Below are 115,343 nucleotides of genomic sequence, written 5' to 3'. Positions count from 1 at the left end.
AAGTTCGATGCTCTACACCAGTAATTACACCTCCAAATGAGATTTCTCGGTTCAAGTTATTTTCTAAATCCGCAAAATTTAATAGCGTTCCATTGCAGAAATATTTCATTTCGTATTTAAAATCATCTAATGGATGACCAGATAAATAGATTCCTACTACTTCTTTTTCTCTGGCAAGTTTTTCCATGGTTCCCCATTCTTCGCAAGGGGGAACTACAGGTTCAGGTATTTGTACATCACTAGCTTCTCCGAATAAGCTTACTTGAGAAGAGTTTTCATTTTCTTGATACTTAGATCCATATTTCATAGCTTTCTCAAGAAACGTAACGCTATCTCCATCTTGATGAAAATATTGACCTCTATGTGTTTCTAAGAATGAGTCGAAACCTCCTGCAAGCGCTAGACTTTCAAATGCTTTTTTATTGGCAGCACGCAAGTCAATTCGTTTTGCCATGTCAAAAATAGATTTGTATGGACCATCCTCTTTTCTGTTTTCTACAATAGTAGCTACAGCTCCTGTTCCTACACCTTTTATTGCTCCCATACCAAATCGAACAGCACCATCTTTGTTTACGGAGAACTTTCTGTAAGATTCGTTAACATCTGGTCCCAATACATCTAATTTCATGCGTTTACATTCTTCCATGAAAAAAGTAACTTGCTTAATATCGTTCATGTTATTAGAAAGTACAGCAGCCATGTACTCCGCAGGATAATGTGCTTTTAGGTAGGCTGTTTGGTAGGCAATCCAAGCGTAGCAGGTAGAGTGGGATTTATTAAATGCATAGGCAGCAAAAGCTTCCCAATCTTTCCATATTTTTTCTAATTTGTCTTCGGCGTGACCCTTTGCAGCGGCTTGTTCAATGAATTTTGGTTTCATTTTATCCAAAACAGCCTTTTGCTTTTTACCCATCGCTTTACGAAGTACATCGGCTTCACCTTTAGTGAAATCCGCAAGTTTTTGGGATAGAAGCATTACTTGCTCTTGGTATACTGTGATTCCGTATGTTTCTTTTAGGTATTCTTCGCAGGCTTCTAGGTCATATATAATTTCTTCGGTACCGTGTTTTCTATTAATAAAACTAGGGATATATTCTAAAGGACCTGGACGATACAACGCATTCATTGCGATAAGATCAGCAAAAACAGTAGGTTTAAGTTCCTTCATGTATTTTTGCATTCCCGGAGATTCATATTGGAATACTCCAACTGTTTCTCCTCGTTGGAACAAAGCATAAGTTTCTTCATCATCTAGTGGGAAATTCTCTGGGTCGAGATCTACATCATGTTTTGCTTTTACAATTTTAACCGTATCTTTTATTAGAGTTAGTGTCTTTAACCCTAGGAAATCCATTTTTAGTAATCCAGCATCCTCTACAACAGAATTGTCAAACTGTGTACAGTACATGTCGGAATCCTTTGCTAAAGCAACCGGAACAAACTTTGTAATATCATCGGGTGTAATAATGACTCCACAAGCATGGATTCCTGTATTTCGTACTGAACCCTCGAGTATTCTTGCTTGATTTAAGGTTTCAGCTTCTAAGTCATTCCCTTCAGCAATTTTAAGAAGTTCGTGTACTTTTTCTAGCTCATCACTTCTAAACTTCTTTTTTAATGTAGCTTCATCTACTCCAAATATTTTACCTAGTTTGGACATGTTAGGAATCAATTTGGCAATACGATCTGAGTCTCCAAGAGGTAGATCAAGTACACGAGCAGTATCCCTTATAGAAGATTTTGCTGCCATAGTACCATATGTAATAATTTGCGCTACTTGATTGGCGCCATATTTTTCAATCACATAGTCCATTACTCGTCCACGTCCTTCATCATCGAAATCAATATCAATATCGGGCATACTTACACGATCCGGATTTAAGAATCTCTCAAAAAGTAAATCATACTTAATTGGGTCTAGATTAGTAATCCATAAACAATAGGCAACGGCAGATCCTGCTGCAGACCCTCTTCCTGGCCCAACAGAGACTCCCATATCTCTTGCGGCGCGTATAAAATCTTCTACAATTAGGAAATACCCTGGGTATCCTGTTTTTTCAATTACCTTTAATTCAAAATCTAGTCTTTCGTCTATAGAAGGAGTGATTTCTCCATATCGTATTTTTGCACCTTCATAAGTGATATGTCGTAGATAGGCGTTTTCTCCTCTTTTACCTCCGTCTGCCAGATCTTCTTCGAATTGAAATTTTTCAGGAATATTAAATGCTGGTAAAAGTACATCTCTTGCTAGTACAAAAGGCTCTATTTTGTCAATAACCTCTTGTATGTTAATAATAGCTTCAGGAAGATCTTTGAATAAATTTTTCATCTCCTCAGAAGATTTAAAATAATATTCTTGGTTTGGTAGACCGTAGCGATATCCTCTTCCTCTACCAATTGGCGTAGCCTGTTTTTCTCCATCCTTTACACATAAAAGAATATCGTGGGCATTGGCATCTTCTTTTTCACAATAATAAGTATTGTTAGAGGCAATGGTTTTGATATTGTGTTTTTTGGAGAAATCTATCAGAACTTGGTTTACACGATTTTCATCCTCTTGATTATGGCGCATAACCTCTATATACAAGTCATCTCCAAACTCTTCTTTCCACCACAATAAAGCTTCCTCTGCTTGTTTTTCGCCAATGTTTAATACTTTACTCGGAACTTCTCCATAGAGGTTTCCTGTGAGTACAATGATATCCTCTTTATATTGTTTAATGACTTCTTTATCAATTCTTGGTAAATAGTAGAATCCATCTACAAAACCTATAGAAGACATTTTTGCTAAATTGTGATATCCATTTTTGTTTTTGGCAAGTAAAACTATTTGATAACCGTTATCTTTTCTCGTTTTATCTTTATGATTTTCACAAACAAAGAATTCAACACCCACGATTGGTTTTATTTCTACACCTGTAGGTTCTTCGCCGTTTTCTATAGCTTCTGCATTTGCTGATTTTACACTTTTATTGTGATTTGTAACAGCAGAAACGAAATGAAAAGCTCCCATCATATTAGCATGATCTGTCATCGCTACTGCTGTCATTTTATGTTTGGCAGTTTCTTTTACTAAATCAGGAATACTAGTGGTTGATTGTAAAACGGAAAATTGAGTATGATTATGTAGGTGTGCGAAGTTTACAGAATCCAGGGCGGCAATATTATCCTTAATTTCTTGTTGAGAAATATCAGAACCACCTTGTTGATTCAGTGCTTCCTGTATTTTTTGAGAAGCTTTCTTTAGATTTATGTGTTTAAGGCCTATTAATTGAATAGGCTCTTTATTAATTTCTTTAAAGTTTTGGAAATAATCAGGTTGTACATCAAGTTCTTCCTGAGTAAAAACTTGTTTACGTATTAGTTCCAGAAAACACCTAGTAGTGGCTTCTACATCGGCTGTTGCGTTATGGGCTTCTCCAAATGCAGTTCCAAATAAATACTGATGTAATTCTGTTAACGTTGGAAGTTTAAATTTTCCTCCACGTCCTCCGGGAATCTGACATAAGCTAGCAGTAGTTTCTGTACAGGTATCCAGAACGGGTAATTCTTGTAGTACATTATCAACACCAAGTCTGTAAAACTCAGCTCCCATAATATTAACATCAAAGCCAACATTCTGACCTACAACGAATTTAGTTTTTGATAAGGCGATATTAAATTTCTCTAAAACTTCTTCTAGAGTAATACCATCTTGTTCTGCTAGAGCAGTGGAAATCCCATGTATTTTTTCTGCGTCATAAGGAATGTTAAATCCTTCAGGTTTTACTAAATAATCTTGATGCTCGATACAGTTCCCCATTTCATCATGTAATTGCCAAGCAATCTGTATACACCTTGGCCAATTATCAGTGTCACTTATAGGAGCATCCCAGCGTTTAGGTAAACCTGTGGTTTCGGTATCAAAAATTAAATACATAAAAAGATCAGTTTCGAGAAAGTTCAAGCTTCCAAAGGAAGTGATTCACAAAAATAACCAAAATGATAGGTTACATTGGTTAAAAGTTATTCAGATTTATTAACTATTAATGTCTGAAGTATTCCTTGTGATATTATTAAAGATGAAGAAAACATAAAAGGTGCTGAATAAATACCAATACTTGTAGTAAGTAAAAAGCGTTCACTAACCCAGTTAGTGAACGCTTTTCGAATTATAGTTGAGTTGTGATTAATATCCGTACTCAAAACGTCCCTCGGTAACAACTACTCCACTTGTAGTGGTGAATTCAAAACTACCACTGATACATTTTGTTTCAGTATCATGAGAAGTTATTGTCAATGTTCCGGAGACAGCTGATGCTTTATCATTGTATAAACTGTAAGTAGCACTGTAAGCGCCTGATCCGGTTAAAGAATGCTCTCCAACAGTTACGTCAATAGGGAAAACAATCGTTATTTCTTCATTTTCATTACTTGCTTTGATCAATATAGAAGGATTGTTTACTCCAAATGGTATAGCATCGTGATCATCAGTAATCATTTCATTACCATTAATCATAGCGACTAAAGAAGCATTGAGTAGACAAGGATTTATTTCTGGATCTTCTTCCTCTTCCTCTTCTTCTACATTTATGATAATTTCTTCCTCTTCTTCTTCTTGTACTTCGGGAACAAAATTTTCAATTGGTAATCTGTAAAACCATCCATTTCTAAAACTTACGGATTTACCATTTGTTCCTTTTAAGTCTTCAAAATAGAAATTACCAGAAACTTGATTGTTGTAGATTTCTGTTATTACAATTTGTCCGTTGCTTATTCCATTCTCCGAAATAAACTTTATGTCATTTTCTTCAAAACTTACAGTATTAATAGCTTGTTGTTCTAGTCTATAGGTTCCTACGTCTGTTGATGAAGTGGTAAAACTTATAGATTCAGTACCTGTATTACCTACAATCACTAATGTGCCATCATCATGGATTATAGCTTTCTTGATCTCTGGTCTAAATAATTTTCCGTCAATAGTAGCTTGTAAACCGGGTGTGTTAACCTCGATATCAGTAGTACAAGAATTAAGAAAAAGGCATATAATTGCCAGTATTGGAGTAATTTTTTTAATCATACGCTTGGGGCTTTAAAAAATCTAGATACAGATAACTGTAACTAAAATTACTTATGCAAACATATCATGAAAATCTGTATAAAACAATTTTTTAGCAAACAAAATCACTTTTTTAAACGATTAATGTCAAAATAATATCGATGAAATACACAAAAAATAATATTTAACGTTCAAAAAGTAAGTTTTTACGGTTTTTGATTTATGTTACTTATTTGCTTTCAAGAGTTCGTTTTTTAATAAGACTGGTATTAGGTAAATTTCTATTAGAATTAAAGATTAATTATTTTGAAGCTAATTTGCTAAAAATGATTACATTTGCGCACTTAATTATAATCGGGGTCGAGTACCCAAAAATTAATTCATATGTCTGTTAAAATTAGATTACAGAGACACGGTAAAAAAGGAAAACCTTTTTACTGGATCGTAGCAGCTGATGCTAGAGCAAAAAGAGATGGTAGATTTTTAGAAAAAATCGGTACTTACAATCCAAACACTAACCCAGCAACAATTGACTTAAATGTAGATGGTGCTGTAAAATGGTTACAAAATGGAGCGCAACCTACTGATACGGCTAGAGCTATTTTGTCTTATAAAGGAGCAATGCTAAAAAACCACCTTGCAGGAGGTGTTAGAAAAGGAGCTTTAACTGAAGAACAAGCTGAGGAAAAATTCAATGCTTGGGTTCAGGAAAAAGAAGGTTCTGTAACTGCTAAGAAAGATTCTCTAGCAAAAGCAGAAGCTGATGCAAAAGCAAAAGCTATTGCTGCAGAAAAAGAAGTAAACGCTAAGCGTGAAGCTGAAGCCGCTGAGGCTGAGGCTGCTGCAAAAGCGGAAGAAGTTGCTGCACAGGCAGCAGAAGAAGTAACTGAAGAAGCTAGCAGCGAGGAAGAATAGTTGCATTACTAACGATGAAGAAAGAAGATTGCTTCTATCTAGGCAAAATCGTAAGCAAATTTAGTTTTAAAGGTGAGGTATTGATAAAACTTGATACTGATGAACCTGAAAATTATGTAAAAATGGAATCGGTTTTTATTAATTATAATAAAAACTTGGTTCCATTTTTTATAGAAAAAAGCTCACTTCATAAAAGTGATTTGCTTCGAGTGAAATTTGAAGATGTAGACTCAGAAGAGGATGCAGATGATCTAATGAAATCAGAAATATACTTACCCTTAAATCTTTTGCCAAAACTGGAAGGAGATAAATTTTATTTCCATGAAGTGATAGGTTTTAAGATTGTAGATGCTGCTTTTGGGGAGGTAGGTGTTATTAAGCATATAAATGATAGTACTGCTCAAGCTCTTTTTGAGATTGATCGTGAAGGTATTGAAATATTGATACCAATGAATGATGAATTTATAGATAAGGTAGATAGAAAAACAAATACAGTTTTTGTACGTACTCCAGAAGGATTGATAGATCTATATCTTTAATATATGTCTAAACCATTTCGTTTTAAACAGTTTACTGTACATCAAGATAGGTGTGCCATGAAAATAGGAACTGATGCTGTTTTATTAGGGTCTTGGGTTCCTTTATCAGATAATGTGTCTTCCGTCCTTGATGTGGGAACAGGAACCGGTGTGATTGCTTTGATGATGGCTCAGCGTTCTTATGCCGAGATTATTGATGCTGTGGAGATTGATGCTGCTGCATATGAACAATCAGTGGAAAACTTCGAAGCTTCTGATTGGGGTGATCGTTTATTTTGTTATCATGCTTCTTTTCAGGAATTCTTTCAAGAGATCGATGATAAATATGATTTATTAATTAGTAATCCCCCATTTTATACTGATACTTATAAAACTGAAGATGCTACTCGTGCCATAGCTAGGTTCGAGGATGCGCTTCCATTTGAACATCTTTTTATAGGAGCTTCCCACTTACTTTCTGAAAAAGGTAAGTTTGCAGTTGTGCTGCCTTTTAAAGAAGAGAAAAACGCCATAAACATTGCTAAAAGTGCAGGATTGTTTCCTGAAAAGATAACAAGAGTTCAGGGAAACCCTTCTTCTGATATTAAGAGAACTCTGTTGTTGTTTGGTTTTGATCAAGTTGATTTCGAAGAAGATACCTTGGTTGTTGAAACTGATAGGCATCAGTATACTTCTAAGTATATAGAGTTAACTAAAGATTTTTATTTAAAAATGTAAATAAAAAAGAGGAGCTATAAATAACTCCTCTTTTTCCAAATTCAATCACTCTACGAAGTTTAGTCTATATTTCTATAAACAAACACTCTTAAAGATTTTTAATACGGTTAACTTTTGCCAATCCAGTTTCCTTCAGCATCACATAATACTTCAACTGTTTCACCATCTTCTTTTGTAAGTTCTAATTTAAACTCAGATGCATCTTCTTTTGCAGCAGCTTTGCTTATCGTTGCACCTGCAAAATCTTTTGCCACAGCGTCAAGTACTGGTTGAGGTAAATTTTCAACAGCTAATTCGATATATTTTTCTTGAGTAATAACTTCTACAGTTTCATCAGAAGATGTTTCCTGTGCATTTATATTCTGAGTTCCTAATAAAAGTCCAAAAGCTAATACTGGTAATACAAATAAATTTTTCATTTTGTTTTTAGGTTTTAATTATTCTTTATTTCGATGATTAATTAATTGGAATAACTATGCCAGAGGATGTTTTTAGACAGTTTTGAATTTAAAATACTGATAGATAGTGTTTTAAATAAAATATTAATAATGTTAAGGGTATCTAAAATGTGTAGAAATAAAGTGAGTAATGCGGAAATTTGCAACAAATTACTTGGGTTCTATACTTATAGATTACTTTGTATACATTGTGTCAACAATTAAATTTTACCTATAAATTATCCTCAGTGTTTTATAATATATTTTAAGAAGTCAAAAAAAATTGGTTGCTCTTTTTTCATTAATTACATTTGTTAGCGGTTTAATAACCATAATTTTGAAAATAGTATAAAATATAAATAGAAAATATAATGAAGCCCGATCTTTTTGAAGCACCAGACTATTATAATTTAGATGAACTTTTGACCGACGAACATAAATTGGTTCGTGATGCTGCTCGTAGTTGGGTAAAACGAGATGTGTCTCCTATTATAGAAGAATATGCGCAACGTGCAGAATTTCCTAATCAAATTATTAAGGGATTAGCAGAAATAGGAGCTTTTGGGCCTTATATTCCAGAAAAATATGGTGGAGCAGGACTGGATCAGATTAGTTACGGTTTAATTATGCAGGAAATAGAACGAGGAGATTCTGGAGTACGTTCTACGGCATCAGTGCAATCTTCATTAGTGATGTATCCAATTTGGAAATATGGAACTGAAGACCAACGAAATAAATACCTTCCTAAGTTAGCGTCTGGAGAATTTATGGGATGTTTTGGGCTTACGGAACCTGATCATGGATCTAATCCAGGCGGGATGACAACTAATTTTAAAGATAAGGGAGATCATTATTTACTCAATGGGGCAAAGTTATGGATATCAAATGCTCCTTTTGCAGATATTGCTGTAGTTTGGGCAAAGAATGAAGAAGGAAGAGTTCACGGACTTGTTGTAGAAAGAGGTATGGAAGGTTTTTCTACACCAGAAACACATAATAAATGGTCATTACGTGCATCTGCAACTGGAGAGCTTATTTTCGATAATGTAAAAGTGCCAAAAGAGAACTTATTACCAGGAAAAAGTGGATTAGGAGCTCCGCTAGGTTGTTTAGATTCAGCTCGTTTTGGGATCGCTTGGGGAGCAATAGGGGCAGCTATGGATTGTTATGATACCGCATTACGATATTCTAAGGAAAGAATTCAGTTTGATAAACCAATTGGAGGTACTCAGTTACAGCAAAAGAAATTGGCAGAAATGATTACTGAAATTACTAAAGCACAGTTACTAGCTTGGCGATTGGGAGTGTTAAGAGAAGAAGGAAAAGCTACCTCTGCACAAATCTCTATGGCAAAGAGAAATAATGTCGATATGGCGATAAAAATAGCACGTGAAGCTAGACAAATTCTCGGAGGAATGGGGATTACAGGAGAATATAGTATTATGAGACATATGATGAATTTAGAGAGTGTAATTACCTATGAAGGAACTCATGATATTCATCTTTTGATAACTGGTATGGATATAACAGGAATTGCAGCGTTTAAATAATTGATAATTTAAGGAAAACACAAACATCTTGAAATAGTAAGATGTTTTGTGCTAATATTTTTGTGGTTTAGAAAATAGTTTTAATTATGAAGATAATTGGACATCGTGGAGCAGCTGGATTAGTTGCAGAAAACACAGTAGAGTCTATAGCTGAGGCTTTTAAATATAATGTTGACGGAATTGAAATAGATATTCATAAATGTAAATCAGGAGAGCTTGTTGTAATCCATGACGAAACCTTAGAGAGAACAACAAATGGTAAAGGGAAAGTTTCTGAATTTACGTTTCAGGAGTTAAAAAAATATAGAACAAAAGAAGGGTATAGAATTCCAACACTTAATGAGGTGTTAGATTTTGTAAACGCCAAATGTATAGTTAATATAGAGCTAAAAGGAATAGGGACTGCTGGTCCTGTCCTGGAGCTTTTAGAACGACAAATCAAAGATTCAGATTGGGATTATGATGATTTTATCTTGTCTAGTTTTGATCATTCTCAATTATTTCAGATAAAATCGAAAACTTCTAAGTTTAAATTAGGTGTTTTGACGGAAAAAAGTATTCCATCAATACTTAAGGTTGCAGTAGTGCTAGAAGCATTTTCTCTGCATCCTCCAATACTTTCTTTACAAAAAGAAGAAGTCACTTCAGCGAAGAACAATGGGTTTAAAGTGTATACATGGACCGTAAATGATTCGTCTAAGATAAAGTCATCAAAAACTTGGAAGGTTGATGGTATCATTACAGATTTCCCTAATTTTGCTTAATGCAATATGATTTCTTAATAATTGGTGGAGGTGCAGCAGGGTTTTTTACAGCTATAAATGTAGCAGAAAAGAATCCTAAGCTTAAGATAGGGATTCTAGAAAGAGGGAAAGAGGTTTTATCCAAAGTAAGAATTTCGGGTGGTGGAAGATGTAATGTTACTCATGCAGAATTTGTTCCGGATGAATTAAGCAAGAATTACCCTAGGGGAGAGAAAGAACTTATAGGTCCTTTTCATACTTTTATGACTGGTGATACTATAGAATGGTTTAGTAGTCGTGGAGTAGAATTAAAAATAGAAGATGATGGAAGAATTTTTCCTGTTTCTGATTCTTCACAGACTATTATTGATTGCTTCCTTTCAGAATCAAAAAAACTTGGTATTGAAGTTCTAAAAAATCATGTTGTCAAAAATTTTTATAAGGAAGAAGAAATTTGGAAGGTAATTACGAATCAAGGTGATTTTGAAGCTGAAAAATTAATGTTGGCTACCGGAAGTAACCCTAAGATATGGACAAAACTTAATGAGTTAGATCTTAAAACTATTGATGCTGTCCCATCATTATTTACATTTAATATAAAAGATAGTAGAATTAAAGAATTGCCAGGAATCGCTACAGAAGCTTCGGTTGCAGTAAAGAATTCCAAATTGACTAGTGATGGTCCTTTGCTTATTACGCATTGGGGTATGAGTGGTCCCGCTATACTTAAATTATCTGCTTGGGGCGCGGTAGAGTTGAATTCCTATCAGTATAATTTTGAGATTATTGTTAATTGGCTACAGGATTATACTAAAGAAGAGGTGGTAGATGTGCTAAAATCACTAAAAAATAAAAACCCTAAGCAACAGGTTTTTAAATATGCTCAATTTGAATTACCAAAAAGGTTATGGCAAAGCTTAGTTCTAGCGTCTGGGATACATAATACTACTCGATGGGCAGATATTAATAAATCTCAATTATTTAAATTATCAGAAGAATTGACTCAAGGAATTTTTAAGGTCAAAGGGAAGAGTACCTTTAAAGAAGAGTTTGTTACCGCTGGTGGAATTGATCTTAAGGAGATTAATTTTAAAACTTTTGAAAGTAAGAAATATAAGAATCTATACTTCGCCGGAGAAATATTAAATATTGACGCAATTACAGGAGGGTTTAATTTTCAGAATGCCTGGACAGGTGCGTATATTGCTGCTCAAGCTATTATATCTTAAATATGAATACATACATAGTCTTATTGAGAGGAATTAATGTTGGGGGTCATAAAAAGATTAAAATGGCTGATCTTAAACAGCTTTTTTTAAACTTAGAATTTACTTCGGTGGTTACATATATCCAAAGTGGTAATGTTATTGTTCAACATAGTTCAGAAGATATTCGATCGTTAGAAATGAGAATTAGAGTTGGTATTGAGGAGCGGTTTGGTTTTGATGTTCCTGTTTTGATGATTACTTATGAAAAATTAGATAAGATACTTAAGAATAATCCATTTATTAATAAAATCAAAGAGGATGAGCTTGAAAGTAAAAAAATGTATTTTATGTTGCTATATGAGCATCCAGATATAAAAGTTTCGGAAGAACTGTCTTTAGTTTCGTTTGTTCCAGAAGAGTTTAGTATAACCAAAGATGTAGTCTATTTATTCGCTGCAAATGGTTATGGTAAAACAAAGCTTCACAGTAATTTCTTTGAAAAGAAACTAAAGTGTCAAGCCACAGCTAGAAACCTTAAAACAATGAATAAATTATTGGAATTAAGTTCTTTATCTAAATAAGTTGTATAAATACTTCTCGGAAATCTGTGTAAAATTTCGTATATTAAAAAGGTTTAACCATTACCTTATACACTATGAAAAAAATTACACTAATACTTATTATCGTTTTTATCTATAATAACGCATATGTTGCTCATGCGAATGACAAAGAACCTATAAAAAAATTATTGATGGATTATATCAATAAGATTAATGATTTAGAAAGAGGAGCAAAAAAAAATAGTGTTTTATATCTATTTGATGAGAAATATAGTGGAAATACAGTTTATGTTAATCTATCAGGAGCTTTGGTAAGAAAAGATTACGATAAAAAGAATATTTCTTCGCAATTGGATGATATCATTAATGATGATAATTATAGTTTTAAACTTACATTAGACAAAGTTGTTTTTCAAAACCAAAAAGAGAATGCAGGAATCATTTCTGCAGTGGTTAATTTTGAGTCATTTATAGATAAGAAATTAGCGGAGAGGGGAACCATGTTAATGGATTTGGTGGGTGTAAAGGTTAATGAAAGATGGAGGATTGTTCAAAATAATATGGTGAGGGTTTCAGAAGCAAAAGATATAGGAGAGTGTGTTTGTTATATGTATGGAAATGGAGACACTAAATTTGTTACAGAAGTTTATTTTCCTGCAGGATTAGAATACGATCAAAAATTGGAGTCTTTTCAGATTACTAAAAAGGATGGAGTAAGAGTTATTAAATCTCATAGTGATGAATTTTCTTGGAAAGGAAACGGAGGTGTCTATTATAAAGGTAAATCTATAGGAAAGACAAAAGAGCCCAAAAAAGCCATACAAGCAGCGGTCAAAAAATTATATAAAGATTCCTGCGTAGATGTAATATTTAATTAGGCTAGCTCAAATATAATACAACAATAATAAAAGTATCCTATCGATATATGTCTGTAGGATACTTTTATTATTGTTTTTTTTAAAATTAATCTCTAAGAAACCCTTTCCAGGATATTTCTATTGCTTGATTAATATGTTTATCTAATAATTTCACTTTTTCATTTTCGTGAATTTTTACTAGGGATACAACATTTCCAAAAAACAATTCTTCCATAACCATGGAGTTATATGATTTGAATACTTTTTGCCGAATACCTGATTTAAAATAATTCTCGATCTCCCCGTAATATTGTCTCGCTTTATCTTTTAAGGATTGAGGGATTTCTGGAGATCTTGCAATCTGTTCAGAAAACACAAAAGCTAATGGGTTGTTTACGAAATAGTGAAATAGATTAAGCCACATAATTGAAAACTGCTTTTTAATATCGTCCTCAGGGACATTACGCATAACAACAGTTCCAAAATCTTGAGTAAGCATTAAATAGAGTTCTGTAATAATTTCCTCTTTATTCTTAAAATGGTGATATACAGTTCCATTGGCAACACCAGATTCTTTAATAATTTGCGAAAGAGAAGTTGCCCGTATTCCTTGTTTTGTGATTAATTCTAAAGTTGTCTGTAAGACAATTGACTTTTTGTTCATAAAAATTTTTATTCCTTCATTCTTGGTTTAGTTAAGTTGCCAAATAGCAAAATTCAATGCAGTTGCATAAGCAACCCATATCAAGTAAGGGATAAGTAGGTAAGCGGCTGTTGAGTTAACAACTTTAAACCACCTGATTGTAAACAATAAAAGGATAAACAGGGCAAGTATATCCACAAGTGCAATCAATGGATTACGTAATCCAAAGAAAAAAATGGACCACGCAGCATTGAGTAAAAGTTGAAACCCAAAATGGTATAACGCAGTTTTTACCCATTTATGATAAAAACCTTTACTCCAAACAATTCCGGCAGCAATTCCCATCATAATATATAGGGCTGTCCATACTGGGGCAAAGAGCCAATTTGGGGGCGTAAAGGAAGGTTTTTGCAGTCCTGGATACCAACTGGTAATCGATGTTTGCGTAGCAATACTACTCAAAAAACCAATTAACAAGCATAGCAAAACAGCAATACCAATACGCAGTATTTTTTTTTTCATTCGAATTAGTTAGTTAAATACTAAAATAGCAATTTATTTTTACTAGCTTACTTTTAAAAGCATATAACAACTTATCTTTGCCAAAATTATTTTTTACGTTATGGGTGATTATAGTCAATTTGTCACTAAAATATCTTCTGTAGTTCTTAATAAAGGATCTATTTCTTGTACATCACCGAGTAATATTGCCTTAGTGAAATATTGGGGAAAACGACCAGTGCAATTTCCAGAAAATCCTTCTATAAGTTTTACGTTAGATACTTGTAAAACTGAGACCATATTAAGATATGAAAAATTAGAAAGTATTTCTGAAAATTTTCAATTCGAGTTGTTTTTTGAAGGAAAACCCAAACCAGATTTTAAACCAAAAATTCAAAGTTTTTTTCAAAGAATAATTACCTACGTTCCTTTTCTTAAGCAATATAAGTTTATAATAGAAACAAGTAATACATTTCCTCATAGTAGTGGAATAGCTTCTTCTGCAAGTGGGATGAGTGCTTTGGCATATTGTTTAATGCAGTTAGAAAAACAGCTAAACCCTGAGATGACCGGCGACGAGTTTGTTCAGAAAACTTCCTTTTTATCTAGATTAGGATCAGGAAGTGCTAGTAGAAGTATAGAAGGGCCGATTACAGTTTGGGGAGCGCATAAAAATGTAGAAGGAAGTAATGATGCATATGCAGTAAAATTTCCTTATACCATTCACGAAAATTTTAAGAATTATCAAGATACTATTCTTCTTGTCGATAAAGGAGAAAAACAAGTGAGTAGCTCTGTTGGTCATGATTTAATGCATGGCCATCCTTTTTCTTCTGAAAGATTTAAACAAGCAAACGAAAATATAGATAAACTTAAAAGTATTTTAATTTCCGGAGACTTGGATAAGTTTATTGAAGTGGTGGAAAGTGAAGCATTGACCTTGCATGCAATGATGATGACTTCTTTACCTTATTTTATTCTTATGAAACCAAACACATTATCTGTTATTAATAAGATTTGGGAGTATAGAAAAGAGACAGGATCTAAAATTTGTTTCACCTTAGATGCTGGAGCAAATGTTCATATATTATATCCAGATTCGGAGAAGGAACAGGTAATCGACTTCATTAAGAGAGAGTTAGTTGTATATTGTGAGAAAGGACAGTATATTTGCGACAAAATAGGATTAGGTGCTAAATTGTTGTAACTTTATCCTAATTAGTTAGACAAATTGGATATAAGGAATACGAACAGATGAAAGGACCACTTTTTTACTCTAAGATATTATTGTTTGGAGAATATGGTATAATTAAAGACTCAAAAGGGCTTTCTATACCCTATAATTTCTTCAAAGGAGCTCTAAAAGTATCTGATAATCCAGATGAAGAAGCGACTAAATCCAATAAAAGTTTAATTGATTTCACTAGTTATTTAGAAAGTGTTCAAGATAAAAATATCGTAGAATTCGATTTAGAAAGGTTGAAAAACGATGTGGCATCTGGGATGTATTTTGATAGTAGTATTCCTCAAGGATATGGAGTAGGAAGCAGTGGAGCACTTGTAGCAGCAATTTATGATAAATACGCTACGGATAAGATTACGGTTCTAGAAAATCTTACCCGAGATAAATTGTTGAAGTTAAAAGAGATTTTCGGATTCATGGAATCATTTTTTCATGGCAGTAGTTCTGGTTTAGATCCTTTAAACAGTTATTTAAGCCTTCCTATTCTAATTAATTCTAAAGATAATATAGAACCTGCAGGAATTCCGTCGCAAAGTGTAGATCATAAAAAGGGAGCTGTATTTTTATTGGATAGTGGTATTGTAGGAGAAACTGCTCCGATGGTAAGCATTTTCATGGAAAGCATGAAGCAAGAGGGATTTCGATCAATGCTTAAGAATCAGTTTGTTAAGCATACCGATGCTTGTGTTGATGACTTTTTGAAAGGCGATATAAAATCATTGTTTTCTAATATTAAACAGTTGTCTAATGTTGTTTTAGATAATTTTAAGCCAATGATTCCTAAGCAGTTTCATGCATTATGGAAAAACGGAATAGAAACCAATGATTATTATCTTAAATTATGTGGTTCTGGAGGCGGTGGTTATATATTAGGTTTTACCCAGGATTTTAATAAAGCCCAAACTGCATTAAAAGATTATAAATTAGAAGTGGTATACAACTTTTAATAGATCTACTGTAGGATGTTTTCTAGAAAAAATAAACTCATCCTACTCAAATTATTGAGCCTATTTTCTATTGTTAGAGGATATAATGTGCTCATTATTGTTTTAGCACAATATCTTACTTCCATCTTTATTCTAGCTCCTCACATTCCTTTAAGAGAAGTGCTTTTTGATGCGAACTTATTTGTTATTGTTTTAGCATCTGCAAGCGTAATTGCAGCAGGATATATTATCAATAATTTTTATGACAGGGAAAAGGATCTTATAAATAGACCTCAGAAAACAATGTTAGATCGTTTAGTAAGCCAACGAACTAAATTAACTGGATATTTCGTGCTTAACTTTCTTTCAGTAATATTAGCTAGTTATGTTTCTTTTAAAGCGGTATTGTTTTTTTCTTTATACGTCTTTGGAATATGGTTATATTCTCATAAGCTAAAAAGAATGCCGTTTCTCGGTAATTTCGTAGCATCTACGTTGTCCATTACTCCTTTCTTTGCTGTGTTCATTTATTATAAAAACTTTGATGAGGTGGTTTTTGTTCATGCTACCTTTTTGTTTTTAATGTTAGTGATGAGAGAAATGGTCAAAGATCTTGGGAATCTTAGAGGCGATGTAGCTCAAAATTATAAAACGATTCCAATTATTTATGGAGAATCAGCTTCGAAAAAAATGATTAGTTTATTAGTGTTAGCTTCGTGTCTGCCTATTTATTTACTACTTACAAAGTACGAAGTAGGCTACATGTATCTTTACTTTTATGTTTGTCTAACATTATTGTTGCTATTTCTAATAGCGTTATGGAAATCAGATGGGAGGATACATTATGTTTGGTTGCACAATATTTTAAAATTAATCATTGTATCTGGAGTATTTAGTATTATACTGATTGATGTTAATATGATACTGGATAGACTTCTTTGGTAATAAAAAAAGCAGCTATATCATTCGGATATAACTGCTCTTCTAAACAAGGTTTGTTTTAGTAAGTTTTAAGCTTCAGGGTTTAATACTTTTAGCTTAATCTTAAATACTTTGTTACCAGTTTTGATGGCGTCAGTGTCAACTTTTTTGTAATTTAATCTAGATTTTACGTACTGTTCTATTGCTTGTTTTTCTGAATCTACTGTAAGGATTACAATTTCTCCTTTAGCATTTAAGATAAATTCAATGTTAGCTTTAATTTCGTTACTCTCTAACCTAATTTCTGGTCTGTCTAATAAAAGAGCAATTTCGTTTCTTAGTTTTTGCTCTGAAGTTTCTTTAGTGTTTTTGTCATTTGCAAAAATTTGAGTTGTTGCTAAAATGGCTACTACTAATACAATTAATTTTTTCATTGTTACGTGTTTTTATTTGAGTTATAAAATTTTATTTGTTTTAATTTTACAAGACAAATGTAGAACCGATACGTAATTATTTTTGAGTTTATATTTTATTAGAATGTATTGCTAAGTTTACCTTTGCGTAAAAAAGAGAACGTTTTAACATAAATTGAACTTTGAATAATATATACTTTTTATAAGTTTACTTTGGGAGTATTTAGGAGGATTGATTTTTTTGATGTTAAATTCTCAAGTCTTAATCTTATTGCGATACGAATAATTGAATTTTTGGACCTTTTTTAATGTTACCATAATGTTAAGTAATGGTTTAACCGTAAAGCGATTTTTAAGATTTAAGTATTTGAAAATCAATTTTTTGAATGTTAATTATTCGTTAACTAAACTCTTAATAATTTGTAAACATTAACTATAAATCTGGATAAATTTAAAAATCAATTTTAGACATTCTTTATGAAGGATCAATTACTTACTGTGGCTTTAGCTCAGATATCGCCAGTTTGGTTGGATAAAAGGGCTACAATAGAAAAAATAAAAAAATCAATTATTGAAGGGGCACAAAAAAAGGCAGAGCTTATTGTTTTTGGAGAAACGTTACTGCCTGGATATCCTTTTTGGGTTTCACTAACCGATGGAGCTCAGTTCGACAATAAGATCCAGAAAGAAATTCATGCTCATTATGCTCAGAATGCAGTAGTTATAGAGCGAGGAGATTTAGACGGAATTTGTGATTTAGCAAAAGAGAATAGTATAGCAATCTATTTAGGTGTTATCGAACGACCCTTGGATAGAGGAGGTCATAGTTTATATGCATCTTTAGTATATATAAATGGGGATGGAGAAATTAAATCTGTACATCGTAAGTTACAACCAACTTATGAAGAAAGATTAACTTGGGCTCCAGGAGATGGTAACGGGCTTCGGGTACATCCGCTTAAAGCATTTACAGTAGGAGGTTTAAATTGTTGGGAAAACTGGATGCCATTACCTAGGGTAGCATTATATGGACAAGGAGAAAACCTACATGTCGCAGTTTGGCCAGGAAGTGATTATAATACTAAAGACATTACTCGTTTTATAGCAAGAGAATCAAGATCTTATGTTATTTCTGTATCTAGTTTAATGCGAAAAGAGGATTTTCCTTCTACGACACCACACCTAGAAGAAATTTTGAAAAAAGCTCCTGATGTTTTAGGTAATGGAGGTTCCTGTATTGCTGGTCCGGATGGAGAGTGGATTTTGGAGCCTGTGCTTCATAAAGAAGGCTTGCTAATAGAAACTTTAGACTTTAATCGTGTATTGCAAGAACGCCAGAATTTTGATCCTGTAGGACATTACTCCCGACCAGATGTAACGCAGCTTAATGTAAATAGAGAGCGTCAAAGTACTGTTTGGTTTGGTGAAGAATAGTTGTCATTTCTAAAAACGAAACAACTATCTTTGCAAAAAATGTAAGATATGAGTCGTGGTGACAATTCCAATAGAGGAAAAGGAAGTGGAAGACAAGGTGGAAAACCTAATAGAAAATCATATAGTAAAGGTAAGGCTCCCATAAAGGGCAATAATAATTCACCTAAGAAGATTTCTGATCCCGATCAAATTCGATTAAATAAGTTTGTCGCTAATTCTGGAGTTTGCTCTAGAAGAGATGCCGATTTGTATATACAAACAGGAAGTGTTTGGGTAAACGGGAAACCAGTTACCGAAATGGGATATAAGGTTAAATTAACAGATGAGGTTAAGTTTGATGGTCGATTAATCACACCAGAAAGAAAAGAATATGTGTTGCTTAATAAGCCTAAAGGTTTTGTGACTTCTACAAGTCCGGAGAAAACAAGAACAGTAATGGATTTAGTTGCTAATGCATCCAAGGCAAGATTAAAACCAGTAGGTAGATTAGAACGAAATACCACAGGTTTGTTACTTTTTACTAATGATGTAGATTTAGAAAAGAAGTTAACTCATCATAAAACTGGAGTTCGCAAAATTTTTCATGTAGAGTTGGATCGTAATCTAAAGTTCGAGGATTTTCAGAAGATAGAAAAAGGTGTGCGATTAGAAGAAGGTTTTATTTCGGTAGATGAGATATCTTATATAGAAGGAGCTGCTAAAAATGAAATTGGGATACAATTAATGTCTTCAAAAAACGGTATCGTAACTAAACTTTTCGAACATCTTAATTACGGTGTTGTAAAATTAGATAGAGTTATTTTTGCTGGATTAACTAAAAAAGATCTGCCTAGAGGTCACTGGCGAATACTTACAGAACAAGAGGTGATTAATATGAAAATGATGTAGAATTTTTTTATTTTCGCGGAGTATACATTTATGAAGATATATTCTGCACTTAAAATAGGTAACTTTCACACAAATTATTGCGAAGATTTTTTAATAAAAGAACAGCTTAGTTCAAATCGATTTATGATTGCTGTGATGGACGGTTGTACTATGGGAAAAGAATCTGTATTCGCATCAATTCTTATAGGAAAAATTCTTAGAAATGTAGCTAAAGAGAAGTTTTATACGGACTTTATAGAAAGTGATTCTTCTGAGTTAGTTTTATGTTTAAAAGAAATCCTTCAAAAACTGTTTAATCAGCTTAAAGTATTTAAAAATAGTTTAGGTATCGAAACAGAAGAATTATTATCAACCTTAATTATCGGAATAGTTGATAAAAAGACTTCTACTGGTGAGTTTTTGACAATTGGAGATGGTTTAATTTGTTTTGATAATAATGTTGTCGAATATGAACAAAATGATAAACCAGATTATTTGGGATATCATTTAAATGAAGATTTTAATTCTTGGTATTTATTACAAAAACAAAGACTATCTATAAAATCCTTTAAAGATTTGTCTATCTGTACAGATGGTATTTTTTCTTTTAAAAATTTTAAAAACAAAAAACATCAGAAAAAAGAAATGGAGATTATTCAGTTTTTATTGAAAGATAAGGCAGGAATTGAATATGACCACTTTCTAGAAAAGAAAATTCAAGATTTAGAAATTAGAATGGACCAAACTCTAACAGATGATCTTGCTATTATTAGAATTATTGTATGATTAATACCTCTCCAACAATTCCTTTAACTCGTCATAATATTGTTTAGAAAGATAAATACCATTATGACCTGCCCCTTTAATAAGTGTAAGTTCAATTTTATCCGGATATAATTGCTTTAATCGTTTAGAATGCTCTTCTGGTTTAATCAAAAAGTCTTTGGAACCATGAAAAACACGAATAGGAGAATTGACTTCTCCTAAAAACTTATAAGACGGGATTTCGTAGTTAATTAATGATTGTGGAACAGGTGCTATATTAGCTATGAATTCATTCCAGGCGTAATATGGCGCTTCTAAAATAAGAAGTTTAGGATTATTTTTTGCTGCGGTATATGATGCAAATCCTGTTCCTATGGAATACCCTAATATAATAACGTCTTTTTCGTCATATCTAGTTAGGGCATAATCGTATATTTTTTGAGCATCGTGATAAAGTTCTGATTCTTCTTCATAGAAGCTGTCGCTTTTACCATATCCTCTATAGTCTACGAATAAAACGTCAAATTTATTTTCTGTATATAAATACGCTCGCTCTCCCCATTCATGAATAGCTCCTGCATTACCATGAAAATATAATATTAACCCTTTGCTAATAGAATCTGTTTTAAATAATAATGCATTAAGATTGATATTCTCTTCTACAGCTATGTTGATCTCTTCAAACGGTTGATCAAAGGAATACGAATAATCTTTGTCTAATACTTTTGGATTGAAAAAGAAACGTTCCTGTTTCACATATAAAAAGATATATATAAAAAGGATCAAAATAATAATGACTCCTGCAAATCGTAATAATCTACGTGCTATTTTTTTAAAATTAATTTTCAAGATATTGTTTCGTATTTTTTAGTACAAAAAGGGTTTTTGTCAATTCTGTAAAAAGTGCAAAACCTTCTTCTTTTTTATTAAAAAGCTTGATAGTGTTCGCTCCAAATAATTCTAATATTTTATTATTTGATAAAGAGTTAAAATTTATAAAGAAAGTATCTCCAGAATGATGTTCAATTTCAAAGTTTCCCTCATCTACTTTTTTTGAATCTTTGAATAAAGTAAATTGATTTTGTGTAATTTCAAGTTGATAATCACAATCTAATCTAGTTGAATTAAACTCGCAAAAATGTCTATCCGTTCTATATTTACATAGATCCCAGTTATTTTGTAATAATTCTGTAATGGTTGTAGTATCTTGAGAAAACGAAAAACTACTAACAAGTACTGTTATAAGTAGAAAGTGTAGTTTGCTATTTAGTTTAAAACTCAAGTATAGATAGATTTTAATGAAACTTTTGAAGTGTTTTTTAATACTTCAAAAATAAAAATACCAAATACAATACTATATTCCAGAGCAACAAACCATAAATTTTCTTTAAAATCAAGGTTGATATACGCTGTGTAGCTGCATATAATAAGAAATGACCACCAAATAGGAAATCTATAATTAGTGAATATACAAAGTGATAAAGGAACTGCTATATACCATGGATGAACGGTAGTTGACAAGAAATAATAACTACAAATACCAATAACCATAACGGTAATTAATTCTGATGTCTTTTTGTTTTTTCTAAAAAACGTAAGAATTAATAGAATTCCAATAACGATTAATGGTAATATCTTTCCTACCGTGCCAATTATATTCCAACCAATGGTTTGATATCCAATCCAACGAATAATGTAATAGATACTCGCATTAAATTCGAAGTTCTGAAACCAAAGACTAATGGTTTTACTAAAGTTTGCTATAAACTCTGCAGATAAAAAAGGAGTAAATAGAAGTACAGTAGTTATAATAACAATACTATAAAAACCAATAAGTTTAAAAAAACGATATTTAAGTTTAGATGTATTAAATCCTGTTATGAATTTTTGAAAGAACAAGGGTAAAAAGAGCAAGGGGATTAATTTTACAGATACAGAAAATGCCAGTGCCATTGCTGCCCAATACCAATATCCCTTTTGCAATAAATACAAGGACCAGATAACAAAGAATATCATGACTGCCTCAAAATGTAAGTTTCCGGCAAGTTCAATAATAACAAAAGGATTTAAGATATACCAAAAGATTCTATGCTCTGGTATATGCAACATTTGCAATAACTTTCTTCCAAAGAAAAAAGTACCAATATCTGCCAAAATGATTAATAACCTCAGAACAATTGCCGCACCTAAAATGCTGTTTCCAGAAAAAACACCAGCGATAACATAACAAAATTGACTTAAAGGAGGGTAATTCGTATAATGACTGCCATTAAGAGTGCCCATACCATTATATAATTTTTGTGCTTGAGCAATTGGGGCATTACCTTCTGCAATCCATGTTTCAGGTAAGGATAGATAAGGGTTAAACCCTTCCAATAACATTCTACCATCCCAAATGAATCTATAAAAATCTTGAGATAGATTTGGTATTGCAAAAAGAAACAATATTCTAAAAGCTAAAGCAATACCTGCTAATAGTTTAATGTTACTAGAATTAATTTTAATGATTCTATAGGAGATAAAAAATAAACCAACCCATAAGGCAAACATTTTTATGAAATCAATGCGTTCTAATTGATAGGCAAAACCCCAATAAAATATGGTACAAATGAATACTAGTAATATGGAAAACTTATTGTATTTCCATAATTCATTCATTATAATTTAGAAGTAACTGATTTAAAGAAAACAAATCCAAATCCAAGAAATAACATGATATGAAATAGAAACAATCCAAAATCCTGTAGTTTAAAAGCACTGTATAAAGCAAATGCAAAGTAGCACATAAGTAAAGCTTCAATAATGGTGTTTCCAGAAATGTTCTTGTTTACGTATTTATTTCCTTTCCAAGAATCTTTTAGCGTATTGATATTAAATTTTGGAGTTCTAACAAATTCACTTTTCTTTCCAAAATGGCCTTCTAAAACTGCCATAGAATTGTGTACAGAGAATCCCATAGCTATAGAAAAGAAGGTGAAAAACATTTTTATATATTCTATGAAATTCCAAAAACCGCCATTATGAATTTTCTTGAATGTATGCCAATAACAGAAGAAAAAGATCACAGTACTTAATGCAAAAAAGGCAATTACATTAAAGTACCAGCTAAACATTGGATTACTGTTTTTAATATACATCACAGGAACACTTAATACTGCAACTAGTAGTACTAATAAAAACATGCTGCTATTTAATAAGTGAAAGAAACTATGAAATTTAGTTTTAAAAGGAACGGTTTTATCTTTAAGCATTTTCCAATACAATTTTTGGAAATTTTCTGCCGCACCCTTATTCCATCTAAATTGTTGGGAGCGAGCTGCACTAATAACAACAGGTAATTCCGCAGGAGTTTCTACTTCTTCAAGATATTTGAATTTCCATTTTTTTAGTTGGGCTCTATAACTAAGGTCTAAGTCTTCTGTCAGTGTATCACCTTGCCAATTTCCTGCATCCTCGATACATTTTTTTCTCCATACTCCTGCAGTTCCATTGAAATTAATAAAGTGATCTTTATAATTTCGTCCTACTTGCTCCATAGTAAAGTGAAAATCCAACGCAAATGCCTGAATTTTAGTTAACATTGAGTAATTTCTATTAATATGTCCCCAACGAGTCTGTACAACACCAATATTTTCTTTTTTGAAATAAGGAATTGTCTGAAGTAACCATTTTCTTCCAGGTAAGAAATCAGCATCAAAAATTGCTATGAATTCTCCTTTGGCTATTTTCAATCCTTCTTTTAGAGCACCTGCTTTAAATCCTGTTCTATCTTCTCGGCAAATATGCTGAATATCTAGCCCCGTTTTTCGCAGTTTCTCTATATGAGTAGCTGTAGTATGCACAGATTCATCTGTAGAATCATCTAATACCTGAATTTCTAACTTATCCTTTGGATATTCTAATAGAGCAATATTATCCAGTAATCGTTCCATTACATATAGTTCATTATAAACCGGTAATTGAACTGTTACATAAGGGGTTTCTTCTTCTTTAGAAAGATCAAAAGTAGGACATTTGTCATCCAGTTTGCGTGATTTGAGATAGTTGAAAAGTAAATTCAACTGCGCTAAACTGTACAAGAAAATTATTAATAACGCTAATGTATAAATAACAATGATAGCAATATCCATTACGCAAAGCTATATTTAAAAATCCAACTTAAAATCTTAACGCCTGCAAAGATAGCACCTTTTATGGTTCCTGAAACTTTTGAGACACCTATTCTCTTTTTGTATCGAACCGGAACTTCTATATAGGAAAAATTTCTTTTTATTGCTTTTAACTGCATTTCTACAGTCCAGCCATACGTTTTATCCTGCATATTCAGTTCTAAAAGCTTATCATATTTAATTGCTCTAAAAGGTCCAAGATCCGTAAATTTTGCACCAAAAAACAATCTCATTAAGCTCGTTGCAAGCCAATTTCCGAAAATCTGAGGGATCGTCATTGATCCTGATTCCCGTAATTTTTTATCTCTAGCACCTATTACTATATCAATATCTTGATTTATTATAGGTGCAACTATTTTTGTCAATTCTTCAGGGTAATCACTAAAATCACCATCCAGAAAAACTATGATTTCTGGAACATCTTGTTGTGAGGCAACATAATCAAGCCCCTTTAAACAAGCATACCCATATCCCATTCTTTCTTCCTTTAATACAGTAGCTCCAGCCTGTCTTGCTACGTCTTCGGTATTATCTGTAGAGCTATTACTTACCACAATTATTTCAGAAACTATATCAGGAATTTCATTAATTACGTGGCCTATAGAGTCTTGCTCATTAAAGGCAGGTATGATTACTTTGATTATGGGATTCATTTATAGCGAAGCGTTGGGGTTGTCTTTTTTGAAGCTAAAAACATCTGTCCATTCTCCGGTTTTCTGATCGTCAATGTATTTTTCTGCTTTAAAAAGCTTGTCATTTTTATATAAAAGGCAATACCCGTTTTTTTGATTATTTTTATATTGATACTTTCTAGTAATACGATTTTTCTTATTACTTGCGGCAATATCGTAAATAATCCACCATTTTTCTGCTTTATCGTTTATAAAATGCCCTTCTTTGATTAGTTTATTGCTTGATGAGTAGAAATACCAATATCCTTGTTTTTTATTGTTCCAAAAATGTCCCTGTTCAGAAATAGTACCGTTAGGGTAATAAGAATACCAATAATCTGTTTTCTGACCATCCATTTTCCAACCTTCGGATTTGATAGATCCATCATTGTAATATTCTTTATGATATTCTTTTTCTACAGAAGTTTGAAAGGAAAAGGATATAAAGGAAATAACAATATAAAGTATGTATTTCATCATTTTAATCATTGGTTACGTGCTTAGACGAAAACTATTAGAGATACCTACAAATTATTTTAAAAATCTAAATCAAGAGAGTTTTTTATGTGCGTATAAAACTTACTTTTTTTGAATTGTTTATGTGAAAAAATGTATTTTATCGATGATTTTGGTATATTTGTCGATAAATAAAAAAGATTATATCATTTTATTTTTCTTTTTTTATTTAAAAAAAATATAATCGCATTTATGAAATTGAAGCTATTAGCATTTGATAGTACCTGGAAATATGATAGAGTATTAGCACCTTTTTTTTGTGTGATACTTCCAGCTACCGCGCTTCATGGTTATTTAGAGTATTTAAATACTGGATTTAGTTTGTATTTCTATAGAGATATTACTAATATTATCATTCTTACCTTAGGATTAGTAATACTTAAACTTAATCTAATAACAAAAAAGGAATTAATCGTAATATCCTTATATACAATTCGAATTGCGATTGATTACACTTTTATTGTTGGTTATTTTGATTCCAGTTTTGCGTTTGAATACAATTTTATACATGTTCAAATGATTTTTGCTACGGTCATATTTGCTGCGGGTACGTTGATACATGCAAGGCATCTTTTTATACTAAATACGATGAATATTTTATTCATTATTTGTTGTGCATTAACAATTGGCAATGAACATTCGGTTATGAGATTTATCTTTTGTGGAGTTTTGGTTTCGGGTGGTGGATTTATAGCCTATGCAGGTAAAAAATTTGTACAATCACTTTTTAGAAAAATTAGGTCTGCAAGAGTACTGATAGAAAAGCAGAATATTGAATTAAAAAAAATGAATGCTACAAAAAATCAATTATTTAGAATTATTGGTCATGACTTAAGAACCCCCTTTCATCAAATGAGTCTGCTAATTGACCTTATTTCAGAAAGTAAGGATGAGAATGAAAAGTTGCAATATCTTAATCTTATAAAAGAATCAGCTACTCAAGGAAACGAACTTTTGGAAGATCTGTTAAGTTGGGATGAGAAAGATGTGGATCATAGTGATATAAACTTAGATGAGTTTTCAATTGCTAAAATTGTAAATAAGACTTTCGAGTTTTATAAATTTAATAGCAATGTTAAAGAAATCACGTTGATCAATGAGGTACCAGAAAATATAAAATTGAGAATAAGTAATTCTATGATGGAAACTATTTTTAGAAACTTAATTGGAAATGCCATTAAGTTTTCTCATCCAAAATCGAAAATCATAGTTAATTGTAGTATTAATAATGGCCATATTGATTTATCGGTTGTGGATAAAGGTGTAGGTATAAGTTCCGAACAATTAACGGTGCTATTTTCTGATCAGGTTAAATCAACATCTGGAACCGCCGATGAAAAAGGAACTGGCTATGGATTAGGAATTGTAAAAAAACTTGTAGAACAACAAAAGGGGTCACTTTCAATCGACAGTGAATTGAAAAAAGGAACAAAAGTAGTACTCACTTTTCCTTTGGTAGCTTAACACTTCCAAAAATAGTATTAGATTACTTCTTTTTCCTACAAATTAAGAAAGAATTTTTGATCACTTCTTTAAGTTTAGATCGTTTCTAACTCGACAATATTCTTTATTGTTGATATTTATAAGCTGATAGAAAAGTTAAATATTGATTGATTTTTTCTTACCAAATGTAGTTTTTTTATCAAAAAATGTGTATTTCATCGATTATTTAGTTGTTTTTAACGATAAATAAATAAATTTCACTATATTGAGATAAGTTTTAACGGGGCTAAATAAATCGATGTTAATATGAATAGCACATCTAAAAAATTACCCGGATTCTTTCAGTTTGATAAGGTTTTGTTTACGGTAATGTTTATTGCATTACCAGGAATAATACTTGATGGCTTAGTTGAGTTTAACGAAGCTGGATTAAGTGCTTATTTTAATAGAGCTGTTGTTACATTTTCTATAGTTACTCTTGGTTTAATATTGCAGAGAAGCGGTTTTATTAGAAAATCAAAACTACTTACCTTATCCGTATATACTATCGTTTTAGGTATGATGTCAACGATATTTTTTGGCGTAGATGATCCTAATTTCATATTTGAATCATTTTTCCTAAAAGTAGAAGTAATTGTATCTCTTTTATTTTTTGCAGTAGGTATGTTGGTGCATTTTAGGCATATTATCTTCTTGCTAACGATTAATTTTCTTTTCATAGGATTATGTATGTTTTATTACCCTAGCTTTCCTTTAGAGAAGTTTGCTTTTTATTTTGTTATTGTTAGTGGTGGTGGTCTTATGGCATATTTCTGTCAGCGTTTACTTGTACAGTTATCTAGAAAAGTTAAAGAAGCAAATAGATTGATAAGCATCAAGAATGAAGAATTAAAAGAAATGAATCAATCCAAAGATGATTTGTTTAGGATTATAGGTCACGATCTTAGAACTCCATTTTATCAACTTAGATCATTAATTGACATGGTAGATGAAGTAGAGAATGATGAAGAAAGAAATGAGATACGAAATATGATAAGACAAGCTGCTGATAAAGGAAATAATTTGTTGGAGGATTTATTAGAATGGGGAAACATTTACAAAAAACAATCACAAGTTTTATTGGAGACAAAAGAGATTTCTGTCATAGTAGATAAGGTTTTTGCGTTTTCTGATTTAAAAACAAAAAATAAAGAGATTAGTCTAATAAATAAGTTGCCTAGAGATTTAAAAGTAACAATAAACCCAGCAATGATGGAAACTGTAATGAGAAACTTGATAGCAAATGCCATTAAATTTTCGCACCGAGGTTCAGATATTATTGTAAAATCGGAAAAAATAGGTGGACAGGTAAGAATAGCTATAGAAGATAAAGGAATCGGAATGTGTAATGATAGTCTTTATAATCTTTTTGAAAAAGAAAGAAACAATTCTACTACTGGTACAGAAAATGAAAGAGGTACAGGATTTGGGTTAAGTATAGCTAAAAAACTAGTAGAAAAACAGAACGGAGTTTTAGAAATAGAGAGTGAATACAACAAAGGAACAACGATTAATTTATATTTTCCCAATACAATGAGTGCCTAATTTATGAACTAAACTTTTGTAAATAAAAAAACAGCCTATCTAGGCTGTTTTTTCATACTATTGATGTTTTTGAATTTATTTATTATTCACATAATCCATAAGATCGACATCATTGCCTAATAGAATCTCGTTAGAATTGATTCTTCCATCTAAGTTATCGTTCTCTAATTTTAATACACCTCTTGGACATACTGCAGAACAAATACCACATCCTACACAACTTGATCGTACAATATTCTCTCCTTTTTGAGCATACGACCTTACGTCGATCCCCATTTCACAATACGTAGAGCAATTACCGCAAGAGATACATTGACCTCCATTAGTAGTAATTCTAAATTTAGAAAATAATCGTTGTTGAATTCCTAATATTCCTGCCATTGGGCAACCCATACGACACCAAACTCTATTTCCAAGAATTGGATAAAATCCAGTACCAATAACACCAGAGAAAATAGATCCAATACCAAAACCATAAAAAGCTCTAAGTGCACTATCTGCAGTATAGCTGTTATTGTTTAAACCAAATGAAAAGTATTTAGCCTGAATTTGTATTTGACTTAAGTCTACAAAACTGATTAAAACAAGAAATGCAATAGTAAATATGAAGAAGCCAGTTGCTCCAGCAACAGCACTTTTGTTAAGTTGCTTTCTCTTATAATACAGAATACCTGCAAAAAGTAACGTTAAAAATACTCCTACACTTATTAAAAATACATTTTTTGTAAACCAGTATTTAGTAGCGTCATATCCTAAAAAGGTTGAAATTGTTGCAACAGTCATGATAACTGAAAACACTAATACCGTATGGATCATCCATCTTTCTATTTTCCATGCTTTTACACTCTTATCAGATAATTGACGGAAAGAATCCCCTGCAGTTTCTGCAAGTCCTCCACAGCCACAAACCCAAGAACAGTACCATCTTTTCCCATATTTGTACGTTAACCAAGGGGAAATTACAAATACCATTAATACAGCTAGGATTAAGAAGAATAAACCAATATTTTGTGCATTTATAAATTGATCTACTCTCCATTGCTCAAATGCATAGTAATTAAGCGGCCACATATTTTTTAGATCATTATAAGGTAACGAAAATGTATCAGAGTTTAAGCGAGCCATTAATTCAGGAATCACAAACGCAAATGCGGTTTGGAAAAATATTACACTCACTGTACGTAATTGTTCATAGCGGTTATGTTTATACTTCATAATAAACTTTATTCCAAACCCTATGATAGCGATGGTATACAATGTCCCATATACAAACCACTGACTTGCTTGTTCATTTTTAAAAGCATAACTCAATGGATCGAATAAAGCGATTAAGCCAGTATTAGCACCATCTACTCCTTGCCCTAGTCCTAATAAATCAGCAAAAAAGTACAACACAACATAAAAACCTGTAAGTACTATTCCTGCAATCCAGGCAAGGACTCCTCTTGATGACATAGAATTAAACCAAACTGCATCATTTTTTATACCTTCTAATTTTTTGTCATATGCACCTTTAGAGAAGATAACAATACCTATAGTTATAGCTGATAATGATAAGGTAAGCCAAGTAGCTTTATTAGGTAAATTGAGATTAAAGGTAGCTAGTAATAATATAAGTAGTCCAGTCATTCCAACTAGAACACCAATCTTTTGTTTTGTATTTAGGCTCTTAGGAGGTTGTCCTGTTAATGCCATGTTTCTTTCTACTGCCATTGTTTATGCGTTTATTGTTTGTTGCTTTTGGAAAGCATTTAAAATATCTTTTTCGAAATGTTTGAAGAATTCAGGATTAAAATTGGCTTCTAATAAATTGGAGATGACATAGTCTACATCTCTTTTTTCAGTTAACCATTTGTCAAATACCTCGTGACGCATTCGAATCCCAAAAGTGTTTATTCCTAGAAACTCTCTAGTTTCTTTATGATAAGAAACGGTAACACATTTTGTATCATCTTGATGTATCCAATGGAATTGTTCTTCATATTCTTGAGGTCTACCAAATACCCATCCATATGTTTGATATTCGATGTCCAAGAATTTGGCACTATTAAACCAGTGACCAGGCTTATACTCTAGTTTATTTCCACAGATCGTTTGTGCAACAGTTTCGCCCATCATTCTTCCGGTATACCATACTGCTTCTATTGGTCTTCTGTTTCCAATAGCTTGGTGTTGTTCTGCACAATCACCAATAGCATATATGTTAGAAATATTTGTTTCTAAGAAACGATTTACTTTAACACCTCTTCCTAATTCAATTCCAGAATCTTTTAAGAAATCTACATTGGGAGATACACCGGCGGTAAGCCCAACAACATTGCAGGCTATTTCTTCTCCTGTTTCTTGAATGATTATTGACTTCACTTTTCCATCTTTATCAGAAATGATTTCTTTTAGATTGGAACCTAAACGAAGGTCAATGTGATGATTCTTTATATGTCGGTTAATCATTCCGCTTTCTCCAGCAGGAAGAACGCCATTCCAGAAACTATCTTCTCTTACTAAAAAAGTAACAGGGATTCCTCTAGAGTTAAGCATTTCTGCTAATTCTATTCCGATTAAACCACCACCAACAATAACAGCTCTTTTACAAACTTTATTATTAGGAGCATATTTTTCTAAATTTTCAAGATCCTGTTTATGATACATTCCCATAACACCATCTAGATCTTGACCTGGCCATCCAAATTTATTTGGTTTAGAACCTGTAGCAATTATTAGTTTATCATACTGCAGACTTTCTCCACCTTCAAAAATCAATTGATTTTTTGGGTGATCTACTTTCGAAACAAACCCTTTCCTTAATTCAATACGATTTTTTTCCCAAAACCAATTTTCATAAGGTTGTGTATGTTCGAATTTCATGTGTCCCATGTATATATACATCAACGCAGTACGAGAAAAGAAATAATCTGTTTCGGCAGATACGAGAGTAATCTTTTTATCAGACATTTTCCGGATATGCCTTGCAGCAGTAACACCAGAAATTCCGTTGCCGATAATTACAATATGTTCCATAGAGGTGTGTGTTAGTTGATTTTCAATTTTAGTTCTTAAAATGAAGCTTCTGTGCGTAAGTCGTTTATAAATATAAGAACTTAACCAACATTAATAATTTAGAATTAATCTAAAAAGCTAAGTTTTTGTAAGTTTTAGTAAAGAATTCGAACGATGATTTTCTTTATAAATGAATAAAAAATTCTTTCAAACAAATTGAAAATAATTTGTAAGTAGCATATAGACGCTCCGACTCAATGCCCGTTACCAAGGTAAACTTAACTTGTATTAAACCAACTTCATAATAAGAAGTTTTTAAAACTTAAAACAATGAAAAAGATAATTTTTATAATGACTTTGCTAATGGTTACTGTTAGCTTTTCGCAAAGCACAACAGAATTTTTCACCAAATCTGATGCGTTTTTTAAAAAACATGTAACAAATGGTAAAGTAGATTATAAAGCAATAAAAAGTGATCCTAAGGAATTGGATGGGTTATTGGATATAGCTGCCAACTTAAGTGTTTCTAAGAGTGATTCTAAAACTTTTCAAGCATTTTATATTAATGGATATAATTTATCTGTTATTAAAGGAGTAATTAATAATTATCCAACAAAATCACCACTTAATATCAAAGGCTTTTTTGATAAGATTAAATATACTTTAGCGGGTAAATCAACAACATTAAATGATTTGGAAAATAAGATTCTTAGAAAGAATTTTCCAACCGAAGCACGTTTTCACTTTGCACTGGTTTGTGCTGGGTTAGGTTGCCCTCCAATAATTTCAGAAGCTTATACTCCTTCGCTTTTAGAAAAACAATTACAGCGTCAAACAACTATAGCATTAAACAATCCTAACTTTATTAAAGTAAAAGGAAAGAAAGTACAACTTTCTCAAATTTTCGAATGGTATAAAGGAGACTTTACTCAAAATGGTTCAGAAATAGACTACGTAAACCAATTTAGAAAAGAAAAAATTCCTGCGAATGCAAGAGTATCATACTACCCATATAACTGGAGTTTAAACGTAGCAAAATAATAATAAACCTATAAATAAGGATAACAAGTAATCCAATAAACACTTAATCTAATAATAAACATATTTAAATCATGAGATTAACTAAGAATATAATAACCGCACTTTTTTTATTACTAACCGTAAGCTTTGGATTTGCGCAAGATGATGATGCAGAGGATAATGGTTCTGTAATACAAAATCTTACTCCTTCAAAATTGATTGGAAAAGGACAAGTAGATGTTAAATGGTTTAATAATCTTTATACACAAACTCGTATTGCAAATGCTGATGGAGATGTATCTTCTGCTGATAGAGAAAACTTCTTTACTTCAACATTAGATGTTTTCTATGGAATTTCAGAAAATAGAAGAATTACTGTAGGTGCGATTATTGAATTTAGATCTAATACAATAGGAGACCGTGGTGCTTTTGATGTCTTTAGTTTTGATGGAGAAAGTGGATCAGCAAGAAGTGGTATTACCAGTATCGCTCCAAGTGTAAAATTTGTCCCTTTTAAAAGTCTGAGTAATTTTTCTGTACAAAGTAGCTTGGTGATTCCGACAATAAAAAGTGAGTTTGATGATGGTGTTTTCTTTGATCAAGATGGGTTTGTTTTTCAAAACAGATTCTTTTATGACCTTGCTTTAGGTAATAGTAATAAGTGGCAGCTTTTCTTTGATCTAAATACTGAATATAATTTTGGTAAGGACCTTGAGTTTAATAGCGATGGCAGATCGGAAGGTAGTTTTGCAAATGACAGCTTCCGTCTTACTCCTGGAGTGTTCTTAAGTTATTTTCCGAGCTCTAAGTTTACAGCACAAGTATTTGTACAACATTTTCAACTTATTGATTTAAATAATGATTTTGAGCAAGACCTAACTGCAGTAGGAGCAGGAGCAAAATATCAACTCACAAAATCGCTTAATATTGAAGCATTATGGAGTTATTTTGCAAGAGGAAATGATTCTGGTCTTGGAGAATCATACAATATAGGTTTAAGATATGTATTATAGAAAACAAACATTTAGCTTAGGTTTAAGAGCAATGTTTTAAGCACTATAAAATATAAATTGTATTTTCAGCGGTATAAAAAATAATCATGAAACGTTTTTTTATACTGCTGATTAGTATTTGTTTTTTGAACTGTTCTGGACAGCAATCTAAAATCAATGGAGTTAGTTTTGTCGCATCACCAAAAGAGATTAATGAGACAAATATAGATCCTGTAGTAAAAGTAAATGCAAATTGGGCTGCTGTGATGCCATTTGGATTTGTGAAAAATTTGAAAGAACCATCAGTTGTTTTTAATACAGAAAGGCAATGGTGGGGGGAGAGAGCAGATGGAGCAGAGCGTACCATTGAATTACTAAACCAAAAAGGGATTAAAGTCATGCTGAAGCCACAGATTTGGGTTTGGCGAGGTGAGTTTACGGGTAATATTTCTATGGATTCTGAAGAGGATTGGAAAACCTTAGAAAGCTCTTATGAAGGGTTTATTATGCTGTATGCTAAATTGGCGCAAAAATTAAATGTTCCAATATTATGTATTGGTACAGAATTGCACACTTTTGTACAGAAAAGACCCGAATATTGGAAGCAGTTAATACAGAAAGTTAGATCTGTTTATGAAGGTAGGTTAACCTATGCAGAGAATTGGGATCAGTTTGCAAATGCTCCTTTTTGGAATCAATTGGATTATATAGGTGTAGATGCTTACTTTCCGGTTTCTGAGAGTAAAACGCCTAGTGTAGAGGAGATGAGGGAAGGTTGGCAAAAGCATAAAAACAAGATAATAGCATTACAAAGAACAATAGAAAAACCTGTTTTGTTTACAGAGTTTGGATATAGAAGTATACATTATACAGGAAAAGAACCTTGGGCTTCTGATAGAGTGAAAGGAAATGTAGATTTAAAAGCTCAGAATAATGCGTTAACAGCATTATATGAGGAGTTCTGGAAAGAACAATGGTTTGCCGGAGGATTTCTTTGGAAATGGTACCACGACCATGATAAGGTGGGTGGAGAAGATAATAATAGATTTACAATACAAAATAAACCATCAGAAAAGTTAATACAAACATTGTATAAAGATGATTAAAACCAATTATATCGTATATGTCTTATGTTGCATTTTATTGGCCTGTAATAAAGATCAAAATACGATTTTATTGGATGAATCTCTTACATCTTTAGTGGCTTTAAATGAAATAGAAATTGATAATGTAATTGCGTGTGCTTCGGGATCTGAATCAGATGAAGATGTCATTATTGCGTATGTATATCCTAGACCTGGAGCAACGGATATTAGATATTTTGAAACAGCAAATATAGAAGCTGATAAAAATGATTATCAAAACTATCAACAGGTAATGATAGCACCAACAGATATTTTTAACGGATATCTAAAAAAATTCACAAGAACTACAACTGAAGAAAAGTGGGTAATTATTACGTTTTTTGAAAATGAAAAATTGCATTTATCAAATCCAATTAGATTAAAACATCTAACAAAACCTACAGAGTTTACAGATGAAGTGGTTGTGAATACAAATAGTGAAAATATGCCAATATTTAATTGGGAAGATGGAATATTTAATGATAATAAGATATATTTTCAAGTAATTTCTGATACTGATGATGAATTGCTTTCTGGAACCTATACTTTTCAAAAACAATTCCAATATTATAAAACGGATAATGTAGTTTTAAATATCACCCAAGAAATTCCACCACAGTTAGACGCAGCTAATTCATATAATTTTACCCTTATGGGAGTCAGTGAAGATAATTGGGTGAATTTGTTTATTCAAAAAAGATTCTAGCCTTAACTTTATTTAATCTTTTATGTAAGATCATAACATGTTTTTCGTCTACGAGTGTAAAATATGTTATGAAGAAAATCTTAATAGCACTGATTTTCTTTGTGTATCAAGGAAGCCTTTCTCAAGATGCTCTAGTATCAGAATTACAAATTACAGGACTAAAAAGGACAAAAGAATCCTTTATTAGGAAATTAGTTAAGGTAAAACCAGGATTGGTATACGATTCTCTGAGGGTAGCGACAGATATAGAAAGACTTAAAAGACTTCCTGGTATTGCAAATGCAGAAGCAATAGTGCAAAAAAATCAAGGATCAGAGTATCAAATTATCTATACTATTGAAGAAAATTTCACCATTATTCCAGGGCTTAGTATAGCAACTGATAACAATGGTGAATTTGCATATAGAGTATCCCTTTTTGAGTTTAACTTATTCGGAAGAAATCAAATATTAGGAGGGTTTTATCAACGAGATGTGTTTGATTCTTATGGTGGATATTGGGAAGCTCCTTACCTTTTTACAAATAAATTTGGTTTTGGTATTAATTATAAGAATCTAGTTTCTCAAGAGCCTATTTTTCTTGACAATGATAATACGATAAATTATAAATTCGATACAAGAGCTTTCGAAGTTAATTTGTTATACGAATTTAACTTTCATCATAAAGCACAGGTTGGAGTTAATATCTCTAATGAAGAATATAATTTTATAGAAGGAGATTTACCTTCAGAAATCCCTACACGCCTTTCTGCTAGTAAAATTGCTTACAGAGGAGAGTATGAGTATAACGATATTGATATTGATTATCAGTATGTATCTGGTTTGAGAAGCCTTTTAGATTTTCGATTTGTTACCGGTGGTGATGGTCTTTTAGATGATTTTTTTATCGGTAGAAATGATTTCGAATATTTCAAAAGAGTGGGTAAATTGGGCAATTGGGCTAATCGTCTTAGGTTAGCATATGCGTCTAATGATGATACTCCATTTGCTCCATTTGCTGTAGATAATCAATTAAATATAAGAGGTGCAGGAAATACTATTGATAGAGGTACCGCTGCAATAGTTTTAAATACCGAGTATAGACACACTTTATATGAAAAAGGTTGGTTTGTGGTTCAAAGTAATGTTTTTATCGATACTGGAACCTGGAGAAATCCTGGAGGAGAACTTGTCGAACTAGTGGATGGAAGTACATTACGTTTTTATCCCGGTGCAGGAATACGACTCATACATAAAAGAATTTTTAACGCAGTTTTTAGATTAGATTACGGTTACGGAATTGGAAATGATGCAACCAATGGAATTACCTTTGGAATTGGTCAATATTTTTGATTTGCAGTGTAATAAGACGTACCTTTGTTAGAAAATTGCTTCAAATAGTTACAACTAAATGCGAATAAGACTCACCCTTGTCTTCATAACCTTTTGTTTTTGTTGTTTAGGCTATGCTCAGGAAAATGTAATTTCTGAAATTGTTATTCAAGGAAATAAAAAAACAAAAACAAGAGCCATTACAAAATTGAATTCCATTCGAGAAGGTGATGTGTTGGATTCAATTCAAATAGAAGAAGATATCAAACGATTAAAACGTTTGCCGAGTATTGCACATGCCTATTATCAAGTACATGAACAAGAGAATGGTTACAAAGTTGTTTATGGTGTAGAAGAGAATTTTACGATCATTCCAAGTGCCAATGTATACACCACAAATAATGACGAATTTGCTTTTAGAGTAGGATTGTATGAGTTCAATTTATTTGGACAGAATGTAGCATTAGGGGGATTTTATCAAGATGATATTTATAGTTCGTTTGGGGTCAATATAAGGGCTCCATATTTGTTTACCAAAAGATTTGGTTTAGCGTTTAATTATCAAAGTCTTACTACCCAAGAACCCGTTTTTTTAGATACTGGCACTGCAGATTATAAATATAATAATACATCATACGAGGTTTTAGGATTGTATCAATTTAATTTTCAAAACAGAATAGAATTAGGTGTAAATTATTTTAATGAAGATTATACATATAGAAATGGAGCTACGGGCCCAAATGTACCGTTAGATTTTGATGTAAATAAAGTACTGTTTAAGTTAATCTATGAGTATAATAATTTAGATTATTATTTTCAATATGTATCAGGATTTAGAAGTGTAGCAAACTTTCAATATGTAATTAGTACAGAAAATGTATTACCAGATTTTTTAATTGGATGGAATGATTTTATGTATTACCATCGAATTGGTAAAAAAGGGAATTGGGCATCTAGATTAAGGGTTGGTTTAGCAACTAATGACGATTCTCCTTTTGCTCCCTTTGCTGTTGATAATAATCTAAATATTAGAGGGGTAGGTAATACAATCGATAGAGGAACTGGTGTGATTGTATTAAACACAGAATATAGACATACTTTATATGATAAAGATTGGTTTGTATTACAAAGTAATGTTTTTGTTGATGGAGGTAGTTGGCGAAATCCAGGAGGAGATTTTGGAGATTTTGGAGACACTCAAAACTTTAGAGTATACCCGGGAATAGGATTACGATTTATCCATAAACGTATTTTTAATGCAATCTTCAGAATAGATTATGGATATGGGGTTACCGAAGATGCTACTAATGGGTTTGTATTTGGGATAGGGCAATATTTTTAATAATGATAAGATCATATTCTTTTGTGTTAAAAACGAGTTAATTAATAACCGAACGTTTGGTAAAAAACTTTATATCCTTACATTTGTGCTATTATGAGACCAGTAAAAGTAGAAGACAAACAATTAATGGATGGCCTTAATAAGGTGTTTAGAGCTAAAGGCTATGAAGGAGCTAGTTTGAATGAATTAGCAGAAGGCGCTGGTTTAAAAAAAGCAAGTTTGTATCATAGATTTCCGGAAGGGAAAAAAGGAATTGGTCTTGCAGTCTTATCGTATTCTTCAGATTGGTTGCATAAGAATCTGTATGAATTATTAATAGATAAAAAATTAACAAAAGAGAAAAGGTTGGAAATGACATTAACCAGAATCAAGGATTTATATGATGATGGGAAAGAAACCTGTGTACTTCGATCGCTATCAATGGAATCAGGAATGGGAATTTTTGGAGAGCAAATAAAGGGAGAAATGAATAGATGGATAAGAAATTTTACAGAATTTGGATTAGAGTTCGGACTTAGTAAAGATCAATCAACGAGAATTGCAAAACAGGGTTTAATAAGTATACAAGGAAGCCTTGTTGTATCTAATGCAATGTCTGATAACAGCTTGTTTTTAGATACTTTAGAAGATATAAAGCTTAAGTATAAAGTATAATATTTTTTATATTAATAATTTACCGAACGTTCGGTAATAAAATTTAAATAATGGAAAAAAAATTCCCCTTGCCACCTTTTTCAGAAGAAACGGCAAAACAAAAGGTTCAGATGGCAGAAGATGCCTGGAACAGCAAAGATCCAATAGCTATATCAACGGCTTATAGTTTAGAAACCGAATGGCGTAATCGAAATCAATTCATCAATGGACGAGAAGAAGTACAGGAATTTCTCAGAGATAAATGGAAAAAAGAACTCAATTATAAACTTAGAAAAGAATTATGGGCATATCAAGATAATAGAATTGCAGTGCGATTTGAGTATGAATATCAAAATAAAAACAATCAATGGTACAGAGCATACGGTAATGAAAATTGGGAGTTTGATGAGAATGGTTTTATGGAAAAAAGATATGCCAGTATTAACGATTTAGAAATATCAGAGACAGAAAGAAAATTATAATCTAATTTAAATACATACATAAAGATGAAAAATCAAAAGACAAAACGTTTTATAGTATTGCTTGTGATTACCCTTACCACAAGTGTCTTAGCGCATGGTTTACCCCTTAACAATAATTACGAAACTACTATAGAGAATACGGTTAAATATAAAAAAATCAATATACAAGGAATAGATGTTGCCTATAGAGAGGCTGGTAACCCCAAAAATCCGGCGATTGTATTATTGCATGGATTTCCTTCTTCGTCTCATCAATACCGTAAAGTATTGAATGCATTATCAGATGAGTTTTACTTAATTGCACCGGATTATCCTGGTTTTGGGAATAGTGATTTTCCTAGTGCTACCTCTTACGAGTATACTTTTGATAATTTAGCTAAGACTATTGAGGTTTTCTTGGAAAAGTTAGAAATTAGGTCTTATGCATTAATGATTCAAGATTATGGTGCTCCAATAGGTCTAAGAATTGCGACTAAGTATCCAGAAAGAGTAACCGCTATTATAAATCAAAATGGAAATGCCTATAAAGAAGGTTTAGGACCTGCCTGGAAGGATGTCAAAGCATTTTGGGCAAATAGATCTCCAGAAACTGAGAAGGCTTTATTACCGGTGTTTTCTTTAGAAGGATTAAAATGGCAATATACTCACGGTACCAGAAATCCAGAAAATGTGAATCCAGATACTTGGCATTTGGATTACTTACGAATGTCAAGACCGAATGCTCATAAAGTCAATTTAGATTTGTTTTATGATTATCAAAATAACTTAAAGTTATATCCGAAATGGCAAAAGTATTTTAGAGACAACCAACCTCCACTATTAATTGTTTGGGGTAAAAACGATGCTTTCTTTCCAGAAAGTGGGGCAGAAGCATTTAAAAAGGATGTAAAAAAAATTGATTATAATATTTATAATACAGGACATTTTGCATTAGAAGAAGAAAGTAAATCGATTATCGGGAAAATTAGATTTTTCCTTAAAAAAAATGGAGTTAAATAATAGCTGCAAAATAGAACAAGGATCTAGCATCTAGACTAGATCCTTGTTTCATTATTATTCAAATATACCTGAAATACACATATGCGTTTCTCTTGTTCCTAAACAACAACCATTTGGTAAAGGATACCCACCACAAGATTGACATTTTTGAGCGTCAACAGGATTAGGACAAGCTCCAAGATTACCTCCATTTACAGACTTTTGTTGATCTTTGCTAAGAGTTTGAGCGTTTTTTAAATTTAAAATGTTCTTTAACATAATTAAAGTTTTAAGAATAATATTTCCCCAAACATTTAAAGACACTTGAGGTTTATGTCTATGGAATTATTAACGCTAATATGGGGAATTTGTTGCTTTTTTACAATTTATTTATGATTTCAGAAATTGTTTGCTTTGAATGTTTAAATACTTCTTCATTCATAGTGGTTCCTTCTATTGGCAAAAAGGTTACATCAGTTATCCCAATAAGACCTAGAACTGTTTGTAAATAGGGTTGAAGAAAGTCTAAGGCTTTCATTTCAGTTGAGTTATATACTGCTCCTGCGGAGGTTATGATATAAGCTTTTACATTTTTGACTGTACCATAAAATTGACCTTGCTCATCTATCCCAAAAGTACTATTAATCCTAACGATGTGGTCAATCCAAGCTTTTAAGGCAGATGGAATACTAAAGTTATACATAGGTGTGCTTATGAGTAAAGTGTTGGTTTCCTTTAACTCTTCAATGAGTTGATCAGATAATTTTGTAGCACTACTTAATTCGTCACTAAATTGTTCTTTAGAAGTATAAAACCCTTCAATTGTTTTTTGATGTATGTGTGGTATAGGTTTATTTATAATATCTCTAATTATAATTGAACCTTGTGGATTGCTTTTTTGCCAATGTTGCTGAAATTGATCTGCTATTTTTCGACTATCTGAGTTGTTGATTCTAGAACTGGAATCTATTCTTAGTAATTTCATAGTTTTATTTTTTAAGGTTTAAAAATTCATATACTGCGCTAAAATCTAGATCTCCATACCCATGCTGTTTTGCTTGTGCATAGATTTCCTTAGTAATTGTAAGATTGGGGAGCGCTACATTTTGCTCATATGCGCAAATAGTGGATAGGTGTAGATCTTTTTGTATCCACTTTAAGGGGAAATTTGTTTCGTAATCCGAATTTTCAAGTTTTGAACGGATTGCTGACATTACGGGAGGAACAACAGGTGTGCTTAGTAGTACATTGAGTAATGTTCCTTTTTCTAAACCCATTGCTTCACCCATCACTAATGCTTCTGAAAAAGCAACCATAGATTGTCCTAATAATTGATTAATTAGCATTTTCATAGCAGCACCCATTCCTACTTTTCCTAAATGCAATGTCTTTTTTCCCATAATATCAAGTAAGAATTTAGTTTCAGTAACAGAAGCTGAATCGCCTCCTACCAAAAAGAGTAATTCACCGATCTCAGCAGGAGCTTTCGTACCTGCTACTGGAGCGTCGAGATAACGAATTCTATGTTTTTTTGCGATGATATCCATCTCCTTGGTAAATGATGGATTTACCGTGCTGCAATTAATCCAAATACTATTATCCTTAAGAGAAGAAAGAAAACCTTTGCTGCCAAGAGCAACTTCTTTGACAATTTCTGGAGTAGATAGCATTGTGATTAAAACATCTACGTTTTGTGCAACTTCTTTAGGGTTTTCTGCCCATGTTGCTCCATTATCCAGTAGATGGTTTGCTTTTTCTTTGGTTCGGTTGTATACAATAAGTGAATGGCCGGCTTTTTGAAGATTAGAAGCCATTCTACTTCCCATAATACCTAATCCTATAAATCCTATTTTATTCATTTGTATATGTTTTAATTCTTATACAAATGTCACAGAAAGTGAAAAAAATAAGTTTTCGAAAAAACTAAAAGTTGTGTTTTTCGATCAAAAACTTAGATCATAATGTCTTTTCGGTATTTAATTTGAAATTGCTTAGGAGAAATATTGAATTTTTTTTGAAATGTCTTAATGAAATGTGGGGTGTTTTCGTATCCAACTTGTCGTGCGATACTTGTAACAGAATCGTTAGTGTCTTTTAATAAAAAAGAAGCTTTTTCTAACCGTCTTTCGATCAGCCACTTTTTAGGAGAAATACCAAATTTAGATTTAAAATCTCTTCTAAATGTCGAGATACTTCTTCCAGTAAGATAAGAGTAATCTTCAACGTCCAGTGGTTTGTCAAAGTTGTTATTCATAAAAGTCCGAATGTTTTTTTTAGCTCTTTTTTTTAATTGAAAAAGCTTTGACAGAAATTCACTCCCTTGTTTCGAAATACTGATCAAATGCAGTAGTTCTAGTAGTTTTGGTCTTGTGAATTGATGCTGATTTTTACCTCTGTATAGGGTAAGAAGAGTATCTGTAAAAAGTCGCAGATTTTGATCATACTCTAGTACTAAATTTGTTGAGGTATCTTCCTTTGTAAACACTTCGAAATTATTCAAAAATTCATCTGTGATTTCTTCATCAAAGAAGAAAACAATTGCTTCGAAAGAGTTATCCTTAGGGATAATATCTGATATCATATACAGTCCTCTTGGTAAAAGAATGATTTGATTTTTTCGAACTATGGTTAAATCACCTTCTGGGGTTTCGACTTGTAATCCTCCATTTAGTACTAATGTTAATGCGTGAGAAGCTAAATACCTTTCATTCTGAAGATCCGCTTGTTTTACATTTTTTAGAATTACACAAGAAAGACCGTCTATTAAAACTTTTTCTATTCTAGGATGTTGATAAAATACTTGAGGAACTACTTTCATAACAAGCGAAAATCAATAGAATGTATATAATTAAATAGCGGCTTTTTATAAAAGTAGTGATTTTCGATCAAAAGTTTAATCAGAATCGAATTTCAGCTTACCTTTTAGGATAAATTCATCTGCAATTGCATTTTCTTTCATACGTTTAAAAATACTTGGAGAGTTATGATTAACTCCATATTTAGTTCTGTCAATTGTATGATTAAATGTAATAGTAATTCCAGAGTCATTGTGTTCTATGTTAACAGGAATACGTTCCAGGTTTGTTTTTCCTTTAATAGTCAGTTTACCTTGTAGAATAGCTTTGTGATTTTCAATCTTTGTCGTTTTTTCTAGAGTAAATATAGCTTTTGAATATTTTTTAACCTCAAAAAAATCTTCGTTTTTTAAATGATTTTTGAGATCGTTATTTTCATGATCTAAACTTTTCATATCAATGGTAATATTCATAGCGGATATTACAGTATCACTTATAATCATCGCCCCTTTTTTTGCGTCAATCGTGCCTTTTAGAGAATAAGAATTAAATGCAGCTTTACCTGTCCAGAAAAATGTCGATTTTTTTGTGTCTAATTCGAAACTCTGGGCATTTATACTTCGTAATCCTAATAGTAGAAAAAATACTACAGATATAATTTTTAGTGTTCTCATTTTAATTCAGAAGTTTATTGGTTGTTTCTATTTTTTGATATCCGCATACAGTTTCCCCATTCTTGGTAATGCCTATAAAGTACCACATAGCCCATCCGCCAAAGAGAGAACTATCTGTTCGCCAGTTTTTTGTCCAAGTATATGGTTGAGACTGTTTCATCACTTCTTTTTTAGTACCAAAGTTTTTATTTAATTCTTTTAATGGATATGATTTCCTAAGATTCCAAGTGTTATTGTAGAAAAGATAAGCACCATATTCTATGATTTTAATCTCATTTTCTTTACATAGGATAGCTGTGTTATGTTTCCAATAAAATCGATTATCAATCTTAATTGCATCAATTTTTTTTGGAAAGTTATTTACTTCAATTGCCTTACGAAGTGTTTTTAACTTATCAGGTAATTCTTCATTTATGGGAGTTCCATATTGTATTTGTGCGGTCAATGAATTTAAGGTAGATGCTACTAATAGTACAATTATTATTCTCATAGCGTTATTATTTAGTTTTTTCTGCAATCCAAACTGCTAAAAAGCCTCTATCCACAGCATGAGTAGAACCGTATAATTTTCCGTTTTTATAGTAAAAGCTTGTGTTATAACTTCCGCTATTGTCACCAGATATCAGAGAAACATAAACAACATCTAATTGGGTATTAATTCTTCCTTCTTGTATTTTAACTCCTTCTCGATAAAATGTACCGTGTACAGTTTTGGAGTTGATTTTATCAATACGCATCATAGCAAAATTAGAGTCTGTTTTATCCTGAGGACTCATGTCTAATTTCCATTCACCTATTAATAGTTGTAAGTCCGTATTATTTTCTTGAGAAAAGGTGGAGAAAGAAATGATGAAAAGAAAGAGTATGCTTACTTTTTTTAAAATTGCGAAATGTTTCATTTTTTCTGATTTTGGAATTTGTATGAGACAAATATTGACCAAATGCAGAAAAAAATCGTTTCAATTTGCTAAATGAGACGGATTTTAGATAAAAACAAGGTTTCAATTAAAAAATTGAAACTTTTAAAACTTTGTTTTTAGAGCGCTAGGAGGTTTTCCTGTAATTTTTTTAACGGTTCTGTTAAATGAAGCTTTAGAATTAAAACCAGCATCATAGGCTAAAGCCAGCAGTGTAAGATTATCATTTTTAGGATTATCAAGTAATCTCTTTACTTCTTTAAAACGAAGTTCGTTTATATAATCAGTAAACTTTTTTTGGTAGATTGTATTTAAACATCTAGTGACTAAATACGGTTTTACAGAAAGTTGCTTTGACAATGAAGCTAGGGTAAGCTCTGGATTTTTGAAAAGCTGTTCCTCCTTCATTTTAATTTCTAAGGTTTTACGAATGTTTTGTAGCTGCTCTTTCTCTTTGTCAGAAATGATTGTAATTTGTTTGAACGCACTTTCTTTTCTTCGAGCAAAACCCTCTAAGCCTAACCAATAGGTAATAATTGCCATGCCTATAAATACAGGGTGTCCGTAGAAAAAATTACTTGCAAAATTGAAGAAGAAAAAATCGATTAATATCCCAACCACATAAATGATAGAAAATATTTTCATTACTAAAACAACTCTTTTTATCCAGTCGAGTTTTTCTTCAAGAATTTTATATCCTTCTACTTGTATTGTATTACTAAGTATTTTTTCAGCTTTAATACTATAAAAAACAATTAGTGCTCCAGAAACAATAAACATAGTAGGGTAATGCATCCATACTACATATCCCCAATACCCTAACCAAGAGAGGCTCTCCCGAGTGCCATCCCAGTAAAAGTTTTGCGCTTTTATAAAAAAGCTCCAAGTAAATTCTATTAGTACAGGAAGGAAGTGAATCCAATCTTTTCTTAAAAATTTGAACTTAGGATTAACGTAACTTTTTATAAAAAAATATATAAGCGTTCCATATATCCAATTGTATTCTAATAGTATATGATACCAAAAATCATATCGTCCTAGCCCAAAAATATTTAAGGTCTCTACAATTAGGCGATAAGAGAAAAAGAATAATATAGTGGCAAGAAATCGATTAGCCAAGTAGTGTATTCCATGTTTTTGCCATAAAATAATACCAAAAATGATTCCTTGTATGGCACCAATACATAATAATATAACCAAAAGTATCTCTAACGTTTCCACTGGATTAAAGATAAAGAAGAAGATTTAAGAAACAACTTTTTCCTTATAATATCGATACAAATCTTCTGATGAAGCTCCTAGCCATCTTCTCATATGAATATTTAAAAAGTGATATTGTAATCGCCAAACACCTACTTCTCTATAACGTCTAGCAGAAGTAATAACATATTTAGGGATTATAACAAATTTATCAATAGCAAAAAGGCGGTCTACTAAATCGTTATCTTCATAAACGATATAAGCTTCATCATATCCATCTATTTCTTTAAATAATGAAGCTGTAATGAATTGACTTTGATCACCTCCACGACAGCGCTTACTTTGGAATTGAGTGAGCCAACCTAAGAATCGAAGCCACCAATGTTTAGAATCAAATTTCATTCTAAAACAACCGGCTTCATTGCCTCCATGAATTTGTTGGATAATATCCTTATCATAGCCATCAGGAGGAAAAGAATCTGCGTGTAGGAAATAAAGTATTTCACCAGAAGCTGCTGCAGCTCCTGTATTCATTTGTTTAGCACGACCTTTCTCTGAAGATACTAATTTAATAGATGTTTTTTGTGTATTTGCGAAATCTGTAACAGTTTTTCGAGATTCATCCACACTTCCTCCGTCAACTACTATGATCTCTTTAATGAAATTTGGGGAGGAAGAAGTTTGTATCAAATGGGAAAGCAGCTTACAAATTGTAGCTGCTTCATTAAGAATAGGAATTATGATAGATATTTTCAAAAGGGAACTATAATTTAAAATATAAAATTACTCATTTAAACTCCAATCGTATTTCTTATATCCTTTCTTTTTTTGTTTGTCAATCTTAACTTCTGAATATTTGTTGATAAACGCTTTCGCATCTTCACCATCAACTTTAAAATCTTTTTTGAACCAGCTGAAGATTTTAGATACTTCTACTACTTCTTCGGTAATCGTGTTTCTTTTAGGGTCATTAATGAAATTCTTGGTTAATGTTTCCAGCGCATTATCCACATTTCCAGCAGTAAAAGCTCTATTCCATACAATAGGACAAGAGTAAGAAGCACAATTAATAGCAAAGTGGATTCTAGGATCTCCTAGTTTTCTAAGAATCTTGTGTTCTAATTCGTTTAAACTATGTAATACTCCATTAATTTTAAAAAACTGTCTTCCCCATGGATCTTTAATGTCTTTTATACTTTTTAGAGGGTAGTTATCTATAATTAATTTTATAGTATACGCATTGTATGCATTAATCCAATACGCTAGTTTTTCTTCTTTACTCCAAGAAGATGTTGGTGGATTATCAGAGAGATAAGTGAAATATTGATAAAGTTGGGAGCTATCTCTCATAAAACCTTTATAATCAACTTTACCGTCTTCAGAAACATTAATTAGTAAAATTTGATCCCAAATAGCGTGATCAAGTTTTTGTTGCGCTTTTGTTTGAAAAGAGAAAAATGTAATTAATATGAATACAAATATTTTTGGGGTTCTCATTTTTATAATCTTTTAAATATATCCAGATGTAAGTGTTTTTACAAATGGTTAAGTAGGTTCAACTTCTGTTTGTTTTTTGTTTTCCAAATAACCAATACTATATTAAATATTCGTTAAATACTTGATCTTAGTCCAAAGTTTATGCCACTCCTTACAAAGATAGTTATTGCTATTTTTTTTACGTTGCAGGTTAGTTGCTGATTCCGTATTATTGTAATCGAACTATTTTTATATGATTAGTACAGGTTTTAAACTTCCTTGTGGGGTTACATTGAGCAATAGATTAGTAAAATCTGCAATGACAGAGCGGATTAGTAATAGCAAGTTTGAACCTACAAAAGGTCATGAGCGGTTATATAGAGATTGGTCCAAAACTGGAGCGGGTTTATTAATAACAGGTAATGTGGTTATAGACCGAAAACATCTAGAATCTGCAGGAAATGTATGTTTTGATGATGAAAAAATGCTTCCCAAATTAAGATCCTGGGCACAAGAAGGTAAAAAGAATGGGAATCATATATGGGTACAAATTTCTCATTCAGGAAGACAAACAAATAGGTTTGGTACGAATAGTCCTTTAGCACCTTCTGAAGTGCAATTGAAAAAGTTAGGGCTTTTTGGGAAACCTAAAGCTATGACTAAAAAAGACATTCAGGATGTAATTGAGCGTTTTGTGAATGCTGCTAGAATTGCCAAAGAAGCTGGTTTTACAGGAGTTCAGATCCATTCTGCTCATGGGTATTTATTAAGCCAGTTTTTATCACCTCACACTAATGTTAGGTCTGACAGTTGGGGAGGTGGTATCGAGAATCGAAGTCGCTTATTGCTTACTATTATTAGAGAGGTTCGAAACGTAGTTGGGGTTGATTTTCCAATTTCTGTAAAATTAAATTCTGCTGATTTTCAAAGAGGTGGATTTACAGAAGAAGAGTCGTTGGAAGTAATAAAAATGTTAGACGAAGAAAAAATTGATTTACTTGAAATATCGGGAGGAACTTATGAGAAGCTAGCATTTTTTACCATGAATGAAGAAGACTCGGAACTTAAGGAAAGTACTAAACAAAGAGAGGCTTATTTTATTGATTTTGCTAAGAAGATTAGGGCTATTAGTAAATTACCCTTAATGATTACAGGAGGTTTTAGATCGTATGATTTTTGTAATGAAGTTTTGATCAATGGAGAGGTAGATCTAGTTGGTATGGCGAGGCCATTTATAACAAATAGAGAAGATATTCCAAAATTCCTAAAAGGTGAATTACCGTATCTTAAGAACCTAGTTCTAAGGACTGGTTTAAAACAATTTGAGGATGCAGCAGAAGGTGGTTTTTATGCCAGACAGATTATAAGATTTTCTAAGGGCAAAGGTTTGAAAACTACTATGAACCCTTTATGGTGCTCAATGTTTTTGATTTTATATGAATTCAAAAAAGCAATGATAAAAAAGTTGTTTTAAAAGAAATATCCCTAAAACCATTGTTTTAGGGATATAATTTATGATTTTATTGTATTAGCAACATCCACCACCATCGTAGTGATATGTGGATTCACTAATATAAATATCATTTCTTCCTAAATCAGCAAGCGCGCCAGCAGTTTTGTCGCAAATTGCGATTGGTTGATTTTTTAGTAGTACATGTCCTTTTTTATCATCAAAATAATCTTCATCACCATAATAAATAGCTGCTTTCCCTGTAAAGATACAAGGCCCATCTTCTGGCATTGGATCTTTGATTGCAGCTACTTCTATAGATTCTATATAGATTAGTTCTTCCGTTTCATAATTTTTAGGATCTAGAATACGATATGGTTTACGAGCTCTAATTTCTATAGTTCCAAAACCAACATCGGTCAATGCTTTTACATATTCTGCAATTGGTAGACTACCACTAAGACATAGCGCTCTTAATCGTTCATCATTTCTAAGCGTATCATTCATTGGTTGTTCACAGGTAGGGTCACTCATTACTAATCTACCATGAGGTTTTAATACCCGATACATCTCCTCAATTGCTTTTTTTAGATCTTCTGCCTTAAAAATATTGAATAAACAATTTTGGGCAGCTACATCAATACTATTATCTTCTACCGGAAGATTTAGTGCATCACCAAATCTTAGATCTACAAAATCACTATTAAACCATTCATTTTGTTCTTCAGCCTCTTTAAAGTTTTTATGAGAAGCATCTAACATTTCTTGAACTACATCAATACCGATTACACCACTTTTTTGGCGTGAGAAATATGAGAATTGTAATAATTCCATTCCTCCTCCAACACCGACATATAAAACTTTTGGATTATTAGTTAAATCACGAGCATTTACAGTACTTCCGCAACCATAATTCATTTCCTGCATGATTTTTGGAATTTTTAATCCAGGTAATTCCCAAATAGGATTTGTAGTACAACATAATCCTATATCCGGAGTCAATGCTGCTTCTTTATATACATCGTGTGTGGTTTCTAAATAACTCATATTCTTTTTTCTTTTTAAAGTGGGGTTTTTTATAATGACTTTATTAATTCTTTAAATAAAAGAATCATTTCTGGTTCAGCTTTTCCAGCCATCGCAATAATCTCATCGATATCAACTGGTTTTAGATTATCAGGATCACATTCATCAGTAAGAACAGATACAGCTGCAACATTCATTTCTAAATGATTAGCTACAATTACTTCTGGAACAGTACTCATACCAACAGCATCCGCACCAATTATTTTTAAATAACGATATTCTGCACGAGTTTCTAGCTGTGGGCCAACTACAGATGCATATACACCTTTATGTAAGTTGATGTTATTCTCTTTTGCTATTGCTTCCAGTTTATTACTGATCTTTTGATCATAAGGAGCACTCATATCTGTAAAACGTGTTCCTAATTGCTCAACACCTTTAAATGCTAACGGGGAACCTCCCTGAAGGTTTATGTGGTCTTCTATAAGCATTAATTCTCCTTTTTTGAAGTTTAAATTAATGGCCCCAGAGGCATTAGAAACAAGAAGTGTTTTGATTCCTAATTCATTCATAATTCGCACTGGATATGTCACATCTTGTAGCGAGTATCCTTCATATAAATGAAAACGACCTTGCATCACTACTACATTTTTACCTTCTAGTTTTCCATAAATTAGTTTTCCTTTATGAAATTCTACTGTAGCTGTTGGGAAATTAGGGATGTGATTGTAGCTTACTTCTTTGAGAATCTCTATTTGTTCTAATAACTGCCCTAGACCTGTTCCTAATATGATACCTATTTCAGGATTTTCAAACCCTTTTTGTTGTAAGTATTCAGTTGTTTCTTTAATGTATTTAATCATTTTGCTAAGCTTAATAAATGTTGAAAAACGGAGATGTCTTTGATATCTTCATAATAATCTACATCATTACGTTCTTCTAATAATTTGACGTTAGTTTGTTGTATATCGTTTAATGTATTTTGTAATACTGTATTTGTCCCCCAGGATTTATTTTGAAAAACTTTTGAATTCAAAGATTTCATTCCGAATAAATAATAACCTCCATCTTCTGCGGGACCTATTACATACTCATTATTTTTTAGAGCTTCGAAAGCATTTTCTATATCATGCTGACTTAGATCGTACATATCACTGCCTATTATGATTATGTTTGTATATCCCGATTCAAAACCGTTTTGGAAAGCGTTGTACATTCTAATTCCAAGATCTTTTCCTTCTTGTTGTTTTTTATTATATATGGTTGGATCCCAAATATCGTTTTGGCCAATTCTTGTGGAATAATGTACTTCTTTTGTAACCGAAAGATTTTTGGTAATAGTTACGGTATGATCTAATAATAGCTCATAAACCTCTAGAGCGGCTTGATTTCCTATAGTAGCAGCTAAGCGAGTTTTGCACTTACCTAATTCTGGATTTCGAGTAAAGATCATTAATAGGTTCTTTTCCATCACTTTTTATATACTTTTTTTCCTTTATGTAACCATTTCCCCCATTGTCTGGAAAATGCATGTATTTGGTTTGTTTCTTCTCCTTTAGCATTAATTACTTTATGATCCTTATTTTTCCATTCAAAGATCCCTCCATATAAATTATATATATTATTGTAACCTGCTTCTTTTAGTTTTTCTGAGATATCTTCCGATCGTATTCCTAAGCTGCAGTAAACAACAATTTTAGATTTTTTAGGAATGTTTTGATCTGATAAGAAATCCATGTTAAATTGATCATACCCTACATGTATAGCTCCTTTTAGATGACTTGTTTCGTATTCAATAATTTCCCTTGCATCTAATAAAATAACTTTGTCTTTTATGGTACTTAATTCTTTTACTGAGATGTATGGAATACTTTCATTATTATATTGGTCAAGTAATTCTTTAAGCGAATTCTGACTAAAAACCAAAAATGGTGATATAATAAAAGTTAGTACTACAATTATTGTTTTCATATAACATATGTTACCTGCTGTAACATTACATTGTATTATTAAATATGGACTTGTTTTCTAAAAGTTATTGATAACTTTTTTATGAAGAGAAGGCTAGAGTAAAAATTAATTAAACGTAAGCCCTGAAAGAAGGTGATCCTTTATTGTAAAAAGAGGAGAGTAGATAAATGTCTTTTAGTTGTTTACTCCGATCGAATATCTCTTTTTTTGTATTTACAATCTGAGATATTATAGTTGTAAGAATTCTAGAGAACTTAGTACTTAGCTTAGCTATAATTTTTAGATCTTCAAGTGAATCAATATCATGTAAAACTTCGAGTCTAGTCACTTCAATTTTTGAAGTATTTATCATAATTGATAAACTCTTAGCTAGTTTTTTTGATTGCCATGGAAGTTCTAAAAAAGTACTTAGATTGAATTGAGATTTATGCAATCCCATTAGATAAAATCCTCCATCGGAAGATGGACCTAAAACAAATTTTTTATTTTCAAGTTGTTTAGCACTATCTAATAAATGGTTTTTATTAAGGTGAGGAGTGTCGTTTCCTATTGTAATTACATTTTCATATCCAAGTGCATAAGTGTCTTGAATTGCATTCACAAAACGTTCTCCGAAATTACTGCCATTTTGATTTTTTTCTGTAAATATAAAAAAAGGAAGTCCTGAGCTTTCTACTACCCTTAGTGTTTTTTTAGTAAGTTCAGCAAATAGTTTTTCACCACCAATAATAGGTTTGTTTAGAAGCTCTTCTTTAGAAGAGTTTGCAAAAACTAATATGGCAGTTTTTTTATTCATATTTATGCTACAGTCCCTTGACAACTACTTCCAGCTCCGGCAGTACAGCCATAACAGTGTTGTGAGATAATAATATTTCTATTTTGGAGTAATTCTTCATTATACTCGCTAATATGCTTTACTTTACTAGCTACTTTAAGATCTAGCATTTGGTTAAAATCACAATCATATAACCAACCATCCCAACTAATAGAAATAGTATTGGTACACATTACATTTGCTACGGCCGACGGATTATAAGCTTCTACTAATGCGTACATATAATCTTCATAATTTTCAGAAGCAATTAAATAATCCAGAAATCTACTGATCGGTAAATTAGTAATTGCAAACAAATTATGAAAGTGAATTCCAAAATCTTCTATAAGAGCTTTTTTAAATTCTTTTTCCATAGATGCTTGATCACCTGGTAAAAAGGCACCAGAAGGATTATAAACTAGATCTAATCTAAGACCACTGTCTGGCATCCCATATCCTCGTTCGTTAAGTTCTTGCAGTGCTTTTATGGATTTATCAAAAACTCCATCTCCACGTTGTTTGTCAGTTTTTCCTCTGGTCCAATGCGGCATGGAAGAAACGACATGCACATTATGTTTTTTAAAGAAATCGGGGAGGTCATAGTATTTTTTATTCGCTCTAATGATAGTTAAATTACTACGTACGATAAAATCCTTAATTCCTGCTTTACTTGCTTCCTCGACAAACCATCTAAAATTAGGATTCATTTCGGGCGCTCCACCTGTGAGATCTAATGTGTGTGCCCCCGTTTTTCTTATGACTTCTAAGCATTGTAGCATAGTTTCTTTGGTCATAATTTCTTTACGATCAGGTCCCGCATCCACATGACAATGTTCACAGACTTGATTGCACATATATCCTACATTGATCTGTAGAATTTCTAATTTATTGGGACGCAGTGAATTATGTCCAATTTCTGCAATTTTATCTGCAAACTTAGGTAATTCTCCATTAGCAAAAATTCCATTATTTAGAATTTCTAATTGTCTGTGAGAGTCTGCTAGTTCGTTATTTCTATTTTTGAGTGACTTAGTAGCCATATATTATTTTTATCATTGATAATACCGCGTTATAAGATTACCATATTTATAGTAAACATTTTACATCGATAGTTTTTCATATTTATTCATCATTTGTACGCCGTGTACCAAAGTTGCACCACTTTCTATGGCGGCTCCGGTATGGACTGCTTCCATCATTTCTTCTTTGGTTATACCTTTTTGAAGTCCATCCTTAGTGTAAGCATCAATGCAATAAGGACATTTTACCACGTGCGAAACAGCAAGTGCTATTAAAGATTTCTCTCTAGCGGATAGTGCACCTTCTTCAAAAACTTTTCCGTAATAATCAAAGAATTTTGTTCCTAGCTCTTCACTCCATTCAGTTATTTTTCCAAATTTTCTAAGATCCGCAGGATCATAATATGTTTTAGACATATGTTGTCGTTTTTAAGTTACAAGCATTTACTATTAGTCGCGCAATAAGAATCAAAACTTACAATAAATCTCAAATTATTTAATAAAGACTAAAGTCAACATTATGAAGATAAAATAAAAGTTAATGTTAAATAATTAAGTGTTTTTGTTATAAAATATTTACAGTCAGCTTATAAAAACAAATTGTTTTAAAAACAAATAATGTTTTAATCTGTTTTCATTTTTAGAGGTTTTTGACTTTACTTGTTAAGATATTAAGGTGCTGTTTTGTTTTATAAAAAGTATACTATTGTTAATAGAAACTATAAAGTGGTTTTAGATAAAATATTTATTTAATCTATATTAGGTTTGATTTCCTAGATATTACTTCTTTTTAAAATTTTAACACTTTAAAAACATAAACAACTGATTTACAGATATTTTTTTAGATATTTTTGAATTTACAACATTCCATGTTTATTACATGTACATAGAATGTTAAGATTGATAGATTAGTTTAAAATACAATGTAATGTTGTAGCTTTATCAATATTGACAACAAAAAATCTAAAATATTTATTTACTCTTCATAGTGTTTTTAAGTAAATATTTATTAAGAAGATTTGAAAGATAGAATTGTAAATACATTTATTGCTAAAAATTAAAAGATAAGTATAGTGAAGGATTGTAAAAAATATAACTTTAGGGGTGTAGGTTTAGTTATAGTGGGGCTTTTTTTAATGATACCGAAATATAGTTTCTCCCAAAATAAGAAGGAAAAAGAATCTTCTGATCGTATAGAAAAGAAAGTAGATTCTTTGATAGCTATTATGACGCTAAAAGAAAAAATAGGTCAGCTTGTATTATATAATGGAAGCTGGGATGTAACGGGGCCACCTTCTGATGTAGGAAATAAAGAAAAATATGAAAAACTTAGAAATGGTGAAGTGGGAGCAATGCTTAATGCTACTTCTGTAGCGGGAACTAAGGAATTACAGAAAACGGTTATTGAAAATTCGAGGTTAAAAATTCCATTACTTTTTGGGTATGATGTGATCCATGGTTTTAAAACTATTTTTCCAATTCCTTTAGGAGAAAGTGCAAGTTGGGATCTAGAGGCAATAACGAAATCTTCGTCTATAGCAGCAAAAGAAGCAACAGCTTCCGGAATAAATTGGGCATTTGGGCCAATGATGGATATTTCTAGAGATGCTCGTTGGGGTAGGGTTATGGAAGGAGCTGGAGAGGATCCTTTTTTAGCTTCTAAGATTGCGGTTGCTAGAATTGAAGGTTTTCAGGGAGATGATTTGTCTAAGAATAATACACTAGCGGCTTGCGCTAAGCATTTTGCTGCATATGGTTTCGCAGAAGGTGGTAGAGATTATAATACAGTAAGTATTGGAGAGTATGAATTACATAATACTGTGTTGCCTCCATTTAAGGCTGCTGTGGATGCAGGCGTTGCTTCTATGATGAGTTCATTTAATGAAATTGATGGTATACCAGCAACAGGACATAAAGGATTACAGAGAGATATTCTTAAGAAAACCTGGGATTGGGATGGATTTATAGTTTCGGATTGGGCTTCTATTGCAGAAATGATATTTCATGGATACGCAAAGGATAAAACACATGCGGCAGAATTAGCAATGAAGGCTGGTAATGATATGGATATGGAAGGTAGAGCTTATGAAGCAGGTTTAGAGCAGTTAGTAAAACAAGGAAAGGTCGATGAAAAATTAATTGAAGAGGCCGCTAAGCGAATACTTAGAGTTAAGTTTAAATTAGGGTTATTTGATGACCCATTTAAATATTGTGATGAAAATCGTGAGAAAAAAGACATTTATACTAAGGAGCATTTAGAAGTGGCTAGAGATGTAGCAAGAAAATCTATTGTTTTGCTTAAGAATGATAAGAATATTCTACCACTTAAAAAAAACATAAAAAGTATTGCTGTAATAGGTCCGTTGGCTGATGATAAGGATACTCCTATAGGAAGTTGGAGAGGTATGGCAACACCTAATTCTGCGGTGTCTCTTTTAGAAGGGATTAAATCTGCAGTAGAAAAAACTACTAAGATATCGTATGCAAAAGGAGTTGAATTAGGTGTAGGTGAAAGGAGTTTTGTGAGAGACTTAAAAGTGAATAGAGAAGATTTTAGGGGTATTGAAGAAGCAGTAAAAGCGGCTAAAGATGCAGAGGTTGTAGTCTTAGCTATTGGAGAGGAAGCTTTTCAATCTGGAGAGGCAAGAAGTCAAGTAAGTATTGAATTAACAAAACCGCAGCAAAAATTATTCAAAGAGATTTATGCTGTAAACAAAAATATAGTTGTTGTACTTATGAATGGTCGGCCTATGGCAATCTCTAATGTGGCAGAAAAAGCACCTTCTATCTTAGAGACATGGCATTTAGGTTCAACATCAGGGAGTGCAATTGCTGATGTGTTATTTGGAGATTATAATCCTTCTGGTAAATTACCGGTCTCTTTTCCTAGACATGTTGGGCAATTACCTATATACTATAATGTAAAGAATACAGGAAGACCAGTTAATGCCGATGGAATGGTGTTCTGGTCGCATTATACTGATGAAAAGAATGACGCATTATTCTCTTTCGGACATGGATTAAGCTATACTAAGTTTAAATATAAAGACTTTAAAATAAGTTCGTCATCTTTTACTACAGGAGGAGATTTGTCGGTCTCTGTGACAGTTACTAACGCAGGTGAACGAAAAGGGAAAGAAGTAGTTCAGCTTTATATTCGAGATTTATTTGGAAGTTTAACGCGTCCGGTTAAAGAATTAAAAGACTTTAAAATAGTAGAATTAAATCCTAAAGAAAGTCAGACGGTAACTTTTAAAATTGATGAAAAAACAATTCAGTTTTATACTGCCAATAAGAAGTGGGAGGCAGAACCTGGAGATTTTAAAGTATTCGTTGGAGGTAGTTCAAAAACAGATTTAGAAATTGATTTTTCTTTTAAAAAATAAATGATGCGAAAATTATATATAATAGTGCTGGTACTAATAGTAATCAGTTGTGATTCTGAAGTTAATAAAAAGAAAAAGGAATCGGTGAGAGAAACTCCTGCAATGAATACAGAGATAGATAACAAAGTAGCTTCATTACTGTCAGAAATGACTCTGGAAGAAAAGGTGGGGCAAATGACACAAATCACACTCGATGTGGTTACCAAAGGCGACAATCAGTTTAGTTCGGCACAACCCTATGAGTTAGATTCTGCATTAGTTCATAAAGCTATTCATACTTACAAGGTAGGCTCAATACTTAATACTCCGGGAGTACCGTTATCTAGACAAGATTGGTATAAAACCATTAAAACTTTCCAAGATGAAGCGGCTAAAACTCCTAGACAGATTCCTATTATTTATGGGATTGATGCAATTCATGGAGTAAATTATACTATCGGAGCAACGTTGTTTCCACAACAGATAGGATTGGCAGCAACATTTAATAAAGATTTGGTAAGAGAAGCGGCAAAAATTTCTGCATATGAAACTAGAGCATCCTCAATACCTTGGAATTTCTCTCCTGTTTTAGGATTAGGAAGAAATCCGTTGTGGCCTAGGTTGTGGGAAACATTTGGAGAAGATGTTTACTTAGGCAAAACAATGGGTGTTGCCATGGTAGAAGGTTATCAAGGAACTCTTGGAGATCCTAATACGGTTGCCTCTTGTATGAAACATTATCTAGGATATAGTGTTCCACTTTCTGGCAAGGATCGAACACCAGCTTGGATACCAGAGAGAGAACTAAGACAGTATTTTTTACCTGCGTTTAAAGAAGCTGTAGATGCAGGATCAGTAACGTTAATGATTAATTCTGGAGAAATTAATGGAGTTCCAGTACACGCTAGTAAATTTTTATTGACAGATGTGCTTAGAGGTGAATTAGGTTTTCAAGGTATTGCTGTTACAGATTGGGCGGATATTAACTATCTACATACTAGACATAAAGTTGCAGAAACAATTAAAGATGCTATTAAGATATCAGTTAATGCTGGTATAGATATGAGTATGGTTCCACATGATTTTGAGTTTTCGGAATTATTAGTGGAATTAGTGAAAGAAGGAAGTGTTTCTGAAGAAAGAATTAACGATGCGGTTTCCAGAATATTAAAAGTTAAAATGCAATTAGGGTTGTTTGAAAACCCTGTTACGGACCCCAAAAAATACCCTGATTTTGGATCTGATAAGTTTGCTGAGGTTAGTAAAAAAGCAGCTCTAGAATCTTTCACGTTGTTAAAAAACAACAATAATATTTTGCCTATAGCAGAAAAGTCTAAAATATTGGTTACTGGACCAACTGCAAATACAATGAGATCACTTAATGGCGGATGGTCTTATAATTGGCAGGGTAGTGAAGCTGATAATTATGCAAAAGATAAAAATACTATTGCTGAAGCTTTTACAAAAACAGGTAATACTACATTTATACAAGGAGTATCTTTTGACGGAGAAAACAATATCAATGAAGCTGTGAAAGCTGCAAAACAAAGTGATGTAATATTATTGTGTTTAGGTGAGAATTCTTATACAGAAACTCCAGGAAATATAAATTCTATATTGTTGCCAAAGGATCAGATAAAATTAACCAAAGCATTAGCTAAAACCGGAAAGAAGATAATACTTGTTTTATTAGAAGGAAGACCAATCATTTTTAATGAAATAGAACCTCTAGTAGATGCAGTTTATATGGGGTATTTACCAGGAAACTATGGAGCTGATGCTTTAGTAGATTTATTGTTTGGTTTAGAAAACCCATCTGGGAGATTACCAATAAATTATCCTAAGCACCCTCATGCTTTTGTGAATTATAATCATAAACACTCTGATAATATCGCTGTTCCAAATTATTATGAATCGGATTATGATCAGCAATATGAGTTTGGTGATGGGTTGTCTTACACTAGCTTTAAGTATAGTGATTTGTCATTAAGTTCTACTCAAATGACGCAAGATGGATCAATTAAAGTATCTGTAAAAGTTACTAATACTGGAAATAGAAAAGGAAAAGAAGCTGTGCTTTTGTTTGTTAGTGATCTCTATGCTAGTATTACACCAGAGGTTCGCGCCTTAAAAGGATACGAAAAAATAGCTTTAAATGCAGGAGAGTCTAAGGTAGTTTCTTTTACAATTACAAAAGACGAATTGTCTTTTGTAAACGAGAGTTTAGAAACAATTGCTGAATCGGGAGAATTTGAAATTAGTATTGGAGATTTAAAGAAAAAATTTGAGCTTAAATAATTATCAAGATTTAATATTTGCATTTTGTTTAAAATGAATATTGATAGCTTATTAATATTTTACAAACGTATAGTTTGTGTAATGTGTTAAGATTTTAATGGTATATTTGATAAGCTTACTGATGTAAAAACTTGTCTAATGTGTCGTATTTCTATTATATTTTACTTTTTAGTTGTTTCGGGTTTTTCCCAGTCTATAAGCGATAAAACACTTCCTAAAATAACACACTATGATACTAAGGATATGGGTTTTAATGCTCAATCTTGGGATGTTAAACAGGATGAAAATGGTTTAGTTTATATAGCTAATGGGAATGAGGTCTTGGTGTTTGATGGAACCGATTGGACATCAGTAGCTACAAATCCTGAAATGGTAAATAGAAGTTTATTTGTTAAGAATAAAGACACTATTTATTTTGGTGCAGATGGACATCATGGTATGTTAATTAATAATGGTTATGAAGATTATAAGATTCAGCCTTTAAGAAATAACAAAAAAGATGTTGCTGCAGATATTGAAGAGTATTGGAGAACTCATTTCATTAATAAAGAGATTGTTTTTCAAACTTTCAGGAATTTGTATGTTAATCAAGGGAATATTATTACGAAAATCCCAGCTCCATATCGATTTAAGTGGAGTTACAACATAGATAATCAGATATATGTTAATGATCTTAAATATGGTATTTTTCGGTTAGAAGAAACCAATTTGATTCCTGTAGTAAGTGATCCTGATATAAATGAGAATATCATTGGAGTTACAAAGGTTAATCAAGATTTAATTATTATAACAGATACAAAGGGACTTTTTAAACTTCAGGGAGATCAATTGATATCTATTAGTTTTTCTGATTCTAATGATATTCAAAAAGCTCAGATATTTTCTTTTCTTAAACTTAAGGATAATAGAATTGCATTGGGAACGGTTTCTAACGGACTGTATTTGTTAGATTTAAATTCTGGAGAAACTCATAATATTAATAAAAGAAATGGGTTGCAAAACAACACAATTCTTTCTATTTACCAGGATTATGAAGATAATCTTTGGTTAGCCTTAGATTATGGGGTGGATTATGTAGAGTTAAATTCTCCACTTACGTATTACTATGATTATTATGGAGAGCTTGGGACTACGTATGCCGTGGTAAAAGAGGAAGGTTTATCTTACCTAGGAACTAATCAAGGCTTGTATGTTGGGAATAAAATAAATTCTAATACTAATGATGAACTTGAGTTGTTACTTAATGGCCAAGTTTGGAATATAGAAAAGGTTGATGACAAAATATATGTTGGTCATGATAAAGGAGCTTATTCATTAGAAGGTAAAGTTCTGACAAGAATGGGTGAAGATTTAGGAGCTTGGAATTTTAGAAAATTTAGGATTTCCGAACAAGAGGAATCTTTAATATCTGGAAATTATAACGGAGTTTCTTTGTATCAAAAGAAAAATGGAGAATGGGAAGGTTATAAATTAGCAGGATTCGAAAAGTCAGGACGTTATCTAGAAGTGGATGAAAACAATAATATCTGGATTGCATTAGGGAGTAATGGTGTTTTCAAGTTTAATTTAGATTATGAAAATAAACAATTAAAAAAGCTTGGTTTTTATCCTATAAGTGATTTTGATGGAAACAGATTATCACTTTCTAAAGTGGAAAATAAGATTGTAATTACATCTAATTTTTATTCTTACACTTATTCAGAAAATACTAATAACTTCAAGAAATCCGAGATAGGAGTTGATAGAGGGTATGCGCCTCGTATCTATAAAAAAGGAGATGAAACTTGGTATTTAGATAATGATAAAGTCGTTGTAGAGGATTCGCAGGGATTAACGGTGCTTCATGAATTAGAAGATCAACTTGTTCCGGATGTAGTTAATGTTTTTTCCTTAAGTAATGCTCATAAAGTTATACCTGTTTTTAATGGTTTTGCTATGTATTCTAAGAATAAAAAAACAATTAAAGAAGGTATTAAGAGTGAAATTTTAATCAGAAATTTTGTTTCTGTTAATAGTGGTAAGTCGTATAATTTTGATGATAAAATACCATTTTCAGATAATGATCTTAAAATTAATTATGCATTACCTATCTATGGTCAAGAAATCGAATATCAAACTCGTTTAAACGATAACGAATGGAGTGAAAATACTACTGCAACTGAAAAAATATTGTTTAATCTTAAAGAAGGAGATTACACCTTTAAGATTAGAGCCAAATATAATGGAGACTTTAGAGAAAGTAATTTTAGTTTCACCATAAAGCCACCTATTTATAGAACAAATTGGGCATATCTTTTATATCTGTTGTTGTTTTTATTACTAGTTATTTCGGTTATAGGAATTAATCGGTATAAAATGAAAAAGCAAGAGCGAATTCTGTTAGAAGAAAAAGCTAGAAAACTTAAAAAACAAGAAGAAGAGCATCGCGCTCAGAAATTAGAACAAGAACATAAGATTATTGAATTGAATAACTCTAAGCTTCAAGATGAGATAAAAGCTAAGAGTAGAGAGTTAACTCAAATTGCATATGTTAACCTTAATAAAAATAAAATTTTAAAGAAAATAAAAGACAAAATTGTTAAGGTACAAAATGCTTCTGATCAAAAACTTCCAACTAATAGCTATAATGAGTTGGTTAGATTAGTAGACTATTATATTACAGATAAAGAAAGTAAGCTGTTCGAGATTAATTTTGATAAATCACATCAAGAATTTTACGAAAAACTTTCGAAAAATTATCCTAACCTTACTTCAAAGGATTTAAGGTTATGTGCATACTTAAAAATGAACCTTTCTTCAAAAGAAATTGCACCGTTATTAGGAATTAGTTCACAAAGTGTCGATGTAAGCAGGCATAGATTAAGAAAAAAGCTTAATTTAGGCTCCAAGGATAATTTGACTAATATCCTTATAAGTCTTAAGTAAGGATTTCTAATCATTAAGGTCATGAGAAAAAAGGTTACCCTAAAACAGCTGGCAAAAGAATTGAACTTGTCTATTTCCACAGTGTCTAAGTCATTAAAAAATGATTCAGAAATAAGTCAGAAAACCATCAATAGAGTTCATGAGCTTGCTAATTTTTATAATTATAAGCCTAATGCGCTAGCGGTAAGCTTAAAAAGTAATAAAACCAATACGATTGGTGTTCTGTTGCCAGAGATTCTTAACCATTTTTATGCTAAGGTTTTATTTGGTATTGAACAAGAGGCGTCTAAAAATGGATATAAAATAGTTACCTGTATAACAAATGAATCTTATGAAAAAGAGGTCGAATATGTAGAAATGCTTAACTACAGTAGTGTTGATGGTTTTATCCTAGCGCTAAGTAAGGAGACGCAAATGCTTAATAAATTTGATCATTTTAAAGATTTAAAAAGAGATAATGTGCCATTAATCATGTTTGATCGGGTAAGTGGTGAAGTGGATTGTGATAAAGTGATCGTTGATGATAAGCATGCCTCAAAAACAGCAATTAAACATTTGATAAAGACGGGATGTAAAAACATAGCTGTAATTTCAACTATTTTTGATCTTAGTGTTGGTAGACTAAGGTTAGAAGGTGCTCGAGAAGAAGTTTCAGTAAATGATGGGGTTACTTTAATAGAACTGCCAGTAAAAAATATTGAAACAGAAGAAAAAGAGATAGAATCTTTTATTAAAAATAATAAAATAGATGCAGTACTCGGATTGGATGAAACTGCTGCTGCTGTTGCAATAAATATGTCCAATAAGTTAGGATATAAGATCCCAGATGAAATCTCTGTAATTGGCTTTACAGATGGTATATTATCTAAGCATTCATATCCTAAATTAACTACAGTTTCTCAGCACGCAGAAGAGTTAGGGTCGAAAGCAGCAAAAATGCTGCTTGATAGAATATCGGACACCTCAGAAAATAATTATAAATCCAATACAGAGATCGTTAATACCTCGCTGATACTAAGGGATTCTACTAATTAGTGTTATTCAATTATAAATGTTTTCTTTTCTGGACCAACTCCAGTAATCGTTAATTTTTTCCAAGCAGCTGGTAATATTGGTTTTTTTTGGATAATTCCGTTATCTGTAAGATGTAGTCCTCCGAAACCGAAAATAACAGTTTGTAACATTCCTCCCGCTCCAGTTGCAAAATATGGGTTGTTACTTGTAGCAGCTTCTGCTAATGCTCCAAAAGGAGGTCTTTTATTTGGTTCATAACTTCGTTTAAAAAGCCTGAAAGCATTTTCTGCATCGCCTAAACGAGCATAAATAACAGCAAATACGCTTTGAGCCATCGCCGGTCCTTCTTCGGCAAGTTTAGGTTCATAATAAGATAAATCTTTTAAAATTGTTTCTTTGTCAGTAATGATGTCAAGAGGATAAGATAAAAGATTAACATCTGCTTGTTTTATTCTATCTCCGGAGTATGTGCTGTGTTCTTTGGTGGTTCCGTCTTTAAACTTATGGATGATAATTTTATCTGCTACCTTATTCCAGGTCTTATTTGGAGTAATGCCAATTTCAATGGCTGCAAGTGAAGCATATTGCAGGCAAGTAATTGCGGATCCATTGGTAAATGCATTGTCGTCAATATTAGATGCAAATTCATTAGCCCCTACTACGTTTTTAATCGAAAACGAACCATCGATATTTTTGGTGGCACGACTTACCCAGTAATCAGCAACTTCTTTTAATAGTGGATAACCTCTTTTCTTTAGCCATTTTTTATCTTTAGTTACTCGATAATAGTTCCAGAAAGCAATTCCAATATCTGCAGTGATATGATGTTCAAAGGTTCCTGTTAATGCCCAAGGAGGAGTAGCTTCTTCTCCTGTATCATCACTTTCCCAAGGAAACATTGCTCCTTTATATCCAAAATTAATAGCCTTTCTTTTTGCTACATCCAATCTATCGGATCTGTAGTTTACTAGAGAGCGAGCAATATCTTGATTTAATACTAATAATGGTGGATACATCCATAATTCTGTATCCCAAAAAATATGGCCATTATACCCTTGTGAACTTAACCCCATTGGAGCAATACTAAGGTCGGAATCACCTCTGGAAAATGCATATAAATGATACAAAGCTAATCGAACATCAAGTTGCGATTGCAAATCTCCTTCAATAATGATATCACCTTGCCATAAATCGTTCCATAATTTTTTGTGTTGAGTTAATAGATCTTTTCTAGGAGTTAATAAGTTGAAAATTACAAAGCGTTCACTTTCACTTTGAGGATCAAAAAAATCTTGAGTGGAGCATTGAGCGGCGGTCCAAGCGAATTTGTAATTTTCTCCTTTGGATAGTTTTTTTTCAAAAGATAATTGGTTATCGTATTCAGAGATTTTAATATGTGTTAGTTTAGGGCGCTGATTTTCTTTTCCAGAGTTAATGTCGTGCCATACAAAAGTAGCCGAAGTTCCAACCGTGTGTTTGCCTAATCTACTTTTAGCGACTGTTTGTAGAATTGGCATGGTTGTTTCTGCGTCTTTTAATATTCTAAAAGTACTTAAAGGGTTTTTATATTCTTTGGGAGTATTAATTTTTCCGATCGCTTTAAAATTAATGTTTTCGGATGATTTTATTTCAAAATCGATGTAACCTGAATATGGGACATTTCTTAGAGCATATATAGTGTATGATATTTCTGCGATAGAGTTGTAGTTAAATGTGGTAGTGAAGCTGGCTTCTTTCATATTTAACGTTTGTCTCCATTTGCTAATATTATCATTATCTAACTTCGTGTTATTGATGTATAGATCAAGATTTCCAAAATTCATTCCTAATAGAATTCTACTAACTCCAAGAGGTGATTCTTTATCATAGACATTGTTTAGAATTACTTTGTCAGTTGCTAATATATTTGAAGATGGTAAAATACCAATTCTTCCATTTGCTGCTACGATACCAGTGTAATTTGAGTTTTCCTTGGTGGTTAATGTCCATCCCTCTTTTTGAGCATTGACAGGGTTAAGAATAAAAAGAAGTAATAAAATTAAAATAAGTGAATTTGATGAAATCTTAAATTGCATAATGCGGTGATTTTAATAAATTGAGTTATAAGTATTTTATAATAAATGATTTACTCAATTTACTAAACAAGATTTAAAAATTAAGATCAGATGTTTAAATACAATAAAACAACCGCTTGTATTATTATATTTTTCGAAAAACAGAAGATTTGTTTAAAATTCATCAATACTTTTAGAAGTTTACTTTGTTAGTTTTTTAAGTGCTTTCTCGTTCTGTTAATTTTGTTTCTAACTTAATTATTGTTTTTTTATGATCGATGTCATCGGGTTCATTAAGTTGTTTGATTAAGAGTTCTGCCGCCTTTTGCCCCATTTCAAAACTAGGTTGAGATACACAGGTTAAAGTAGGAACAAATACTTCTCCAGGACCTAGGTCACCAAAACCGATTACTGCGACTTCATCCGGTATTTTTTTTCCAATTTTTAATAATGTCTTCATTGTTAAGAGCCCATAGTTATCTGTGCAAGCAAAAACAGCATCTGGAGAGATTTTTAGATTACTAAAAAAATCAAGAATTTCTTTGTCTTCAAATTCTCTGTCTAATGAATTACAATGTAATACTAATTCATTATATAAGGGAACATTGTAATTTTTCAATGCAGAAATGTACCCTTTATACCTATCCTGAAATACTTTCTTTTGTTTAATACCTCCGATAAATGCGATTTTTTTGTTCCCTTTTTTGATAAGAAATTCTACAGCTTCGTAAGAAGCTTTTTCATCATTTATCATAACATGATCAGCCCCAGAGACCTCTTCTCTTATGTTGTCAAATAGTACAATTGGCATTCCTTTGTTAATGAGGTCGTTTAGATGAGCAACGTTCTCTGTTTCATGAGTCGGAGATAGAATAATTCCATCTACAAGACCTCTTTCAAATGAAATCAAGTTTTCCTTTTCGAATTTATAAGAATTTCTGGAAGAACTAATTAGTATTTTATAATTATGATTTCTTGCGTATTGATCAATACCTCTACATACCTCAATAAAGAATGGTTCATCATATCTAGGAATTAGAACCCCTATAATATTAGTTTTTCCTGAGCTAAGACTTTTAGCAATTTGGTTTGGCATATATCCCATAACCTTTGCCATTTTAAAAACTTTCTCTTGAGTACTTTTCTTTACCCTAGGGTTTTGATCTAATGCACGAGATACAGTTGCAATAGAAATATTAAGCTTCCTTGCGATATCCTCAAGTTTTATTCTTCTTTTTTTAAAACCCATTAAAATTAATATTAAAAAATTATCAATAAATCTCTAATTTGACTAAAAAAACAATAATACAAACGTTTGTATTATTTTAATAGAAGATTTATTTCTCTTGGGTGTTATTTGTTATGTAAATTGTAATAACGTTAAGCTTATAAACAATAGATACGTTTAGATCTATTAAATTATAAGGTTATACTAAACTTTTCCCCCAAAATAAAATGTTCAGACTTTTAGGTACGAACTGCTTATGCTAATTTATAATAAATAATATTAAGGCGTACGTTTTTTAAGAAATTGAAATGTAGTTTGATAAGATGATTATGAGTCGTTTTCTTAGGATTGTATAGAAAATTATTAAGTATATGTCTATATAAAATCTATACTTAATCGATAGCTTTCTTTATTTTTTGTTTTTATATAAACCCTTTCTTTTTTATATAAAACACTGATAAATAAGCTTTTAAAATGATAAAAACCTTGATTTTAATTCATTGTATAGGTAATGTAAAGATTTGGATGATTGAAATTCTATACGAATAATGTTGTAGTTTTGGTAATCAAATGGTTTAATAAATATGAATATCGGTATTTTTTAACTGTTTTTTTATTGAATCTATTAATACGTTGTTTTTTTGACGAATTTTAAATGTAGAAATATCTAAATTCTTTAGTAAGTAAGAGTAAAGATTGTTTAAAAATTAAAAAAATGTTAAGTGAAGCTTACTTGGTTTAGAAAAGGAACGATTTATCAAATATACCCTCGAAGTTTTAATGATAGTGATAATGATGGTGTCGGCGATCTTAAAGGTATAATAGAAAAGTTAGATTATATAAAGAGTTTGTATGTTGATATTATTTGGTTGAGTCCAATTTTTAGTTCTCCAAATGATGATAATGGATATGATATTAGTGACTATTGCTCGATTATGCCTGAGTTTGGTACTATGGAGGATTTCGATGAATTGTTGAAAGAAACACATAAAAGAGGGATGAGATTAATATTGGATCTCGTAGCAAATCATTGCTCAGATGAGCATAACTGGTTCGAAGAAGCTAAGAAATCAAAGAATAGTCCTTACAGGGATTATTTTCATTGGAGAAAACCAGGGCCAGATGGGGGAGTTCCTAATAATTGGAAATCATTTTTTGGAGGAAGTGCTTGGGAGTTAGATGAAGCCTCTGGGGAATACTACCTACATTTATTTACAAAAAAACAACCAGATCTTAATTGGGAAAACCCTAAGGTTAGAGAAGAGATTTATAATGCAATGAGGTTTTGGTTGGATAAAGGAGTAGATGGATTTAGGATGGATGTAATTCCTCTAATCTCAAAACCACTAGGGTATCCAGATGCACCTGATTTTGGGTTTAGAAAAATTATTGAAGAAGTGTATGCTAATGGCCCTACAGTTCATAAATATTTAAAAGAAATGAATGAAGAGGTTATTAGTAAATATGATGCATTTTCGTTAGCGGAAGGAGTTGGTATAGATGATAGTAAAGCTGGACTTTATGTCAATGAGGATAGAAATGAATTAGATATGTTGTATCATTTTGATATTTTAGAATGTACCATAGTCAATGGGAAATTTGAAGAAGTTTCTCCTTTTAATTTAATTCAGATGAAGGAGATTTTTAAAAAATGGAGAGATGCAGTACATCGAACGGGATGGATTGCAAATGCGATGGGGAATCATGACTTTGCTAGAATGGTATCTAGGTTCGGAGATGATAATAAATATCATTCAGAGTCTGCAAAAATGTTGATAACAATGCTGTCTACACAAAATGGAACCTTAAACATTTATCAAGGAGATGAGATTGGTATGACCAATATATCCTTAAATAATATTGATCAAGTAAGAGATGTGCAGTCTTTAAATTTTTATAGTGAGAATCAATTGACAAAAAGGTACTCAGAAGATCTAGCCCTACAAATGATTAACAAAGAGGGACGAGATAATGCTAGAACTCCAATACAATGGAATGATGAGATAAATGGAGGGTTTTCTTTAAATGAACCTTGGCTTAAGTCAAACCCTAATTATAAAAATATAAATGTTAAAAATCAAAATCATGATTCTACTTCTATACTAAATTTTTACAGGAATTTATTAAAAACAAGAAGGGAACATGATGTGTTTGTATTTGGTGATTTTGAAGAAATAGAGTTTGATAATCCTAATTTGTATATCTATAAAAAAACATTGGGAGAAGATAAAATAATGGTATTACTAAATTTTAGTAGCTCTGAAGAATCTTATTTTTATGGAAATGGGAGCAGTATTGCGAATGGATCTAAGGTTCTTGTTAATAATTATGATGACCTATTATTAGATGATAAAAGTATTGTTTTAAAGCCGTATCAAGGGGTGATATTGGATTTATGATGAAATAAACATATAGCAAATATGAATCGAGTAGAAAGTGAAATTAGTTTTTGTTTGTTAGCGAAGGAGTTTTTCTGATAGAAATTCCTTTATAAGAGGTAACATAGGGGCATCTTAAAATTATAACTTTTGTTTTCAAATATTTATTTGTGGTTATAATTCTGTCAATTGTTCTAGTATGACTGGGATGCCCCTGTTACTTAATCTTTCAAGAAAGATTCAGATTTTTAACGATAAAAGTAATAATAATTAACAACTAAATATTTAAATTTAATCAAACTCTAAATTATGAAAAGTATGATACTTAAAAAACTCATGTTTCTTTTAGTATTTATCTCGGGGAATATGATGTTTGCACAGATCACAGTTACAGGGGTGACTTCGGATGCAAACGGACCCATACCTGGGGTAAATGTCCTCGTAAGAGGGACTACCAATGGAGCGATTTCTGATTTCGATGGAAACTTTACTTTAAACAATGTGGCAGAAGATGCTACCTTGATTTTTAGTTATGTTGGATTCCAAACGAAAGCGGTATCAGTTAATGGGAAAACTGTTATCAACGTTACCTTAGCAGAAGATGCTGCCGAATTGGAAGCAGTTGTGGTAATTGGATATGGAACGCAATCTATTAAAGATGCTACAGGTTCGGTTGCAGTGGTAAGTTCTGAGGATTTTAATCAAGGATCAATTGTCTCTCCAGAACAACTTATTCAAGGTAAAACTGCAGGGGTGCAGATTACGCAAGCAAGTGGAGAACCTGGAGCAGGTGTTGCTTTGAGGATAAGGGGAACAACTTCGGTTAGATCAAATAATAATCCTTTATTTGTGGTGGATGGAGTTCCATTAGCAGGAGATGATACTGCAGCTGGAGGTAGTGATTTGGGATTAGGAACAAGTTCTGCTAGAAACCCTTTGAATTTTATTAATCCGAATGATATAGAGAGTGTAAGTATTCTTAAAGATGCTTCCGCTACAGCGATATATGGATCAAGAGGTGCGAATGGTGTTGTTATTATAACCACTAAGGCCGGTAGAGGAGCTCCAAAAGGAGTTTTTGAATATTCTTCTTCATTTAGTATAGCAAAACCAGCTCAAGAATTCGATTTATTAAATAGAGAACAATATTTGGCAGCTATAGATCAATTTGGAGGTAATGTTTCTGCTCAGGACTTTGGTGCTAATACAGATTGGCAAGATGAAATCACTAGACAAGCGGAATCAATAAACAATAGTTTGTCATATTCTCATAACTACCAAAATGGAAATGTAAGAGCATCTTTTGGTTATGGCAAACAGTTCGGTGTGGTAAAGAAAAGTTCTTTAGAAAGAATTACAGGTAGAATTAATGCTACTCACCGTTTTTTTAATAACAAATTGAAATTAAATTTACAAGGTACTTTATCTAGAGTAAATGATGAAGCTCCGCCAATCACTAATAATGCTGGATTTCAGGGTGATTTATTAGGAGCGGCTTATTCTGCTAATCCAACTTGGCCAGCACAAACAGGTTTTGTGCCAGGTGGATCAAATATTAATCCCTTAGCGTTGCTTAATTTTAGCCAAAATGAAACTAAAACAAATAGATATTTAGTTAACTTTTCAGCGGAGTATGCGATTACATCAGAATTAAGTGCTAAGGTGAATTTAGGGTATGATAATTCAGAATCCACAGCTATAAACGTATTATCTGGTAACATAACTGGTTTTAATAATGGAGCTCCTGGAAATGGAAGAGGTACTCTTAACGATATTGATGTAGAGAATAGACTTTTAGAATTTACTGTAAATTATGAAAAGGAGTTTGGGAATTCTAAATTATCCGCACTTGCAGGATTTTCTTATCAAGATTTTGGTAGAGAAGGTAGAACAGTTCAAGGTTTTGGATTTGGGACAACAGATTTAGATCAAATGGGTGATAGTCTAGAGGCTTCAGCTAATTTGATAGAAAGTTCGATTGAAGGATCTTACCAGCAGTATGGTGTAGCTCCAAATGGATCTTTCGTTAATAGATTATTTCCTGACATAGTACAAGGAGAAGCTTTAAACGCACCTTCTACACCAGTTTCTTCGGTTTTAGGAGATACATTTGATTTTACAGATGAGTTGCAGTCATATTTTGTTAGAGGTATTTATACAATTGCTGATAAATATATTTTAACAGCTACGGTAAGAGCAGATGGTTCATCAAGATTTGGACCTAATAATAGATATGGTTATTTTCCTTCAGGTGCATTTGCTTGGAAGTTAGACCAAGAAGATTTTATAGGAGAAGCTTTTTCTACTTTAAAATTAAGAGTTGGATATGGTATTACGGGTAATCAAGATGGACTTGGATTTGGTAACTTTACAATTAGACGTAGATTTAGTCCTGGGGGGATCGCTCAAGATGGTGTTATCAATGCTCCTGGAACTAGTCAAGTGTCTTTTGTTAATGACGATTTGAAATGGGAAGAAACTAGCCAGGCGAACGTTGGTATTGATTTTGGATTCTTTGGAGATCGTTTAACAGGTACAGTAGATTTTTATCATAAAGACACAAAGGATTTATTATTAAGTGCTGCAAATGCTCAGCCTACTCCGCAACCATTCAGTTTTACTAATATTGATGGTAATGTGATTAATCAAGGGGTTGAATTTGCAATTAATTATGATATCATCCAACAAGATGAATTAAACTGGAATTTTGGTTTTAATATTGCATATAATAAAAATGAACTTCAGAATTTTGATGGACAAATCCAATCAGGTCAAATAAGTGGACAAGGGCTAACAGGTGCTTTTGCACAATTATTAGCTGAGGATCAACCGTTATTTTCTTATTATTTAAGAGAATTCGGAGGTTTTGATGCTAACGGTCAATCTATTTATCCTAATGGAGATGTTCAGGAGTTTGTAGGTAAAAGTGCGCTACCAGATATTAATCTTGGTATCTCAACAAGTTTTGAATATAAAAACTGGGATGCATCTGTGTTCTTTGCAGGTCAATATGGACATTACATTTATAATAATACGGCTAATGCATTTTTTACAGCAGGTAGTATAAATGGAGGAAGAAATGTTACAACTGATGTTTTAACAAATGGAGAATCGGCATCTAATGCTCCTGATGTATCTACACGATTCTTAGAAAAAGGAGATTTCTTAAGATTACAATCAGCATCAATTGGATATAATTGGCCATTATCTGGAGAAGGAGTTTTTAAAAGTCTTCGACTTTTTGCGAATGGACAAAATCTTTTCGTTATTACAGACTATAGTGGTTTAGATCCAGAAGTAAATGTGAGTGCTCCATTAAACGGTATACCTACAGCAGGTATTGATTACACAGCCTTTCCAAGACCAAGAACCTATACATTTGGTATAAATGCAACGTTTTAAAAAATTAAGATTATGAAAGAAAAGAAATTTAAATTTGGATTATCGGCATTAATGTCAATAATGCTATTGGTCTCCTGTACAGATTTGGAGATAGAGCCTACTGATTCGGTAATTGAAAACTTAACTGGAGAATTTTCTGGTGTTGGAGATGTGGATGCAGCAGTTACGAATGTATATAATTCATTATATGGTCAGATCGGAAATCAGGCGGATTTATATGCTTTAAACGAAGTTACTTCAGATGAATTATTAGTACCTACAAGAGGAACTGACTGGGGTGATAATGGATTATGGAGAAATTTACACGAACATACTTGGAGTGCAATTCATCCTTTTGTATTAAACAACTGGAATAACATGAATACAAATGTTTTTAATACTACAGAAATTATTGACTCAAGGAGTGGTGCAGATGCTTCGCAATTAGCACAAGCTAAGTTTTTAAGAGCATTTAGCATGTTTTGGATTATGGATATGTATGGTCAAGTTCCTTTTAGAGAGCCAGACGAAGGTCCAGAAATTGACCCTAGAGTATTTACAAGAGCTGAGGCTTTAGACTTTGTAGTTACAGATTTAAACGAAGCAATTCCGGATTTACCTGTTGTTGGTCCTAGTGCTTCTACTAATAGGGCTTCTAGAGCTGCTGGTAATTATTTATTGGCAAAAGTACTTTTAAATAAGCATATTTATAATGGTACAGGAACTCCTGATGCTGCAGATATGACTGCTGTGGTAAATGCTGTAGATGCTATTGCCGGAGATGGTTTTGGATTAGTAGCAGGTTATTTCGATATTTTTAAACAAGATGTAGATAATGAAACTATTTGGTTTGCAGAAACAGGTGTAGGAAATAGAATATGGAATGGTTTACACTATAATCAAAATGCTCCAGATAATGGCGGAGGTGGATGGAATGGTTGGTCTACATTGGCAGAGTTTTATGATCTTTTTGAAGGAGATCCGAATACCAATGTTATTGGAAGTGGACAAGAAGAAAGAAGAGGTTATGTGCCTACTGATGGATCTAATTTAGGTATTGGATTTGGTTTCTTAGTGGGGCAACAGTATGATGAAACAGGAGCGGCGCTAACAGATAGACCTGGACAACCTTTAATCTTTACTAGAGATTTCCCTGGTTTATTAGGGAATGATGAAAGAACTGGAATTCGTACAATAAAGTATCACCCAGAAAATGGTTCTTTTACAAATCATGAAATCGTATTTAGATATGCAGATGCACATTTAATGAAGGCAGAAGCAATATTTAGAGGTGGTGCTTCTGGAGATGATGCATTAACGTTGATTAACGAATTAAGAACAATTAGAAATACTTCTTCTGGTCTAACTGCAGTAACTGAACAAGATATTCTAGACGAAAGAGGAAGAGAATTATACAAAGAATTCTGGAGACGTAATGACCAAATACGTTTTGGTAAGTTTGCGGAGACTTGGGGGCTAAAAAGTAATACTGAAGATTTTAGAGTATTGTTCCCGATTCCTTCTGGAGCACTTATTTCGAATCCTAATTTAACACAAAACCCTGGTTACTAACATATTAAATTGCTAAGATTTGTTAGAGTAGAGCCCTTCAAAAATTGAAGGGCTCTACTAATTAATATATTCAAATTTAGATATAACAATTGTCCAATTATTTAAAAAATATCAGTTGTAGCTTACTGCTAGTAATTATATTAATTTCTTGTAAAAAGGATAAGGAGCGTCATTTTTTTGAGTTATTGTCTGAAAAAGAAACAAGTATTTCATTTAGCAATAATTTAAAAGATACTCCAGATCTTAATATTCTAACATATCTCTATTATTATAATGGAGCAGGTTTGGCAGTTAGTGATTTTAATAATGATGGTTGGGAAGATATATATTTTGTATCTAATCAAAATGAAAATCAATTATATATTAATCAGAAGAATTTTCAGTTTAAAGAAGTTACAACAAATCTCTTAAAAGATACAAATGGTTGGTCTACTGGTGTAATAGCTGTAGATATTAATAATGATGGATTACAGGATATATATGTATGCAAAGTTGGAGATTATAAAAGTTTAAAAGGAAAGAATAAATTATTTGTAAACCAAGGTGTAGATAACGATGGTGTACCAGTTTTTGAAGAACAAGCTTCGCTTTACAATCTCGATATCTCCAGTTTTTCTACTCAGGCTAGTTTTTTTGATTATGATTTAGATGGAGATTTAGATATGTATTTATTAAATCATTCCGTGTATCCTAATCGTAGTTATGGAAGAGGTTCTAAACGTAAACAAGTTGACTCCCTTTCTGGTGATAGATTATACAGAAATGATGATGGAAAGTATTTTGATGTTTCTGCAGAATCAGGAATTTTTCAAGGTGGTATAGGCTATGGATTAGGAATTGCTACGGATGATATCAATAATGATGGATATCCAGATATATATGTTGGTAATGATTTTTTTGAAAATGACTATTTATATATCAATCAAAGAAATGGAATTTTTAAAGAAGTAATTACTTCTAATTTTTCTAAGATTCAGCATACATCTCATTATTCTATGGGTGTCGATATTGCAGACATAAATAATGATGGATGGACCGATATCCTATCTCTAGATATGTTGCCAGAGGATCTTAGTACGTATAAATCATCTGGAACTGAATATGGTTTTACTATTTACAACCAATATCTTAAAAATGGTTATAAACCTCAGTATATGCAGAATGGATTACAACTGAACCGAGGAGGAGAAGGTTTTAGTGAAATTGCATTTTTTGCTGGGATAGCTGCTACAGAATGGAGTTGGGCACCCTTAATTGCAGATTATGATAATGATGGGTTCAAAGATGTCTTTATCTCTAATGGAATTAAAGGAGCTACTAATGATATGGATTTTATAAGTTTTATTGCCAATGATAATATTCAGAAACGTATAGATAATGGTATGACCAAAGAAGATTTGGCTTTAATTGATGAACTGCCAAATAAAAAAACTACCAATTATTTTTATCGTAATAATGGTGATTTAACTTTCGAAAATGTATCCAATCAATGGTCCAAAAATATTCCATCATATAGTAATGGAGCTGTGCATGCAGATTTAGACAATGATGGAGACTTAGATATTGTTACTAATAACATTGATGGTAAGGCTTTTGTTTATCAAAATCGTGCAGATACCTTAATGAATCATAATTACATAAGATTAAAGTTAAAAGGAATTGGGCAAAATTTAAATGCAATAGGAGCAAAAGCAACTATATTTTCTGAAAATAGATTGCAAACTTCTAGTGTTAACCCTTTTAAAGGATATTTGTCTTCTGTGTCTCAGATTTTACATTTTGGTCTAGGGGATAACAAAGTTGTTGATTCTATTAAGATAGCATGGCCTAATGGCGATAGTTCTCTATATAAAAACGTAAAAATAAATAGTACAATATCTTTAAATCAGGATAGTACAAATACTTCGCTGGAAATTTTTAAAGAAAAACTAAACGTTCTTAGAAGAGAGCCTAAACCTATTAAATTTAAGCATCAAGATTATGAAACTAAAGATTTTAGTTTAGAACCTTTGGCTCCATATGCAGTATCTAATGAAGGACCTCATATATCCATCATGGATATAAATAAAGATGGATTAGATGATTTTTATACTCCTGGAGGGAGATTTAAATCTGGAACAATTTTTTTACAGGAAAAGTCAGGAACGTTTAAAGAAACAGAACAACCTGATTTAGATGTGTATAAAAAATATGAAGATATTGATCAACATTTTTTTGATGCGGATTCTGACGGTGATTTAGATCTAATCACAGTTTATGGTGGTAATGAAAATTATGCGGGATATGAGTCGAGTCCGGTTTTTTTTGTAAATAACAAAGGTAAATTTGAAGAGAGTTCAAATGCTTTTCCGGATATTAAAATGAATGCCTCGGTTGTAATTACTTCTGATATAGACAGTGATGGTGATGAAGATATTTTTATAGGTAGTAATAGTTTAACTGGGTTCTACGGAAAATCATCTAAAAATTATCTTTTTCTAAATGATGGAAAAGGTGATTTTATAGAAGTTACTTTAGATATGGCACCAGATTTATATACTATTGGATTAGTGTATGATGCAAAATTTATTGATGTTAATAATGATGGTTATCAGGACTTAATAGTAGCCGGTCATTATATGCCTATTACTATATTTATCAATGATGGAAAAGGAAATCTTCTTAAAAAGAATATTCATTCATTGAGTAAAACACATGGTTTGTGGAATTGCATATCAATTGGTGATATGGATAAAGATGGAGATATAGATATTATTGCAGGAAATTGGGGACAAAATAGCAGGCTAAAGGCTTCTTTAGAACAACCAATTCAGTTATATTTAAACGATTTTGATAATAATGGTAAAGTAGATCCAATAGTAACTTATTTCTATCAAGGAAGAGAAACTCCTATAGCTACTAAGGATGAATTGACTAAGCAAATACCAGAGCTTAACAAAAAGTTTTTGTCCTATAAAGCTTTTTCTGAAGCGGATTTTAAGGATTATTTTTCAAAAGATAAAATAGATCAAGCAGAAAAAAAACAAGTGTATATGCTTACTACAACATATTTTGAGAATAAAGGAGATTTAGATTTTGTAGCATATGATTTGTCTTGGGAAACGCAAATTTCTTCAGTTCATGATATATTAATTCATGATATGAATGAGGATGAATATCCTGATATAATTCTCGGGGGAAATACTTATGAAATTAGTACCCAATTGGGTAGGTTAGATGGATCATACGGAACTATATTATTAAATAATAAAAAAGGAGGATTTGTTAGTTCAGAAACTTTAGAATTGAATGTTAAGGGAGCGATTAGGTCTATTAAACCTATAAGAATAAAAGAAGAAGAATATTTATTGTTCGGAATAAATAATGATAGTATCCAGTTAGTCAAAAAGATAAAAGAGTAATATGAATAAATTTTTATATAGAAGTTTTATAATTCTTATCCTTTCATCTTGTGCGAAGGAAAAAATTGAGAAGTTAGAGATAGAACAAGAAGATACTTTGTTTACTAAACTTACTCCCGAAGAGACAAAAATTGATTTTGTAAATCAAGTCGATAACGAAAAAGACTTCAATATTTTTACATATAGAAATTTTTATAACGGAGGAGGAGTAGCGATTGGCGATATAAATAATGATGGTCTACCAGATGTATATCTAACTGCTAATAGAAAAGAGAATAAATTATATCTGAATAAAGGAGATTTTACATTTGAAGATATTTCTGAATCATCTAATACAACTGGAAAAAATTCTTGGTCTACCGGCGTAGTTATGGTGGATATTAATGCAGATGGGTTGTTAGATATTTATGTATGTAATGCAGGAAATGTAGAAGGTGATGACCAAAAGAATGAGCTTTTTATAAACAATGGTCCATCGGTAAGTACAGGAATTATAACATTTACTGAAAAAGCTGAAGAATATAATTTAGCTGATAGTGGCTTTACTACTCATGCAGCTTTTTTTGATTATGATATGGATGGCGACCTTGATGTGTATATACTAAACAATAGTTTTATACCAGTAAGTAGTTTGGGATACGTAAACAAGCGTAATCTTCGTGCAAAGGATTGGGATATTCCTGATATTCTAAAAGGTGGAGGAGATAAGTTAATGAGAAATGATAATGGTGTGTTTACAGATGTAAGCGAGCCCGCTGGAATATTTGGAAGTTTAATAGGTTTTGGATTGGGAGTAACTATAGGGGATGTTAATAAAGATTTACTTCCAGATATTTATGTGTCCAATGATTTTTATGAGAGAGATTACCTATATATAAATAAGGGTAATGGGATATTTAATGAGGAAATTAAGGATTGGGTAAAACACCTTAGTATTTCTTCGATGGGAGCAGATATGGCGGATATTAATAATGATGGATATCCAGAAATTTTTGTAACAGATATGCTTCCAGAAGACGATCAACGATTAAAAGAGACTAGCTCTTTCGAAAGTTATGATGTATATAAATTGAAGAAGAGTAGAGATTTCTACAATCAATATATGCAAAATTCGCTTCAACTTAATAATGGCGATAATACATTTTCTGAAATTGCTTTTTACAGTGGAGTAGCTAAAACAGATTGGAGTTGGGGAGCGTTGTTGTTTGATATGGATAATGATGGGTATCGCGATATTTATGTTAGTAACGGAATCTATCACGATCTTACAGATCAAGATTTCATGAACTTTTTTGCCAATGATATCATACAGAAGATGACGTTAACCGGTAAAAAAGAAGAAGTAGATTCGATTATTAATAAAATGCCATCTAGGCCCATCCCTAATTATGCTTTTAAAAATAATGGAGACCTTACTTTTTCTGACCTAACAGATAATTGGGGATTTGATGAGCCAACTTTTTCTAATGGATCTGCTTATGGAGATTTGGATAATGATGGAGATTTGGATTTGGTGGTTAATAATTTTAATATGCCAGTATCTATTTATCAGAATAATAGCGAAGAAAAAGGAAATAATTATTTAAAAATCAAAATAGAAGGAGCTGATAAAAACACCTTTGGAATTGGTAGCGTAGTTGAACTATATACCAAGAATGAAGTTATAAGGCAAGAACTAATACCTACAAGAGGTTTCCAGTCTTCTATAGAGTATATGATGACTATTGGATTGGGTAAAACAAAGAAAGTAGATTCGTTACAGGTAATTTATCCTAATGGAAATGCGGAAGTTATTAAGGATATTACTCTTAATGCGGTAGTTCAACTATCTCAGGAAAACGCAAAAGAAAAATACGTAGCGCCAGAAAACAAACAAGATACTTTTTTTGAAGAAATAAGTAACACTTTAGGAATGCATAAAGAAGATCCTTATGTTGACTTTGATTACGAAGGATTGATTTATAAAATGCAATCTAGAGAAGGCCCAGCTATAGCAATTGCAGATATTAATGGAGATGGTAATGATGATGTTTTTATTGGGGGTGCATATAACCAACCTGGCAAGTTATATTTTCAGAATGGAAAGGGTCGATTTACATTATCAAAATTCGAAACCGAAACATTTTTTGAAGATACCGTTGCTGTTTTTGAGGATATTGATGGAGATAAGGATTTAGATTTGGTAATAGGTTCTGGAGGGAACTTTAGAGGAGCCAGAACTGGTGTTAGAAGTTATATTAATGATGGAAGAGGATATCTTTCTCGAGGACAAATTATACTACCCAGCCTTACTAATATCTCTACATTAGCTCCATATGATTACGATCAGGATGGAGATATTGATTTATTTGTAGGAAGTCATAGTGTTGTAGGAACATATGGAATTTCTCCACAGAGTTATTTTCTAGAGAATGATGGTAAAGGGAACTTTAAAGATGTAATAGCAAATAAAGCTAAAGAAGCTCAAACTATCGGAATGATAACTGATGCCACTTGGGAAGATATAGATGGAGATGGTAAAAGAGATTTAATTATTGTGGGCGAATGGATGTCTCCTAAGGTGTTCCTAAACGATGGTAATAGGCTGAATCTAATCAAAACAAATTTAGATGAAGTTTCCGGCTGGTTTAATACCTTAGAAGCTAATGATTTAGATAATGACGGAGATGTAGATTTGGTTTTAGGTAATAGAGGGTTAAATTCTATTTATGAATGTGGTAAAGAAACTCCATCCAAGATGTATATCAATGATTTTGATAATAACGGAACCATAGAACAAATTATTACGCAAACGATCAATGGTAAGGATATTCCAATACATCTGAAGAAAGAGATTACTGCACAAATCAATGTTTTGAAGAAGCAAAACCTCAAATTTTCTGAATATGCAACCAAGTCTATTGATGAACTGTTTTCTAAAGAGGTTTTAGATAATACAACTATTAAAACCGTAAACAACTTTGCCAATTTAGTAGCTTATAACAATGGTGATGCTACTTTTGAAATAAAAGAACTTCCTAAAGAAACACAATTATCTTGTATATGTGATATAGAAACAGAAGATTTGAACAAGGACGGTCACTTAGACCTTATTGTAGGAGGTAATAATTATAGTTTTAAACCTCAATTCTCCAGATTAGATGCTAGTCGAGGAAATGTTTTGTTAGGAGATGGGAAAGGAAATTTTAAAAACCAAAGATCTTCAGGGTTTTTAGTAGAAGATGAAGTGAGAAATATGCGTTGGGTGAAGAATAAATCGGGCCAAAAGTACTTGTTGGTGGCCATTAACAATGAAAAGCCTAAAATTTTTAAAGTAGATAATAAATAGTCAAAGGGTAGATTTTATACAAATGATCAAAAATATAATCATAGTAATTTTTGGGCTGTTATTTTTATTTGGGTGTAAAAAACAAAACACACACCAAGGTGAATTATTTGATAAGATTACTTCCCAGGTTACAAATGTTACCTTTCAAAATACACTAGTTCCTACCGAAGAATTGAATATTCTGGATTATCTATATTACTATAATGGTGCTGGTGTAGCAGTTGGAGATATCAATAAAGATGATCTAGTTGATGTGTTCTTTACTTCTAATCAAGGAGAAAATAAACTCTATCTCAATAAAGGGAATTTTCAATTCGAAGATATAACAGATAAAGCGGGAGTAAAAGGAAATTCCGATTGGAATACAGGAACGGTAATGGCGGATGTTAATGGAGATGGATATTTGGATATCTACGTCTGTGCCGTAGTTGGTCTTCAGGGGTTAAAGGGAAAAAACGAGTTGTTCATAAATAATGGGGATAATACATTTACTGAAAAGGCTTCTCAGTATAAATTAGATTTTGAAAATTATACTACATCAGCGGCTTTTTTCGATTACGATAATGATGGAGATTTGGATATGTATTTGTTGAATCATGCCATCCATACTCAGAATTCTTTTGGTAGCGCTTCATTAAGAAATAAAAGAAGCCCAGAAAGCGGTGATAAATTACTTCGTAATGATGGAGAAGTGTTTACGGATGTGAGTGCGGCTGCAGGAGTTTTTGGCGGAGGAAATGGATATGGTTTAGGAATAGCAACAGCAGATTTTAACAATGATGGATATACTGATATTTATGTAAGCAATGATTTTCATGAAGATGATTATTATTATATCAACAAAGGAGATGGAACCTTTAGTGAGTCATTAAAACAAAATTTTGGTCATACCAGCCGTTTCTCTATGGGTAGCGATGTAACCGACATTAACCATGATGGCTATGCTGATATTCTTACTTTAGATATGACTCCAGAGGATGAAACAGTTCTCAAAGCTTCTGCAGGAGATGAGACCGTGGATATGTTACAAATGCGTATCAATCGATTAGGATATCATTATCAGTATGCACGTAATATGCTTCAGGTTAATAATGGGGATCATTTTACTGAAACCGCTTTGTTAAGTGGTATAGCTGCCACAGATTGGAGTTGGTCAGCATTGTTTGCAGATTATAATCAAGATGGAGAACAAGACGTATTTATATCTAACGGAATCCCAAAACGTCCCAATGATCTTGATTATATTAAATACATCTCTAACGAAAAAATCCAAGAAAAAATAAATAGTTCAAAGTTAGTGGATAATGAAGCTTTAAATATTATGCCTTCTGGAGAAGTACAGAATTGCATTTTTAAAGGAGATAAAGGGATTAATTTTATAAATAAATCTTCAAACTGGCTTCCATTAGAAAATACAGCTTCTACTGGAAGTGCTTATGCCGATTTTGACAACGATGGAGATCTGGATATAGTAACTAATAATATAAATGCTCCAGCTTCTTTTTATCAAAATAAAACGAATGAAAAAAAGAAGTTTTTAAAATTGAAATTTGTTTTTAAAGACAAAAACAAACTAGGGATAGGGGCCAAAGTAATATCCTATCATAGGGGAATTGCACAGTACAAACAATTATTTACTTCAAAAGGTTTTCAATCTTCTTCAGAGCCTATGATTCATTTTGGGTACGATACGATTGCAGCTATAGATTCTCTGAAAATTATATGGCCGGATAATACGATTCAAGTAGCAGAAAATATAACTACAAATCAAACATTAACAATTAAATTGTTACACAAAAGAAATATTGTGAATTATGAAGAATTGTTTCCTAAAAATAAAGGTTGGTTTAAGAAAATAGATTCTATCCCTGGATTACAATATGTACATAAAGAGAATAATTATACAGATTTTAATCGCCAAAAATTAATTCCATATAAAATTTCTGATCGAGGACCAGCTACTGCAATAGGAGACCTAAATGGTGATGGGAAAGATGATATTTTCTTCGGAAGTTCTAAACTTGAAGCATCTAAAATATATATCCAAACCACTACAGGTTTTGAAGAACAATCCTCCGAAATTCTCATCGGTGATAAAAAGAAAGAAGATGTAGCTGCGATTATTACAGATTTTAATAATGATACGATAAAAGATTTATTGGTCTGTTCTTCTGGCGGCGAGTTTTATGGCAACTCTAAGGAGCTAATAGATAGATTGTATTTAAATTCAGATAAAGGATTAATAAAAGGTAGTTTTCCAGAATTATATGAACACGAATCGGTAATAAAAACTCATGACGTAGATAACGATGGTGATTTAGATATTTTCGTTGGAGGGTATGTGGTTTCTAATGATTTTGGTAAGATGCCAAATTCATACCTTCTGATTAATGATAAAGGAGATTTTACGATCAAAGAAAATCCTGATTTAAAGCAAGTAGGTATGGTAACAGATGCTGTTTGGGATGATTTTGATAGTGATGGAATAAAAGATTTGATCGTCATTGGAGAATGGATGTCTCCACACTTTTTTAAAAATGAAAATGGAAAATTAATAGATGTTACTGCTAAATTTTTGCCAAGAAATTTAAACGGTCTTTGGCAATCTATTATCGAATTCGATATAGATAATGATGGTGATAATGATTATTTGCTCGGTAATTTTGGACTAAATTCTAAGTTTACCGCTTCTTCAGACTTACCACTAAAAATGTATTATTCTGATTTTGATAAAAACAAAACAACAGAAACTATTGTTGCAATACCCAAGAATGGTAAATATTATACGGCTTTAGCATTAGATGAGTTATCAAGTCAGCTTAATTATCTCAAGAAAAAATTTACTACCTATACCAGTTTTGCAGGTAAAACTGTAGATCAAATTTTTGATGAAGATGCATTAGAAAATGCAAAGTTGTTTGAAGTACACGAACTAGCTTCTGGCTACTTAAAAAATGATCAAGGAACATTTTCATTTGTTCCTTTCGATAATTCACTCCAATTAGCTCCTATATTATCGATGTTAAAATATGATTTTAATAACGATGGAATAGAAGAAGTCCTATTAGCTGGTAATTATTTCGGAGTAATTCCATATCACGGAAGGTACGATGGATTTGCAGGTGCTATAATAGGAAAGGATGCTTTACTAATTAAAGCACAAGAATTGGGGATTAACTTAAGTCAAAAATCAGTTAGAGGATTAAATATTATTAATTTTGTAAATAAGGATTATTTACTTATCACACTAAACAATGGAAAAGCAGAGATTTATGAAATGTTTCAATAAATGGAGCAAAATTAACGTAATAACTAAGGGTAAGAGTTTATTTTTAATTACTTCTTCCTTGCTTTTTTTAAACGCTTGTCAAAAAGAAGAAAAGCAGATTGTAATTACAGCTGAAGACTACCATAATGCAGTAGATAAAATCACAGAGGTAATGGTACATGATATTTTTTCTCCTCCTGTGGCAAGTCGTATATACAACTATGCTAATATAGCTGCCTATGAAGTGATAAGACAAGAAGGAAAAGATTATAATACCTTGTCAAATCAATTACATAACCTAAAAAATATTCCTGTTGCTGATACGACCAAACATATAAATCATAAACTTTCTGCTTTAGTAGCGTATATGGAAGTGGGAAAATCATTGCTTTTTTCCGAAGATCGAGTAGAAGCCTACAGAGATAGTTTATATGGTTCTTGGGAATTACAGAATGAAGAAATATTTAATGATTCTAAAACCTATGGTTTAGCGGTTGCGGAGCATATTAAGATTTGGTACGCTTCCGATAATTATGCGCAAACTAGGACGATGCCTAAGTTTTCGGTTAATACAGAAGATCCTTCTAGATGGCAACCTACTCCGCCAGATTATATGGATGGTATAGAACCTCATTGGAAAAAAATAAGACCTTCTATTATTGATTCTTCTTCTCAGTTTAAGCCAGCTAGATATCCAGATTTTTCGTTAGAAAAAGATACACCATTTTATAAAGAATTGATGGAAACTTATGAGGTAGGGAATACGATAAAAGAAGAAGGAGAAAAATCAGAAAAATTAGAAATAGCTCAATTCTGGGATTGCAACCCTTATGTTTCGACACACAAGGGACATCTAATGTTTGCTACGAAGAAAATTACACCAGGAGCTCATTGGATAGGTATTTGTAAAATAGCATGTAAAAAAACAAATGCTGATTTTGCAAAGACTGTGTTTGCTTATACAAAAACTTCCATCACAATTGCAGATGCTTTTATAAGTTGTTGGGATGAGAAATATAGAAGTAATTTGATACGCCCAGAGACTTTGATTAATCAACATATAGATGAAAATTGGACACCTGTATTACAGACACCACCATTTCCCGAATATACAAGTGGGCATTCTGTAGTTTCCGGAGCAGCGTCTACTGTTCTTACGGATATTTTTGGAGATAATTTTTCTTTTGATGATGATACCGAATTACAATATGGATTGCCTGTTCGTTCTTTTGTGTCCTTTAATCAAGCTGCTGATGAAGCTGCTGTAAGTAGATTGTATGGTGGGATTCATTATAGAGCGGCTATTGATTTAGGTTTAGATCAAGGACGTGCATTAGGAAGTTTTGTGGTACGTAAGTTAAAAATGAATATTTCGAACTCTGAAGTTGCAAGCTCTAACTAGTATGAAGAGGATTGTAGTTGTAGCTTTGGTAATACTAATAAGTGTTTCTGTTTGGTATTTATTTATAAAAAAATATGATTATCAAGTTTCTTTTAACGTCAAAGGTTCTCCAGGTAGTGTTTATCATCAGGTAATTAGTTGGGAGTCTTGGGGTAAAGATCCAAAGGCTAAAAATATTACCACTTTGGATACTACATTATTTAAGCAAGTGTCTCAAGCAGTAATAGTAAATGATACTATTATTAATCTGGATTGGACTTTAGAAAGTTTAAACGATTCTATAACAAAAATTAGAGTAGGCGCGATTTCTGAAGAGTATTCTATACAGAATAGAGTACGAATACTTATGGGTGAAACAATCTTTACTAGAGGGTTAAAAAAAGAGCTAAAGGTTTTTGGCAAGCTAGCTAATAATTTTGCAGATACCTTTAAAATAGAAATAGAAGGAGAATCCGATATACCTAGTTTAGCGTATTTATTTGTCTCGTCATCTTCTAGTCGTTTTGGTAAGGCAGGTATGATGATGAGGACCAATTCTGATCTTTATCCAAAGATATTAGAAAATAACCTAAAGGTTGATGGAGCACCATTTGTAAGAATTAAAGAATGGGATGTTTTAGATGATAAAATCAAGTTTGATTTTGGTTTTCCGATAAAGTACACGGATTCTCTCCCATTGAATTCATTAATCAAATTTGATAGATCATCTCCGCAAAAAGCCTTAAAAGCTGTTTTTTACGGTAATTATAGAAATAGTGATCAAGCCTGGTTTGCACTGATGGCTTATGCTAAAAGAAGAAATATTTCGATTGTAAAAAAACCTCTAGAAATATTCTATAATAATCCAATGCAAGATGGTAATGCTTCTCAATGGAAAGCTGAAATTTTCATACCTATTTCCAGTGAAAATTAATGGTTTTATTGATTGTTAGAACCTGCCAATTACTCCTAACTGACCTGCTCCAAGTCTAAGATCCCATTTAATCTTAAATTTCTTACTATCATAAACATATCTTTCTTTTTTGTTCAGATAGTTATCAATTCCATCTACAATAACGACGCTAAGAACAATACCAAGAGTCACATCAGTTAACCAATGGGCACCTTCCCATAATCGTGATACTGGTGAGATTAGACCCAAAGCGTAAATACCTCCTTTTATATAAGGGTTTTTGAATTGTTTGCTAATTGCATATGCAGTTGTAAATGATAATATGGCATGACCAGAAGGGAAAGAGTGGTAGTCAGCTTCACTACTATAGAATTTAAAAGCATCTTTACCTTTTCCTGTATGAGGTCTGGCACGACCAACTAGTGTTTTACTGACAGTTTGGATAATTCCACCTGCAGTTGCAGAAGCAATTAGTAATACTCCGGTTTTACGAACTTTTTCATTTTTTGTAATTAACCCAAAAGCATATATTCCTGTAGTTAACCCATAGTTTACAAGAGGTTTTCCAAAACGAAATCCCGTTTCTCTTATAAAATCAGGAACATCATCTCTTTGATCTGTAAAAAAATCATTCGCAGGTTCATCTATTAGGTAAAGAAGGGTAGTTCCTGCTACAATTCCTCCAAATGTGGCCCAATCCTTTCCTTTCCATCTAAAAGGTTGTGTGTATGCGTGTTTTAAACCTCCAAATGCAGAAACTCCATCATATTTTAGCATTTGCCAGCGAGTCATGTTGCTTTGTAAATCATTAGATTCATCTTCAGCATTCTCTTTAGGCGGTTCTTCAATGGATTCTTGAACCGGTTCTTTCTGATTCTCATTGGATTTTTCTTGAGCATGGGTGTTTTCTAAAATAAGAAAAAGTAAAAAGAAAGCAGGTAACACGCGGAAATATTTCATAGGAATAATTTGGTAAACAAAAATAATAACTTATTTGTAAACAAATGGTAAATGCAAAAAATTGAATCGTATTGTAGCTTTTAGGTGTAAAAAGCAAAAAGCCCAAACAATTAGTTTGGGCTTTAAAGGTGGTGCCTCCAGGAATCGAACCAGGGACACAAGGATTTTCAGTCCTTTGCTCTACCAACTGAGCTAAGGCACCTTGCTGTAAGCGGATGCAAATATAGAACGCTTTTTTTAATACTCAAAAGAAAAATTTAAAAAAATCGTTTTGTACTTTTACAAACTTTAAATAAAAGCACGTAATATCCTGTAATCTAGAAGTTGTGGATAATGGAAAAAAGATTATAATTTTTAAAGAAAAGTAGAATCGATTACTCAGGAAATAAAAATAAACAAATGAATCTCATTATTGATGTTGGTAACACTTCTATAAAAATAGGGGTTTTCGAGAAAGATTCAATTATTTACAAAGAAACATTGAAGTCAGAGAACTTCTCTAAGGTGATACGAAAAGTTTACCAAGACTATCCCTTAATCAATAATGCAATAATTTCTTCTGTAGCTACCATTAAGAAACAAGATGTAGTGATAATTAAAAATTTGTTTAATACTATTATTTTGGATCATACAGTAAGAATGCCATTTAAAAACCTGTATGCCACACCTACTACCTTAGGTGTTGATCGATTAGGTTTAGTTGCAGGCGCAGTAGGTCAGTTTCCAAAAAAAAATGTACTTGTTATTGATGCGGGAACATGTATTACGTATGATTTTAAAAATAAAGATGAAGAATATTTAGGAGGAGCAATTGCACCAGGTTTAAGTTTAAGATATGCAAGTTTGCATAATTACACTTCAAAATTACCGTTATTAGAGCTAGAGTCACCAAAAAATTATATTGGTGATACAACAAATCAGGCTATACATTCTGGAATTGTGAATGGTGTTTTGTATGAAATTGAGGGCGCAATTGCAGAATATTGCAACACTTACCCCGATTTAACAGTTATTTTAACCGGAGGAGATGCACATTTTTTGTCTAAAAGATTAAAAAATAGCATATTTGCCACCTCTAATTTTTTATTGGAGGGACTAAATCACATTTTAGCTTTTAATAACAGTCAATGATAAAGAAGATTTTAGTAGTCATTCTGGTAATAGTTACCAGCGTATCTTATGCTCAAGAAGGAACTTCTTCTCCTTATTCTTTTTATGGAATAGGGTTACAGAAGTTTAAGGGAACAGTAGAAAATAGATCGATGGGGGGATTGGGTATACTAACAGACAGTATTCACTTGAATCTTCAGAATCCTGCATCGTATGGAGAATTGAAATTAACAACATATACATTAGGTGCCAATTATAATGGTTTAAATCTAGATAATGCTGCAGGTGAAGATTCATATAAAGATAATGCATCTTTGGATTACCTCGCTATAGGTATTCCTGCCGGCAAATTTGGTTTTGGTTTTGGTGTACTTCCTGTTAGTTCTGTGGGGTATCAAACAAACTCATTTAATGATGATGGTTCTGAAAATCAGTTCCTTGGAACAGGTGGTCTTAATAAGGTGTTTGTTGCAGCTGGATTTAAAGTTAACGAGAATTTAAGCGTTGGTTTAGATATTAATTATAACTTTGGGAACATTGAGAATAAAGCAATTCTCAAGCGTTCAGAGTTAGAATTTGATACAAGAGAAATCAATAGTTCTGATTTGTCGGGAGTTAGTTTATCTTTTGGAATTGCCTATAAAAAGATGCTAACAGAGAAATTAGAGTTAACTACATCACTTGTATCCACTCCTTCATTTAAATTGAAATCAGAGAACAGTCTAGAATTAGCAACTGTGCAGGTTTTAACTAATGGAGCAGAATTAGTTGTAGAGCGACAAGATATTGCAGTAGAGGATAGAGATTTGGATCTTCCGGCAGAGGTAAAAGTCGGTGCAGGAATAGGAGAATCTAAAAAATGGTTCGTGGGGGCTGAGTATACATATTTTGATGCGAGTAAATTCGATAATAGATCGTTTACATCAGATAATGTTGTTTACGAGAATGCTTCAAAGGTGAAATTAGGAGGGTATTATATCCCTAAATATAATTCGCTAACAAGTTACCTTAATAGAATTGTTTATAGAGCAGGATTGAGATATGAGGAAACTGGTTTAAATATTAATGGACAAGCTATTAATGAGTTTGGCATATCTTTTGGAGTAGGGTTACCAGTTGGCAACTTATTCTCTAATGCTAATGTAGGTTTTGAGTTCGGAACAAGAGGAACTACCAACGCAGGATTAGTGAAAGAAGAATTTTTTAATTTATCATTGAGTTTATCCCTAAATGATAGATGGTTTAGAAAAGTGAAATTTAATTAACTACAATTATACAGCTATGAATACTAAAGTGTTATATACGATAGCAGCAGGATTAGTTTTAAGCGCTACAGGAGTTAGTGCTCAAGCTACTGACTGTGCGACTACGGCTTCTATTGCCTATGAGCACGCTAAAGTAAAAAATTATGAGGCCGCAGAAGCGCCTTTGTGGAAAGTAAGAAAAGAATGCCCTTCATATAGTGTTGCGACATACCAGTTTGGTCAGAAATTAATAGAGTCTAAATTAAAAAAGGCAGCTACTGATGGAGAAAAAACTCAATATGCGAACGAACTTATTGCCTTGTTAAAAGAAAGATATCAGTATTTCCCTGCTAAAACTCAAATAGGTGACATGCATTCTGATATAGGTCAGCTTATGTATGCTAACAAAATAGGGACAACAGATTCTCAATTTGCAGAGTTCCATAAAGCATATACTGAGGATAAAGCTAATTTTAAAGGAGCGAAAAAGTTATATACTTATTTTTACCTACTAGTAGAGTTACAAGATGCGGGTAAGAAGGATCTTCAAGATGTATTTGATTTGTATGATGATATTACGGAGAAGATTGAAGAAGAAGAAAGTAAAAAAGCAAAAACAATCAGTACGCTTACAGAAAAAGAAGAGTCTGGAGCAACATTGAGTTCTAAAGAGAAGAGAAGTCTAAAAAATGCTGGAATTAACCTAAGAGCCTACAGTAAAGTAAAAGCTGGGATTAATCAAAAAATTGGAGCAAGAGCAGATTGTGAAAACTTGATACCTCTTTACTCTGGTCAATTCGAAAGTAAAAAGACTGATGTTAATTGGTTAAAGGGAGCTGCTGGTAGAATGTCTGCAAAAGAATGTACCGATGATCCATTATTTTTCAAAATGGTAGAAGCCCTTCATAAAGCAGATCCATCAGCGAAGTCAGCGAAGTATTTAGGTATATTAGCGCTTAAGGATAAGAAAACATCTAAAGCACTAGAATATTTTAATCAGTCCGCACAATTAGAGACTAAAGCTAGTGATAAAGCAAATGTGTACTATCGAATTGCAGAGGTATATAGAAAAAGAGGAAGTTATGCTAAAGCAAGATCGAACTATAAAAAAGTATTAGCAAATAAGCCTTCTTTTGGTCAAGCATACCTTAAAATTGCAGCAATGGTTGCTAAAAGTGCTAATAATTGTGGTGATGATGTATTTAGTAAAAGAGCAGTGTATTGGTTAGCTGAAAGATATGCTAGAAAAGCTGGTAAGGTAGATCCTAGTTTAAAGAAAACGGCAGCAGGAACAGCAGCAAACTATAAAGCAAAAGCACCTTCTAAAACGGATATTTTTAATAATCCTGAAATTAAATCAGTGAAAATAGGATGTTGGATTGGTGAAACGGTTAAAGTGCCGAAGCTATAATGCAAAAAAAGAATTCATATATATTATTAAACTTTGTCACAGCATTTGCTGTGACATTGTTTTTTTCGTGTCAATCAAACACGTCCAGTACTAACACCTATCGTATTACTGAGGATGCTCCTATTTCAGAAGGTTTTGAGGTGAATTTAAAGTATACGGATTCAGGTAGACTTACCGCAATTCTTAGAACACCTAAAATAAAGGACTATACCAATAGAAATTTTGGGTTTCAAGAGTTTCCAGAAGGTATTGTTTTGGATATGATTGATCAAGATGGGAAAGTAAGTGTTGTAAAATCAGATTATGCAATATTCTATAAAGAAACAGGGCTTATTGATATGAGAGGAAATGTAGATATTAAGACTGCAGATAGTACTCATCTTATGGCACGTCAGTTATATTGGGATCAAAGTATTAACTGGGTGTTTACTGATCAACCTTATAAAAGCATTCTTCCGGATGGTACTGTTAACGAAGCAGATGGTTTTGATGCTAATCAGGATTTTACTATCTTGAATTCTCGCATCAATGAAGGAATAATGTTCATCGAAGAATAAACTTATAATGATGAAAATTTTTAGATTTTTTGAAATTGCTTATTTAGCTATTATGTGTTTTTTCCTGTATCAAGCGTATGAAGAATGGGGAAAAGAAGATAGTCGTAGTATTTTGTATCTATGTTTTGCTGGGGTGGCAGTTTTTATGTTTTTCTTCAAAAGAAACTTCAGAAAAAGATTTGATGCCAATAACAAGGACAATAATTAATGGAGCTACAAATTATAGTAATTGTACTTTCTGTTATTCTCTCCGCTTTTTTTTCTGGGATGGAGATCGCCTATGTTTCATCCAATAAAATTCATATTGAAATAGAAAAAAAGCAAGATGGTTTTCTTGCTAATATTTTATCCCGGTTAACCAAAAGGCCGTCTAAGTTTATTGCCACAATGTTAGTAGGTAATAATATAGCCTTAGTGGTATATGGGTTTTACATGGGAGAATTACTCATGGGTTTTATTCAAGGGTATTATCCAGATATGGCACCAAGTTTTAATTTGTTGCTACAGACTATAATTTCTACACTAGTTATTTTGCTTACTGCAGAGTTTTTGCCCAAAGTTTTTTTTCAGATTTATGCCAATACGTTGCTGAAAGTATTTGCGTTACCAGCTTATTTTTTTTATCTATTATTTTGGTTTATATCATCCTTTGTTATTTGGATATCGGATTTTGTCCTTAAGAAATTTCTTAAAACAGATGGGGATGAGGTGCAATTAGCTTTTACAAAAACTGAATTAGGAGATTACATTAATGAACAAATGGAAACTGTCGAAGCACATGATGAAATTGATAGCGAAATTCAGATTTTTCAAAATGCACTTGATTTTTCGGACGTAAAATCTAGAGAGGTTATGATTCCGAGGACAGAAATCATTGCTATAGAAAAATCTCAATCCTTGGAAGAGGTTAGTCAACTTTTTATTGACACTGGTTTATCAAAAGTTTTGGTGTTTAATGCTACTATTGATGATATTATTGGTTATGTACATTCTTTTGAATTGTTTAAAAAGCCGAAGTCTATAAGATCTATTTTGTTGCCAGTAGTTTTTGTTCCAGAAACCATGTATGTTAAAGATGTGCTTAATCTTTTGACTAAAAAACACAAAAGTATTGCTGTTGTGATTGACGAATATGGTGGAACAAGTGGTATTATTACGGTTGAAGATATTGTAGAGGAACTTTTTGGAGAGATAGAGGATGAGCATGATTCTGTAGATCTTATAGAGGAGAAACTAGATGAAAATCATTATCGTTTTTCTGCTAGAATGGAAGTAGATTATATCAATGAAACCTACAAGCTAAACCTTCCAGAAAGTGAGTATTACGAAACACTTGGTGGAATGATAGTTAATCATACAGAAGAAATTCCAGAACGAGGAGATATTGTGAATATTGACTCAGTAATCATCAATATTATTGAAACTTCCAATACTAAAATTGAGATTGTAGAATTAAAAACATTGTTAGAGGATTAATGATTCGTAAACAGACGTATATTTGATATCTGTCTTCTTATTATTCTTAATCAATTAGTTTTTTTTCGAAAAGCACTTATCATTATGTTGATAACAAGAAATACGTGTAGTGTTCTTTTAATCAAATAGATAAGTTTTGTTTTAAGGAGAAATTATTCACTAAAATTATTTGAAAGATCTATTCAAAAATAAAAAGCAAAAAAACTTGTAAAGACTTTCTGTCTTTAATTGGTAATATTCTAATAAAATGGTATTTTCGCCCACTATATTTCAATAAATTAAACTTAAAATGGCAGTTTTAAATAAAATCAGACAACGTTCCGTTTTCTTAATTGTGATTATCGCTTTAGCGCTTTTCTCATTCGTCTTAGCAGATTTGATTAGAAATGGTGGAGCTATTTCTCAAAAAGCAGCAAATATTATTGCTACAATAAATGGGAAAGAAATTGATCGAACTGATTTTGCAAGAAAAGTCGAGACAGCATCTAGAAATTTTGGAGGTAATGGATCAAATTTACAGACTGTAAATTATGTTTGGAATCAAGAAGTTAGACAGATCGTTTTTGATGGACAATTTGAAGAATTAGGAATTAGAGCTGGAGCAGATCAGGTAAATCAATTGTTAGAAGAAGGATTGGCAAATAACCCAACTTTTCAAAACGAAGCTGGAGTATTTGATAAGGCAAAGATGCAAGAATACGTTGCTAGTATTAAAGGAAATCCTGTAGCTTATCAACAATGGACAGACTATAAAATATCTTTGGGTAAAGGAGCTTTAGAAGAAACGTATCTAAATATGATTAAAGCTGGAGTTGGAGTAACTCTTAAAGAGGGAGAGCTAGCTTATAAGATGGAAAATGACGTTGTAGATATAAAATATGTTCAGCTTCCATTTTCTGGAATACAAGACACTGAAGTGAATGTATCTGATGCAGAGATTAAGGCCTATGTAGACAAGCATCCTGACTTATATCAGGCGGACGCTTCTAGAAATATGAGATATGTATTCTTTAAAGAAGAGCCAAGTCAGCAAGATGAAGATCAATTGATAGCAGAGGTAACTAAAGTCATAGAAGGTCTAAAAACTGCAGAAAATATTGAAGAATTTATTAACCTAGATAGTGGATCTGCTTTAAAGTATGAAGACCGTTTTGTTTTTAAGAAAGATTTACCAACTACTGTTAGTGATACTTTATATAATGTTCCGGTTGGAGAGGTTTATGGACCTTATAAGGATGGAAAATACATTAAAATCTCTAAAGTTGTTGCTCAAAAACAGTTACATGACTCGTTAAAAGCCAGCCATATTTTAGTGTCTTGGAAAGGTTTAGGTACAGCTGGTGATACTGAAAGGACTAAGGAAGAAGCAAAAACACTTGCAGATAGTTTGTTAAGTATTGTTAAGACTGATAAAACTAAGTTTGTGACATTAGCAAAAGATTTTTCTGCAGATACTTCTAATAAGGATAAAGGTGGAGATTTAGGTTATTTCCCTCCAGGAAGAATGGTACCGGCATTCAATGATTACATTGTAGATAACAATGTTGGAGATATGGGAGTAGTAGAAACTGCTTTTGGATATCATATCATTACTATTGAGGATAAGAAGAATGAACAAAAAGCTGTTAAGGTTGGGACTATCGCTAGAGAAATTGAAGCTAGTGAAAAAACTATTAACGATATTTTTACGGAAACTACTAAATTTCAAATTGCTACAAAAGATGCAGATTTTGCTGAGAAAGCAAAAGAGAGTGAATATAATGTTCTTCCAGTAAATAAAATAAGTGAGTTAGCAGAAAATATTCCAGGAATTGGTGCACAACGATCAATTGTTCAATGGGCATTTAAGGAAGAAACTAAGGTAGGAGATGTAAAACGTTTTGATGTTACTGGCGGATATGCTGTTGTACAGCTTACGGCAAAAGCATCTAAAGGAATTCAAAAAGTTGAAGACGCAAGTACTTCTGTAAAACCTATCCTTATTAAGGAGAAAAAAGCTGAAATGCTTAAAAAGAAAATTTCAGGAAGTACATTAGAAGATATTGCTAAAAATCAATCTCAAACAGTTAAGACTGCATCTGCATTAAATATGAAAACACCTACGATAAGTGGAGCGGGAACAGAGCCTAAAGTTGTTGGTGCTGCATTTGCTTTAGAGAGTGGTCAAGTTTCTGAACCAATTGTTGGGAATAATGGAGTTTATGTGGTTTCTGTAACAAAGAAAACTCCTGCTAGCGGATTAGATACCTATATGAGTTATGCTGCACAAGAATCTAAGACACAAGCTAACGCAGTTAATTCTAGAGTGTTTAATGCTTTAAAAGAAGCAGCTGATATAGAAGATAAAAGAGCTAACTTCTATTAATAAAAGATTTAGTAAGAAGATATTTTAAATAAAAAAATCCTGAAGATTATTTCTTCAGGATTTTTTGTTTAGTATGATTAAATTTTAAGGTATTATTTTCGCACTTTTTGTTCCCATTTCCAGGCAGAAGATAATGCTTCATCTAGACTGCTCTTAGCGTTCCAGCCCAATTCGTTGTTTGCTTTGTCTGTATTTGCATAAGCAGCAGTAATGTCACCTTCTCTTCGGTCTACAATTTTGTAGTTTAATTTCTTATCAGATACTTTCTCAAATGACTGTATAACCTCTAGCACAGAACTACCAGTTCCTGTTCCTACATTAAATACCTCATAATTAGAAGTGTTATTATTTTTTATTAGACGTTCTAAAGCTACTACATGTGCTTTTGCAAGATCTACTACATGTATATAATCTCTTATGCAAGTTCCGTCTTCCGTAGGATAATCATCACCAAAAACCGAAAGTTGTTCTCTAATTCCAATTCCTGTTTGAGTAATAAACGGAACTAAGTTTTGCGGAACCCCAATTGGTAATTCTCCAATCTCTGCAGAAGGATGGGCTCCAATAGGATTAAAATAACGCAATGCGATCGCGTTTAAGTTTGGTTTTACTTTACAAGTATCTTTTATAATTTCCTCACCTATTTGTTTTGTATTCCCATATGGAGATTCTGCGGTTTTAACAGGAGCATTTTCGGTAATAGGTAGCTCATCTGCTTGTCCATACACAGTGCAAGAAGAACTGAATATAAAACTAGTTTTGTCTTTTTTCTGTAATTCTTTAAGAATATAAACTAGAACGCTTATGTTATTTTCATAGTATAATAAGGGGTTTTCTACGCTTTCTCCTACAGCTTTTGATGCGGCAAAATGAATAACTCCTTCAATATCAGCGTGGCGATTAAAAAAATCTTCAACTTTATCCTTTTCTCTAAGATCGAAATTTTCAAAAATAACTTCTTTCCCTGTAATAGTTTTAATGCCCTTTAAAACTTCTGCAGTAGAGTTTGAGCAATTATCGATAATGACTACATTATATCCTTCATTTTGTAATTCTACGACGGTATGCGATCCGATAAACCCCAATCCACCGGTAACTAGTATTTTCATTTTTTTGTTTTCAAGAGTTTTTACTAAAGTATATTGTAAAGTTACTACAATATGATATATAACTAAAAATAGATTAGGAATAAGTTTTAGTAATTAGAAAATCAAATATGTACTCACTACTAAAGCTGTAATAATCCCTCCAGTGATCAAGGCATATTTCCAAGGAGTAGTGTCTATAACATCCGTGGTAATAGGCGTGTAAATTTCTGTTTTTGGTTTTAATACTCCAATGATCAGCATGATAATTACATTGATTACAAATAAGATACCCATAATATGTAAAAAATGAGGATATGCTTCAGCTTTTATAATGGCTAATTGATCTGCATCTGTAATGCCATTAATAGAAGCTTCTGCTAATGCTTCATTTGTAAAATAAGGGCCAAGAATGAGTAAACTTATTAAGTACATAAGTACTCCTGCAATTAGGACTATTTTAGCACCGATAGCAGGAACTTTTTTTGTTAAAATACCAATGATAACAACCGCCAAAATAGGAACACTTAAACTTCCTAATGCCTGTTGAATATAGGAAAATAATCCTTCAGGAGCATTTGCTATAAATGGTGCAATCGTCATGGAAATTATGGCTATAATAAGTCCAAATAATTTTCCAGCTTTTACTGTTTGAAGTTCATTAGCATTAGGCTTAAAGAATTTTTTGTAAAGGTCAAATCCAAATAGTGTGGCGCTGCTATTTAATAAACTATTAAAAGAACTTAGAACAGCTCCAAAAAGAACAGCGGCAAAAAAACCAAGTAACGCAGGAGGAAGAACTTTTCGCACTAATTCTGGATAGGCTTGATCCGCAGAATCAAGTTCTCCATTAAAAACATTCCAAGCAATAATTCCAGGAAGCACAACAATTATTGGTATCAAAAATTTTACAAAGGCAGCAAGCATCATACCTTTTTGCCCTTCTTTTAAGCTTTTAGCGCCAAAAACACGTTGTAATATAGATTGATTTGTTCCCCAATAATACATTTGAGCAATCATCATTCCTGTAAAAATAGTTCCTACTGGGATTGATGAAGTAACTCCTCCAGTTACATTAAATTTATCTCGATTTTCTGTCCACAAAGTTTGTACACCATTCATCATGTTTCCATCACCAATTAACTTCAATCCGAAATATGGAATCAATAATCCGCCTATTAATAAACCTATTGCATTTATAAGATCCGACACGGCAACAGCTTTTAATCCTCCAAAAATTGCATATATAACCCCAATCAATCCAATGCTCCATACACAAAGCGAAATAGTAGCAGATTGGGATAGATTTAATAAAGATGGTAAATCAAACATAGTGCTAAATGCTAGTGATCCAGAATAAAGGATTGTAGGTAGCAACACAATACTAAACGCAATTAAAAATAAAACAGATAGTATTGCTTTTGTGTTTTCGTCAAAACGTTTTTCTATAAATTCTGGAATGGTGGTAATACCAACTTTCATGTATTTTGGTAATAACCATATAGCTGTAAGTATCATAGCAATAGCAGCTAGTGTCTCCCAAGCCATTACCAGAATACCTTCTGTAAATGCTTGACCATTTAAACCAACAATTTGTTCTGCCGATAAATTGGTAAGTAATAATGAACCTGCAATAGTGATAGCACCAAGACTTCTGCCTCCTAAGTAATACCCATCAGCAGATTTTTCGTCTGTACTCCGAGTTTTCCACCAAGCATATATTGCTACAAGTAATGTAAATCCGATAAATGATAATATGCCCATACAAGTTTTGTGTTAAATTGATAAATCAGATGATTATATGTTTTTAATTTAAGCAATTTCGTGCTCATAATAAGTGGATGCATCCTGTAATAACAAATCTAGGTATTCATTTTCTTTTGCCAGACGTTGTTCATCCCAATGTAAATATTTTATAAGATCCTCTTGTACTAATGATCGATATTGACGAACACTATTAATATCAAAATAGAGTCTACCGGTTCGTCGCACAAAAAAATCTGCCAAACCGTTTATCATCTCATGATGTACGCCATACCAAACTTCTGATCGTATTAATTTTTCTTCAATAGAATCGTTTAGAAAGTAACCAACTTTATTAATGATAGTATTTGCTTGTTTACCATAGGTAGTTCCTAAATACCACCCATAGTGTTCATCCTGTATATTTAGATCCTTCAATTGTTGGTTAATTTCTATAAGATATTTTTCTACTTCTTCTGTGTCCTTTAATGGATCATCAGTAAGAGGTATATTTTGTGTAAATGATTTTGAGAATTGTTCTCTTTTCTTTGAATTCATTGTTTTGAGAACAGCATCAATAACACGTTGCGCCATTTTACGATATCCTGTTAGTTTTCCTCCAGCTATTGAAATCAACCCTGTTTTAGAAATAAATATTTCATCCTTTCGGGATAATTCTGAAGGATCTTTACCATCCTCATGTATTAGTGGCCTTAGTCCTGCCCAATTAGACTCTATATCATCTATTGTGAGTTGTACAGAAGGGAACATATTATTAACCGCGTCTAATAAGTATTGAGCATCTTCTTGTGTAGCTACTACCCGGTTTAAATTAGCCTTGTAGTTGGTATCCGTAGTTCCTACATATGTTGCGCGACCTCTGGGGATAGCAAAAATCATTCTTCCATCGGATACGTCAAAATAGATAGATTGTGTAAGAGGAAATCGTTCTCGTGAAAAAACAATGTGTACACCTTTTGTAAGGTGTAAATACTTGTTATTCATAGAGTGATCTTTTTCTCTTAATAAATCCACCCAAGGACCTGCTGCAGAAACATAGTTTCTGGATTTTATAGTTATTTTTTTATTCGAATTATATTCTAAACACTCTAAACTTTTTATTTTTCCTTCAGTATCATAGTTAAAGGTTGTCATTTCGCAATAATTGATGATGTTTGCTCCATATGAAGCTGCTTTTTTAAGAAGCTCTACGGTAAGTCTCGCATCATCTGTACGATATTCTGCATAATAACCACCTCCAGTAAGTCCATTTTTATTTAATAAAGGTTCCTTGGCAATTGTTTCTTCAATACTTAGCATTTTTCGTTTGTCATCTCCTTCTACATTTGCTAAAAAATCATATACTTTTAATCCAATCGCAGTCATCATCTTTCCATACGTACCACCTTCTATTAATGGCAATAACATTTTTTCTGGAACGACTAAATGGGGGGCAAGTTTATGAACCATAGCACGCTCACTTCCTGATTCTTTTACCAAACCTATTTCCATTTGTTTTAGATATCGTAGTCCACCGTGAATCAGTTTTGTAGACTTATTACTGGTTCCGGATGCAAAATCGTTTTTTTCTACCAGGCATACTTTTAAGCCTCTCGAAGCTGCGTCTAAAGCAATTCCGGCTCCGGTCACACCACCACCAATAATAAAGAGATCATATTTGGTAGTTTGTGCTTTTTGTAATTGTATGTGTCGGTCTAGAATAGAAAAACGTATAGGACCTTGTTCTTTTACAGATAGCATTTTTGCATTGGTAGATTTTGTGCGTTCTACTGCGTCCTTCCATCCACTATATTTTCTACTCCTTTCGTGTTCATTAATCTGGGGTTTAAACTTAGTATCGACAATTCTAATTCTGGAAATGTCTTTTTTAGTCCAAACCCCAGCTTTTATTCCTGCCAGGAATGCAGCACCAAGTGCTGTAACTTCTAACATTGCTGGTCGATCAACCTCTACATTGAGGATGTCAGCCTGAAATTGCATCAAATAGTTGTTAGCAGATGCGCCTCCATCTACTTTAAGTTCTTTCATTAGCTTACCACTATCTTCGACCATAGCATCTAATACATCACGAGTTTGGTAGGCTAAGGCATCTACAGTAGCTTTTATAATTTCATTTTTACCGGAATCCAATGTTAGTCCATATATTGCTCCTTTAGCATTCATGTCCCAATAAGGAGCTCCAAGACCGGCAAAAGCGGGAACAACGTACAAACCTTTAGAAGAGGGAGTAGATATACAGATCTCTTCTGTTTCAGAAGCTTTAGAAATGACTTGCAATTTATCACGAAGCCATTGTACAGAAGCACCCCCTACGAAAACACTACCTTCGAGCGCATATTTGATATTATCTTCAGGAAGACTACAACATAAAGTTGTTAATAAGCCATTCTTAGAATGGTAGGCTTTTTTTCCTGTATTTAATAATAAAAAACAGCCTGTGCCATAGGTGTTTTTAGCAATTCCTGATTTATAACCACCTTGGCCAAATAAAGATGCTTGTTGATCTCCGGCAACTCCATATATCGGAATCTCTTTTCCTTGATAAGAAATATTTCCAAAGTCTGATGATGAATATTGAACTTTGGGTAACATTTCCTTAGGAATGTCTAGTGCATTTAACATAGTTTCATCCCATTCTAATCGTATGATATTATATAACATTGTTCGAGATGCGTTGGAATGATCCGTCACATGTCTTGATCCATTTGTAAATTTCCAAATTAGCCAGGTATCAATTGTACCAAATAGCAGATCTCCTTTGTTAGCTTTTTCTCTTGCCCCTTCTACATTGTCTAGAATCCATTTTAATTTTGTGCCAGAAAAATAAGAATCAATTACCAAACCGGTGTTCTTAGAAACATAATCTTCTAAACCAATAGACTTAAGATTTTTACAAATGTTAGAAGTTCTTTTGTCTAACCAAACAATAGCGTTATGTACTGGTTTCCCTGTAGTTTTATCCCAAACAACTGTTGTCTCTCTTTGATTGGTGATTCCAACACCAGCGATTTGATCAATACTTATTTTAGATGTAGCTAATACTTCTTCAAAAACGTTTTTTTGATGTTGAAAAATTTCTTCAGGATCATGTTCTACCCATCCAGATTGAGGATAATGTTGTGTTAGTTCTTTTTGAGAGATGCCACAAATACTGCCATTATTATCAAAAATAATAGCTCTAGTACTAGTTGTTCCTTGATCAAATGCAATGATATATTTTTTATCCATCAGTGATAGTTGACTTTATTTTTATATACTTTCTTGGTTGATGATTTCTTTGTGATCTTCTAAAAAAACAATGTTATTTTTAGAAGATTGGTCAATTGATTATAAATATCTGAATTATTAAAGCAATTGAAAAGATAATTACGAACTAAAAAAAATGCAATCGTTTGTATTATTTTTTATAAGGTATATTGATGATTTTATTGATTTTTTTAATGAAATCATTTAAGATCCGGTGTTTTTTTCTAATCTAATCAATCCACAAACTGGAGCTTTTATCTGAACTACTCCAATGAGAATCATTAAGTTACATTCGTGTGTTATTTTTCCTGTACAATCGTAAGTCGTACAATGATATGCTCCATAATTTTTATCACTGTTTAGCACAATTTTAGTAACTAATTGACCATTGATGATGTCAATTTTATTTGTAATTTCATTAAAATCAACTATATAGTTATCAAACACTCCTATAATTGTATGATCATTTAGAGAAGATTTGAGTATTGGGTAATTAGCCAAAGGTTTTTGTGGTATAAAGTTTCCTTTAAGAAAAATCTGTGAATGATTTCTCCAATAGTGAGTATAAAAATGTATCATAGATAATTCTTCTGATGTTGCTTCTTGTAGTAATACAGAAAGTTGTGGAACTCCAAATAAAATATTTACCAGTTGTAATGCTTTTATTTCTAGAGGTTCCTCTTTATGATAGGTAAACATATCACTGTGTACAGCAGTATCTCCACAAATCATCTTGATATCGGTGATACGTACTCGATTCATTAAAGAATCACCTGGGCAATCAAAAGCCCTAAACATATTTCCATATTTTCGCATGGCTGGACCGGTATATTTTTGACGAAATTCGATTACAACTTCTTGATTGATTGCGTGTAGGGAACTTATGATGTCAGTCATTAATCGATCAACAGCTAGATTTACGGAGGAATAGTCTCTTCCGTTTTCTTTGGTTAGTTTGGTGCTAGGGTATACTTTGAATTCATCAATAAAATCTAGTTTGAATCCATCAATTCCCCACATGTTTAAGGCATTTACATATAAATTTATTAGGTATTCTCTTACTTCTGGATATCTTGGGTCAAATACGGGAGCCCAACGATGTTCTTCTGTAAGGAATTTACCTTTAAATTTTTTATAAGCTTCTGATTTTTTACCACAAAAAGGAACAGAATACCATAAAGCTAATTTCATTCCTGTAGCGTGAATTTTGCTCACAAAATGTTTCATTTTAGGAATTCTTTCTGGATACCAATCTCCAGTATAATCATATCCTCTATTTTCATCCTTGGTTTGCCATCCATCATCAATGATTATTAGTTCATACCCTAAATCAGATGCAATTTTACACTCCTCAATAAGGGTTTCTATATTTAGTTTTTGATGGAACTGGTACCAAGTAGAATAAACAGGGACTTTTGCTAAATCAGGGACCGTAACTGGGGTAAGATTTTCGAAACTTTCCCACCATTTCCCTACGTTTTTTAGAGATTTTGAAAAAGATTGATCACTTTGATCTATTCTTAGTTGTGCATTGTAATTAGAAATTGAATGATGTCTTTCTGTAAAAAACGATATGTGACAATAGATACAGTTATCTTCTTCTCGATATAAGGCATTAAGTTTTTTGGTGTTTATTGCATCAGAACAAGCAAAGGTGATAACGTTGTTGTCGTCATGGCCAAATAATGAAATTACTGGAGAATCAACAGAAATTCTTGATTCCATATGATCCAATTCCCAATCATCCATGATTCTTTTTGCAAAATCAGTAGTAGGTTTCCAAACACCTTTGATATTAACCGCGGGAATCTTCCATTTAAAGGTTACCGTTTGGGGTGTAAATGTAGTTATGGATGTGAAATTTATATTATATATAGTGACTCCATTTTGTTCTTCAAGTAGCGTTATGTCAACTTGAAAATCTTTGGACTCTTGTATTACCTCGATATTATGAGTAATTACTTCTTTCATTCGTTTTTATTCTTTATTGTTTGGTAAAATCAGTTTTTTGCCAAAGCATTTCTTTTTTTACTCTGTATTCGATATACCATTGTACTATCATTATTTTGTGTAGCAAGAATTAATTTTTCATTGTTCCTGTTTTGCATAGAAATAATATGATTAGATTGTTTGGGGACAAGAAAACCTGTCTTATTATTCTTTGTAGGGATGAAACCTTTTTCTGATCCCTTTAAATAGATTCCTATTATGGCATCGTGTCTGCCATAACTTGCTTCTGCGGAATAATCATTCCCCACAATCAACACATCTTTAAAACCATCCTGATCAATATCCTCTACAAGAAAATTATTGATAGGAGATTGTTGACAAGGTTCAGGTAAAAACGTGACTTTGAAAGTATTGTTACCTATGTTTTCTGCATAAATAGATTGAAATATATGAGCGCTAAAAGTTTCTTCTTCTAAATTATTAATATTCAACAATTCCTTAAAATTAGCTTTAGCAAATTCATTATACGTTGGGTATTGTTTCTTTAAACTCACTAATTGTTTCATGACGTCGTCCCTAGTGTGAATTGGTTGCAATGATAATCCATTAGGTGTCTTGAAATACTGCGCTAGCAAGGGGTCAATACTTCCGTTATTGTCAAAATCTTTTTTGTACACATATACGGCTTGATTAAACATTGGCTTGATGTATCCGTTGATACCTTGATTACCTGCAAGTATATCTTGATCACCATCGTTATCAATATCTGCAAGTGTAATACTGTTCCACCAACCAGACATATTCAATGTGTTTCCTTGCGTATCTATCCATTTTATAGGAATTTCTTTTGCTTTGTTTGTATCGATTTGATATATAGAAATTGGCATCCACTGTCCAACTACAATAAGTTCCTTAGTTTTATTATTGTTAATATCCGCCCAGGTAGCATCTGTTACTATTCCTGATCCAGAAAATGGAATGTTGTTGTTTATGGAAAGATTGCCTTTTTGATTAGTGATTAAATAGCTAGGAGTAGAAAGTGGATATTTCCCTGTTAATACACTGCCTCCAACAAAAATATTTTGTATACCCGTATTATCAGTGTTGTCTGCTGTCACACAAGCTGTATTTGTTATTATTTTGGAAAGAGTTTTAGTTTCACTTATTAAAAAAGAACCAGTTCCGTCATTAATGTATATTCTGTCTTTTAATAGTTCGTCATTATTTCCAGCATCAGTTCCACCACTACCGATGTACAAATCTTTGTCTCCATCATAATCTATATCAATAAATAAAGCCGCTGTATCTTCGTATTTAGTGTCAAATTTCTGCTTAGGTTTATAAACACCATTTTGGTTTTCGCTAAAAAGAGTGCCAGAAAAACCTTTACTGCCACCAATAAAGATTTCTTCACCTTGTTTATTGTCTACGTTTTCACTTATAATGCATGGACCCAAAGAATTAAATTGATGACTTAATAAGGATTGTTGTAGGTAGTCATTTAAATAGTTTTCGGTATGTGCAAATGAAAAGGTACTGATATCTTTTTGAAATAAAAGATCAGTTTCTTTTTCTGAAGGATTATCAAAAGAATTTTGATGATCAATAATTATAAGTTGGTTCGATGGAATATCTTTTTTATAACTAATAGCACCATTAGGCCATAGTATCTTTAATGAATCAACTTTTTCTGAATGCAAACCAAAGTGAATAATTGGCTCTACAGAAGATAAATATCCTTTGATGGTGGATTGATATTGTGTTTGTTTAGTACCATTATCCCACAAGGTAATTTTTGCCCCAATTCCATTTTTATTTTTATCTGTTCCTTTTAGTTTTACTCTTAAAAACTTCTTGTTTTTTTCCGATATATGATTTTCTAGTATAAATGCAGGACTATTTATATTGTTTACGATTAAATCTAAATCTCCATCTTGATCTAAATCTGCGTAGGCGGAGCCATTAGAGTAGGAATTTTTCTTATCTATCCATTGAGAGGAAACATCGGTAAATTGAGCATTACCTTTATTTTCATAGATTACATTCGGAAGATGAATTCCTGGAAGTTGTTCAATTAGATTTTTGGATTTTTCTTTTCTAGCATTTGGTGTTCCAAAGATGTTATTATGTCCAGAATAATTAATAAAATCAAGATCTGTAATGTCTTTAACATAACCATTTGTAATGTAAATATCTTTATTTCCATCATTATTGTAGTCTGCAATTAGTGGTGCCCAACTCCAATCTGTACTGGCAATGCCAGAAGCGAATCCAATTTCTGATGCTGGTAATATTTGACCTTTGATAAGGCCATTATGAATTTGAAGTGTATTGTGAACATATTGCGGAGTATATCCATTTCTTTTGGATAATAAATATTTATCATAATTGTTAGAAGCTAACATTTTCTTTTGTCTCTGATAATCATTAGGCAACATGTCTACCACCATAATATCCGGTAATAAATCATTATTAATATCTGCTACATCAACTCCCATTGCATTATAGGTTTGTTTTGATAAAACCTGTTGGTTCATTTCGCTAAATCCAAGATGAATTCCGTTACTGTTTTTACCCTTATTGATGTACAAAAGGTCATTGGTAATAAAATCATTACTAATGTAGATATCGGGTAAATTATCGTTATTAAAATCATTAATAGCTACTCCTAATCCAAATCCTTTATGAGTGATACCCATACTATCTGAGACGTTAGAGAAAAATATTTGATTCGTATTTTTTAAAGTTTTGTTTTCTAATAAGTAATCGGATAAATGTTTAGGTTGATAAATTTTGGGTATAGGAGTATTTCGATCTCTTTTGGTATTACCATTATGAACAATATATGCATCTAAATCGCCATCTAAATCATAATCAAAAAAAACAGTTTGTTGGCTATAACTGCCATCATCTAGTCCATAGATTGAAGCTTGTTCTTTAAAATAAGGGATTCCCTTCTTACTTAAACCTTGGTTTATAAACAATAGATTATTACAATCATTATTACAATTACTTCCACCAACATTAAGATAGATGTCATCCAACCCATCCGCATTGATATCTATAATACTTACCCCGGTTATCCATGAATTTGTTTTAAAATTAGATTCGATAGAAATATCTTTAAATTTTAAATTACCTAGATTTAGATATAACTTGCTAGTTACTTGATTTCCGGTAAAAATAATATCCGACAATCCATCTTCATTAAAATCACCAATACCGACACCACCACCATTATAGCAGTATTGAAAATCTATAACATTGATATTATCATTTTCGGTGATTGTATTTTGGAAAAGAATACTACTGTGCGAAGATGGTACAAGAGTGAATAGAGTATCTTTTGGCAATCGTTTTTTGCAACCAAAAAATGACAGAATTAATATGATATGGATTACATTTTTTTTCAAAAAGATAGTATTAGATTTTCAAGACCAAGCAAACCCAAGTAAGGGTTTGCTTGGTTGACTAAAACAATAAACAACAATTAATCAGATAGGTTTAGTAACCATCATTTTGTTTCAAGTTAGGGTTGGCTTGTAATTCTGGTAATGGAATCCATAAACGTTCATCTTGTCCAGTAGTAAATACAGCTGCTGGCCCTGCAAGAGATTTAGGATGACGACCTGCAGATATAGTTGAACCAGGACCTAATATATCATCTGCTAGTTCCCAGCGCACTAAATCGAAAAAACGATGGCCTTCTCCTGTTAATTCCATAATTCGCTCATCTATAATTGCTTGTTCTACTTGTTCTTTAGATAAAGTATTAGGTAATAAAGAAATCTGTGCACGTTCTCTTACTTGATTAATAAACGGTATAGCATCTGATGTACCTCCATTTTCATTGAGAGCCTCTGCTAACATTAATAATACGTCAGCATAGCGTATGATTCTCCAGTTAGTTCCTAGTGTGTGTCCAAAACCAGGGATTTCTGCACTGGACATACCTTCATCCAAACCGGCATACTTCCTAGAGAATAATGCTGGAACTCCGAGATTATCAGCAATTTCTATACTTGAAGCAAAATCATCTGTAAATGGTGCCCCTCCATATCCTGTGGCACCGGGATAATCAAAAGCAATTGTTTTGTTTCTTCTTACGGTGTCTCCATTATCGTCGAAAACTTGAAGAATATGTGGATTTATGACATGACCTTGATCTAAACTTACATGAGGGGGAGAATAATCAATATACCAATTGGATTGCGAGCCAGTAAGTGGCGAATCTGCTCCCCAAACAAAGTTGTCTTGTCCAACATACTGAAGTTCGTAGACAGATTCTGAATTATTTTCTACTGAAGAATTAGATGAAAAGTTATCGCCGTAATTATCTGAAGGTAGTAAAGAATATCCTAGACTAGTTACTTCTGTAAAATCTGTAACAGCATTTGCCCAATTTTTCATATATAAATATGTTTTTCCTCTTAAGGCGAGTGCTGCTCCTCTTGTGGGACGGCCTAAATCATCTGCTCCCCAGGATTGCGGAAGTCTGTTCACCGCTTCAGTAAGGTCTGCGATAATAGCTTCATTAAACATTGAAGGTGTAGCATTAGCTGGGAAAAATTCTTCCGGATTTTGTGTGTCTGGTGTTTGCATAACAAGTGGAGGGGTTCCAAAGAGATTTAATAAATACCAATTACAGAATGCGCGCTGAAAATGTGCTTGTCCCAAAATTTCATTTTGAACGTCTCCAGATAACACATTATTTTCTGCATCTTCTTCAATAATTCTATTGGCCCTAGCAATAGATTGATACAATTGAGGATACAAGTCTACTGCCCATCTAGAAATACCTGGTTGCCCTTCTAATGTAGACATCGTTGTATTTTGTTGGAATGGGATTACATTATAAGCATCCGATCGTAGCATAGCACCTGTATGAATAACTCGTCCCCAAAATAATACAGCAGTTATTGGGTGATACATGCCGTTTACAGCAAGTCTGAAGTCATTTTCGGTCTGAAAAAACTCAGGTTCTGCTACATTATTCGGATTAGAAATATTAAGATCTTCTTCGTTACAACTATAATATATTACTACAAAAAGTAATAACATTATGAAAGGGAATAGTTTTTTAATGGTTTTCATATCGTATTCTTTTTTTTGTTTTTAAAATGACATTTGCACCCCAATGGTAAACGTACGAGGTCTTGGTTGTGCTCTTACATCTAATCCTCTATCGAAAACAGAATCGGCACTTGTAAGTGGTGTAAAACCAAAGAAACCACGATTGGTTCCTAAACCACTGTTGTTAGATCCAATTTCTGGATCATATCCAGAATAATTTGTAATCGTGAAAACATTCTGAACGTTTGCAAATAATCTAGCATTAGAGATCCATTCTTTTCCAATAAAGTTGCTAAAATTGTATCCTATTTCTAACGTTTTAAGTCGGAAAAAAGAACCATCTTCTACGAAGAAATCGGATGGGAGCTGGTTTCCTGCGGTATCCTGTGTAGTTACTCGAGGAAGATTTGTATTTGGGTTAGCTGGAGTATAAGCATCTCTTACAATTCCCAGTTTATTGTCATCTAAGAAAAAATATCCAAAGAACTTGGTAACATTATAAATCTCGTTTCCTTGAACTCCATTAAAAAAGGCTCCAATATCCCAGTTTTTATAATTTACAGATAAGTTAATTCCATATGTAAAATCTGGAGTCGGATCACCTAAATATGTTTGATCCTCATCATTGATAATACCATCATTATTTATATCTACACGTCTAAAATCTCCAGGTCGTAACAATGCTCTGCGATCAGGATCATTAGCTAAAAAAGGATCGTTATCAATTTCTGCTTGGTCATTATAGATTCCGTCTGTTTCAAATCCAAAGAAGAATCCTAATGGTTGTCCAACTTCAAAACGATTTGCTCTTAATCCTTCTTCGTTATATGAAGGACCTACAATTGGATTTGGAGAATCCGTAAGTTCGTTTTGGATTGCGGATAAGTTAACCCCTATGTTAAAGGTTAAGTCTCCACCCTTATCGTGGGTGTAGGCTGCTTCGAACTCAAAACCTTTGTTGTTAATAGATGAAGCATTTTGAAATACAGGGTTTACTGATCCATTAGAATCTGGTATAGCAACCGCCTGAATTACATCCTCATTATCTCGATTAAAATAATCTAAACTTAGTTTTAAACTATTGTTTAACAGGGAAGTGTCTAAACCAAAATTAATGGTTTTAGATGTTTCGAAACTTAATGTAGGATCTACTAAACTGGTAATTGCGAATCCGGGAATCTGTCCAGAAGAACCACCAACAGTAATTGGAGAATTGGGTTCTACTACGGATTGATTCGAAAAAGGGTCTACATTTTGAGAACCTAATTCGCCATATCCAGCTCTAAATTTGAGGGAATTGAAAAGACCATCTTGATTAAAGAAATTTTCATCACTAATAACCCATCCAACTGAGAAAGAAGGAAATGTACCTGTGTTAAATCCATCAGCAAAAAGAGAAGTTTTATCTCTACGAACAATAGCAGTGAACAAATATTTTTGATTATAATTATAATTTACACGCCCAAAATAGGAGAAAAGTTTATTATCAAAACGTCCTCCACCAGAGTTTATAATATTGTCAGTAAACTGTGCTATATTAGTAATGTTGTTGCTAGGCAAGCCTTCTGCGTAAATAGCAAGTGTGTTTCTGGTGATATCCTGACGAGCGCTTCCGACAAGAATATCTAGGTTATGTTCTCCAATGCTTTTTTTATAGTTAAGCGTGGGTTCTACGTTTGTAGCATAGCGTTCTCCTCTTACTTCAGTTAAATCATTTAGGGGGTTTGCATTAGTTTCACTATCTATATTACTTTGAAAAAATGTAGGTTGAAATGTGTTTCTATAAAAACTAGTATATTCGGTTCCTACATTAAGCTTAGCAGTAAGTCCTTCTATAATTTCATATGAAAAATTCATATTTCCTAGAAAATTACGCTCTGTATTTTGATCATTTACTAGTTGTGCATTGGCAAATTTATTGGTTCCTCCAATTCCAAAAATAGGATCACTAATAGCTTCAAATCCACCTTCGTTTTCTGGAGCAAAAGGACGAATTATTGGAACTGTTCCTCCTTGATTTCCAAAAGCGTTATTACGAGTAAATCTATTTTCAGAAAATCCAAAAGATTCCTGAATTTTAAGTTTACCTATTTTAAATTCACTATTAAGGCGGATATTTTTGCGATTAAATTCTTCACTAATTAATAATCCCTCCTCATCGTAATAATTAGCGCTAAAAAAGTATTTTGAATTTTCGCCACCACCAGATATATTAAATCCAAAATCTTGGATGGTACCAGAGTTTATGCTTAAATCTTGAAAATCTGTATTGATTCCTGGATCAGGAATATTACCATCAAGACCATCATTAATTCTACGTTGGTTAAGAAATGCTATATACTCAGGACCATTAAGTAAATCAAGTTTTCTAGATTGAGTATTAACTCCACTTCGGACATCAATATTTACTACGGGAGAAGAGTTTTGTTTACCCCTATTGGTGGTAACTATAATTACACCATTTGCGGCACGGGAACCATATATTGCAGCGGATGTCGCGTCTTTTAATACTTGAAGATTTACAATGTCTTTTGCGTTTAAAAAATTTATATTGTCAGAAATAGCACCATCAACAACATATAATGGAAAAGAGTTAGTTAAAGAACTTACACCACGTACAAAAACATTTGCAGGGCTACCAGGTGCACCACCAGCTGTTTCTACCTGAACTCCAGCAAGCTTACCTTGTAAAGCTGAGGTTGGGTTTGCTGTAACAACTTGGACAATATCTTCGGATTTAATTTGAGATATTGCTCCTGTAACATCTCTCTTGGATTGGGATCCATATCCTACAATAACTATCTCATCAAGAGCAGCAGAATCCTCTTCGAGCGTAATGTTAATAATAGTTTGTCCATTTACTGGTATTTCGGTAGTTAAAAAACCAACATAACTAAATATTAGAGTAGCATCGTTGGCAACGTTGCTTAGGGTATACTTACCATCAAAATCTGTAGTGGTACCATTATCAGTCCCTTTTACTAAGATGTTTACTCCTGGTAAAGGACCGTTAGGTTCATTGACTGTTCCGGAAACAGTTTGCTGGGCGCTAACAAAGGTGGTTGTTAGGCCGATGAGTAGTATCATAATACGATTAAATACTTTTCGCTCCATATGATTTGTGTTTGTTAATAGAATTTTTCTGAATTGAGTGATAGATGAGTATATCTTATTGTGCTATGATACACTATGCTACTATGCAAATGTAAAATATTTATTTTTATATCAAAATATAAAATCATAATTTTTTGAATTATTTGTACTTAAATAGCTTAAAAAATACGAATATGTCACATTGGTTCTTTGGGTGGTATTAAAGAATTCATTATGACGTAGGAACCAGAATGTATCAATTACAACGAATCGGGTTCATTGTAAGTTCCAGAAGAGTAGGAGTTCTATAGAGAGTTGCGTTGTCTCAGATATGTAGGAACAATTTCTTGAATGGGTTTTCCTTCTTTTACGAAGAGTGCTGCTTTTTTGGCAATTTCTGCAAAATCAGTAGAAATTGTTGTAATTCCTCCAAATGCAATTTCTTTTACAATATTATCATCGTGAGCAAGAATACCTATATCAGCTCCAATTCGATATTCCATTTTTCGCGCATCTTTTAATACCTTCCATAATTGAGTGTCACTTATAGAAAAATACGCAGTACTTTTTTTAAGAGTATTAGGTTCATAACCAGTTAAAACTTCCCCATTTATCTTAAAATCTTTTACATAACGGTTAAACGCAAATAGGATTTCTGGAGGGAAATCTGAATTTTTCTTAAAGAACAATACGAATTTATTGTACTTTTTAATTTGAGGAGTAAGCTCTACTAGTTTTTGATAGGTTACTTCTTCAAACTCTTGAGAAACATAAGAATAGTCTTTAGGCATTTTTAAATAACGATCCACAATTAATAGGCGATCAGAAGGTATTTGTTTCATCATCGATGGAACTTCTTTTTCTTGTATTGGAGCAATAACATACATACCATATTTACGAGAAATATTATCTAATATCGTCTTAAGTAGCGTTAGATTATTGTGGTGAAAGAAAATATCAATGTGATATTTTTTACCAAGCTCTTTTCTAAAGGTGTTATAAAAATCTTCTTGGAAACTATGAAACGCAAATAAAATTAGAGCTACTTTTAATTTTACATTCGTTTCTTCACTAATAATATAGTATCCTTTAAGGTTTTTAGATTCTACTAATCCTCGTTCTTTTAGTTCGGTATATGCTTTTACAAAGGTTTTTCTTGCATATCCAATTTCGGCTACCATTTCATTAATAGAGGGCAGTTTATCTCCTACTTTTAGTATTCCAGAATCAATGGCATCGGTTATTCCATTAACGATTTGTTCGTGCTTGGATAAGGTATTTATATCCTGAAGGTCGTGTATTTTTTGAAGTAACGATGACATATCAATTGAAAATTATAGCATCCCTAAATTTAAACTTAAATACTAGATTTCAAAATTATATCTTGATCGTTACCATCTCTTATCAGATATTTCGTCAAATTTTGACAAGAGCATGCAATCAAAGAAACTTGATTCTGTTACGTAAAATTGTTTTCTTACAATACTCTTACTACAGTATTTTTGCGACTTCTTGGTTTACAAATTCTAGAAATCTTTCATCCTCTTCTGTAAAAGGATTGGGAGTTTCTGAATCAATATCTATTTGTCCAATATTTTCTCCATCTTTAAATAAAGGGATAACAATTTCAGATTTCACAGTAAAACTACAAGCGATATAATTATCTTGAGCCTGAACATCTGGAACTACAAAGTTTTCATTAGATACAGCTACCTGACCACAAATCCCTTTTCCAAAAGGTATGATTTCGTGATCGGTCTCTTCACCAACATAAGTTCGAAGTTTTAATTCTTCTTTATCACCATTTTTAAAATAAAAACCTACCCAATCATAGTATTCAATAGTATCACTTAATAATTGACATATTTCGTGTAATCTATCTGTAACCGAGTTATCATTATTCTTGAGTATGTCAACAACCTTTGGTTTTAATTCTTTAAATAGCATTCCTTACAATTTTTCGGCAAAAGTATTTAAAATATTTAAAATTGTCTGATTTTTAGTGTGGTATTGTTTTGTTAAAAGTTTCTAAGGAAAATGCAAAAAAACGACTATTCTTTAAATATTATGTATTTTTGATGTTAGAATGAAAAAGAGTTTTCAGAAAATAGTATCAATGTCTTTAGCATGTTTAGTGTTATTGTCTACTTTATCATTTACTGTAGAAAAGCACTATTGCGGTCGATTTTTAGTGGATGTTGCTGTGTTTTCGAAAGCTAAAGATTGCGGGATGGAAATGATGAATCATTCCTTAGATCACAATATAGAAATAAAGAAAAAGTCTTGTTGTAAAAATGAAGTAATCGTTGTAGAAGGTCAAGATGAGCTTAAGATTTCCTTTGATCAGATTGATTTTCCTCAAAAAATGATTTTCATCTCATTTTTCAATTCTTATCAACACCTCTTTGTTCCAAAAAAAGAGAACAACCTGATTTTTAAAGAATATTCTCCACCCGAAAGGATTACAGATTTTTTTATTCTTTACGAGACATATCTCATTTGATTTAGAGTATTGTTATTGTTTGCTAGTCTTAATCATATAGAATTATTGTTAGCAAAAAAGTTGTTGAGTTCACTGTAGTGAAATCAATTGACGTTATTAATAATTACTAAATCTCATTAAGTATGCTGAATAAAAGCATCAAGTTTTTAATAGAAAACAAACTAATAGCAGTTTTATTACTATTGATTTTAATAGGTTGGGGTCTTATTCATTCGCCATTCCAATCGGATTTAGGTTTTTTACCTAATGATCCTGTAGCTGTGGATGCAATACCTGATATTGGAGAGAATCAACAGATTGTTTTTACCAAATGGGATGGAAAATCCCCTCAGGATATAGAAGATCAAATTACTTATCCATTAACGACTTCTTTACTCGGTCTGCCTGGGGTTAAAACAATTCGTAGCTCTTCTATGTTTGGTTTTTCTAGTATCTATATCATTTTTGAAGAAGATGTAGAGTTTTATTGGAGTCGCAGTCGAATTCTAGAAAAGCTAAATTCTTTGCCGAATGATTTATTGCCTAACGAAGTGAATCCGTTATTAGGACCTGATGCTACCGGCCTTGGACAAATTTTTTGGTATACCCTAGAAGGGCGAGATGAAAAAGGAAAGGTAACAGGAGGTTGGGATCTTCAAGAATTAAGAAGTATCCAAGATTACTATGTAAAGTATGCGTTATCATCAGCTGGTGGAGTTTCTGAAGTAGCATCGGTAGGAGGATATGTTCAGGAATATCAGGTGGATGTAGATCCAGAATTGATGAAGCAATATAATATTGGATTACATCAGGTGGTTAAAGCTGTAAAAGAAAGTAATCGAGATATTGGAGCACAAACATTAGAGATTAATCAAGCCGAATATCTGGTAAGAGGTTTGGGGTATGTTAAGTCTATCGCTGATATAGAAAATGCAGTGGTCGCTTCAGAAAGTTATACAGCGATCCGGATAAAAGATATAGCTAAAGTTTCTCTCGGACCATCTACCCGACGAGGAATTTTGGATAAAGAAGGAGCAGAAGTAGTGGGAGGAGTTGTAGTTGCAAGGTATGGCTCAAACCCTATGGAAGTTATTACTAATGTAAAAAATAAAATAAAAGAATTAAGTTCAGGATTGCCATCTAAAGTACTTAGTGATGGTCGTACGTCTAAATTAACTATTGTTCCTTTTTATGATAGAACCGAGTTGATTAAGGAAACTCTAGGTACACTAAATGAAGCACTAACACTAGAAATACTAATCACAGTTTTGGTAATCATTCTTATGGTCTTTAATCTTAGAGCTTCTGTTTTAATTTCAGGATTATTACCTGTGGCAGTTTTGATGGTTTTCATTACCATGAAAATCTTTGATGTAGAGGCTAACATTGTAGCTTTATCCGGTATAGCAATTGCTATTGGTACTATGGTTGATGT

90 protein-coding genes and 1 tRNA gene (2 of these 91 running past the window's edge) are annotated in these 115,343 nt (G+C 32.3%); 47 read left to right on the top strand and 44 right to left on the bottom strand.

All coding sequences use genetic code 11. The features are described 5' to 3' along the window. Positions 1–3,919: the 5' portion of a DNA polymerase III subunit alpha gene (gene dnaE / locus J8L88_RS08640; RefSeq protein WP_211060523.1), read on the bottom strand. It extends 467 nt beyond the left edge of the window; only the first 3,919 of its 4,386 coding nucleotides appear in the window; its start codon is at positions 3,917–3,919; its stop codon lies off the left edge, out of view. A gap of 249 nt (positions 3,920–4,168) precedes the next feature. Further along, positions 4,169–5,059 carry a DUF6252 family protein gene (locus J8L88_RS08635; RefSeq protein ID WP_027394898.1) on the bottom strand — a complete coding sequence of 297 codons (891 nt, stop codon included), beginning with the start codon at positions 5,057–5,059 and terminating at the stop codon, positions 4,169–4,171. A gap of 363 nt (positions 5,060–5,422) precedes the next feature. Between J8L88_RS08635 and J8L88_RS08630 the strand changes: the two genes are divergently transcribed. The 3 genes from J8L88_RS08630 to J8L88_RS08620 are packed head-to-tail and all read left to right on the top strand — an operon-like array spanning position 5,423 to position 7,209. Then, complete coding sequence (locus tag J8L88_RS08630; RefSeq protein ID WP_211060522.1) at positions 5,423–5,953, top strand: 30S ribosomal protein S16; 531 nt, start codon at positions 5,423–5,425, stop codon at positions 5,951–5,953. Between the two features lie 14 nt (positions 5,954–5,967). After that, entirely contained in the window at positions 5,968–6,492 is a 525-nt protein-coding gene (gene rimM, locus J8L88_RS08625; protein WP_118387839.1) for a ribosome maturation factor RimM, read from the top strand. Positions 6,493–6,495: 3 nt separating this feature from the next. Beyond that, positions 6,496–7,209: a tRNA1(Val) (adenine(37)-N6)-methyltransferase gene (locus J8L88_RS08620; protein WP_211060521.1), complete on the top strand. Its 714-nt coding sequence runs from the start codon at positions 6,496–6,498 to the stop codon at positions 7,207–7,209. A gap of 107 nt (positions 7,210–7,316) precedes the next feature. Here the strand turns inward: J8L88_RS08620 and J8L88_RS08615 are convergent, their stop codons facing one another. After that, the gene (locus J8L88_RS08615) at positions 7,317–7,628 is read right to left on the bottom strand and encodes a hypothetical protein (RefSeq protein ID WP_118387835.1); all 312 of its coding nucleotides are present in this window, start codon (positions 7,626–7,628) and stop codon (positions 7,317–7,319) included. Between the two features lie 389 nt (positions 7,629–8,017). Between J8L88_RS08615 and J8L88_RS08610 the strand changes: the two genes are divergently transcribed. From J8L88_RS08610 to J8L88_RS08590, 5 genes are all read left to right on the top strand, one after another. Continuing rightward, a complete protein-coding gene (locus J8L88_RS08610) occupies positions 8,018–9,196 on the top strand; it encodes an acyl-CoA dehydrogenase family protein (RefSeq protein ID WP_027394903.1) in 1,179 nt (392 codons plus the stop codon). Positions 9,197–9,282: 86 nt separating this feature from the next. Next, the gene (locus J8L88_RS08605) at positions 9,283–9,960 is read left to right on the top strand and encodes a glycerophosphodiester phosphodiesterase family protein (RefSeq protein WP_211060520.1); all 678 of its coding nucleotides are present in this window, start codon (positions 9,283–9,285) and stop codon (positions 9,958–9,960) included. Further along, a complete protein-coding gene (locus J8L88_RS08600; protein WP_211060519.1) occupies positions 9,960–11,168 on the top strand; it encodes an NAD(P)/FAD-dependent oxidoreductase in 1,209 nt (402 codons plus the stop codon). The genes J8L88_RS08605 and J8L88_RS08600 overlap by 1 nt, the downstream gene beginning before the upstream one ends. A gap of 2 nt (positions 11,169–11,170) precedes the next feature. Continuing rightward, entirely contained in the window at positions 11,171–11,728 is a 558-nt protein-coding gene (locus J8L88_RS08595) for a DUF1697 domain-containing protein (RefSeq protein ID WP_027394906.1), read from the top strand. Positions 11,729–11,802: 74 nt separating this feature from the next. Continuing rightward, a complete protein-coding gene (locus J8L88_RS08590) occupies positions 11,803–12,585 on the top strand; it encodes a hypothetical protein (protein ID WP_027394907.1) in 783 nt (260 codons plus the stop codon). Positions 12,586–12,670: 85 nt separating this feature from the next. Here the strand turns inward: J8L88_RS08590 and J8L88_RS08585 are convergent, their stop codons facing one another. Then, entirely contained in the window at positions 12,671–13,228 is a 558-nt protein-coding gene (locus J8L88_RS08585; RefSeq protein WP_027394908.1) for a TetR/AcrR family transcriptional regulator, read from the bottom strand. A gap of 27 nt (positions 13,229–13,255) precedes the next feature. After that, positions 13,256–13,729: a TspO/MBR family protein gene (locus tag J8L88_RS08580; RefSeq protein ID WP_027394909.1), complete on the bottom strand. Its 474-nt coding sequence runs from the start codon at positions 13,727–13,729 to the stop codon at positions 13,256–13,258. Between the two features lie 100 nt (positions 13,730–13,829). Between J8L88_RS08580 and J8L88_RS08575 the strand changes: the two genes are divergently transcribed. The 3 genes from J8L88_RS08575 to J8L88_RS08565 are packed head-to-tail and all read left to right on the top strand — an operon-like array spanning position 13,830 to position 16,822. Beyond that, positions 13,830–14,915 carry a diphosphomevalonate/mevalonate 3,5-bisphosphate decarboxylase family protein gene (locus J8L88_RS08575; RefSeq protein ID WP_211060518.1) on the top strand — a complete coding sequence of 362 codons (1,086 nt, stop codon included), beginning with the start codon at positions 13,830–13,832 and terminating at the stop codon, positions 14,913–14,915. A gap of 47 nt (positions 14,916–14,962) precedes the next feature. Next, positions 14,963–15,898, top strand: a complete 936-nt coding sequence (locus tag J8L88_RS08570) for a mevalonate kinase (protein ID WP_027394911.1) — start codon at positions 14,963–14,965, stop codon at positions 15,896–15,898. A 15-nt stretch (positions 15,899–15,913) separates the two neighbouring features. Continuing rightward, positions 15,914–16,822 carry a geranylgeranylglycerol-phosphate geranylgeranyltransferase gene (locus J8L88_RS08565; protein ID WP_027394912.1) on the top strand — a complete coding sequence of 303 codons (909 nt, stop codon included), beginning with the start codon at positions 15,914–15,916 and terminating at the stop codon, positions 16,820–16,822. 65 nt (positions 16,823–16,887) lie between these two features. Here the strand turns inward: J8L88_RS08565 and J8L88_RS08560 are convergent, their stop codons facing one another. Next, positions 16,888–17,232 carry a hypothetical protein gene (locus J8L88_RS08560; RefSeq protein WP_051336268.1) on the bottom strand — a complete coding sequence of 115 codons (345 nt, stop codon included), beginning with the start codon at positions 17,230–17,232 and terminating at the stop codon, positions 16,888–16,890. A gap of 456 nt (positions 17,233–17,688) precedes the next feature. Here J8L88_RS08560 and J8L88_RS08555 point away from each other — a divergent pair, with 456 nt between their 5' ends. The 3 genes from J8L88_RS08555 to J8L88_RS08545 are packed head-to-tail and all read left to right on the top strand — an operon-like array spanning position 17,689 to position 20,298. Further along, positions 17,689–18,645, top strand: a complete 957-nt coding sequence (locus J8L88_RS08555) for a carbon-nitrogen hydrolase family protein (protein ID WP_118387823.1) — start codon at positions 17,689–17,691, stop codon at positions 18,643–18,645. Between the two features lie 48 nt (positions 18,646–18,693). After that, positions 18,694–19,533, top strand: coding sequence for a pseudouridine synthase (locus J8L88_RS08550; protein ID WP_108804982.1), 840 nt, complete (start codon positions 18,694–18,696; stop codon positions 19,531–19,533). Positions 19,534–19,563: 30 nt separating this feature from the next. After that, positions 19,564–20,298 (top strand): protein phosphatase 2C domain-containing protein, encoded by a 735-nt coding sequence (locus J8L88_RS08545; protein WP_118387821.1) that lies wholly within the window; start codon positions 19,564–19,566, stop codon positions 20,296–20,298. On the opposite strand, the gene J8L88_RS08540 is transcribed toward J8L88_RS08545, so the two are convergent. Genes J8L88_RS08540 through J8L88_RS08515 form a run of 6 tightly spaced genes read right to left on the bottom strand, consistent with a single transcriptional unit; the run spans position 20,299 to position 25,594 of the window. Further along, the gene (locus tag J8L88_RS08540) at positions 20,299–21,126 is read right to left on the bottom strand and encodes an alpha/beta hydrolase (protein ID WP_051336269.1); all 828 of its coding nucleotides are present in this window, start codon (positions 21,124–21,126) and stop codon (positions 20,299–20,301) included. Further along, positions 21,116–21,559, bottom strand: coding sequence for a hypothetical protein (locus J8L88_RS08535; protein ID WP_027394916.1), 444 nt, complete (start codon positions 21,557–21,559; stop codon positions 21,116–21,118). Before J8L88_RS08535 ends, J8L88_RS08540 begins: the two co-directional genes overlap by 11 nt. Beyond that, positions 21,556–22,935 carry a mannosyltransferase gene (locus J8L88_RS08530; RefSeq protein ID WP_211060517.1) on the bottom strand — a complete coding sequence of 460 codons (1,380 nt, stop codon included), beginning with the start codon at positions 22,933–22,935 and terminating at the stop codon, positions 21,556–21,558. The genes J8L88_RS08535 and J8L88_RS08530 overlap by 4 nt, the downstream gene beginning before the upstream one ends. Then, positions 22,935–24,407 (bottom strand): cellulose synthase family protein, encoded by a 1,473-nt coding sequence (locus J8L88_RS08525; protein WP_027394918.1) that lies wholly within the window; start codon positions 24,405–24,407, stop codon positions 22,935–22,937. The genes J8L88_RS08530 and J8L88_RS08525 overlap by 1 nt, the downstream gene beginning before the upstream one ends. Then, a complete protein-coding gene (locus J8L88_RS08520; protein WP_027394919.1) occupies positions 24,407–25,099 on the bottom strand; it encodes a glycosyltransferase family 2 protein in 693 nt (230 codons plus the stop codon). Before J8L88_RS08520 ends, J8L88_RS08525 begins: the two co-directional genes overlap by 1 nt. Further along, entirely contained in the window at positions 25,100–25,594 is a 495-nt protein-coding gene (locus J8L88_RS08515) for a toxin-antitoxin system YwqK family antitoxin (protein ID WP_211060516.1), read from the bottom strand. It lies immediately after the preceding gene. A gap of 231 nt (positions 25,595–25,825) precedes the next feature. Here J8L88_RS08515 and J8L88_RS08510 point away from each other — a divergent pair, with 231 nt between their 5' ends. Next, positions 25,826–27,097: a sensor histidine kinase KdpD gene (locus J8L88_RS08510; RefSeq protein ID WP_027394921.1), complete on the top strand. Its 1,272-nt coding sequence runs from the start codon at positions 25,826–25,828 to the stop codon at positions 27,095–27,097. Between the two features lie 285 nt (positions 27,098–27,382). Then, positions 27,383–28,660 carry a sensor histidine kinase KdpD gene (locus tag J8L88_RS08505; protein ID WP_118387815.1) on the top strand — a complete coding sequence of 426 codons (1,278 nt, stop codon included), beginning with the start codon at positions 27,383–27,385 and terminating at the stop codon, positions 28,658–28,660. Between the two features lie 75 nt (positions 28,661–28,735). On the opposite strand, the gene J8L88_RS08500 is transcribed toward J8L88_RS08505, so the two are convergent. Next, complete coding sequence (locus J8L88_RS08500; RefSeq protein ID WP_211060515.1) at positions 28,736–30,373, bottom strand: 4Fe-4S dicluster domain-containing protein; 1,638 nt, start codon at positions 30,371–30,373, stop codon at positions 28,736–28,738. A gap of 3 nt (positions 30,374–30,376) precedes the next feature. Beyond that, a complete protein-coding gene (locus tag J8L88_RS08495) occupies positions 30,377–31,678 on the bottom strand; it encodes an NAD(P)/FAD-dependent oxidoreductase (protein ID WP_211060514.1) in 1,302 nt (433 codons plus the stop codon). A 309-nt stretch (positions 31,679–31,987) separates the two neighbouring features. Between J8L88_RS08495 and J8L88_RS08490 the strand changes: the two genes are divergently transcribed. From J8L88_RS08490 to J8L88_RS08450, 9 genes are all read left to right on the top strand, one after another. After that, positions 31,988–32,698, top strand: a complete 711-nt coding sequence (locus tag J8L88_RS08490) for a DUF547 domain-containing protein (protein ID WP_118387809.1) — start codon at positions 31,988–31,990, stop codon at positions 32,696–32,698. A gap of 71 nt (positions 32,699–32,769) precedes the next feature. Next, positions 32,770–33,690 carry a hypothetical protein gene (locus tag J8L88_RS08485; RefSeq protein ID WP_027394926.1) on the top strand — a complete coding sequence of 307 codons (921 nt, stop codon included), beginning with the start codon at positions 32,770–32,772 and terminating at the stop codon, positions 33,688–33,690. A gap of 86 nt (positions 33,691–33,776) precedes the next feature. Beyond that, on the top strand, positions 33,777–34,775 hold the full coding sequence (locus J8L88_RS08480) for a glycoside hydrolase (RefSeq protein ID WP_211060513.1): 999 nt from the start codon (positions 33,777–33,779) through the stop codon (positions 34,773–34,775). After that, on the top strand, positions 34,768–35,499 hold the full coding sequence (locus tag J8L88_RS08475) for a hypothetical protein (protein ID WP_211060512.1): 732 nt from the start codon (positions 34,768–34,770) through the stop codon (positions 35,497–35,499). Before J8L88_RS08480 ends, J8L88_RS08475 begins: the two co-directional genes overlap by 8 nt. A 68-nt stretch (positions 35,500–35,567) precedes the next feature. After that, positions 35,568–36,830, top strand: a complete 1,263-nt coding sequence (locus tag J8L88_RS08470) for a POTRA domain-containing protein (RefSeq protein WP_211060511.1) — start codon at positions 35,568–35,570, stop codon at positions 36,828–36,830. Between the two features lie 58 nt (positions 36,831–36,888). Next, positions 36,889–38,151 carry a POTRA domain-containing protein gene (locus tag J8L88_RS08465; protein ID WP_211060510.1) on the top strand — a complete coding sequence of 421 codons (1,263 nt, stop codon included), beginning with the start codon at positions 36,889–36,891 and terminating at the stop codon, positions 38,149–38,151. A gap of 93 nt (positions 38,152–38,244) precedes the next feature. Beyond that, complete coding sequence (locus J8L88_RS08460) at positions 38,245–38,805, top strand: TetR/AcrR family transcriptional regulator (protein ID WP_027394931.1); 561 nt, start codon at positions 38,245–38,247, stop codon at positions 38,803–38,805. A gap of 50 nt (positions 38,806–38,855) precedes the next feature. Continuing rightward, entirely contained in the window at positions 38,856–39,266 is a 411-nt protein-coding gene (locus J8L88_RS08455; protein WP_027394932.1) for a nuclear transport factor 2 family protein, read from the top strand. 24 nt (positions 39,267–39,290) lie between these two features. After that, positions 39,291–40,265 (top strand): alpha/beta fold hydrolase, encoded by a 975-nt coding sequence (locus J8L88_RS08450; protein ID WP_211060509.1) that lies wholly within the window; start codon positions 39,291–39,293, stop codon positions 40,263–40,265. A 54-nt stretch (positions 40,266–40,319) separates the two neighbouring features. Here the strand turns inward: J8L88_RS08450 and J8L88_RS08445 are convergent, their stop codons facing one another. The 10 genes from J8L88_RS08445 to J8L88_RS08400 form a co-directional block, all read right to left on the bottom strand. Further along, a complete protein-coding gene (locus J8L88_RS08445) occupies positions 40,320–40,523 on the bottom strand; it encodes a hypothetical protein (RefSeq protein WP_211060508.1) in 204 nt (67 codons plus the stop codon). 100 nt (positions 40,524–40,623) lie between these two features. After that, positions 40,624–41,229, bottom strand: coding sequence for an FMN-dependent NADH-azoreductase (locus J8L88_RS08440; protein WP_211060507.1), 606 nt, complete (start codon positions 41,227–41,229; stop codon positions 40,624–40,626). Between the two features lie 4 nt (positions 41,230–41,233). Next, a complete protein-coding gene (locus J8L88_RS08435) occupies positions 41,234–42,103 on the bottom strand; it encodes an NAD(P)-dependent oxidoreductase (RefSeq protein WP_211060506.1) in 870 nt (289 codons plus the stop codon). A gap of 92 nt (positions 42,104–42,195) precedes the next feature. Continuing rightward, a complete protein-coding gene (locus J8L88_RS08430) occupies positions 42,196–43,062 on the bottom strand; it encodes a helix-turn-helix transcriptional regulator (protein ID WP_211060505.1) in 867 nt (288 codons plus the stop codon). Between the two features lie 75 nt (positions 43,063–43,137). Beyond that, positions 43,138–43,713 (bottom strand): YceI family protein, encoded by a 576-nt coding sequence (locus tag J8L88_RS08425; RefSeq protein WP_211060504.1) that lies wholly within the window; start codon positions 43,711–43,713, stop codon positions 43,138–43,140. A gap of 1 nt (position 43,714) precedes the next feature. Continuing rightward, positions 43,715–44,203 carry a hypothetical protein gene (locus J8L88_RS08420; protein ID WP_211060503.1) on the bottom strand — a complete coding sequence of 163 codons (489 nt, stop codon included), beginning with the start codon at positions 44,201–44,203 and terminating at the stop codon, positions 43,715–43,717. A gap of 7 nt (positions 44,204–44,210) precedes the next feature. Next, a complete protein-coding gene (locus J8L88_RS08415) occupies positions 44,211–44,612 on the bottom strand; it encodes a hypothetical protein (RefSeq protein WP_211060502.1) in 402 nt (133 codons plus the stop codon). A 123-nt stretch (positions 44,613–44,735) separates the two neighbouring features. Next, entirely contained in the window at positions 44,736–45,851 is a 1,116-nt protein-coding gene (locus J8L88_RS08410) for an AraC family transcriptional regulator (RefSeq protein ID WP_118387783.1), read from the bottom strand. A gap of 24 nt (positions 45,852–45,875) precedes the next feature. Then, positions 45,876–46,586, bottom strand: a complete 711-nt coding sequence (locus tag J8L88_RS08405) for a TIGR04283 family arsenosugar biosynthesis glycosyltransferase (protein ID WP_211060501.1) — start codon at positions 46,584–46,586, stop codon at positions 45,876–45,878. A gap of 27 nt (positions 46,587–46,613) precedes the next feature. Next, positions 46,614–47,327, bottom strand: coding sequence for a DUF547 domain-containing protein (locus tag J8L88_RS08400; RefSeq protein ID WP_035086196.1), 714 nt, complete (start codon positions 47,325–47,327; stop codon positions 46,614–46,616). Positions 47,328–47,559: 232 nt separating this feature from the next. Here J8L88_RS08400 and J8L88_RS08395 point away from each other — a divergent pair, with 232 nt between their 5' ends. Next, entirely contained in the window at positions 47,560–48,780 is a 1,221-nt protein-coding gene (locus tag J8L88_RS08395; protein ID WP_211060500.1) for an NADH:flavin oxidoreductase/NADH oxidase family protein, read from the top strand. 54 nt (positions 48,781–48,834) lie between these two features. Here the strand turns inward: J8L88_RS08395 and arsM are convergent, their stop codons facing one another. From arsM to J8L88_RS08360, 7 genes are all read right to left on the bottom strand, one after another. After that, positions 48,835–49,803 carry an arsenosugar biosynthesis arsenite methyltransferase ArsM gene (gene arsM / locus J8L88_RS08390; RefSeq protein WP_027394943.1) on the bottom strand — a complete coding sequence of 323 codons (969 nt, stop codon included), beginning with the start codon at positions 49,801–49,803 and terminating at the stop codon, positions 48,835–48,837. Between the two features lie 29 nt (positions 49,804–49,832). Then, positions 49,833–50,645: a purine-nucleoside phosphorylase gene (locus J8L88_RS08385; RefSeq protein ID WP_027394944.1), complete on the bottom strand. Its 813-nt coding sequence runs from the start codon at positions 50,643–50,645 to the stop codon at positions 49,833–49,835. After that, on the bottom strand, positions 50,642–51,253 hold the full coding sequence (locus J8L88_RS08380) for a TIGR04282 family arsenosugar biosynthesis glycosyltransferase (RefSeq protein ID WP_027394945.1): 612 nt from the start codon (positions 51,251–51,253) through the stop codon (positions 50,642–50,644). Before J8L88_RS08380 ends, J8L88_RS08385 begins: the two co-directional genes overlap by 4 nt. After that, positions 51,253–51,753, bottom strand: a complete 501-nt coding sequence (locus tag J8L88_RS08375; protein ID WP_027394946.1) for a rhodanese-like domain-containing protein — start codon at positions 51,751–51,753, stop codon at positions 51,253–51,255. Before J8L88_RS08375 ends, J8L88_RS08380 begins: the two co-directional genes overlap by 1 nt. A 109-nt stretch (positions 51,754–51,862) precedes the next feature. After that, positions 51,863–52,549, bottom strand: coding sequence for a DUF2064 domain-containing protein (locus J8L88_RS08370; protein ID WP_027394947.1), 687 nt, complete (start codon positions 52,547–52,549; stop codon positions 51,863–51,865). 2 nt (positions 52,550–52,551) lie between these two features. Further along, entirely contained in the window at positions 52,552–53,607 is a 1,056-nt protein-coding gene (gene arsS / locus J8L88_RS08365; protein ID WP_118387775.1) for an arsenosugar biosynthesis radical SAM (seleno)protein ArsS, read from the bottom strand. Between the two features lie 60 nt (positions 53,608–53,667). After that, the gene (locus J8L88_RS08360) at positions 53,668–54,003 is read right to left on the bottom strand and encodes an arsenosugar biosynthesis-associated peroxidase-like protein (RefSeq protein ID WP_027394949.1); all 336 of its coding nucleotides are present in this window, start codon (positions 54,001–54,003) and stop codon (positions 53,668–53,670) included. A 719-nt stretch (positions 54,004–54,722) separates the two neighbouring features. Here J8L88_RS08360 and bglX point away from each other — a divergent pair. The 4 genes from bglX to J8L88_RS08340 all read left to right on the top strand — a co-directional run bounded on the left by bglX (position 54,723) and on the right by J8L88_RS08340 (position 63,209). Next, positions 54,723–56,972, top strand: coding sequence for a beta-glucosidase BglX (gene bglX, locus J8L88_RS08355; protein ID WP_051336335.1), 2,250 nt, complete (start codon positions 54,723–54,725; stop codon positions 56,970–56,972). Between the two features lie 3 nt (positions 56,973–56,975). Then, positions 56,976–59,249, top strand: a complete 2,274-nt coding sequence (locus J8L88_RS08350; protein WP_211060499.1) for a glycoside hydrolase family 3 N-terminal domain-containing protein — start codon at positions 56,976–56,978, stop codon at positions 59,247–59,249. A gap of 138 nt (positions 59,250–59,387) precedes the next feature. Next, on the top strand, positions 59,388–62,174 hold the full coding sequence (locus J8L88_RS08345; protein ID WP_211060498.1) for a LuxR C-terminal-related transcriptional regulator: 2,787 nt from the start codon (positions 59,388–59,390) through the stop codon (positions 62,172–62,174). Positions 62,175–62,195: 21 nt separating this feature from the next. Further along, positions 62,196–63,209 carry a LacI family DNA-binding transcriptional regulator gene (locus J8L88_RS08340; RefSeq protein WP_027394953.1) on the top strand — a complete coding sequence of 338 codons (1,014 nt, stop codon included), beginning with the start codon at positions 62,196–62,198 and terminating at the stop codon, positions 63,207–63,209. Positions 63,210–63,211: 2 nt separating this feature from the next. Here J8L88_RS08340 and J8L88_RS08335 read toward each other — a convergent pair whose 3' ends face one another. Both J8L88_RS08335 and J8L88_RS08330 read right to left on the bottom strand, forming a co-directional pair. Beyond that, positions 63,212–65,263 (bottom strand): glycoside hydrolase family 65 protein, encoded by a 2,052-nt coding sequence (locus J8L88_RS08335; protein ID WP_211060497.1) that lies wholly within the window; start codon positions 65,261–65,263, stop codon positions 63,212–63,214. Between the two features lie 196 nt (positions 65,264–65,459). Further along, a complete protein-coding gene (locus tag J8L88_RS08330; RefSeq protein ID WP_211060496.1) occupies positions 65,460–66,491 on the bottom strand; it encodes a LacI family DNA-binding transcriptional regulator in 1,032 nt (343 codons plus the stop codon). A 701-nt stretch (positions 66,492–67,192) separates the two neighbouring features. On the opposite strand from J8L88_RS08330, the gene J8L88_RS08325 reads away from it, so the two are divergent. The 8 genes from J8L88_RS08325 (at position 67,193) to J8L88_RS08290 (ending at position 86,113) form a co-directional block, all read left to right on the top strand. Continuing rightward, the gene (locus J8L88_RS08325; protein WP_211060495.1) at positions 67,193–68,869 is read left to right on the top strand and encodes an alpha-glucosidase; all 1,677 of its coding nucleotides are present in this window, start codon (positions 67,193–67,195) and stop codon (positions 68,867–68,869) included. A 288-nt stretch (positions 68,870–69,157) separates the two neighbouring features. Further along, the gene (locus tag J8L88_RS08320; RefSeq protein WP_211060494.1) at positions 69,158–72,250 is read left to right on the top strand and encodes a SusC/RagA family TonB-linked outer membrane protein; all 3,093 of its coding nucleotides are present in this window, start codon (positions 69,158–69,160) and stop codon (positions 72,248–72,250) included. Between the two features lie 12 nt (positions 72,251–72,262). Then, a complete protein-coding gene (locus tag J8L88_RS08315) occupies positions 72,263–73,801 on the top strand; it encodes a RagB/SusD family nutrient uptake outer membrane protein (RefSeq protein ID WP_211060493.1) in 1,539 nt (512 codons plus the stop codon). Positions 73,802–73,890: 89 nt separating this feature from the next. Further along, positions 73,891–77,202, top strand: coding sequence for a VCBS repeat-containing protein (locus tag J8L88_RS08310; RefSeq protein ID WP_211060492.1), 3,312 nt, complete (start codon positions 73,891–73,893; stop codon positions 77,200–77,202). Position 77,203: 1 nt separating this feature from the next. Continuing rightward, complete coding sequence (locus J8L88_RS08305; protein ID WP_211060491.1) at positions 77,204–80,530, top strand: VCBS repeat-containing protein; 3,327 nt, start codon at positions 77,204–77,206, stop codon at positions 80,528–80,530. 22 nt (positions 80,531–80,552) lie between these two features. Next, entirely contained in the window at positions 80,553–83,819 is a 3,267-nt protein-coding gene (locus J8L88_RS08300) for a VCBS repeat-containing protein (protein WP_211060490.1), read from the top strand. Beyond that, entirely contained in the window at positions 83,803–85,200 is a 1,398-nt protein-coding gene (locus J8L88_RS08295) for a vanadium-dependent haloperoxidase (RefSeq protein ID WP_211060489.1), read from the top strand. Before J8L88_RS08300 ends, J8L88_RS08295 begins: the two co-directional genes overlap by 17 nt. 1 nt (position 85,201) lies before the next feature. After that, positions 85,202–86,113, top strand: coding sequence for a hypothetical protein (locus tag J8L88_RS08290; protein ID WP_118387761.1), 912 nt, complete (start codon positions 85,202–85,204; stop codon positions 86,111–86,113). A gap of 15 nt (positions 86,114–86,128) precedes the next feature. Here the strand turns inward: J8L88_RS08290 and J8L88_RS08285 are convergent, their stop codons facing one another. Then, positions 86,129–87,052 (bottom strand): phosphatase PAP2 family protein, encoded by a 924-nt coding sequence (locus J8L88_RS08285; RefSeq protein ID WP_211060488.1) that lies wholly within the window; start codon positions 87,050–87,052, stop codon positions 86,129–86,131. Positions 87,053–87,181: 129 nt separating this feature from the next. After that, a tRNA-Phe gene (locus J8L88_RS08280) sits at positions 87,182–87,254 on the bottom strand. 197 nt (positions 87,255–87,451) lie between these two features. Between J8L88_RS08280 and J8L88_RS08275 the strand changes: the two genes are divergently transcribed. The 7 genes from J8L88_RS08275 to J8L88_RS08245 all read left to right on the top strand — a co-directional run bounded on the left by J8L88_RS08275 (position 87,452) and on the right by J8L88_RS08245 (position 95,215). Then, positions 87,452–88,183: a type III pantothenate kinase gene (locus J8L88_RS08275; RefSeq protein ID WP_211060487.1), complete on the top strand. Its 732-nt coding sequence runs from the start codon at positions 87,452–87,454 to the stop codon at positions 88,181–88,183. Next, the gene (locus J8L88_RS08270) at positions 88,180–89,427 is read left to right on the top strand and encodes a hypothetical protein (protein WP_118387755.1); all 1,248 of its coding nucleotides are present in this window, start codon (positions 88,180–88,182) and stop codon (positions 89,425–89,427) included. The genes J8L88_RS08275 and J8L88_RS08270 overlap by 4 nt, the downstream gene beginning before the upstream one ends. Before the next feature lie 16 nt (positions 89,428–89,443). Then, positions 89,444–90,817 (top strand): lipopolysaccharide assembly protein LapB, encoded by a 1,374-nt coding sequence (locus J8L88_RS08265; protein ID WP_027394974.1) that lies wholly within the window; start codon positions 89,444–89,446, stop codon positions 90,815–90,817. Further along, positions 90,817–91,374: an LPS export ABC transporter periplasmic protein LptC gene (gene lptC / locus J8L88_RS08260; RefSeq protein WP_211060486.1), complete on the top strand. Its 558-nt coding sequence runs from the start codon at positions 90,817–90,819 to the stop codon at positions 91,372–91,374. Before J8L88_RS08265 ends, lptC begins: the two co-directional genes overlap by 1 nt. A 10-nt stretch (positions 91,375–91,384) precedes the next feature. Then, complete coding sequence (locus tag J8L88_RS08255) at positions 91,385–91,582, top strand: hypothetical protein (protein ID WP_081415691.1); 198 nt, start codon at positions 91,385–91,387, stop codon at positions 91,580–91,582. Next, positions 91,582–92,850, top strand: a complete 1,269-nt coding sequence (locus J8L88_RS08250) for a hemolysin family protein (protein WP_211060485.1) — start codon at positions 91,582–91,584, stop codon at positions 92,848–92,850. The genes J8L88_RS08255 and J8L88_RS08250 overlap by 1 nt, the downstream gene beginning before the upstream one ends. Before the next feature lie 289 nt (positions 92,851–93,139). Next, on the top strand, positions 93,140–95,215 hold the full coding sequence (locus tag J8L88_RS08245) for a peptidylprolyl isomerase (RefSeq protein ID WP_027394978.1): 2,076 nt from the start codon (positions 93,140–93,142) through the stop codon (positions 95,213–95,215). Positions 95,216–95,307: 92 nt separating this feature from the next. Here J8L88_RS08245 and galE read toward each other — a convergent pair whose 3' ends face one another. The 9 genes from galE to J8L88_RS08200 all read right to left on the bottom strand — a co-directional run bounded on the left by galE (position 95,308) and on the right by J8L88_RS08200 (position 113,373). Then, entirely contained in the window at positions 95,308–96,324 is a 1,017-nt protein-coding gene (gene galE, locus J8L88_RS08240; protein WP_211060484.1) for a UDP-glucose 4-epimerase GalE, read from the bottom strand. 93 nt (positions 96,325–96,417) lie between these two features. Continuing rightward, positions 96,418–98,064, bottom strand: a complete 1,647-nt coding sequence (locus tag J8L88_RS08235) for a solute:sodium symporter family transporter (RefSeq protein ID WP_211060483.1) — start codon at positions 98,062–98,064, stop codon at positions 96,418–96,420. Positions 98,065–98,112: 48 nt separating this feature from the next. After that, positions 98,113–101,292, bottom strand: a complete 3,180-nt coding sequence (gene glpK, locus J8L88_RS08230; RefSeq protein ID WP_211060482.1) for a glycerol kinase GlpK — start codon at positions 101,290–101,292, stop codon at positions 98,113–98,115. 222 nt (positions 101,293–101,514) lie between these two features. Then, on the bottom strand, positions 101,515–103,281 hold the full coding sequence (locus tag J8L88_RS08225) for a glycoside hydrolase family 36 protein (RefSeq protein ID WP_211060481.1): 1,767 nt from the start codon (positions 103,279–103,281) through the stop codon (positions 101,515–101,517). A 29-nt stretch (positions 103,282–103,310) separates the two neighbouring features. Beyond that, complete coding sequence (locus tag J8L88_RS08220; RefSeq protein ID WP_211060480.1) at positions 103,311–106,673, bottom strand: VCBS repeat-containing protein; 3,363 nt, start codon at positions 106,671–106,673, stop codon at positions 103,311–103,313. A gap of 91 nt (positions 106,674–106,764) precedes the next feature. Beyond that, positions 106,765–108,354 carry a RagB/SusD family nutrient uptake outer membrane protein gene (locus J8L88_RS08215; protein ID WP_211060479.1) on the bottom strand — a complete coding sequence of 530 codons (1,590 nt, stop codon included), beginning with the start codon at positions 108,352–108,354 and terminating at the stop codon, positions 106,765–106,767. 21 nt (positions 108,355–108,375) lie between these two features. Next, positions 108,376–111,447, bottom strand: coding sequence for a TonB-dependent receptor (locus tag J8L88_RS08210; protein WP_118387736.1), 3,072 nt, complete (start codon positions 111,445–111,447; stop codon positions 108,376–108,378). A gap of 284 nt (positions 111,448–111,731) precedes the next feature. After that, positions 111,732–112,748, bottom strand: coding sequence for a GntR family transcriptional regulator (locus tag J8L88_RS08205; protein ID WP_211060478.1), 1,017 nt, complete (start codon positions 112,746–112,748; stop codon positions 111,732–111,734). Positions 112,749–112,917: 169 nt separating this feature from the next. Beyond that, entirely contained in the window at positions 112,918–113,373 is a 456-nt protein-coding gene (locus J8L88_RS08200) for a GAF domain-containing protein (RefSeq protein WP_027394987.1), read from the bottom strand. 169 nt (positions 113,374–113,542) lie between these two features. On the opposite strand from J8L88_RS08200, the gene J8L88_RS08195 reads away from it, so the two are divergent. Beyond that, positions 113,543–113,929, top strand: a complete 387-nt coding sequence (locus tag J8L88_RS08195; RefSeq protein WP_051336277.1) for a hypothetical protein — start codon at positions 113,543–113,545, stop codon at positions 113,927–113,929. A gap of 122 nt (positions 113,930–114,051) precedes the next feature. Continuing rightward, a protein-coding gene (locus J8L88_RS08190) for an efflux RND transporter permease subunit (RefSeq protein ID WP_211060477.1) crosses the window boundary here: on the top strand, positions 114,052–115,343 show its start. It continues 2,392 nt past the right edge of the window; the window shows 1,292 of its 3,684 coding nt (coding positions 1–1,292); the start codon lies at positions 114,052–114,054; its stop codon lies off the right edge, out of view.

Origin of the sequence: Aquimarina sp. MMG015, assembly GCF_018100855.1 — a bacterium.
In the GTDB taxonomy this organism is placed as follows: Bacteria; Bacteroidota; Bacteroidia; order Flavobacteriales; family Flavobacteriaceae; genus Aquimarina; species Aquimarina latercula.
This window is presented reverse-complemented; position numbering and strand designations above follow the sequence as displayed.

Excerpts from the sequence above, each read along its gene's own strand:
- J8L88_RS08635 (WP_027394898.1), bottom strand. The coding sequence starts at position 5,059 with ATGATTAAAAAAATTACTCCAATACTGGCAATTATATGCCTTTTTCTT.
- J8L88_RS08630 (WP_211060522.1), top strand. The coding sequence starts at position 5,423 with ATGTCTGTTAAAATTAGATTACAGAGACACGGTAAAAAAGGAAAACCT.
- rimM (WP_118387839.1), top strand. The coding sequence starts at position 5,968 with ATGAAGAAAGAAGATTGCTTCTATCTAGGCAAAATCGTAAGCAAATTT.
- J8L88_RS08620 (WP_211060521.1), top strand. The coding sequence starts at position 6,496 with ATGTCTAAACCATTTCGTTTTAAACAGTTTACTGTACATCAAGATAGG.
- J8L88_RS08615 (WP_118387835.1), bottom strand. The coding sequence starts at position 7,628 with ATGAAAAATTTATTTGTATTACCAGTATTAGCTTTTGGACTTTTATTA.
- J8L88_RS08610 (WP_027394903.1), top strand. The coding sequence starts at position 8,018 with ATGAAGCCCGATCTTTTTGAAGCACCAGACTATTATAATTTAGATGAA.
- J8L88_RS08605 (WP_211060520.1), top strand. The coding sequence starts at position 9,283 with ATGAAGATAATTGGACATCGTGGAGCAGCTGGATTAGTTGCAGAAAAC.
- J8L88_RS08600 (WP_211060519.1), top strand. The coding sequence starts at position 9,960 with ATGCAATATGATTTCTTAATAATTGGTGGAGGTGCAGCAGGGTTTTTT.
- J8L88_RS08595 (WP_027394906.1), top strand. The coding sequence starts at position 11,171 with ATGAATACATACATAGTCTTATTGAGAGGAATTAATGTTGGGGGTCAT.
- J8L88_RS08590 (WP_027394907.1), top strand. The coding sequence starts at position 11,803 with ATGAAAAAAATTACACTAATACTTATTATCGTTTTTATCTATAATAAC.
- J8L88_RS08585 (WP_027394908.1), bottom strand. The coding sequence starts at position 13,228 with ATGAACAAAAAGTCAATTGTCTTACAGACAACTTTAGAATTAATCACA.
- J8L88_RS08580 (WP_027394909.1), bottom strand. The coding sequence starts at position 13,729 with ATGAAAAAAAAAATACTGCGTATTGGTATTGCTGTTTTGCTATGCTTG.
- J8L88_RS08575 (WP_211060518.1), top strand. The coding sequence starts at position 13,830 with ATGGGTGATTATAGTCAATTTGTCACTAAAATATCTTCTGTAGTTCTT.
- J8L88_RS08570 (WP_027394911.1), top strand. The coding sequence starts at position 14,963 with ATGAAAGGACCACTTTTTTACTCTAAGATATTATTGTTTGGAGAATAT.
- J8L88_RS08565 (WP_027394912.1), top strand. The coding sequence starts at position 15,914 with ATGTTTTCTAGAAAAAATAAACTCATCCTACTCAAATTATTGAGCCTA.
- J8L88_RS08560 (WP_051336268.1), bottom strand. The coding sequence starts at position 17,232 with ATGAAAAAATTAATTGTATTAGTAGTAGCCATTTTAGCAACAACTCAA.
- J8L88_RS08555 (WP_118387823.1), top strand. The coding sequence starts at position 17,689 with ATGAAGGATCAATTACTTACTGTGGCTTTAGCTCAGATATCGCCAGTT.
- J8L88_RS08550 (WP_108804982.1), top strand. The coding sequence starts at position 18,694 with ATGAGTCGTGGTGACAATTCCAATAGAGGAAAAGGAAGTGGAAGACAA.
- J8L88_RS08545 (WP_118387821.1), top strand. The coding sequence starts at position 19,564 with ATGAAGATATATTCTGCACTTAAAATAGGTAACTTTCACACAAATTAT.
- J8L88_RS08530 (WP_211060517.1), bottom strand. The coding sequence starts at position 22,935 with ATGAATGAATTATGGAAATACAATAAGTTTTCCATATTACTAGTATTC.
- J8L88_RS08525 (WP_027394918.1), bottom strand. The coding sequence starts at position 24,407 with ATGGATATTGCTATCATTGTTATTTATACATTAGCGTTATTAATAATT.
- J8L88_RS08520 (WP_027394919.1), bottom strand. The coding sequence starts at position 25,099 with ATGAATCCCATAATCAAAGTAATCATACCTGCCTTTAATGAGCAAGAC.
- J8L88_RS08515 (WP_211060516.1), bottom strand. The coding sequence starts at position 25,594 with ATGAAATACATACTTTATATTGTTATTTCCTTTATATCCTTTTCCTTT.
- J8L88_RS08510 (WP_027394921.1), top strand. The coding sequence starts at position 25,826 with ATGAAATTGAAGCTATTAGCATTTGATAGTACCTGGAAATATGATAGA.
- J8L88_RS08505 (WP_118387815.1), top strand. The coding sequence starts at position 27,383 with ATGAATAGCACATCTAAAAAATTACCCGGATTCTTTCAGTTTGATAAG.
- J8L88_RS08500 (WP_211060515.1), bottom strand. The coding sequence starts at position 30,373 with ATGGCAGTAGAAAGAAACATGGCATTAACAGGACAACCTCCTAAGAGC.
- J8L88_RS08495 (WP_211060514.1), bottom strand. The coding sequence starts at position 31,678 with ATGGAACATATTGTAATTATCGGCAACGGAATTTCTGGTGTTACTGCT.
- J8L88_RS08490 (WP_118387809.1), top strand. The coding sequence starts at position 31,988 with ATGAAAAAGATAATTTTTATAATGACTTTGCTAATGGTTACTGTTAGC.
- J8L88_RS08485 (WP_027394926.1), top strand. The coding sequence starts at position 32,770 with ATGAGATTAACTAAGAATATAATAACCGCACTTTTTTTATTACTAACC.
- J8L88_RS08480 (WP_211060513.1), top strand. The coding sequence starts at position 33,777 with ATGAAACGTTTTTTTATACTGCTGATTAGTATTTGTTTTTTGAACTGT.
- J8L88_RS08475 (WP_211060512.1), top strand. The coding sequence starts at position 34,768 with ATGATTAAAACCAATTATATCGTATATGTCTTATGTTGCATTTTATTG.
- J8L88_RS08470 (WP_211060511.1), top strand. The coding sequence starts at position 35,568 with ATGAAGAAAATCTTAATAGCACTGATTTTCTTTGTGTATCAAGGAAGC.
- J8L88_RS08465 (WP_211060510.1), top strand. The coding sequence starts at position 36,889 with ATGCGAATAAGACTCACCCTTGTCTTCATAACCTTTTGTTTTTGTTGT.
- J8L88_RS08460 (WP_027394931.1), top strand. The coding sequence starts at position 38,245 with ATGAGACCAGTAAAAGTAGAAGACAAACAATTAATGGATGGCCTTAAT.
- J8L88_RS08455 (WP_027394932.1), top strand. The coding sequence starts at position 38,856 with ATGGAAAAAAAATTCCCCTTGCCACCTTTTTCAGAAGAAACGGCAAAA.
- J8L88_RS08450 (WP_211060509.1), top strand. The coding sequence starts at position 39,291 with ATGAAAAATCAAAAGACAAAACGTTTTATAGTATTGCTTGTGATTACC.
- J8L88_RS08445 (WP_211060508.1), bottom strand. The coding sequence starts at position 40,523 with ATGTTAAAGAACATTTTAAATTTAAAAAACGCTCAAACTCTTAGCAAA.
- J8L88_RS08440 (WP_211060507.1), bottom strand. The coding sequence starts at position 41,229 with ATGAAATTACTAAGAATAGATTCCAGTTCTAGAATCAACAACTCAGAT.
- J8L88_RS08435 (WP_211060506.1), bottom strand. The coding sequence starts at position 42,103 with ATGAATAAAATAGGATTTATAGGATTAGGTATTATGGGAAGTAGAATG.
- J8L88_RS08430 (WP_211060505.1), bottom strand. The coding sequence starts at position 43,062 with ATGAAAGTAGTTCCTCAAGTATTTTATCAACATCCTAGAATAGAAAAA.
- J8L88_RS08425 (WP_211060504.1), bottom strand. The coding sequence starts at position 43,713 with ATGAGAACACTAAAAATTATATCTGTAGTATTTTTTCTACTATTAGGA.
- J8L88_RS08420 (WP_211060503.1), bottom strand. The coding sequence starts at position 44,203 with ATGAGAATAATAATTGTACTATTAGTAGCATCTACCTTAAATTCATTG.
- J8L88_RS08415 (WP_211060502.1), bottom strand. The coding sequence starts at position 44,612 with ATGAAACATTTCGCAATTTTAAAAAAAGTAAGCATACTCTTTCTTTTC.
- J8L88_RS08400 (WP_035086196.1), bottom strand. The coding sequence starts at position 47,327 with ATGAGAACCCCAAAAATATTTGTATTCATATTAATTACATTTTTCTCT.
- J8L88_RS08395 (WP_211060500.1), top strand. The coding sequence starts at position 47,560 with ATGATTAGTACAGGTTTTAAACTTCCTTGTGGGGTTACATTGAGCAAT.
- arsM (WP_027394943.1), bottom strand. The coding sequence starts at position 49,803 with ATGAGTTATTTAGAAACCACACACGATGTATATAAAGAAGCAGCATTG.
- J8L88_RS08385 (WP_027394944.1), bottom strand. The coding sequence starts at position 50,645 with ATGATTAAATACATTAAAGAAACAACTGAATACTTACAACAAAAAGGG.
- J8L88_RS08380 (WP_027394945.1), bottom strand. The coding sequence starts at position 51,253 with ATGGAAAAGAACCTATTAATGATCTTTACTCGAAATCCAGAATTAGGT.
- J8L88_RS08375 (WP_027394946.1), bottom strand. The coding sequence starts at position 51,753 with ATGAAAACAATAATTGTAGTACTAACTTTTATTATATCACCATTTTTG.
- J8L88_RS08370 (WP_027394947.1), bottom strand. The coding sequence starts at position 52,549 with ATGAATAAAAAAACTGCCATATTAGTTTTTGCAAACTCTTCTAAAGAA.
- arsS (WP_118387775.1), bottom strand. The coding sequence starts at position 53,607 with ATGGCTACTAAGTCACTCAAAAATAGAAATAACGAACTAGCAGACTCT.
- J8L88_RS08360 (WP_027394949.1), bottom strand. The coding sequence starts at position 54,003 with ATGTCTAAAACATATTATGATCCTGCGGATCTTAGAAAATTTGGAAAA.
- bglX (WP_051336335.1), top strand. The coding sequence starts at position 54,723 with ATGATACCGAAATATAGTTTCTCCCAAAATAAGAAGGAAAAAGAATCT.
- J8L88_RS08350 (WP_211060499.1), top strand. The coding sequence starts at position 56,976 with ATGCGAAAATTATATATAATAGTGCTGGTACTAATAGTAATCAGTTGT.
- J8L88_RS08345 (WP_211060498.1), top strand. The coding sequence starts at position 59,388 with ATGTGTCGTATTTCTATTATATTTTACTTTTTAGTTGTTTCGGGTTTT.
- J8L88_RS08340 (WP_027394953.1), top strand. The coding sequence starts at position 62,196 with ATGAGAAAAAAGGTTACCCTAAAACAGCTGGCAAAAGAATTGAACTTG.
- J8L88_RS08335 (WP_211060497.1), bottom strand. The coding sequence starts at position 65,263 with ATGCAATTTAAGATTTCATCAAATTCACTTATTTTAATTTTATTACTT.
- J8L88_RS08330 (WP_211060496.1), bottom strand. The coding sequence starts at position 66,491 with ATGGGTTTTAAAAAAAGAAGAATAAAACTTGAGGATATCGCAAGGAAG.
- J8L88_RS08320 (WP_211060494.1), top strand. The coding sequence starts at position 69,158 with ATGAAAAGTATGATACTTAAAAAACTCATGTTTCTTTTAGTATTTATC.
- J8L88_RS08315 (WP_211060493.1), top strand. The coding sequence starts at position 72,263 with ATGAAAGAAAAGAAATTTAAATTTGGATTATCGGCATTAATGTCAATA.
- J8L88_RS08305 (WP_211060491.1), top strand. The coding sequence starts at position 77,204 with ATGAATAAATTTTTATATAGAAGTTTTATAATTCTTATCCTTTCATCT.
- J8L88_RS08300 (WP_211060490.1), top strand. The coding sequence starts at position 80,553 with ATGATCAAAAATATAATCATAGTAATTTTTGGGCTGTTATTTTTATTT.
- J8L88_RS08295 (WP_211060489.1), top strand. The coding sequence starts at position 83,803 with ATGAAATGTTTCAATAAATGGAGCAAAATTAACGTAATAACTAAGGGT.
- J8L88_RS08290 (WP_118387761.1), top strand. The coding sequence starts at position 85,202 with ATGAAGAGGATTGTAGTTGTAGCTTTGGTAATACTAATAAGTGTTTCT.
- J8L88_RS08285 (WP_211060488.1), bottom strand. The coding sequence starts at position 87,052 with ATGAAATATTTCCGCGTGTTACCTGCTTTCTTTTTACTTTTTCTTATT.
- J8L88_RS08275 (WP_211060487.1), top strand. The coding sequence starts at position 87,452 with ATGAATCTCATTATTGATGTTGGTAACACTTCTATAAAAATAGGGGTT.
- J8L88_RS08270 (WP_118387755.1), top strand. The coding sequence starts at position 88,180 with ATGATAAAGAAGATTTTAGTAGTCATTCTGGTAATAGTTACCAGCGTA.
- J8L88_RS08265 (WP_027394974.1), top strand. The coding sequence starts at position 89,444 with ATGAATACTAAAGTGTTATATACGATAGCAGCAGGATTAGTTTTAAGC.
- lptC (WP_211060486.1), top strand. The coding sequence starts at position 90,817 with ATGCAAAAAAAGAATTCATATATATTATTAAACTTTGTCACAGCATTT.
- J8L88_RS08255 (WP_081415691.1), top strand. The coding sequence starts at position 91,385 with ATGAAAATTTTTAGATTTTTTGAAATTGCTTATTTAGCTATTATGTGT.
- J8L88_RS08250 (WP_211060485.1), top strand. The coding sequence starts at position 91,582 with ATGGAGCTACAAATTATAGTAATTGTACTTTCTGTTATTCTCTCCGCT.
- J8L88_RS08245 (WP_027394978.1), top strand. The coding sequence starts at position 93,140 with ATGGCAGTTTTAAATAAAATCAGACAACGTTCCGTTTTCTTAATTGTG.
- galE (WP_211060484.1), bottom strand. The coding sequence starts at position 96,324 with ATGAAAATACTAGTTACCGGTGGATTGGGGTTTATCGGATCGCATACC.
- J8L88_RS08235 (WP_211060483.1), bottom strand. The coding sequence starts at position 98,064 with ATGGGCATATTATCATTTATCGGATTTACATTACTTGTAGCAATATAT.
- glpK (WP_211060482.1), bottom strand. The coding sequence starts at position 101,292 with ATGGATAAAAAATATATCATTGCATTTGATCAAGGAACAACTAGTACT.
- J8L88_RS08225 (WP_211060481.1), bottom strand. The coding sequence starts at position 103,281 with ATGAAAGAAGTAATTACTCATAATATCGAGGTAATACAAGAGTCCAAA.
- J8L88_RS08215 (WP_211060479.1), bottom strand. The coding sequence starts at position 108,354 with ATGAAAACCATTAAAAAACTATTCCCTTTCATAATGTTATTACTTTTT.
- J8L88_RS08210 (WP_118387736.1), bottom strand. The coding sequence starts at position 111,447 with ATGGAGCGAAAAGTATTTAATCGTATTATGATACTACTCATCGGCCTA.
- J8L88_RS08205 (WP_211060478.1), bottom strand. The coding sequence starts at position 112,748 with ATGTCATCGTTACTTCAAAAAATACACGACCTTCAGGATATAAATACC.
- J8L88_RS08200 (WP_027394987.1), bottom strand. The coding sequence starts at position 113,373 with ATGCTATTTAAAGAATTAAAACCAAAGGTTGTTGACATACTCAAGAAT.
- J8L88_RS08195 (WP_051336277.1), top strand. The coding sequence starts at position 113,543 with ATGTCTTTAGCATGTTTAGTGTTATTGTCTACTTTATCATTTACTGTA.